Below are 114,988 nucleotides of genomic sequence, written 5' to 3' on the forward strand. Positions count from 1 at the left end.
GTCGTAGGCGTAGCTGATAACGTAGCCGGAAAGCATGAAAAAGAAATCGACGGCTAAGTACCCGTGGTTGATCAGCTGGTCGAGGTGGCTGGTGGCGTGGGCCTCGCACAAATGGAAGGCCACCACCAGCAGCGCCGCCACTCCCCGCAGCCCATCCAGAATGGCGTAGTGCGGCTTGGTACTCAGCGTGATGGGGGTAGCCTCGGCAACTTGCATATTCATCATTTCAACTTAGTATGCCGCCAGCCCACGGATATAAATGGTGCCTGGCGGCTCTTGCCGGGGCGCACTTGGCTTTGGTGGCCTGACACTAATAGCAACAGTAGTAACTGTTGACTCCATGGCCCGCGTTATCTTGATTTCACCAATGGCATCCAGCGCAATACGGAGGTTGGCATCGGCTACTGGCATGGCATTTATAGTGTAGCGCACCAGCCCCAACACGCCCAGTTTCTTTCCAACAGTGGCTAATGAGCTGCTCCTGACCTTGATTTTTTGCTTCGGTGTGATGTCAATAATGCCGTACGTCACCAACTCGCGCCACTGCGCCGGGGCATCCTGGCCTTTGTACACCATCAGCCTCTCGATTTCTGCGGGTTGAATGCCATCTGGGGCAATAATCACCTCGGAATTCAGAAGGAAAAGTGGGTGGGGGCGTGGCGTAGCAACCCGCGCAACCGTAGCCGGCGGTGCGGTAGCCTTTGCCGCATGTTTATCCCTGGCAAGAATCTCTACAATTGCTGCAGGAAGCTGCACCCGCGGCTGCACCGGGGTCAGCGGCGGCTCTGGCACAGGCCGTTGCGCCAGAGCCAGCTGGCTAACGCCGCAACACAGCGCCACTGCCAACAATGCCCTGCGTAGTAAAGACTTGTGTACCATAAAGCTTTGCTCTAAAGTGACGGATACGCCGCTAAAGAAAGGCTTTTATTCTTTGGCGAACAGGCTTGGTACTTTACGGCTGCGGCTGCTTGTCGTCTACCAGGCGCAGGATGTAGCTGTACTTGTACTGCTTATCGAGCAGGCGGTACTGCTCGTGGGGCAGGGCGCCCCAGCTGTTGTCGCCGCCCACGCCGCGCTGCTTCAGGTCCACTTGCAGCGTTACCGAGTTGCGCATTTTCACGTCGGTGGGGTGCTGCTGCTTTTTGCTGAGGCCGGGGTCGAGGTCTTCGGTGCGGAACGGCAGGGCGCTAAAACAGATAGGTTGCCCCATCCCCTCCACGCGCAAGCCCAGGCCCTCGGCATTGGTGAGCGTCAGCCAGCGCACATCCGTGCGGTAGCCGTTTTCCTGGGGCCGGATGTAGTTGCGGGTGAACTGCCCGTTCACCGAATCCTGGTAGGTGCCCAGTAGCGCCGCCGTGCTCCGGTCGGAGTAGTTTTCCCAGGGGCCGCGGCCGTAGTACTGCATGCGGTTGAAGGAGCGCGGCAGCTCCAGCCGCATCCCAAAGCGGGGCATTTCGGGCAGGGTCTTGCCGGTCAGGTCGATGGCGGCCGTGACTTGCACGGCCCCATCATTGCCGATGAGGTAGTCGATGGTATAGGGCACGTCGAGGTCGGCCAGGCGGTATTCCACCTTGATGGGCAGGCCCGCCGCCGACTGCTCCCCTACCGTGACGCGCTGCACCTTGCGGGCCGCGTGCGCCGTGCGCCAGGCGCCCAGGTTTTGCGGCATGTTGCTACCGAAGTCGTTGTCGGTGGGGGCGCGCCAGAAGTAGGGCTCGGGGTAGCCGCCCATCACCCACTGGTTGCGCAGGCGGTAATCGGTGAAGCGGCCTTGCCGGGTGTTGAACTCGCCGCGCACCTCGCCGGCCGAAAACGTCAGCTTGTCGCCTTCCCGCTTCACGTCCAGCTTGCCAGCCGGGGCCGCAACAGAGGTGAAGTAGCTGGCCGCCGGCGTCAGCACGAATTGCTCCCGCGCTACCTCGTGGCCGGCGGGCACCAGCGGCGCGGCCGTTTTCGTGACGGCAAACACATTGAGCACGTACTCGGCTCCGCTGGCCATAGCGGGCAGCGGCAGCTTCACTTCCTTCTGCTGCCGGGCCGCCAGCTTACCCACCGTCATCGTGCCCGCCTTGGCTAGGGTGCCATTGCGCAGCAGCTCCCAGCGGAAGGCATAGTCTTCCAGGTTATTGAAAGAGAAGCCGTTAACCACGGTTACGCGGCCCGTGGCGGGCTGAGCGGCCGTGAAGCGAATATCCTGGTACACCTTTTTCACTTCCCACAGGCCGGGGTGCGGGGTACGGTCGGCGGCCACCAGGCCGTTGGCGCAGAAGTTCTCGTCGTTTTGCAGGAAGTAGCCGCCCAGGTCGCCGCCGTAAGCAAAGAACGGCCGGCCGTCGGTGGTCTGGGTTTGCAGGCCCTGGTCCACCCAGTCCCAGATGAAGCCGCCCTGCATGTGGGGCTTGCTCCGAATCAAGTCCCAGTATTCCTGAAAGTTACCGTTGCTGTTGCCCATGGCGTGCGAGTATTCGCACATGATGTAGGGGCGCTTTTTGTCGGTGGCCGCGGCGTAGCGCTTCATCGAGCCCATATCGGGGTACATGGGGCACACGATGTCGGTGTCCACGTCTTCGCCGGCCTGCTCGAACTGCACGGGGCGGCTCGGGTCGCGCTGCTTCAGCCAGGTGTAGGCGTCATGAAACACGGGGCCGTTGCCGCACTCATTGCCCATGCTCCAGATAATAACCGACGGATGGTTTTTGTCGCGCTCCAGCAGCCGCTCAATACGGTCCATGTGGGCGGGAGCCCACTCCGGCGAGTAAGCGGGGTGCTTGCTCTTGTCGAACCAGCCTTGCAGCTCGGCGCCGTAGCCGTGGGTTTCGATGTTGGCCTCATCCACGAGGTAGAAGCCCAGCTCGTCGCAGAGCTGGTACCACCGCTCGTCGTTGGGGTAGTGGCTGGTGCGCACGGCATTCACGTTGAACTGCTTCATCAGCTCCAGGTCGCGGCGCATGCCGGCCTCCGTCACCACGCGGCCGGTGGTGGGCTCCAGCTCGTGCCGGTTCACGCCGTGCACTTCCACCGGCACGCCGTTCACCATCAGCTGCGCATCCTTGATTTCCACTTTGCGGAAACCGATGCGGGTGCTGGTTACGGCCAGCTCCTTGCCCTGCGCATCAGCCAGGGTGAGGCGGCACTGGTACAGGTTGGGGGTTTCAGCCGACCACTTGCGCACGTTCTTCACGGTGCCGCTCACCTTCACGGTTTGCAGGCCGGCGGCCGGTACCGTAGCCACAGCCTGCTGCTGGCGCAATACTGTTTTGCCGGCGGCATCCAGCACTTCCACCGTGAGGCGGGCGGGCGCACCAGCGGTGCCGGCAAAGTTGCGCACGGTTACGTCGGCCGAGAACTGGCCGTTTTTGTACGTGGGGTCGAGGTCGGCGTGGGCGAAAAAGTCCCAGATGGTTTCCTTGGCCAGGCTGTAGAGGTACACGTCCCGGTCGAGGCCGGAGAGGCGCCAGAAGTCCTGGTCTTCGAGGTAGCTGCCGTCGTGCCAGCGCGTTACCTGCACGGCCAGCGTGTTTTCGCCGGGCTTCAGGTACTTGGTAATGTCGAATTCGGCCGGCGACTTGGCTACTTTGCTCATGCCCACGCGCTGCCCGTTCACGAACACCACCGCGTAGCCGGAAATCGAGCCGAAGTTGAGCATCACCTCGCGCCCGGCCCAGGTAGCGGGCACCGTAAACGTGCGTCGGTAGCTGCCCACCGGGTTGTCGCGCCCGTCAATGAAGGGCTGGTTTCTGGGGAACGGGTAGGTGATGTTGGTGTAAATGGGGGTGCCGTAGCCCTGCATTTCCCAGTTCGAGGGCACGGCTATGGTTTTCCAGCTGGCATCGTTGAAGGTGGGCAACTGAAAATCCAGGGGCCGCTCGGCGGGGCGGGGCACGTAGCTGAACTTCCAGGGGCCGTTGAGCGACTGGTAGTAGGGCGAGCGGCTGTAGGTGTTGACGGCCGCGTCGGCGGCGTTGGCGTACACCATGAAGCTGGCGTGCGCCTTCTCCTTGTTCTGCTCGAACACCCGCGGGTTTTCCCATTCGTTGGGCGTGGGCTGGGCACCGGCCAGGCGGCCGGCCAGCAGCAGAGAGGCAGTCAGGAAACGGGAAGCGTGCATGAAACGGGTGGGTAAGAAGGCAGATTCGATACCAGCAAACCTAACGACACGCGCAATGGCAGGCAGGGTGCATTTCCAGTGATTGAGGGGTATATTTTCGTCGGGTCCCGCAAAAACGCCTCCTCCTGCCCTGCCGCTTGTTTTGGGTAGCGCGGTAAACGCAAAGGAGCCGGCTGGCACCACACCAACCGGCTCCCTTTCGTTTAGTAGCTGTTTGAGTTAAGTAGGAACGTGTAGAGACGCATACTTGCGTCTCGTCGTATGCGTCTCTACACCTCATGTCGTTCAACGATGAGACGCAAGTATGCGTCTCTACACCTTGTCAACAACCCACCGATTTAACTCAAACAGCTTCTTAGTATTTTTCGAGAAGTCATGAGAACGTCAGGCTGAGCGCAGCCGCAGCATCTCTACCGCCAAACTAACCTCTAACGTGAGGGCGAAGCGGTAGAGATGCTGCGGCTGCGCTCAGCCTGACGTTCGGTGGTCCGTTTCAAACTTTTACCGCTGCCTTCTATTTGGCCGCCGTAGCTTTTTTGGCTTGTAGCTGCGCCAGTTCCTTTTTGGTGATGCGCAGCACGGTGCCGTGGCGGGTACCTTTCGGAAACTGCACCCGGTCGGATACGTCGGTCCAGTGCTCCAGGTCGGTGGAGCTGACGGCGCCGTATTTGTGCTCGGTGTACTTATCGAAATACACCAGCCACTCCTTACCCAACTGAATAGCCGTGGGGCCCTCGGCCCAATACTTCCCGGTAATGGGAGCTGAAGGCGGACCGTAAGGGCCGGTGAGCTGGTCGGCGAAGGCTACGCGCAGGTTTTTCTGCACCGGTTCTTTGGTTTCGTCTTTCAGAAACATCACGAAGCGCTTACCAACGGGCTGCACGGTGGCATCAATTACGTTGAAGCCCTGGTCGTAGAGCACCTGGGAGGGTGCAAAGGTTTTGAAATCCTTGGTGGTGGTGTAGTAGATGCGGTGGTTGTTGCCGCCTTCCAGCGTGGTTTCGCCCTGCGCAAACCGGCCCGGAATGGTGGTAGCCCAGTAAATCATGTACTGGTCGTGGCGGGCGTCGTAGGTGATTTCCGGGGCCCAGCAGTTCTTGGCCGTGGGCTCGGGCTCCATCACCGGAATGTTCTGCTGCACGCTCCAGTTCACCAAATCCTTGGAGCTGGCGTAGCCAATACCCCGCTCGTGCCAGCTCGTGGTCCAGACCATATGAAACAGCCCGTCTTTGCCCCGGATGATGCAGGGGTCGCGCATGAGCTTGTCGTTGGAAACGGTGGGTTGCAGAAACGACTGGTCGTTGTTGAGGGCGGTCCACTGGTAGCCGTCGGGGCTGGTGGCCAGGTGCAGCCCGTCCTGCCCGTTGTTTTTGAAGTAGGCGAATAGCAGAACTTCGTTCTTTTTCAGCGGTTTCTGCGCCATGCCCGCTACGGAAGCAAGCAACAGCATAATGGTACTAAGCAACCTAAAATACAGCATGCTGCAAGCTAAAGAAAGAGAATCAACTAAACCGCGTGGACAGATAAGTAAAAGAACGTCATGCTGAGCTTGTCGAAGCATCTCGCGTGCTGATGTCGGATTATTTATTCCATCATCAGCACGCGAGATGCTTCGACAAGCTCAGCATGACAATCCTGTTTTGATTAGAAGCCTTTAGTGTCCACACAGCCCTAGGATGCGTGGTCGGTTTTCACGTTCTGCCCCGACCAAATCTGGCGGGCGGTCCAGTCCTGAGTAGGGCTGGTCCAGAACGTATCCGTGGGGGGCAAACCCAGCGGCAGAAACGCGGTAGTGCATAGGTACAAGCTCCCGGTGGAAATATACCCCTCCCCGATGCCCGGCTGGTGGCCGCACAGCCCAATCTGCAACCAGCCTTTGCCATCGAAGGTCCCCTTGGGCTCCATCGTGCGCCGGATAACGGCCGTGAGGGCGCTCCGCACCTGCCCGGCGGGCAGCTCGGGCGGCAACTGCTGCTGCAACGCCACCTGTGCCAGATGCTGAAACGCTCCGCACCGGTACGCCAACGACCGGCCGAAAGCGGCAAACGACCCATCGGGCGCAATCAGGCGCTCCTGCACGGCGGCGTAGCGCCGGGCGCGGGTCCGGAGCGTTTCCAGCAAGTCTTTGCGCTCTTTGTTGGCGTCTACCAGCACGTTCACCACGTCCAGCAGCATGGGCTGAATGACGTAGCTGTTGTAGTAGTCCCAGTGATAATCGGGGCCGTCGCCGTAGGTGCCGTCGCCTTTGTACCAGAGCTGGTGCTGCTTGATGGCGTAGTCCATGCGCATCAGGTCGCCGGCACCGGTGAACTTGAGCAACGCAGCCTCAATGATGCCGCTGAACAGCAGCCAGTTGCTATATACCGGCTTGATTACCCGGCTGCTTTGCAGGGCCTGTACCAGTTGCGTTTGGGTGGCCGGCGGCAGCGCGGACCACAGCTGGGTGGGTGCCCGCAACAAGCTGTGCGCCAGGAAGGCAGCATCTACTACCGGCTGCCCGCCGTCGGTGAAATTCAGGAAGTCCGGCGACTTGGGGTCTACGGCGTGGCCGATGGCCTGGCGGGCCAGCTGGGCGTACCGTTTCTGCAAGGCCTGCTCGGCGGCGGTGGTGCCAGTAGCTTCCAGCCAGGGCGCCAGCCCCGCCAGCGCACGGCCCAGCGCCTCTAAGTGCGACACTTTGCGGCGGCCTTCCTGCTGGCCGGGCGCGGCCTCAATCGGCATCAACACTTTTAGCTGGCCCTGTGCACCGGCTGCCAGCACGGGCTCTACTACCCGCAGCAGCGTGGTCAGCCAGTACTCCCGGTCCGACTGCTTGGCGGGCGGTGGCGCGGCAGTTGAGTTGCCCACGGCCCATACCGGCGTTGGTAAAGCCAGCGCCGAGAGGCCAGTGGCGGTTTGGGCTACGAAGGAGCGTCGTTTCATACGTTCAAAACTGGTTAGGCAACAGCTGCCGCTACTTCAACTTGATTACCTCGGAGCCGGCCAGCAAAAACGCGCCGGTGCCGTACACCTCCCAGCTTTCCGCCGAAAAGTCGCGGCGCGGGTCGGCGCCGATGGGCTGCACCCACCCTACCCGGCCTTCCGGCGACAGGCACTTGTTGAGGCCCACCCAGGCTTTTTGCACGGCGGGCAGGTAGGTGGCTTTGTCGAGGATGCCCTGGTTGATGCCCCAGGCCATGGCGTAGCAGTCGAAGCCGGAGCCCGAGGCCTCGCCACCGGGGTAGGCGGCCGGGTCGAGCAGGCTGGAGCGCCACAGGCCGTCGGGCTGCTGGAGTTGCACGAGGCGGGCGCTCATTTCCTTGAACAAGTCTACATAGAAACCGCGGGTGGGGTGATTAGCGGGCAGTTCCTGAAGCACCTGTACCAAACCGCCCATTACCCAGCCATTGCCCCGGCTCCAAAAAATCTGCTGGCCGTTGCTTTCCTTTTTGCCTTCGCCGGCGGCGTTCCAGAGGTAGCTGGCATCGCGCGAAAACAGGTGCTGCTGGTGGTTGAAGAGGCGGCGGTAAGTTTGCTGATAGAGTGTGTCGCTGAGGGTCAGGTACTCCGGCTTGTTTTCAATTAAGCCCAGCTTCACGAGCACCGGCGGACCCATAAACAGAGCGTCGCACCACCACCAGGCAATGCCGTGGTCCTGCACTTCCTTGCCGGGCACGGTCCGGAATTTCTCTACCACATCCAGCGTGGGCTGAATCATACGCCGGTCTTTTTTGAGGCGGTACAGGTTCAGGTAGGTCTGGCAGATAACGATGTCGTCGGCGTGGTCGTAGCGCCGGTCGGGCTGCCACTGGGTGCGGTTGCCCATGGCCATCAGTGAGTCCAGAATCAGCTGGGACTTGGTGGTTTCGTAGGCCGCAAACACGCCGGAGTAAAAGGCTCCGTTGGTCCAGTCGGTGAGTTTGTGCTTGGGGTGCGCCAGCTGCCACTTGGTAGCGTTCAGCAGCTGCTTCTTGATGTACTTCGGCTTGAAAACCGCCTGGTCGGCCTTCGACAACGACTGGGCCTCGGCAGCACCAGAAAAGCCCAGGGAAAGCAGCAGGCCGCAAGCCAGCCAACGAAAGGAAACGTGCATACGTGGAACGGGTGGGAAAGGAAGGTGAGTGAATTAGAGCAGCAGCAACTTAGCATGCCTTCCGAAAAAGCGGCTTTGTGCCAAGCTGCCGCAAGTATAGCGGCTTGCCCACGAAACTTAGGGGGGTATTTTCACGGATTAGGGGGGAATATTCGTCCGGCCTAGCTGCCACGGTAAGGCCACTGTCCTGCTAATTGCTTCGGCTTCCTCTCAACCAGCGCTTCGGGCTGCCGTAAGCAAACACCCGGCACGCAGCCAGCCGGATAGCCGTATACTTGCCCGCCGCATAGCGGGTGCACCCTATGAAAATACTACTGGTGGAAGACGAGCCCAAGCTGGCGTCGTTTGTTAAGAAAGGGTTTGAAAACGAGGGCTACGAGCTGGAAGTGGCCTACGATGGGCGCATGGGCCAGTCGTTGCTTCAGCAGAACCGCTACGATTTGGTGGTGCTCGACGTGAACCTGCCCTACATCAACGGCTTCGAGCTGTGCCGCCAGATCCGGCAGCACGACCCGCACCAGCCGGTGCTGCTGCTCACCGCCCTCGACAGCCTCGACGACAAAGTGGCGGGCTTCGAGGCCGGCACCGACGACTACCTGGTGAAGCCATTCGAGTTCAAGGAGCTGCTGCTCAGGGCGCGGGTGCTCACGCGCCGCCACACCGAGGATACGGCCGTGAAGCGCGTGCTGCGCCTGGCCGACCTGGAGCTGAACCTGGAAACCAAAGTGGTAACCCGCGCCGGCCAGCGCATCGACCTGACCACCAAGGAATACTCGCTGCTGGAGTACCTGCTTCTGAACCGCGGCCGGGTGATAAGCCGGGTGGATATTGCCGAGAAGGTCTGGGAGCTGAACTTCGACACCAACACCAACGTCATCGACGTGTACGTGAGCTACCTGCGCAAAAAGCTCGACAAGGGCTATGCTATCAAGCTGATTCACACGGTAGTAGGCATGGGCTACGTGCTGCGCGAAGGCTAGGGTGGAGTTATGAGTTATGAGTTATTTGTAAGATGAAAAAGAGTATTATCCAAGGCAAATCGTATGACTTTGCCTCTCGTATTGTTAAGGCGTATAAGTTTCTGGTTAGTGAGCAGCAGGAGTATGTGCTATCCAAGCAGTTGTTGCGCAGTGGTACCTCTATCGGGGCCAATGTGGAGGAAGCATTAGCGGCTAGTTCCACTGCCGACTTTATTCATAAGCTCAACATGGCAGCCAAAGAAGCCCGTGAAACGTCCTACTGGCTCCGTTTACTGCACGACAACGATTTCTTGCCCGAGGCTGCCTTCACTTCTATCCACGCGCACAACCTCGAAATAATCAAAATCCTGTCGAGCATCTTACTATCCACTAAAGCGAGTCAGGCTAAAAACTCATAACTCACAATTCATAACTCATAACTCTTCTTGCTGATTCGGAACAAGCTCATCTTACGCTTTACGCTGCTGGTGCTGGCTATTCAGCTGTGCTTTTCGGCGTTTATCTACTACTTCCATGCCGCCAACCGGGAGCAGCGCTTCACCCAGCGCCTGGCCGGTAAAGGCATCATGACGGCTCGGCTGCTCCTGCCCCAGCAGCAGCGCCAGGCGGCGGCCCTCAGCCCGTTCCACCGCCGCGACCTGATGACCATCATCAACGAGCAAATCAGCATTTACGATTCGCAGGGCCACCTTATTTACACCAGTGCCGACAACCTGAGCCAGCGCCAAAACTCGCGCTACCTACCCCGGATTAAGCCGGGCCAGCCGGTGCTCTTCACCGACGGCGACCTGGAAGCCATTGGCATCACCTACACGTACGCAGGAAACACCTACCGCATTTTCGCCGCCGGCCTCGACCAGTTTGGTATCATGCAGCTCAGCAAGTTGCGGCTGATTCTGCTGGTGGGCAACGTGGGGTCGTTGGTGCTTATCATCTTGGCGGGCTGGTTCTTTGCCGATCAGTCGTTGAAGCCGATGGCGCGGGTGGTGCGGCAGGTGGAGCGCATTACGGCGGGTCGCCTGAGCTTGCGGGTAGATGAAGGCAACGGTACCGACGAAATAGCCCAGCTGGCCGTGACCTTCAACCAGATGCTGACGCGAGTGGAGCAGGCCTTCGAGATGCAAAAGAACTTCCTGAGCCACGCCTCCCACGAGTTGCGCACCCCGCTGGCCACCGTGCTAGGCACCCTGGAAACCTCCTACGCCTACGACACCGACCTACCCGAAGCCAAGCAAAGTACGGCCTCGGCGGTGGAAGACCTCAAGCACCTCATCGGTCTCACCAACGCCCTGCTGGCCCTGGCCAAAGCCGAAGACGCTTCGTTCCGGCGCGACACCGTGCGGCTGGATGAGTGCCTCACCCAGGCCATGAGCTACTGCCAGACCAAGCACGCCGGCCGCCGGATTCAGCTGGAATTTGGGGACTTGCCCGCCTCCGGCACCGACCCGTTTGTGGTGCGTGGCAACGAGCAGCTACTCACCACGGCCCTACTCAACCTGCTCGACAACGCCTGCAAGTACAGCACCGAGGCCGTGCAAGTAAGCCTGGGCTACCAAGGCAACAAGCTGGCTGTCAGCATTCAGGACACCGGCATTGGCATTGCAGCCACCGAACTACCCCGCGTGACGGATGCCCTCTACCGGGCCGAAAACGGCCGCCACACGCCTGGCTACGGCCTGGGCCTGACCGTCACGCAGAAAATAGTGGAGCGCCACGGCGGCACCTTGGGTTTGGTGTCGGAGCCGGGCTGGGGCACTACCGCTACGCTTGTGTTGCCGGCGGCGTAGGCGGTTTTTAATGTTTTCTAATCTGCGCCTCATACGGCTCTAATGCCGGACGGCCTCCTTTGCACTCCAACTATGTGTGATGGAAGCCGCTGCTTATGAGAGAGTTTCGCAACCGATTATTTCTAGGATTGCTATTAGGCGCGCTGCTATTGTCGGCGGGCCTGAACGTGTATTGCCTACGCCAGCTGGAAAACCAGCCTCTGAATTACGAGCTAGAATCCGGCCTGCCAGTTTCCATGACCGAGCTGGAACTAGCCCAAGCGCGCGCCGAACTACAGGCCTGCCAAGAATCTCACGCCAACCCCACCCTTTCCGCCGACACTGTGGCCCTCCGCTCACCGGGCAGTTTCCTGGCCGATTAGCTTACTGGACCACTTATCCTACGCGTATGCTCCCCCGTCAAAACTACATTATTGCTGTGTTGCAAGCCTGCGTAACGGCTTGCACCGAAGTTAGCCAACTCGTTCTGCAAGAGCCCGATCCAACCCCTTACCGCCGCGCCAGTAGCCTCAGCCACGACTGCGCCGACCTGTGTGAACTCACCGTCCGCTTCGTCGCCCGCGAGTCGGAACACCTGGTGTACATCCTGCGCGAGTGCGCCGAGCTGTGCCGGAGCTGCGCCGACGAGCAGGCCCGCCACGCCGCCCACCTGGCTGTGTGCGCCCGCACCGAGCAAGCCTGCCGCCTGGCCGAAGATGCCTGCCGCACCGCTTACCATTAGGTAGCCCCGGCACAGCGGCACTTCTAATGTCTTTTAATGTGCCGCTAATACCGCTCTAATGCCCTCGGTGCTCCTTGCCGATGAACTTCCCCCTACGAGTCCCTATTCCAACGTCTTATGTCTCCCAAACCCCATTTCATTGCCACGTACCTGCTCACCGGCCTGCTTGGCGCGGCCCTGACCGGCTGCGGCACCAACAGCCAAGCCGATAGCGCCGCCACCGTGGCCGCCGACATACCGGAACTACCCGTGGCCCGCCTCGTGGCCCGCGACACGGTCCTGTCGCGCGAGTATGTGGCCGATGTGCAGGCGGTGCGCAATGTGGAGCTGCGGGCCCGCGTGCGGGGTTTCTTGGATAAGATTTATGTGGACGAAGGGAAGCCGGTGAAGAAAGGGCAGCCGCTGTTCCAAATCAACGATGCCGAATACCGCACCCGCCTGGCCCGCGCCCGCGCTACCCTCAGCAACGCCACCGCCCAGGCCCGGGTAGCCAACCTGGAGCTGGACCGGGTGAAGATGCTGACCGAGAAGAACATCATTTCCAAAACCGAGCTCGACGTGGCTAAAGCCAAGCTGACCGCCGCCCAGTCCACGATACAGGAAGCCCGCTCGGCCGCCGCCAACGCCGAGCTGATGCTGAGCTACACCACCATTCGGGCGCCGTTTGATGGCGTGGTCAACCGGGAACCGCTCAAAGTGGGCAGCCTCATCGACGACGGTACGCTGCTCACCACCGTGTCGGATACGCGGGCGGTGTTTGCGTACTTCAACGTGTCGGAGGCCGAGTATCTGGAATTCGCCAAGACCCGCCAGCAAAACCCGGCCCGCAGCACCAACAAGGTGCTGCTGATGCTGGCCGACGGCACCACCTACCCGCAGCCGGGCACCGTGGAAACCGTGGAAGGCCAGTTCCAATCCTCTACCGGTTCCATTGCCTTCCGGGCCCGTTTCGACAATCCCAAGCAGCTGCTGCGCCACGGCGCTACCGGCAAAGTCCGCCTCACCAACACCGTACCCGACGCCGTGCTGGTACCGCAAAAAGCGGTGTTCGAGCAGCAGGACCAGAACTACGTGTACGTGGTGGACGACCAGGGCACGGTGCACCAGAAAAACTTCGTGCCGAAAACCCGCCTCTCGTCTTTCTACGTGGTGCAGAGCGGCTTAGCCCCCGGTGAGCGGGTGGTGTGCGAAGGCACCCAGGACTTGCGCGACGGTAACCGCATCAAGCCCCGCCCAGTGACGATGAAGAGCTTGGCCGCCGCGCAGTAAATATCATACGAAACCTCACCCCCTACCCCCCATTCCTCGGGGAGAGGGGAACTAGCTTCTAATTCTATAGAGCTAGATACTAGAATTAGTCCCCCTCTCCCTGAGGAGAGGGGGCTAGGGGGTGAGGTCCTCCACCGCACTACAACCAACTTCTCATGTTCGATATATTCATTCGGCGCCCCGTCCTTTCGCTGGTTATCTCGCTGTTTATCACGCTGCTGGGGGTGGGCGCTTTGTTTACGCTGCCCGTTACGCAGTTCCCCGACATCGTGCCGCCATCGGTAACGGTGCGGGCCAAGTACAATGGCGCCAATGCCGAAGTGTGCGCCAAAGCCGTAGCCACGCCGCTGGAACGCGCCATCAACGGGGTGCCGGGCATGACCTACATGAACACCGTAACCACCAACAACGGCACCACGCTGGTAGAGGTGTTCTTTGAAGTAGGCACCGACCCTGACCTGGCCGCCGTGGCCGTGCAGAACCGCGTAACTACCATCATCGACGAGCTGCCCGAAGAAGTTATCAAGGCGGGGGTTTCCACGGAGAAGGAAGTGAACAGCATGTTGCTCTACCTCAACGTGGTAAGCGACGACCCCAAGGCCGACGAGCAGTTCATCTACAACTTCGCCGACATCAACATCCTGCAAGAGCTCAAGCGCATCAAGGGGGTGGGTTTGGCCGAAATCCAGGGCAGCCGGGAGTACGCCATGCGCGTGTGGCTGAAGCCCGACCGGATGCTGGCCTACCGCATTGGGGCCGACGAAATTGTGCAAGCCATTCAGAACCAGAGCGTAGAGGCCGCCCCGGGGCGCACCGGCGAGAGTTCGGGCCGCTCGGCGCAGGTGCTGCAATACGTGCTGCGCTACACCGGCAAGCTGTTCGAGCCCGAGCAGTACCGCAACATCGTTATCCGGGCCGATGCCGACGGCTCGGTGCTGCGCCTCAAAGACGTGGCCGACGTGGAATTTGGGGTGCAAACCTACCGGATGCTGTCAAAGAGCAACGGCAAGCCTTCAGCGGCCATCATGCTCAAGCAGCTCCCCGGCTCCAACGCCTCCGACGTCATCGAGCAGGTGAAAACGCGCATGGCGGAGCTGAAAAAAACCAGCTTCCCGCCCGGCATGACCTACAACATCAGCTATGACGTGTCGCGCTTTCTGGATGCCAGTATTCATGAGGTGGTGCGCACCTTGTTCGAGGCGTTTTTGCTGGTATTCGTGATTGTGTACCTGTTTTTGCAGGACTGGCGCTCCACGCTCATTCCGGCGTTGGCCGTGCCGGTGGCACTGGTGGGCACCCTGTTTTTCATGCAAATGCTGGGCTTCAGCATCAACCTGCTCACGCTGTTTGCGCTGGTGCTGGCTATTGGTATTGTGGTGGATAACGCCATTGTGGTAGTGGAAGCCGTGCACGCCAAAATGCACGAAAAGCACCTTTCGGCCATGGACGCCACCCTGGAAGCCATGCACGAAATCAGCGGGGCCATTATTGCCATCACGCTGGTGATGTCGGCGGTGTTTATTCCAGTGTCGTTTATGAGCGGGCCGGTGGGCGTGTTCTACCGCCAGTTTTCGCTCACGCTGGCTATTTCCATCGTCATTTCGGGGGTGAATGCCCTTACGCTTACGCCCGCTTTGTGCGCGCTGCTGCTCAAGGAACCCACGCCCGATGCCGAGCGCAAGGGGCTGCTGGGCCGCTTCTTCGCGGGCTTTAATAGCCGCTACGAGCGGTTTGCCGACGGCTACCAGCGTCTGGTGCGCGTGGTGGCCAGCCGCCGGCTGGTGACGGTGCTGCTATTGCTGTTCTTCTTTGCGGCCACCTGGGGCGTGAATTCCGTGCTGCCCACTGGCTTTATTCCGAGCGAAGACCAGGGCATGGTGTACATCAACGTAACCTCGCCGCCCGGCGCCACCATGGAGCGCACCCAGCAGGTGTTGCAGGAAGTGCAGCGCGTGGCCCAGGCCATGAAACCCGTGGAATCGGTATCGACGCTGGCCGGCTACTCGCTGATGAACGATGTATCGGGGGCCAGCTACGGCATGGGCATGATCAACCTGAAAGGCTGGGATGAGCGCCAGGAATCGGTAACCGAGCTGATGGCCCAGCTGCGCGCCAAAACCAAACACATTACCGATGCGCAGGTGCAGTTCTTCACGCCGCCCACCGTGCCCGGCTTCGGCAACGCTGGCGGCTTCGACCTGCGAGTGCTGGACCGCACCGGCCGCGGCGACCTGCACCGCACCGACGAAGTGACGGACCGGTTCATCAAGGCCCTCAACAACACGCCGGCCATCGAAAACACCTTCTCCGGCTTCGACCCCACCTTTCCGCAGTACCTCATCCATATGGATGCCGACCTGGCCGCCAAGAAAGGCGTGACCGTGGCCAGCGCCATGAGCACGCTGCAAACCCTGATGGGCTCCAACTACGCCGCCAGCTTCATCCGCTTCGGGCAGATGTACAAAGTGATGGTGCAGGCCCTGCCCGGCTACCGCACCAAGCCCGAGGATTTGCTGAAGCTCTACGTGAAAAACGACCGGGGCGAAATGGTGCCCTACTCCACGTTCGTGCGCCTGGAGCGGGTGTACGGCCCCGAGCAGTTCACGCGCTACAACATGTACACCTCGGCCACCCTCAACGGCGACACTGCCCCCGGCTACTCGTCGGGTGATGCCATCAAAACCATTGAGGCGGTGGCCGCCAAGGAGCTGCCGCGCGGCTACACCTTCGAGTGGAGCGGCATGACCCGGGAACAAATCATATCGGGCAACCAGGCGCTGTACGTGTTCGGCATTGTGCTGGTGTTCGTGTATTTGCTGCTAGCGGCGCAGTATGAAAGTTTCCTGCTGCCGCTGCCGGTGCTGCTGAGCTTGCCCACCGGCATCTTCGGCGCGTTTCTGGCGCTCAAGCTGCTGGGGCTGGAAAACAACATCTACGCCCAGGTTTCCCTGGTCATGCTGATTGGCCTGCTGGGTAAAAACGCCATTCTCATCATCGAATTCGCGGTGCAGCGGCGGCAGGAAGGCCTGTCGGTGCTTGATGCGGCCGTGGAAGGCGCCCGGTCCCGTTTGCGGCCCATTCTGATGACTTCCTTCGCCTTCGTGGCCGGCTTGATTCCGCTGTGCATTGCCAGCGGCGCGGGCGCCATGGGTAACCGCAGCATTGGCACGGCCGCAGCGGGCGGTATGCTCATTGGCACCGTGTTCGGGGTTGTCCTGATTCCGGGCCTCTACGTGCTGTTTTCGCGCGACAAAAAGCCCGCGCAGCCCGTGGCCGAGCCCACCGCCCACCCCGTTCCCACGCCCCACGCCGAGCCCACCCACGCGGCTGCTTAATCTCTATCTATGAATCTGTTACGCACCTCACTTCTTACCTCACCCCCTAGCCCCCTCTCCCAAAGAGAGGGGGAACTAGACTTAGTATCTAGCTCTAAAGAATTAGAAGCTATTCCCCCCTCTCTTTGGGAGAGGGGGCTAGGGGGTGAGGCCTCCCGCCTGCTTGTCCTGCTCCTGTTAGCCATCCTCGGCAGCTGCCAAACGACCAAGCCGGTAGCCATTCCCCACACAGCTCCCGTACCGGCCACCTTTGGCAAAGGCACCACCACTGATACGGCCAGCATCGGCACGCTGCCGTGGCGGCAGTTTTTCAACGACCCCAACCTGGTGGCCCTGCTTGATACGGCGGTGCGCGCCAACCCCGATTTGCTGATTGCCGTGCAGCGCGTCGAAATTGCCAGCGCCAACGTGCAAGTATCCCGCGGAGCCCTGCTGCCCTCAGTGTCGGCCAATGCCACGGCCAGCTTCGACCGGTTTGCTACCCTCAGCGGCACCGGCTACAACTCCACCAACGACGGCCGCGTGCTGCCCACCGTGGCTCCCGACTACTTTCTGGGGTTGCGGAGCGCCTGGGAAATCGACTTGTGGGGCAAGCTGCGCAACCGCAAACAGGCGGCGTTTGCCCGCCTCCTGGCTTCTGAGCAAGGCCGCCGCTTAGTGGAAACGGCCCTGGTAGGCCAGGTAGCCCATCTGTACTACGACCTACTGGCCCTCGATAATGAGCTGGACGTGCTAAGCAAAAACGATACGCTGCAAGCGCGGGCCCTGGAAATCGTGAAGCTTCAGAAGCTCGGCGGCCGGGCTACCGAGCTGGCTGTCTTGCAGTTCCAGGCCCAGCTGTTGCGCACCCGTAGCCTCGAAGCCGAAACCCAGCAGCGCATTGTAGCCGCTGAAAACCAGCTCAACCGCCTGCTGGGCCGCTACCCCCAGCCCATCAAGCGCGGAGCCCCCTTGCGCGACCAGAAACTACCCGAATTCGTATCGGCGGGCTTGCCGGCTACCATGCTGCTACGCCGCCCCGATGTGCGCCAGGCCGAGCTGGAGTTGGTGGCCAACCGCGCCGACGTGGCCGCCGCCCGCGCCGCATTTCTGCCGGCCCTCACATTGTCGCCGTACCTGGGCGTGAATGCCTATCAGCCTTCCCTGCTGCTTTCCACGCCGGGCTCGTTGGCGTACGGGCTGCTGGCGGGTTTGTCGGCCCCGCTCATTAACCGCAACTTTTTGAAAGCCAGCTACCGGCAGGCCGCCGCCGAGCAGCGCGCCGCCTACCTCCGCTACCACCAGGCCATGCAAACCGGCTTCGAGGAAGTAACCACCAGCCTGCGCGGCCTCGACAACTACCAGAAAGCCCACGAGTTACGCCGCCAGGAAGTGGTGTCGCTCAACGAAGCCGTAGCCGTGTCCAACGACCTGTACCGCGCCAGCTACGCCAACTACCTGGAAGTGGTAACGGCCCAGCGCAGTGTGCTGGAAGCCGAACTCAACCTGACCAGCATCCGGCGCGAGCAATTCCTCTTACTCATCGACCTATACCGCGCCCTGGGTGGCGGCTGGACAGCTGCAGAAGTGAGTGAATGAGTGAATAGAGAAGGATACCCGCCGTGAAGTGGTGGGCGAGTGTAGAGACGCCACACTTGGCGTCTCGTCGTTGAACGGCTGGCAATGCGCAGTTCCAGCAACGTCAGCAACGACGAGACGCCAAGTGTGGCGTCTCTACACTCGCCCATTATTTTATAAAGGATGGAAACACTTTGTCGGCTGGCACCCCCTCTCCGTTGAGGAGAGGGGGCCGGGGGGTGAGGCCCCCGCCGGAACGGCAATTTCCTGCCCAACCACGGCCGGCCGGCAATCAGGCCTTACCTTTGCGGCCGTGAAAAAGCTCCCCTACCTGTTGCTGCTCCCCTTGCTGGCTAGTCTGCCTGCCTGCCTCTCCTTGCAGAGCGACGAGCAGAAGGCCGAAGCCGCCGAAAAAGCCATGCTGGCCCGCCACGACGAACTGATGGCTGAAATGGACCAACTTACCATCCTGCGCCAGCAAATTCAGAAAACGCCCGGCTCCGATACCGTTGCCGCTAGCCGCCGCCGCCGGGCCCTGCTTTCGGCCGATGCTGCCATGATGGACTGGATGCACCGCTACCGCAAGCCCGCCGACACCATGACCGTGGCCCGGCGCCTTGATTACTTCGCTAGCCAGCAGAAAAAAATCGATTCCGTGGCCACCTTGTTTCGCACTAGTCTCGACTCGGCGCGGTTATTCGTGCAGACCGTTGGAACCACTTCCACCCAGTAACGCAATGCTTCACTCCTTTTTCCGCGTACCCGCCCTGTTTCTGGGGTTGATGCTAACTGCCGGGTTCGGCCTGTTTGGCTGCTCCGAAACCACTCCCCCTCAGGAAGAGCGCCTGTCGATTCTGGGGCTGAAGCGCACTGCGCCCACCAGCCCATCCGACACCCTGCCCGACCCTATCCCCAGCTTCACGCTAACCAACCAGGAAGGCAAAACCATTAACAACCAGACGTTTGCCGGCAAGGTCTACGTCACCGACTTCTTCTTTGCTACCTGCCCTAGCATCTGCCCCAAAATGCAGAGCGAGCTACTGCGCGTGTACGAGGCCTACAAGGACAACCCCAACGTGCTGTTTTTGAGCCACACCATCGACCCGGCCCACGACTCCATCCCGGTGCTGCGCGACTACGCCGAGCGGCTGGGCATCAAGGACGCCTCGCGCTGGCACTTTGCTACCGCCCCGCACGACACCATTTTCAACCTGGCCCGCGCCTACATGACCGGTGCGCAGGTTGATAAAACGGTGCAAGGCGGCTTCGCGCACAGTGGCACGTTTGCCCTCATCGACTCCAAGCGCCGGGTGCGCGGCATCTACGACGGCATGGAGAAAAGCCAGGTGGACTTGCTTATTCACGACTTGCCAATTTTGTTGAAAGAGGAAGCCGAAGCCAAGCAAACGGCCGCCAAATGAGCTGGCCGCTTTCCTTGCTGCGGGCTGGTGCGGTGGCAGCAGCGGGCTTACTGCTGACCACGAGCGTCACGGGTTGCTTTTCCAACAAGCAGAACGAAGGCGCCAAGCTCTACCAAACCCATTGCGCCAGCTGCCACGGCGACCAGGGCGAAGGCCTGCGCCGCCTCATTCCGCCCGTTGCCGCCTCCGACTATCTGGTGAAGCACCGCAACGAGCTGCCCTGCCTGATTCGACAGGGGCTCAATGGCCCGATAGTGGTCAACGGCATCGAGTACAACCAGGTAATGCCCGGCCACAAAACCGACCTCACCGACGCCGACATTGCCAATTTGCTGAACTTCATCCAGCAGAACTGGGGCAACCACAATCCGCCTTACACGGTGCGCGAAATATCGGAGCTCCTGGCGCCCTGCAACGGCAGCATCATCCGATAAGTGGTGAAGTGGTGAAATTGTGCGTTGGTGCGTTTGACGTTCTGCTTGCCTGAATTACGCAGCTTGAACGTCAAACGCACCAACGCACAATTTCACCACTTCACCATTTTCCCATCTCACTTACCTTAGTTAGCTTGCACCTTCACTTTTCGTATTCCTATGGGTCTGTTTGATTTCCTGAAAAAGAAGCCTGAAACACCGGAAACCTTACCGGCTGCTCCTAACGCTACACCTACTTCTACTCCTGCTTCCGCTGCTCCTGCTGGCCCGCGTTACAAGGGCTCCAATTACACCTTGCCCGTTGAGGAAACAGCTCCTCCAATGCCGGCCATGCCGCTCATTCCGGAGCCAACCTACGGGCAGCCCCCCATGCCGAACTTCCCGTTCCCGCCAAGTAATATTCTGGAAGAGCTGCTGATGCGCGCCGTGAACGAGCCCAACGTACGGCCGGCATTCTACCAGGCCCTGCTACACGAGCCGCTGTTGGCCGTAACGCTGCCGAAAGAAGGCGAAGCCGGCGGCGAGATTGAAGTAACGCCGGGCATGGAAATTCAGCTGCAAGTACTCAACGACGGCAAAATTCCGCTGTTCACGGCGCCGGAGCGCATTTTTGAAGGTGGCATGCCTGCCGACAGCGTAGCCTATATCCGGGTGCGCGGCCTCGACCTGCTCCAAATGGTGCAGGCCACTGATTGCGTGCTGAACCCCTTCTCGCCTGCCGGTAAGCTCCTGACCTCGCAGGAGATACAAGAGCTACTGGCCAGCGACCTGACCACCCCGCCCGCTGAGGCAGGCGGCCAGGTACCCGTGCAGCTTGGTCCGCCCGCCGAGACGCCTACTGTTTTGCTGGATGCCTTGAGCGGATTTTGTGCCGAGTATCCTTTCGTAGAAAAAGCCTACCTGGCCGAAATGCGCATCGAAAACAGCCCCGAGCTACCTCGGTTACTGCTGGCCTTCCAGACGGAAGAGCAGCAGGCTGAGTTCCTGCAAGAGCTAGGCCCGGTTATCGAAGGCAAGATTGAGGGCTACCAGTTTGTGGATATGATGGTACTCAATCCCGCTTCCGAAGAGCCCATCAACCAGTATTTCGAGCAGCAGGAGCCGTTCTACCAGCGGGCAACTGCTTAGTAAGCCCCTCTCCCTACGCAACAAGCCCTTAACGCCACTAAACGTTAAGGGCTTGTTGCGTAGAGGGCAGTTCAGCTTTTCCTGACCGCATGCACCTAACAGTGCCCGCCAAACCCATACACTCCGTTACTCCGCTACTCAGTTACTCTACTCTGCCGGGCCAGCAGCCGCCGAAACAGGGGCCGCAATCCGAAGTTTAGCAGCAGAGCCAGCGGCACGGAGGCCACTGCCCAAATCAGCAGGGCCCCCAGGCCGGCCTGCCACAACAAGTGCAGCGCCTGTTGCCAATCGGTGCCAAACAGATGCTGCAGCTGCTCAAGAGTCAGCTCGGGTCCGGTACCACTTCCAATCAGTTTGGCCCCCAGCTTCATCAGCGGGATAATCAGCAGCAGCTGCACTGGGCTCATTAAGTGGCTGACAAGCAGCAGCGCCGCCACGTTGAGCCGCAGCCGCACCGCCGTAGCCGTGCCGAGCAGGGTGGTAATGCCGAGTATTGGCACCAGCCCAAACACCACGCCCAGGGCCACTGTGAGGGAAAGTTGCTTGGGGGTAAGGCCTTGACGGAGAATGTTGAGCACCGGCTCGACTACGCGCCGGCGCCACCAACTAGGTGGGGTGGCAGGGGCTACAGGCGGGGCGGGAACGGGGGCAGGAGAATACGACACAGGTAAGTGCTACAAACAGCGGATGATACGGCGCGAGGGCGCTATCTTCGCAGCCTGTTTTTAAACTAGAGCTTCGTTGCTCGTACTAAGTACACGGCGCTGGCCGCCAAGCACTACCCAACGAAGCACTACCCTCTACGCAAGGCTGACCACAAAAGTACACGTGCCGCACCCAACCCGCCGCCGGATTTTCCTGGACACTCTGATTTTACTGCGCCGGGCCGCTCGTGAGCTAACCGCCAACGACCCGCTTCGGCTGGGGGCAGCCACGGCGTTCTTCACTACGTTTGCGTTGCCGCCCATTGTCCTCATTCTGATTCAGGTACTGGGCTCGGTGTATTCAACCTCGGCGGTGCGGACGCTGCTGCTGGCCAAGCTGTCGGGGCTGCTGGGCACGTCGGCGGCCAATTTCGTGGAGCAGATTCTGCAAAACGTAACCAATGTGCAACGCAGCCCGCTGGTTACCTGGCTGGGTTTTGCGTTTCTGGTGTTCATTGCCACCACACTGTTCGTGGTTATCCAGCACTCCCTCAACCAGCTCTGGCAGATTCGGCCGCGGCGTAGCAGTGGCCGCTTCGGCAAGGCGCTGCACGAACGGGCCCGCTCCCTGGGTGTACTGGTAGCTACCGGCCTGCTGTCTTTGCTAACGTTTCTGACCGACGCCGCCATTGCCTTCGTGGCCGACTACGTGCGCGACTTTGACAGCAACGTGGGGTACTATTTGTTTCTGTTTTTCAGCCAGCTTACATCCATTCTGATTTTGGCAGCGTGGTTTGGCGTTACGTTCCGCAACCTAAGCAGCGCCAAGGTACCGTGGCGGGCGGTGGTGCGCGGCGCGGCCCTTACCGCCGTCCTCATTGATTTGGGCGAGTTTGTGCTGGGCCGGCTACTGGTGCCCGGCAACCTTGGTCCGATTTACGGCGCGGCCTCCAGCATTGTGCTGGTGCTGCTGTTCGTGTTCTACTCGGCCATGATTTTCTACTTCGGAGCCTGCTTCACCAAGGCCTATGCCCACTACAAAGGCATCGACATCAAGCCCAAGAAATCCGCCGTGCGCTACCGGCTGGTTGACATTGAAGAATAACTACGTTGAGCAACTGAGCAGCGGAGCAACTGAGTAATCGTTCTGACGGCGCTATTGAGCATCTAGAACGATTACTCAATTACTCAATTACTCAGTTACTCTCCAAATGGGCCTTGCAGGCTTCCAGGCAGGCTTTGCAGGCGGCGGCGCAAAGCTGGCAGTGCGTATCGTTGTGCTTGGCGCACTCGTTGTGGCAGAGCTGGCACAGCTCGATACACTCCCGCATGATGTGCTTGGCGTGGGGCGAGTTGCGGGCCACGAAGCGGGCCGTGAGGGCGCAGATGTCGGCGCAGTCCCGGTCGAGGAGTACGCAACCAACCATGTGCTTAACGTGCTCTTCGTGCAAACAGGCGGTAGCGCAGTTCTCGCAGGCGGCCACGCAGGCATTCAGCGCATCAAGAACGGTTTGGTTGTCGGTGAGTGTGGCAGTGGACTGAGTCATTAGTACAGAGGTTGAGTGAATGAATTAACTAATCTGTTGTACGTGGGCTTGCTAGCGCCAGACGTGCGGGATTTCACCGGAATCGTGCACCTTTTCTGCCTGGCTACGGTTACATTCTGCTTTCAACTCCTTCTTTAGCATCGTATTTTTACCGAATGTTATTTGCTGCCGAACCCCTCGCTCCTACGCTCGAATCTGCTCGTCGCGTCCTGAAAAAGTACTATGGCTATGATACGTTCCGGCCCATGCAGGAAGACATCATCCAGAGTATCCTGAGCGGGCGCGACACGGTGGTGCTCATGCCCACGGGCGGTGGCAAATCGGTGTGCTTTCAGGTGCCGGCCGTGGTATCGGAGGGGGTGTGCGTGGTGGTGTCGCCGCTGATTGCCTTGATGAAGGACCAGGTGGAAGCCCTGAAAGCCAACGGTATATCAGCCGAGTACATCAACAGCAGCGTGAGCCAGAGCGAGCAGAATGCCATTTGCTCGGATTGCGCCAACGGCTACCTGAAACTGCTGTACGTGTCGCCCGAAAAGCTGCTTTCCCAGGGCTTTATCCAGTTTTTGCAGCGGCTGCGCGTGAGCATGTTCGCCATTGATGAAGCGCACTGTATTTCGTCGTGGGGGCACGACTTCCGGCCCGAGTACACCCAGCTGCGGGTGTTGCGGGAGCAGTTCCCCAACACGCCCATCATTGCCCTCACCGCCACCGCCGACCGCCTCACCCAGCGCGACATCCAGCAGCAGCTGCGCCTGCACGAGCCGCAGGTGTTCCTCTCCAGCTTCGATAGGCCCAACCTCAACCTGATTGTGCGGCCCGGCCAGGACCGCGTAGGCGGCATCCTCGACTTTATTGAGCGCCACCCCGGCGAATCGGGCATTGTGTATTGCCTCTCGCGCAAGCAGTGCGAAACCCTCACCCAGAAGCTGCAAGCCAAGGGCTTGAAAGCCGGTTTCTACCACGCCGGCATGACACCCAACCAGCGTGCGGCCGTGCAGGAAGGCTTCCTGAAAGACGATTTGCAGGTGATTGTGGCCACTATTGCCTTCGGCATGGGCATCGACAAGAGCAATGTGCGCTGGGTGATGCACTACAACCTGCCCAAAAACATCGAGGGCTACTACCAGGAAATCGGGCGGGGCGGCCGAGACGGTTCGCCGGCTACGGCCGTGCTGTTCTACAGCTTTGCCGACGTGTTGCAGCTGCGCGAGATGCTGACCAAGGAAAACCCGCAGCTCACCCAGCTCAACCTCACCAAGTTGGAGCGCATGCAGCAGTTTGCCGAGGCCGCCAGCTGCCGCCGCAAGATTTTGCTCAACTACTTCGGCGAAACCCTCACCCAGGACTGCGGCAACTGCGACATCTGCCGCAACCCACCCATCACCTTCGACGGCTCCCTGATTGCCCAGAAGGCCTTGTCGGCGGTGGTGCGCATGCGGGAGCGGGCCAGCATCGGCTTGCTCATCGACGTGCTGCGCGGCATGCGCAACCAGGCCGTGCTCAGCGGCGGCTACGACCAAATCAAAACCTACGGCGCCGGTGCCGACCTCCCCTACCTCGACTGGTACAGCTACGTGCACCAGATGCTGAACGACGGCCTCCTGTACATTGCCTACGAGGAAGGCTACGCCTTGAAAATCACGGAGCTAGGCCGCGAAGTACTGCAAGGCCAGCGGGCCTTGGCCCTCAAGAAGTTTCAGCCCGCCGAGAAAGCCGAGAAGCCCAAGCGGGGCCGCAAAGCTGCTGCCCCGTCTACAGTTACGGCGTCGCCGGAAGTGCGGCTGTTCGAGGCGTTGCGCAACCTGCGTAAGCGCATTGCCGATGAGCAGAACGTGCCGCCTTACGTTATCTTCACCGATGCCACGCTCCAGGAAATGGCCAACGAACGGCCGGTTTCGCGCGTGGCCATGCTGGGTATTTCCGGAGTGGGCATGAAGAAGTTCGAGAACTTTGGGGAGGTGTTCATCAAGGAAATCCTGGCCCACGGCGGCAACCCCGCTTCCCTCGACGACACCGACGAGCTACCCGACAACTTCGACCCCGACGATGCCGGCCCGGCCCCAACACCCCGCAAACGTGAGCCCAAAGCCGAAGCGGGCAGTACCATGGATACTTCGTTTCAGTTGCACCGCATGGGCCTGAGCGTGGAGGCCATTGCCGAGCGCCGGGGCCTGACTGTTTCCACTGTGCAAACCCACCTGACCAACGTATACGCCAAAGGTGGCGCCCTGCGCATTGCCGACTTCCTGACCCCAAGCGACTTAGCCGAAATCCAAACGGCTCAGGCTCAGCTCGGCGGTAGCCCCATGCTGCGTGACCTGTTCGACCACCTGCGCGAGAAGTACGACTACTTCAAGCTGCGGCTAGCGTCGTTGTATTTTAAGAAGTTGCGCGGGGAGTAGTGCTTCCCATGTAGCACGCGCTACGGTTCGTAACGGCTGGCGGCTCTTGCTACAGGTTTACATGCATCGGTATGCCCGTTCGCCTCTTTGTTTCACGGTTTCTGCGAGTCTTGGTGGGAGTAGCAGTGGCTGCTTTCAGCGTCCTCATGCTCACAAAGGTGCTGCCGTATCTGCGCTTCGAGAAAGGCATTCTGTTCCTGACCACCAAGCCGGACGCAGTCAACGACAACACTCTGTTCCGGTTGGGCTTCTACGTGCACATCACCAGCAGCTGGTGGGTGATGGTAACCGGCCTTTTGCAGCTGATACCCGCCCTATACAGCTGGCGCCCGAAGCTACACCGCACGTTAGGCAAGATATACGTGCTGTCGATTCTGTTACTGGCAGCGCCTTCAGGCCTTATTCTGGCAGCGTATGCCAACGGCGGACTAGCGGCCAAAGTCGGCTTCACGATGCAGTGCCTAGTCTGGTGGCTGGTCACCTGGCAGGCTTACCGCCTAGCCCGGCAACGGCACTGGCTGCTACATTCGGAATGGATGCTGCGCGCCTACGCCGTAACGTTGGCTGCCATGAGTTTGCGCCTGGAAAGCTACGGGCTGTACTACTTCTTCCATACCAAGCCTATCGAAACCTACTTAACAGTGGTCTGGCTTTCTTGGACCGGCAACCTGCTGCTGGCCGAGGTGCTGGTGCAAGCTGGACTGGGGCGGTGGTATATGCGGGCGTTTCAACTGAAAAATATGCCAAAGCCACGTGTCTTAAGAACCGCTCAGAACTGATGGTTTGACGCAAAGAAATAAGTAATTTGGTTGCTATTATTTCCATTTCAAGTTATACCTATGCGCCAGCTTTCAATTTTCACCTTGCTGTCATTATTTACGATAGTAACCAGCTGTAAGCAACAGCCAGCGGCTAATACAGCTATGCCTAAGCCACCACAGCAAACGGCATCAATAGCCCCTACTGCGCCACCGCCAGCCCGCAATAGCGCGCCGCCCACACCACCTGCACTACCTGCGGTATTACCTGCCCAACAATTACATCAGTTTTTGCTTGAGCACGATGTGGCCCCCTTATTATGTTCAGTGCATAACGGGGTCGAAACCACCCCTTACAACGGCTTTTTCGGCACCGACCGGCATCGGATTGAGGTAGTACTGCTGCATGTACGTTCTGACTCTACTCAGCCCTGGTTGCTACATGTAACTGGCAAAAGCCGCTTCAAGGGAAAAATCATGAATCTTGAGGGAACTGTTGAGTTACTTTCTATTCGTCATCAGCCCCCACTTAATCAGGCTGAGGAGGAACATGAAAAAGCACAGGAATCTATGCGTATGCTCACTACGATTCCAGCTACTGGTGACAATAAGCTGGTTGAGTTTTATACAATCTCCGGGCGCTTCGATTGGCAGGAGCCACATCAGAAGGCCGGCGGACGATTTACGGGCCAAGCAGAATTAGATGTGGCTATTACGCGCGGCAATAAATTATTATCCTGTTCTCTGCGCAAAACAACTGGAGCCCGCGGCGCAGATTTGCTGTTCGATGGCAAATGGAACAATTATCAATCAGGCCAAGAGAAGCCCTTTATTCTTGCAGAAAATGTGGGGGGATTCGCCGAGCAAGTCCTGAAAAATTTTGAAATAGGTGAACGAGATGTTGTTATCAATCCCAAGTATGCCAAGCTAGGCTGGAATGAGTATTGGGAAAACGACGAGTGGTGGGCTGAGCCAGGGACTATAACTGCGCAAACTACCCTGGTTGATGGATTGTAAGTTGCAAACTGTTGATATAGTCCCAGCGTGACAACACGTAGGCATAGGTGTCATCCTGATAGGTTTTTATCGTTTTTTGTTTGGTGCTACTATTCTTCAGGCAGCCACGGCCACGAGAGCCCTATGCCCCAAGCATACAAAGGATTGGAAAGTGAGGCCCATCGTTGAGTAGTTCCCACAACCCTCCTGCCAAAAAAACGCCCCGGTGGATACCGGGGCGTTTTTTTACATAAATGAATTGCACTTATTACGGCATGCCGGCGCCGCCGCTTGAGCCATACACCTGCCCGGTGGCGTAGCTAGCCAGCGGGTCGGCGAGTAGCACGTAGATACCGGCCAGCTCGGCCGGTTGCCCCGGCCGTTTCATGGGCGTATCGCCTCCGAATTTCACTAGCTTCTCTTGCGTGGCGCCGCCGCTCACTTGCAACGGTGTCCAGATGGGGCCCGGTGCTACACCGTTCACCCGGATGCCTTTTGGGGCGAGCTGCTTGGCCAGGGAACGAACGTAATTGGTAGTAGCCGCCTTGGTTTGCGCGTAATCGTAGAGGTCGGCTGAGGGGTCAGTGGCCTGCTCGGAAGTGGTACCAATGATGGCCGAACCAGGTTTCAGGTGCGGCAGGGCTGCCTTGATAATCCAGAATGGCGCGTAGATATTGGTTTTCATCGTGGCGTCGAAGTCCTCGGTTGAAAGGTCCAGTATCGACTGGCGCTGCTGCTGCCGGGCCGCATTGCTGACCACAATATCGAGGCCGCCGAGTTGGCGCACCGCCTCCTCTACCAGCTTCTTGCAGAAGGCTTCGTCGCGCAAGTCGCCGGGAATGGCCACGGCTTTCTGGCCGGCAGCTTTTATCAACGCAATTACTTCTTTGGCGTCGGCTTCTTCAGCCGGCAGGTAGTTGATGGCCACATCGGCCCCTTCGCGGGCGTAAGCAATGGCAGCCGCACGGCCCATACCTGAGTCGCCGCCCGTAATGAGAGCTTTACGCCCTTTCAGGCGGCCCGAGCCTTTGTAGCTTTTCTCGCCGTGGTCGGGCAAAGGCTCCATTTTGCTGGCTAGCCCTGGCCACGGCTGCTGCTGGCTTTTGAAGGGCGGCTTGGGGTAGGCAGTAGTGGGGTCTTTGAGCGGCTCGGCAGCGGGTTCGGCAGCACCTATGGCCCCTTCAGCAGATAAGACCGGTCCGACAGTGGCTACGGCTAAGCTGGCGCCTAATCCACTGAGTATCTGACGGCGGCTAAGTTTGTTTTCTTCTAGCATGAGTTAAGTGTGCAGTTACGGTTTGTTTATCTGCGTACGTACATGGTAGGGGCCACAGTTGCTAGCGTCCAGCTCAAACAGGCCCGAGCCGGCTAGCAACTGCAAGGGGCTAACCGGCTCCCCCGCACACCGGCCACGCAACAGCTCCCTGAACGGCGGAACCAAAAATAATTAGCAAAAATTTTCAGCTAATTGAATTAGTATTCTCGTTATAGGGTTCGTACTTTCACGAGCCGGTAACTATCTACCGTTGAAGCCTTTTTTCGGCTCCCCTGCACCATGATTAACACGAATCTTAAATTCTGGCGGCGCGAACTGGCCCTGACGCAGGCCCAGATGGCCGAAAAGCTTGGCATCAAACGTTCTCTGGTGGGCGCTTACGAAGAAGGCCGTGCCGAACCCAAGCTGACTACTCTGGTTAACATGGCCCGCCTGTTTGGCATTACGCTGGACGCGCTGGTAACCACTGACTTTAGCAAAAAGAAGAACGCCAAGGCGGCGCTGCTCCAGCTGCAGCCCGCTACCACCGAGCCCACTCGGCCCGGCGGCGGCAACGGCCTGCGTATACTGGCTCTCACAGTTGATAAAGAACAAAACGAGAACATCGAGCTGGTGCCCCAGAAAGCCGCAGCCGGCTACCTCAACGGCTACGCCGATCCGGAGTATTTAGAGGAGCTGCCGAAGTTCCGCCTACCGATGCTGGGCACTGGCGGCACGTACCGCGCCTTCGAAATCAGCGGCGACTCGATGCTGCCCATTGCCAGCGGCACGGTTATCGTGGGCCGCTACGTAGACGACTGGCTGACGCTGAAAGACGGTACGCCGTGCATTGTGGTGAGTTCCAAGGAAGGCATCGTGTTCAAGCGGGTGTTCAACCGGCTCAAGCAAGGCGCCATGTTGGCCCTGCACTCCGATAACCCACTGTATTCGCCCTACGAAATCGACGTGGAGGATGTGGTGGAAATCTGGGAAGCCAAAGCCTACATCAGCAGCACCTTCCCCATTGCCGACCTTTCGCTGAACCGCTTGGCTAGCATTGTGCTGGACTTGCAGCAGCAGGTTTCTACCATGAAAAAGGCTTAGGAACGAATCTTAGATTCCGACATTTAGTAGATACACAGCCCACCTGGCACTGCGCCAGGTGGGCTGTGTGTTACTAGCCGTTGCGTAACTCGGCTAACGTACGCAAAGCGCTGCTGGCATTAACTTCCGGCCGCTACGTTGCGTAAGCCAAGCACACAACTCAACCGCGACTCATTATGATCAACATAGTTCCTGCCACCGACCGTCACCATGCCGCTCCCGTTGCGTGGCTCAACAGCTATTTCCTGTTCAGCTTTGCCGACTACTACGACCCTAAAAACGTGCAGTTCGGCCCGTTGCGCGTGTTCAACGACGATACCGTGCAAGGAGAGTCGGGGTTTCCGCAGCATCCGCACTCGGAAATGGAAATCGTGACGCTGGTGCTGGAAGGCGAATTGTACCACGAGGATACGATGGGCAACAAGGCTACCATCAAAAAGGGCGACGTGCAGCGCATGACGGCCGGCACCGGCCTGGCCCATTCCGAGCAAAACCGCACCGACAAAGCCGTGCAGCTATACCAGTTGTGGTTTTTGTCGAACCAGAAAGGCCTGGCTCCTAGCTACGAGCAGAAAGATGTGGACTTCCTGGACACCAAGAACGAATTGGTGCCGCTGGTATCGGGCCAGAAGGTGCTGGAAGACGTGGTGTATATGAATTCCAACACCACCATATACTGGTGTAATTTGCGGGAGGACAAGACGGTTACGTTCCGAACGTTTCCCATCCGCAACACCTTCATTTACGTAAGAGAAGGCTCACTCTACATCAACGGCATCGACCTAGGCCCCAACGACCAGGTGCGCGCTACTGATGAGCATGTGCTGGAAATCAGGGCTTCCAAAGACGCTCAATTCATCCTCATTGACTTACCCGCCAGCGAGGCCAACTATTAACGCTCCTAGCACTCACTTGACTGCTTTCCCTACTTCCCTGATTCCTGAAAACGAGGCGACACGGCTACGCACCTTGCGGCTCTACCAGATTGCTAATACCACACCCGAACCCATCTTCGATGACTACGTGGCGTGGGCGGCCCAGCTTTTCAACACGCCTATCTCCTTGATTTCCCTGGTCGATGAGAACTACGTGTATTTCAAGGCTGTAGCTGGGGCCGAAGGCGTACCGGGGCTAGCACGTACGGAAAGCATGTGCTCCGCCGCTATTCTGCCTGATGTACCAGTGGTGCTAACCGACTATAAGGCCGAAAGCTGCGAGCTAATAAAGCCTGACGTTGCACAGGCGCTCGGCCTCAATTTTTATGCTGGTGCAGCCTTGCAGATGCCTGATGGTTCGCGGATTGGCATGCTAGCCGTTATCGGGCGCGAGGCGCGTGGCCTCTCCACCAACGAAGCTACCGTGCTCAAACGGTTGGCCGATTTGGTCAGCAAGACCATTGAGCTTCGCTTTAATTACCTGAGTACAGAGCAAGACCAAGCGTGGGAAAACACTCAAGCCGAATTAGCTGAAACCCTCGACGACAATACCACGCTGGCCCGCTACCTCACCAACCGCAACAACGGCATCAACTTGGATGAGGAAGAAACATTAGACCTCATACTCCGCCGCCTCAACGGTGTAGACAAGGTGCTGAAGAGGCGGATGAGCGAGGCGCTGGCAGCATAAGTCTATCTGTAAGCTCCAGCAAACATTAAAAACAGAAAAGCCAGCTTTCAAAAAAGCTGGCTTTTCTGTTTTTAACAGTTACAACTCTTCTATTTCAACTTTCGCGTTAGTTAGCAGCAAAAAATCAATAAGATGCCGGAAGACAATGGCAGCTTCATTGGTTGCAGTAAGATGGTCGCAAAAATAAATTCCTTTGGCTTCAAATGCCAAAGAAACAAGAGGCCAATCAGGTTGCGAATTATTTACGCTATCCTTCAGCGCCACATGCCATAATGAACTATTGGACTCAGCTATTGCAAAACGTCGTTGCAGAAAATGCAAGATAGGTGCTGGATCAAACGTAGAAGTACATAGCCTATATTCCCGTCCCATACTTACATCGTGTATTTACGGCCTTTGTTCTGCTGTTTCAAATAAGCCATTAGCGGCTCGAAATACTCGACCATGGCGCGAGCCGAGAGGTCTTCGCCGGTTTTTTCCTTAAGCACGGCGCGCCAGTCTTTGCTGGCACCGGGGCGCATGATGTCGGCCAGGAACGTGCCCACTTCTTTGCTACCGTAGTAGTTGGTGGTGTGCGGGTCCTGCTTGAGGATTTTCTTGGCAATGTGGTCGTGGAGCTGGAACAGGATGACGTACGACAGGGCGTAGTCGTAGTACTGCGCGGGGTCGTCGTTGATGTGGGTTTTGGTGGCGGGGTCGAGGTATTGCTCACTGCGCGTGGTGGGCGGCACGATGCCCTGGTACTTTTTGGCTAGCTCCCACCACTTGGCGTTGAGCTGGTCGGCGGGCAGCTTATCGGCGTAGAAGCTGTTTTCCCATTCGCTCATCACCCCCGAGGCAAACGGGATGAAGGTGGCGTAATTGAGGGCTTCCTTGAGTAGCGTTTGGGTTTCGTTGGTTTGGGTTTTGGCGTCCACTAGGTTCAGGCCCGTCAGGAAGGGCTTTTGGGTGGCGGCCAGGCCCATCAGGCTGCCCATAGCCTCGTGGTAGGCGCGGTTGGCACCAGTGCGCAGGAGCACCGGCACCTCGGGGTTGGTGTAGGTGAGGTAATAGTAGATGTGGCCCAGCTCGTGGTGAGTGGTTTCGTACCACTCGGTATTGCCTTCCACGCTCATCAGGCTGCGCACGTCCTGGTCGAGGTTCATGTGCCAGGCCGAGGCGTGGTTGTTCTTCTTGTAGGTGGCTGCTTTGGGCAGCGGATAGAGGCTGCTTTTCTCGTAGAACACCGGCGGCAGCGCCGGGAAGCCCAGGCTCTGGTAGAACCGCTCGGCTTGTTGCACCTGCCATTCTGCCCCCTTCTTGGCTAGTATTGGGTCCAGGTTCAGGCCTTTTACTTCCACCATGGCGCTCCAATCCTGGCCCCAGCGGTTGGGCAGCCAGTGCGCGGGCAGATAGTCGGGCACTTGCTTCTGGTTGTATTTCTTGGCCAGCTCGTAGCGGGCGTAGGTGTGCAGCTCGCGGTACAGGGGGCGTAGCTCGTCGTTGAGCTTACGCACCAGCGTCATCATTTCCTCCCGGCTCATGCCGTAGTCGGAGGCCTGGTAGGTGAAGTAGTCGGGGTAGCCGAGGGCCTGCACGGTTTGGTTGCGTAGGTCGCGCAGGTTGAGCAGGCCGTCTTTGAGCGTGGGGCCGATGGCCTTGCTGGCTTCCCACACCTGCTGGCGCTTGGCAGGGTTCTTTTCTTTGCGCAGCAGTTCGTCGAGGTCGTTGGTGGTGACGGACTTGCCGGCGTATTGGTAGTCGTAGCCGTAGAGCCTCTCGGTTTGCGCAGCTTCGGCGGCAATGCGGCGCTTCACCACGTCGGCCACGGTCTGCGGGTTGTTGGCGGCAGCGTAGAGCGCCGTTTGCAGCTGCTTGATTTGCAGCTCGGTAAGGTCGGCCTTATGTTCCAGCAGCCCTTTGATGGTGACAATATTCTCGGTGCTCCCCGTAAAGGCGGCCATGCGGCCGTTGGCGCGGGTGGTAGCGCCGGCGTTGCTGGTGTCACCGGCCACAATGTGCGTGTTGGAACGCCACTCTGCCTCGCTCGACTGGGTGTAGAGACGCTGGTACTCGTTGGAATAGTTAATCAAAAACTCCTCGGCTTGCGCGCGGTAGTCTTGGGGCGCTGGCGGCGCGGAAGCCGTGGTTTCAGTGGCAGCAGGTGTGGTAGTAGCTGGCGTTTTGGCCGTAGGCGCGCAGGCAGCCAGCGTGGCAGCCGTTAGTAGAGGCAGGAAGGTTTTCTTCATACCAGCAAAGCTAGAACTTCCCGCGAATCAACCAGAGGCACGTTTGCCAAGCAGAGGTGATATAAACATGTTACTTTTGATTAATAACAGAATCTAAAAAATGTTAAGATTTATTATCAAGGCGCTTATTACCCTAGGCGTATTGGCTACGACGCTCATTATTATACTTATCGTAGTATTAAATAACGACGAGAAAGACAGAGCTGCAAAAAGTGCTTATATCTCTACATTTTTCACCCATCCTCAATCAAAAGGAACTTGGCTTGCAGAAGACGGTGATTCAAAGCTATGTGGCAAACTAGAGCTACTTATAACAAAAGATTCTACTTACTATGGGGATAGGGTTTTCGGTGATGGGCACCATGAGTCTTATTATAGGATAAAAGCAGATTCTATTCACACAGAAGGCCACTATGGACTTGGCGCATCAATGCAAGTCAGAAACGACAGCCTATTTTTGATCTACCCCAAAAGGCAGTACAACTGGTCTTGGTTTATTGAGGAGGCAAACGCTGACAGGTTCACTCTGCGAGGAGATTCATATACCATGACTTTTGTCAAAGTAGCTGACGATAAGATAGCTGGTCACTTGTAAAGTGGCCATTATGATTGACTCTCCTCACGCTGCTTGCTGCAACAAATGGCACTCCTTATACTTCTTACCGCTGCCACACGGGCACGGGTCGTTGCGGCCGAACTTGCGGCGGCTGCGCAGGGTTTTCAGCCATTCGCGCGGGTCCACGGCCAGGCGTAGAAAACGCTTCTTGGGGTTTTGGCGAAAGGCCCGCAGGAGCAGCTGGTATAGCTCGGGGTGATGCTCTTGGAGCTTCTCGGGCTTCTCGAAGAAATACTCTGTCACAACGGCAAAGAACTCGGCCTCATTAGTGGCGGCGTAGTCGTTGATTTCCGAGTCGCCGGCCCGGATGGCGGCTATTTCGCGCTCCATTACCTCGGCCCAGGGCTTAAGCAATTCGGGCGGCAACGTGGTGGCGGGCACCCCATCAATAGTACCGTCGGCGGCGTCGAGCAGGTGCGCAAACTCATGGATGCCCACGTTCTGCCGGTCCAGCGCATCGCGGAAACCTTGTTCCAACGAAGCTTTGGAGAGGTGCATGTAGCGGGAAGTCTGGAAGTTGCGGACGCTGCCCAGCAACGTGCCGGCCAGCGGGGCCACCTCCTGGTTGGGATTCTGCTGCTCTTTCCAGGCGTCGGGCACCACTAACACCTCGCTCAGGTTGCCGTATTCCCAATCGGGGAAGCCAAACACCGGAATTACGGCCGAGGCGGCTACCAGCAGCCGGGTGGCATCGTCTATTTCGGTTTGCACGCCCGTAATCCGGGTTTGGGCCAGAAACACCTGCACCCGCTTCTCGAAGCGCTGCTTGTCGCCGGGCGTGAGCGACAAATAAAAAGCCACCCGCTCGGTCAGAATCTGCCGCCAAGCGGCTGGGAAATCCTCAGCCAACGCCGCTGCCTTCTCGCGCGACTCGCGGGTGACATACCGGTAAAACAGAAAGACTACCGCCGCAACGAAGGCGGCAAAAACCCAGTATTGCATGGCCCGCTAAACGGCCAATCGGGCGTTTGGTTGTTGGGCGGTACCGGGGACCTCACCCCCTAGCCCCCTCTCCAAAAGAGAGGGGGGACTAGCTTTAGTTGGGCTAGTAGCTACTAGCTGTTGGCTATTAGCTTTTGCTAGCGCTAGAGCAAACTAGAAACTAGTCCCCCCTCTCTTTTGGAGAGGGGGCTAGGGGGTGAGGTATTCTGCCAGCCGCTCGCGCAGTAAATCCTGTAATACGGCATCCAGGAACTGGAATTTGTCGGGGATGCGCAGGTTGATAACGGGTTTGCCCGTTAGCGCCTCCGGAAATTTCTGCCGCAGAATGTCGGCGTGCTTGCGCTCCATCACAAACACCACATCGGCCCAGCCAAGGTTGCCGGCTGTTACGCGCACTCTGGCGCCCGGCTCGGTGCCGGCCGAACGTGCTTCGTAAGTAGGGTGGTTGTCAAAAAGCCGTTCGGCGGTGAGGCTGCGCCAGCGGTTCTGGCTACAGATAAAAAGCAGTTGCGAAGCGTTGGCAGGGATGGTTGGCAAAGGCACAGGGTTGATATGAGAGCCTAATTTACGCGCGCTATCAGACTACGTGAATAGTTGCTTAAGTGAACTGGCTAAAAGCCCGGCATGCAGAGGCGCAGCCGAAGCACCTCGCGTGCTGACTCAGGAGTACCCATCCAACATCAGCACGCGAGATTCCTCGACAAGCTCGGAATGACGTTCGTTTCACTATTCTACTTTAGGCAATGAATAACATCAACCAGCTATCCACAAGCTGTAATTTCTTCGGGCTCCCACCCACGACAACAAGCATCTGCGTGGCAGCCGCCGAGTTTAGCCCAACGTTTTGGCCACTCGCTCCAGGAGCGCCTTGGTTTTCCGGATTCCCTCCTCCTCGCTCAGCTTTTCGCCTTCGTACTCGATGCCGACGTAGCCTTTGAAACCGGACGCCTTGATGAGTTGGAACATCTTGTTGTAATCCGTTTCCAGGCAATTGCCGGTGGCGTCAAAATCCAGCGTTTTCGCGCTGACGCCCTTAGCTACCGGCATCCATTGCTGCACGGCCTTGTACTTGTCGTACTCTTCCAGGCAGTTGCCGCGGTACAAGTCGCCGGTGGCGCGCTTCACGCAGAAATTACCGAAATCCGGCAAAATGCCCACGTTGCGGCGGTTGGCTTTCTTGATGGTGGCCAGCAGCCACTCGCCGTTGGAACTGTAGCTGCCGTGGTTTTCCACTATTACATTCAGGTTGGCTTTCTGCGCGTACTCGCCTAGCTTGCTCAGGCTGTCGGCCGCGGCTTGCTGCACGTCCTCCATCGAGCCTTTGCCGTAGGCATTCACCCGGATGGAAGCACAGCCTAGGTAGTGCGCGGCATCCACCCATTGGTAGTGGTTTTCAATCGTTTTCGCTCGTTCCGTGGCATCGGGGGCACCTAAGTCACCTTCGCCGTCAATCATAATCAGGTGGTTTTTCACGCCATTGTCGCGGCAGCGCTGTAGCAGCTCGCTCAAGTACTTCTGGTCTTTGGCTTTGTCTTTGAAAAACTGGTTGACGTACTCCACCGCTCCGATGCCGTACTGCTTGCGGGCAATTACCGGGAAATCGAGGTTGCTGATTTGCTTGCTGAACAGGGCTTTATGCAACGACCATTCAGCCAGCGAGATTTCAAAGAATGGCTTGGCTGCCATTTCTGAGGCCAGCAGCCCAGGCGAAACACAAGCCGCAGCCGTGAAGGCTACCGCATTTTCAAGAAAGCGACGACGTGAAGCAAGCATACGGTGGGGGAATTAGGAGTTGGAGAAAGAGCTGGCGGGGCGGCGGGAGTGGTTACTACGTGAATAAGCGCAGACTTAAGAATCAACAAAAACACTGTTCCCGTCATGCTGAGCGCAGCCGAAGCATCTCGCGTGCTGATGCCAGGGTGGTACTCCTGAGTCAGCACGCGAGATGCTTCGGCAAGCTCAGCATGACGTTCTTTAGCCTTGCACTTCAATGCTTTACAGCTAGCTAAAGCGCGGAATAGCTGGCGGACCGGAGAAATACAATGTCGATGTGCGAAACGTTGTTCTGGTACTCGCTCTTGGCTGATAAGCTTTTCCATTCCGGGTCGCTGCCAAACGCTTTCCAATGCTGGTCACGGGCTGCCATGTTGTCGAAGCTGGTCATGTACATCAGGTTGGGCATGTGCGCGCCAAACACCACTTCGCCGTAGAAAACCGCGTTGAAACCAAGTCGGGAAAACAGCTTCACTTCGCCGCCCTGGTTGAACATCTGCACCTTGTTGCGGGCCAGTTTTTCGCTGGCGCTTTCGTAGCTGCGCAGTTCGTACACCCGTTCCGGGCGCGGGCCTTGCAGCCTGGAGGCTGCCACTGCAGGCATCAGGTCGAAGGCTTTCAGGAAGATGGTTTCCTGCCGCTGGTAGGCTGGCGCGTTGTGGGCGGCGCCGGTATAGTCACTGGCGCTGGTTTCGGCAACTGACGGCTTACCGGCTTTCACTTGTTCCCAGTGCTTCAACGATTTGAAGGGAGTGAAAACGTAGATTTTTTTGTCGGTGGCCGTATCGTTGCTCAACGGCTTGAACACACCAACGTGCGGGATATTCTGGGCGCGCATGGCCGGCAGGTAATGCAGGCGCAGAAAGCTGTCGATGCGAGCTTCCTGCTGGCTGGTTTTCATATGATACACCCGCAGCTCGAAATAGGCCGAAGAAGTGGGCGGTTTGGCCAGGGCCAGGTGGCTGCCAAGCAGCAGAAAAAATGCGGCCAGCATTATGCCCGCTACGCCCACTGTTTTTTTCATAGTTACTGCTCAAGTAGTTGCGGCCTGGTGGCAGGGTGAAAACGCGCCTGCTTTTCCGGCCCCGGATCAAGGTATCAGTTTTTCATTTATCCCGCCTATGTTTACACTTACGGGCGAGGCGGCACCTATCGGCAGCAAGTACGCGCGTTCTGTTTCCACCCAATGCTACTGTTGGGCTACTTGCTACGCTTCCTTACCTGCCCTCCGCGCCATGCCCCTACTCCTCGTTTTAGCAGCGGTACTGCTGCTGTTGCTGCTGATTATCGTCTTCAAGCTCAACGCCTTCCTGGCGCTGGTAACGGTAGCCATTGCGCTGGGGCTGGCCGAGGGCATGCCGCCTAAAGTGGTGCTTAGCTCCATCCAAACCGGCATCGGCAGCATGCTCGGCTCTATCGTCATGATTCTGGGCTTCGGGGCGATGCTCGGTAGTTTGCTCATCGAAAGCGGGGCGGTGCAGCGCGTTACGTACCAACTCATTGCCACTTTCGGAGTCCGGCATATTCAGTGGGCCGTGATGCTTACCGGCTTTCTGGTGGGCTTGCCGATGTACTACATGGCTGGTTTCGTGCTCCTGATTCCGCTGGTGTTTGCGGTGGCAGCCTCCACGCGCCTGCCACTGCTGTACGTGGGGCTGCCGCTGGTAGCCTCGCTGTCCGTGACGCACGGCTACCTCCCGCCCCACCCCGGCCCCACGGCCATTGCGGTCCTTTTTAAAGCTGATGTATCCCTGACGCTGCTCTACGGGCTGGTCGTTGCCGTCCCCGCTGTTATCATTGCCGGGCCGGTTTTCTCGCGGTTCGTAAAGCGCTACAACCCCGCCCCGCCACCCGGCCTAGCCCTACCCAAGGAGTTTACCGATGCCGAAATGCCGGGCTTCGGCATCAGCCTGCTCACCGTGCTAACGCCGGTATTGCTGATGGCCTTGGGCGTGGCCGCTTCCCTCACTTTGCCCGCCGCGTCCGCCTTTCGGCAGGGTATCGAGTTTATCAGCGACCCGAACCTGGCCATGCTGCTGTCGGTGGTAGTGGCTATCCTGACGCTGGGCGTGGGGCGCGGCAAAAAATTGCAGCAGGTTATGGATTCTGTTTCGGGCTCGGTTTCCAGCATTGCCATGATGCTGCTCATCATCGGGGGTGGCGGCGCGCTCAAGCAGGTGCTCGTGGACAGCGGCGTGGGCACCTACATCGTGAGCCAGTTCAACGATTTGCAGTTGTCGCCGCTGTTGATGGCGTGGCTGGTTGCGGCTATTTTGCGCATTTGCATCGGGTCGTCGACGGTGGCGGCCCTGACGGCCGGGGGCGTGATGGTGCCGTTGCTGGCCACTACCGCCGTGAAGCCCGAGCTGATGGTACTGGCCGTGGGCGCGGGCAGCCTAGTGTGCTCCCACGTCAACGACTCCGGCTTTTGGGTGTTCAAGGAGTATTTCAACCTCACCATTCCGCAAACCCTGGCCACCTGGACGGTGATGGAAACGCTGGTTTCGGTGGTGGGGCTGGTGGGCGTGCTGCTGCTGAATACCGTGGTGTAAGCGGGTTGCCGTTGCGCTTTGCAGGGCGTTACGCTACCCCTGAGCAGGAAAATATCCGTACACTACCTCAACAACCACTTTTCAAGAGCAACCAACGACTTATGAAGGATACCGTTTTCATTGTGATGGGCGTGTCGGGCAGCGGCAAAACTACCATTGGCCGCCTGCTGGCTGAAAAACTGGCGCTAGCCTTTCACGATGCCGACGACTTCCACTCGGCGGCCAATATTGAAAAGATGGGCGCCGGCATTCCCCTCACCGACGCCGACCGCAAAGACTGGCTGGCGGCCATGGCCGACGCCATTGGCAACTGGGAAAATTCTGGCGGGGCCGTGCTGGCCTGCTCGGCGCTGAAAGAAAAATACCGCCAAACCCTGCAAGGCGGCGCCCGCCACCCGTTGCAATGGGTGTATCTGGATGGCTCGCGCAAGCTGCTGCACGACCGGCTAGAGGCCCGCAAAGGCCATTACATGGGCGCCGACATGCTTGACTCGCAGCTGGATACGCTGGAGGAACCGGCCTACGGCATCCACGTGAAGCTCCAGCAAAACCAAACGCCCGATGAGGTAGTGCAGGAAATTATGCACGCTTATCAGACGGCCGCTTCCAAATAGGGCGGCTTCAGATGCAGAAAACCATGGAGTTTTGCAGTTCGTCGCCGTCGTACACGGTGGCCATGCCCACTTTGGTTGCGTTTGGATCGAGCAAGGCGGCTTGGTGCTTGGGCGAAGCCTTATAGGCGCGCAGAATCTGCGATTCGATGCCGGTCAGGCTGGCCGGGCGCAACCCCCGAAAACGCACGCAGTTCTCGTAGCCGTAGCTGACGTAGCCGTTGGCGTGCTCAAACGCGTGGCCTACTGCCGCCAGCCGCTGGCGGGGCGACGGATATTGTGGGTTATAGTGCCCGTGGGTGCGGTGCGTGAGGTTGTACGTGGCTTGCAGGCGCGCCGCCAAGCAAGCCGTTTTACTTAATATCAACGGGGGTAAGCCGGCTTGCTGGCGGTAGAGGTTCAGGTAGCGCAGCAACGCAGGCGTGGTGTCAACTTCGGCCCAGGCAGAAGGGCTGGGAACGGCTGCGGCAAACGAGCGGGGAGCAGCAACGTGGTGGAGCGAGGTTAAGCTGAGCAGCAGCCCGGCCAAGACCGATTTCATGCGGAAAGAACAAGGATAAAAGGGATGGTCGGATGGTTTGCGCAACGTGTTGGCGCCACTGCAAGCAGAACGCACAACCCTAATGAAATAGTCTGTAACTCAGTGCTACATTACTCGCAAGCTTTCAGCTAGAAAAAGCATACCAAGGACATTGTCATGATGGTTGCTCTTTCCTGCACACCCTACCAAGGAACTTTTCGACTGAAAAATCTTTTTAGTCGAAAAGTTTAATACCTTTGTCTTACCCATGAGCTACCCTACTGCCACCCTGCTTGCCTCCGCAACCAAAGAGGATGCCCTCCGTGAAAGCGTGATTGTGGCCGCGCAGCGCTTGTTTCAGCACTATGGCCTAGCCAAAGTGACGCTGGAAGACATTGCCAAGGCCATCGGCAAAGGCAAAAGCACGCTCTACTATTACTACAAGAGCAAGGAAGAAATCTTCACGGCCGTAATGGACCGCGAGATTGGCGAGGTCATGGTAGAAATGGCCCAGGCGGTGGAATCGGCTACCACCGCCGAAGAAAAGCTGTGCGTATTCTCCCTGACCAAGCTACGCGCCCTGCGCAAAAAGCTGGCCCTGTACGGCATTGTATGCAAGGAAGTGAACAGCCAGGCCGAATTCACGTGTGCTATGCGGCAGAGCTATATGAAGCGCGAGAGTGTGCTGCTCAGGGGCATTCTTCGCTTTGGCATCGAAACGGGCGAGCTGGGCCGGCTGAGCCCCACCGATGTGGAGGCGCTGGTATTTGTGATGCTCAGCGGCCTGCACGGAATGGAGCTGGAAATGATGGGCAACAACAATTTCGAGATGCTGGAGCCAGCCGTTGGCATCCTGACCCGTTCCTTAATCCATGGGCTGAAAAGCTAATTTTTGTTGTTTTCTCGACTGATTTACCTTTTCAGTCCATAAGTCACAAACAATACCAAGCGTGCCTTGTATATACTTCCCAGCTAGATTTTTCGACCGAAAAACCAAAACGGTCCATAAGACGCCAATATAGCACTTGCCCGCCAGCACGTGCAACCTGCCGCTGCTACCGTGAACCATCCTTACGCTCCCAACTATGACCCCAGATACTTCTTCCGTTGCTTTTTCCGTATTGGACCTGGCCGCCGTTGCCCAAGGCAATACCCCAAACGCCACCTTTCACAATAGCCTGGCTCTGGCGCAACACGTTGAACGCCTTGGCTATACCCGCTTCTGGCTTTCCGAGCACCATAACATGATAGGCGTAGCCAGCTCGGCACCCACCATCCTGATGGGCTACATTGCGGGCGGTACTTCTACGCTGCGGGTTGGCTCGGGCGGGATTATGCTGCCTAACCACACTCCGCTGGTGGTGGCCGAGCAGGTGGGCACCCTGGCCTCCCTTTACCCCGGCCGCATCGACCTGGGGCTGGGCCGCGCCCCCGGCACCGACCAGCTAACGGCCCAAGCCATTCGGGGTGGCCGCTTTGGCGGCGTGCAGGATTTTCCGCAGGATATTCAGCAACTCCAAACCTACTTCTCCGCCGCCAACAGCACCAGCAAGGTGCGGGCTATTCCCGGCGAAGGCCTCGACGTTCCGATCTACGTACTGGGCTCCAGTACCGACAGCGCCTATCTGGCAGCGGCCCTGGGCCTGCCTTACGCCTTCGCCAGCCACTTTGCGCCCGCTCAGCTGCTGGCTGCCCTGAACATCTACCGCCAGAATTTCCGGCCTTCGGCCGCGCTGGCGCAGCCGTACGTTGTCACCTGCGTGAACGTAATAGCCGCCGAAACCGACGCCCAAGCCGAGTACCTCTCTACCTCGCTGAAGCAGTTTATGATGAGCGTAGTCACGGGCCAGCCCACCCAGTTGCCCCCACCCGTCGATTCGATGCGCACCATCTGGGGCCCAATGCAGCAACAAGCGGTGGAACAGATGCTGGCCTATTCTTTCATTGGCGGCAAGGCCACGCTGCAAGCTGATTTGCAAGAGTTTATCGACCTCACGCAAACCAACGAAATCATGGCTATTTCCAATATTTTCAGCCATGAGGCACGGCTGTACTCCTACCAACTACTGGCCGAAACGCTACAAAAAGTGACGCGGCAGCCAGTGGCATCCTTAGTTGCCCAATAGTTCCAGTAAAATATGATCCGCATACAAATGTATATACATTAAATGTATATACATTTGTATGCGCACTACTGGTAGCCACACTCGGTAGTACACGCTCCTGCCCAGCCCAGGCTCACTACAACCAGCAAGCCTACAAAAAAGGCCGAGCCACTCTGCTTGTGTGACCTACCAATTTTCCTCTCAATCATGTTGTCCCAATCGTACCTTCTTGATGCTCCTGCTGGCCTGGCCCAAAAAGTTCGGCGCATTATCAGCCAACGCAAGCACATCAACCCGCGGCGCCTGCGTTTCGCCGCAACGCTCGGCGAGTTGGATTTCGACCAGCTCGACGTTGTTGATATTATTCTGGAGCTGGAGCGCCGCTTCCACCTCACCATCCCCGACGAAGTACCGCTGCGCACCGTCGGCGACTTTGTTTCCTGCGTGGCTGCCCAACACGGTGGCAGTCAGCGCCCCGTTGCCTAACCGGCTACAACCGCAGGGTTGCCCTGCATTTTCACCAGCATCATGCCTTTCAAACACGGAGTATTCAACTCCCTGGTAGTCAGCAGCGCCATGTTTTCTCTGACGGCCACCCAATCCCTTTCCGAGAGCAGCACTACACCAGCTCTGCCTGCTTACACCACTAGCACAACTACCTCAGCACCTGCCCCGGCTTCCGCCGACGATTCTGGCACGATACGCCCCATTACGGCGGGTGTCAAAGGACACGTTCTTCAACTATTTTTCACGCCGGGCCAGCACGTGCAAGCCGGGCAGCTCCTGGCCAAAGTAAGCGAAGAAACGGCGGGCTCTTCCCGCTACATTGTTTCCTTCGTAGTGGCCCCCACCAACGGCGTCATGACGGAAAACCACCTGCAACACGGCGACTTCCACCACGCTCACACCGTGCTGGCCTCCCTACGCACCGACAAGCCCTAACCCCCGAAGCAATAGCCACAACTCTACGCACAATCAACTATAAGAACGGTCATGCTGAGCTTGTCGAAGCATCTCTCCCGCCAAAGTAGTCATATACTAATGCCAGCGAGATGCTTCGACAAGCTCAGCATGACCGTTGTGGAAGGCTTTAAAGCACAAGCGCGGGGAGACGCATACTGTATGCATCTCCCCGCGCTTGCATTACGGCTGCCTGTCGTTATTCCACCAACGACACGCGCACTTTCTTGCCTTTCACTTTGGCCCCAAGCAGGCGCTGCAACACGTCGGGGGCCATTTGGCGGGGCACGGCCACGTAGCTGTAGTAGTCGAACACCTCAATATGGCCGACTTGCTCCCGCGTGACGCCGCCCACGTTCACAAAGGCCCCTACCAGGTCGTGGGCACTGACTTTGTCTTTCTTGCCGGCCGTAACGTGGATGGTCACGTTTTCGGGTTTGGGAGCTTTGGCCGTTGCGGGCGGCAGCTTAGGCGCTTTCATGTCGCGCCACTGGATGCTGGCGGCTACCGGCCATTTCTGCACGTGGGCCTGCTCTTTCACGGTGGCCAGCAGGTGCGCGGTGCCCTCGGCGCCGGCGCGGGCGGTACGGCCGGCCCGGTGCTGAAAGCTGTCGGCTTTGTCGGGCGCATCGTACTGCACTACCGTGTCGAGCAGGGTTACGTCGAGGCCACGGGCGGCTACGTCGGTGGCTACCAGCACCTGGCTGGACCCGTTACGGAGCTTGAGTAGCGCTTTGTCGCGCTCGGGCTGGGGCATTTTGCCGTGCAGCACTTCGGCGGCTACTTCGCGGCCTTGCAGGAAGCGCACCAGCTCCATGCACTTCTCGCGGGTGTTGCAGAAAATGAGGGCCCGGCCGGTTTCGGGCTGGCGCAGCAGGTGCAGCAGCGCCGCCGGCTTCAATTCAATGGCCCCCACGTGGCCAATCAGCTTCAGGTTTTCGGGCAGCCGGTCGTCGTCCTGGCCCAGGTTGATAACGCGCGGCCGGGTCAGGTTCTTCCGAATCAAATCCAGTACCTTATCCGACATGGTAGCCGAGAACAGCAGGGTCTGGCGGCGGCGGGGCAGGCGCTTCACAATTTCCACCAGCTCGTCCTGGAAACCCAGTTCCAACAGCTTATCGGCTTCATCAAGCACCAGGGTTTTCAGCTGATTCGGGATGATGCTGCGCCGCTCGAAGTGGTCGAGCAACCGGCCGGGCGTGGCTACTACCACGTGCGGAGCCTGCTTGAGCGAGGCGGTTTCTTCGCGGAAGGCGTGGCCGCCGTAGAACGCCGCCACCCGCAGATTGGGCAGGTATTTCCCCATTTTCTTGAGGGCGTCGCGCACCTGCAAGGCCAGCTCGCGGGCCGGTACCAGCACAATCATCTGCACGGCGTCGTTCTTCACGTCCACCTGCTGTAGCAGCGCGAGGCCGTAGGCTGCGGTTTTGCCGGAGCCCGTGGGGGCTTGGCCCGCTACGTCCTGCCCATCGAGCGTGAGGGGCAGCACCTGCTCCTGCACGGGCGTGGGCGTAGTGAACTGGAGTTCTTCCAGGGCTTGCAGAAGGGCGGGCGCGAGGCCAAGGTCAGCGAAAGAGGGCATGAGGCAGAGAATTAGCCTGCAAAGGTACGTACTGGCGGGGGACCTCACCCCCTAGCCCCCTCTCCAAAAGAGAGGGGGAACTGGTTTTTAGCTTTTTAGCTGTAGCTGCTGGCGGATTGTTTCAAGCACTTGTAATAAGTTGTGCGTGACTTGGGGGTTGCTGAATCGTAGTAGCGTGTAGCCCAATTCGTGCAAGCTATGCGTGCGGCCAGCGTCGTATTCCGCCTGTTCTGCTTCTTGGTGGACTTTGCCGTCAACTTCTACGACAAGCTTCGCGGATAGGCAAACGAAATCGACAATGAAGCCACTAATGGCGTGTTGGCGGCGGAATTTCCAGCCATTCAGCTTTTATCCGTGCAGCTCCTGCCAAAGCAGGTTTTCGGATTCCGTAGGCAGCTTTCGGTTAACTCGCGCAAATTCTTTTAGCTTGACCCACCGCTTAGCATCCGTTGTAAAAACATGCTCCTGCGCACCGGATAGTGACGGTTTGTCTTTCCGTTCATCGTCTGATATATTCATAACCTATCACAATAATGATTCCCACTAAGTTAAACTAGCGTATTACTTGCCTGCGTCTGGCTCCCCCTCTCTTTTGGAGAGGGGGCCGGGGGGTGAGGTAATCGTTGAGGCCCGGCGGCTGCCCTGGTACAGCTCGTACTTCAGCAGGCGGCAATCAATGGGGCCGTTGAAGAGCGGAATGCGGCGTGAGGCTTTCAGGCCCACCCGCTTGGCGGCTTCCAGGTTGCCGGTAAATATGTAGGCGTCGTAGCCCGGAAAGCCGGATTTGAGCGTGTCGCCGATGGTTTTATAGAGGGCATCCATCTCCGTTTCCTCGCCAATTCGCTCCCCGTAGGGCGGGTTCATCACCACAATGCCCGGCTCACCTTTTGGCGCAGCGGCGTCGCGCACGTCGCGCACCGAGAGGCGCACGAAATCCTCTAAGCCGGCCGCCGACACGTTTTCGCGGGCCAGGTCGATGTATTCGGGCGAAATATCGGAGCCTACTAGTTGCGCCTGGGGCTCTTCGAGGCGGGCCTGCTCGGCATCGAGGCGCACCGAATCCCACAGGGCCTGGTCGAAATCGGGCCAGTTCTCGAAGCTGAACTTGCCTTGGTGGTAGAGGCCGGGCGCAATGCGCTGGCTGATGAGGGCGGCTTCGGTGAGGATGGTACCCGAGCCGCACATGGGGTCCACGAGGGTTTTGCGGCCGTCCCAATCGGCCAGCAGCAGGATGCCGGCGGCCAGGATTTCGTTGAGCGGGGCTACGTTGGTTTGCTGCCGGTAGCCGCGCCGGTGCAAGGATTCGCCGCTGGAATCGAGGCTCAAAACCACTTCATTCTCAATCATGTGCAGGTGCAGCCGGATGTCGGGGTTCTTCACGTCCACACTGGGCCGATCACCGGTGCGGTTCCGGAACTGGTCCACAATGGCATCTTTGGTAAGCTGCGCCACGAACAGGGAGTGCTCCAGGTTGGACCGGTTCACGACGGCCGTAATGGCAAACCTCTGGTCGGGGCGGATGTATTCGGCCCAGTTGATGCGGCCGGTTTCGCGGTAGAGCGTTTTCTCGTCGGGGGCGTAGAAGCCGGCAAAGGGCCGCAGGATGCGGATGGCGGTGCGGCACCAGAGGTTGGCTTCGTAGCACAGCTGCATGTCGCCGCTGAACTCCACGGCCCGCTGGCCAACCTTGTCGATGGTGGCGCCGAGTTGGTAGAGCTCTTCGGCCAGCACCTCTTCCAGGCCGAACTGGGTGGTGGCAGTCATGTAGAACGGGGCGGAGCGGCGAGATGGGGCCATGCGGAGCAGTAGTGAGGTGAAGCCGCAAAGGTCGGGAATGTTGGCGGGCTATGCGCGGGTAATTTCTTTTGCCTTGATAGGTGCGCCGTGTAGCTCTGCTTCTAGTTGTAGCGGTAATCGTCTATCTTTATTGCCACTACTCATAGTTTCAAAACCTACTTGTAGATTTATACTAATACTAGATGTACACTCACAAAAAAGCAGTAAAAATTTCAACCATTCTAATTATTCTACTAATCAACAGTTGTAAACACCGCCTTACATCAGAAGAAGACAAACATTATCAAGATAACATCAGAAAATCTCAGAAAGGAATATCTGATTGGATAAAAAATAATGCTCTTTATCCTAATAGCTACAAACCTATTTCATTTAGTAAATACTCAGAGTCATACACAGCAGAAAATGATGCAAAAATTCCTAACACAGAGATTTATGTACTAAAACACATCCATAATATATTAGACAAGGACAGCAACCTGACAACCTTTAGCGGATATTTTATTTTAGAACACGACTATTCAGTAAATATTATTGAAACTACAAGAAGCAATTCTGTCGGCGGTGCGTTTCCTCCGGAAACGCAGATTTGGATGAACAAGTTTGGAAGAACAATGACTCATCAAGATACTCTGGAACTGCGACAAAAATATAAAGACAACTACGAAAGAAATATTAAAGAATTGAAGCATGAATTAGACGAAGGGACTGTATCTAGTGAAGGATCAATAAATGCTAATGAGCTAAAAAACATTCTTGATACACTTAATAAAAAAGAATAGAAGGCGATAATAAAGCTCTTGATTCATATCAAATGAAGAAAGGGCTCCAAGCTTATTCCTTATTTTCTCCACACTATACTTACTCCCAGCTGGCCTTTAGGCCAGCTTTTTCTTTTTCCTGCCTATTTTGCCGCTATGGCTACTCCTCTCCCCTCCTCTGCTCCTACCAATACCGCCGCTCCGGCCCGCAGCTACGCACTGCCCATGGTGGCCATGACGGCCCTGTTCTTCCTGTTCGGGGCCGTTACCAACTTCAACGGGGTGCTGATGCCCTATTTGAAGGACGTCTGTCAACTGACTGATTTTCAATCGTCGCTGGTACCGTTTGCGTTTTTCATAGCGTATTTCCTGATGTCGTTGCCGGCGGGTTGGGTTATCCGGCGGCTGGGCTACCAACGCGGCATTGTGGTGGGCTTGGTGGTCATGGCGGCCGGGGCCCTGCTTTTTATCCCGGCGGCCAATGCGCGGGCGTTTGCCTTGTTTCTGGCGGGCCTTGGCGTGTTGGGGGCCGGCATTACGCTGTTGCAGGTGGCGGCCAATCCATACGTATCAGTGCTGGGCCCCGCCAACCGGGCCGCGAGCCGGGTGAGTATTGTGGGAGTAGCTAATAATCTGGGGGGCACCTTGTCGCCGCTGATTGGGGGGCTCTTGCTGTTCGGCAGCGCGGCGGCCATTCAAACGCGGCTGGCCACGCTTTCCGCCGAGCAGCGCCTGGCCGAAGAAGCCGCGCTGGTGAAGTCGCCCTACCTGGGTCTGGCTATCTTCCTGGTTGTCCTGGGCGGTATTTTCTGGCTTCTGCGCCTACCCGAAATTGATAGCATTCCGGCTGATGAAACCGAAGAAATTGCCTCGGCTACCACCGCTGGCCGTCATTCCGCCCTTCAATTCCGCCATCTAGTTCTGGGCATCGGGGCCATTTTTCTGTATGTGGGGGTGGAAGTAGGCCTCGGGGATTTCCTGATCCGCTACGGCGAATCTCAGAATATCACGCAGTTGAGCAGCTTCACTCAGGCATTGGTGCGGGGCCTGAATGCCGTTACCAATTACGGCTTGCTGCTCATCGGCCAGACACCCGTGCCGGTTGATACTTCCACGGGCTTCACCAAAGCTATTGGGGCCGTACTGGTGTCGTCGTACTGGTTTGGCTCTATGATTGGGCGCATTGTGGGCATTCCGTTGCTGAGCCGCTTCAATGACCGGCGCATGCTGGCGGGCGTGTGTCTGGCAGGCGTAGCATTGGTGCTGGCCTCGGTGCTGACCCGTGGCGAGGCGGCCTTGTGGCTGGTGGTACTATGCGGGCTTTGCAACTCGATAATGTGGCCGGTTATTTTCCCGCTGGCCATCAAAGGCTTAGGTGCCTTTACCAAGCAGGGCTCCTCCTACCTGATTATGGCCATTGTGGGGGGCGCTATCATACCGCTTATCATGGGCTGGGTAGCCACAAATGGCGGCGGCTTACGCGTAGCCTTTATCCTGCCCGCACTGTGCTACGCGTATCTGCTGTACTACTCGCTGAGCGGGTACCGGGTGCGGTAAGTTGTAGCGCGAAGCCTTTGCTTCGCGCATCGGTGCACGACTGCCGTTGCCCGTGTAATAACCCTGCCAACGGATACGCGAAGCAAAGGCTTCGCGCTACAGCCTATCTTTGCCCCATGCTCGAACACAACGTTTCCCTCCGCCCCTATCACACCTTTGGCATTGAAGTGAGAGCCCGGCTGTTTGCCCGCTTCCAGTCGGTAGACGAGTTGCGGGCGTTGCTGGCGCTGCCCGAAGTGCAGCAAGCCGAGCAGCTGATTCTGGGCGGCGGCTCCAACCTGCTGTTCACCAAGGACTTCGACGGCGTGGTGCTGAAAAACGAAATCTGCGGGCTGGAAATTATCAGCCAGGACGAGGACACGGCGCTGGTACGGGCCGGGGCCGGGGAGAGTTGGCACGGGCTGGTGCAGTACGCGCTGGATCAGGATTTGAGCGGCATCGAGAACCTATCGTTGATACCGGGCACGGTGGGCGCGGCGCCGTTGCAGAACATTGGGGCCTACGGCGCCGAGCTGAAAGACACGTTCGAGGAACTGGAGGCGCTGGAAACGGCTACGGGGCGGCTGCGCACGTTTTCGATGGAAGAATGCGGCTTCGGCTACCGCGAAAGTGTGTTCAAGGGCCCGCTCAAAAATCAGTACATCGTAACCAGCGTGGTGCTGCGTTTGCACCGCCGCCCCCAGCCCAACGTCAGCTACGGTGCCATCCAAACCACCCTGCAAGACCTCGGCATAGCCGGTGACCCCACGCCCCGCCACGTGAGCGAGGCCGTGGTGCACATCCGCCGCAGCAAGCTCCCCGATCCCGCCGAAATTGGCAATGCCGGCTCGTTTTTCAAGAACCCGGAAGTGTCGCAGCACAAGTTCGATGAGCTGCAGGCGCACTACCCTGAGGTGCCCGGCTACCCCGTACCCGGCGGCGTGAAGGTGCCCGCCGCCTGGCTGATCGAGCAAAGCGGCTGGAAGGGCCACCGCCGCGGCCCCTACGGTGTGCACGACCGGCAGGCGCTGGTGCTCGTCAACCACGGCGGCGCGCAGGGCCAGGATATTCGGGATTTGGCCTACGAAATCATTGCCTCAGTGCGCGAGAAGTTTGGCATCGAACTGCACCCCGAGGTAAACATTATGTAGCTTATTTCTTAGCTGTTAACGCTTTCAGGCAGTAGCTAATAGCTTAACAAAAGCGCCAAGCCCGTTTTTAGTGGGTCTGGCGCTTTTTGCTTTCTGATTATCTGCATGAATAACCTGGAAATAACCTAGTAGCCAGCAGAAACACCACCGAAAAGCCGGATATTGCAATTCGTTTTGCCTGTTTTTTCTGCTTCCCACTACTTCTACTGCTTGATGAAAACTTTTACTCTGTCGGCTCTCTTTTTCGGGGTGTTTGCCGCGCAGCCGGTGCTGGCGCAAACGCCTGTTAGCATTGCGGCGGCCCGCACGGCGGGCGTTGGGGCCACTGTCACAGTGCGGGGCGTAGTCACCAACGGCGCGGAGCTGGGCGTGATTCGCTACTTGCAGGACGGTACCGCTGGCCTGGCCGCTTACTCCACCAGCGCCACCGGCTTCGATGCGCTGGTACCCGGCGACAGTATCCAAATCAGCGGCACGCTGAAGAACTTCAACGGTTTGCTGGAAATGGACCCGGTTACGTCGGTTTCGGTGCTGGCTACCGGCCGCACCATCCGGCCGGCCGCTACGGTGGCGGCGGGCAGCGTGAGTTCGGTATTCGCGGAAGCCTACGAAGGCCAGGTGGTGCGCATCACCGGCAACACCCGCCTGACCACGGCCAGCGGCAGCCCGTTCTACACGTTTTCCGGCAACACCAACTACCTGCTCAACGGTACCACCGGCGCCATTGTGCGCACCAACACGGCGTCCACGGGCCCAACCGGCGTGGTAGGCAAGATTGCGCCCAACGGTAATTTCGCCCTCACCGGCATCATGAGCCAGTTCAGTAGTAGCGGTACCGGCGGCTACCAGCTGCTACCCCGCCTCTACGCCGATTTCGAGCTGGGCACCACGCCCAACGTTATTGGGGCGCCTTCAGCAACGGCTATTTCCACCGCCGGCTTCACGGTGAGCTTCCCAACGCAGAACCCCGGGGATACCCGCCTGGAATACGGCCTCACGCCCACTACCCTCACCCAGCAGGTGAACAATACCACGGTGGGCACCCAGCATACGGCTTCCATTACGGGCTTGCAGCCGGGTACGGTGTACTACGTGAAGGTGAGTTCCAGCAACGCCAGCGGCCGCTCGGAGCTGGCCCCGGTGCCCATGATTACCGCTTCGCTGTCGTCGGGCAAGATGCGCACTTACTTCAACAACCAAGTGAATATCACGCGGGCCTTGCCGGGCAACAACGCCGTGTATTTGCCCAACGGCACCATTGCCGACACCCTGGCGCGCTACATCAACCTGGCTCAGCAAACCCTCGACATTGCCATCTATAACTGGAATAGCCCCGTAATCCTGACCGCCGTAAATGCAGCCAAGGCGCGTGGCGTGGTGGTGCGAGTGGTGTACGAAGCCGACAATACCAACGTGAGCATTGCGGGCATGGACGCCACCATTCCGCGGGTGGGCCGCGCCACCCAAACGGCCATCATGCACAACAAGTTTGTGGTGATTGATGCCAATAGCACCGACCCAAACCGCCCCTGGGTGTGGACCGGCTCCACGAACTGGACGCCGGCGCAGCTGGTGTCTGACCGCAACAGCGCCATTGCTGTGCAGGACCAAAGCCTGGCCCGCGTGTACACCATGGAGTTCAACGAAATGTTCGGCAACGGTACGGCGGGCGTTTTCGGCGCGGCCAAAACCGACAACACGCCGCACTACCTCAGCATTGCCGGCAAGGCCGTGGAGTCGTGGTTCTCGCCCACCGACAACGTGCAGGAGCGTTTGATTGCCACCATCCAGACCGCCAACAACGACCTGCACGTGGCCACCATGCTCATCACGCGCCCAGAAATTGCCACCGCCATCCGCGACCAGGTGCTGGCGGCCAGCATTGCGGCCTGCTCGGAAGTGCTGCTCGATGATGCCAGTGACAGCGCCCCGGCTGTACCGACCACGCTGCGTACGGCACTAGGCAACCGGGTGATGTTTGATGCCATACCGGGCACCATGCACCACAAATACGTGCTGGTAGATGCCGGTGCGTCACAATCAGACCCGACGGTGTTTGTGGGCTCGCACAACTGGAGCGCCGCCGCCAACACCGATAACGACGAAAACACCCTCATTGTGCACGACGCCCGCGTGGTGAACCAGTACTATCAAGAGTACTACCAGCGCATCACCGAGCAGAACGTAGCCGGCGTCAGTCCCTGCAACCTGGTTCTGGCCAACCGGCAAGCCAGCGTGCAGCGCAGCAGCGTGCAGGTGTACCCGAACCCCACGCACGGTTCGTTTGCCCTGCGCCTCGAAGCCAGCAAGGCCCGCACCGCCACCGTCACTCTGCGCGACGTAACCGGCCGCGTGGTACTAGCGCAAACCCGCCCGCTACACGGCCAGGAGGTAACCGTGGACGCCTCCACGCTCCGCGCCGGTTTGTACATGGTGCAGATTGTTACGCCCGAAGCCACGCAGGTTAGCCGCGTAGTGGTGGAGTAAGAAGTTGACTTCCGAACAAAAAAGGCCTCTTCTAAATAGAAGAGGCCTTTTTTGTTGAGAAACGATGTAGAGACGCGACACTTCGCGTCTTCCGCATGCTGAGGTTGGTTACAAAGGTGCAATTCCAGCCGTTCAACGCCGAGAAGCGACGTGTCGCGTCTCTACAGTCGTTCTGAACTGCGTTACTTCCAGCGGCGCGTGCGCCATGCTTGCTGCTGCGCCTCGTCCTGGAACGTCCAGGCGACTAGGCGGCTGACTTTCTGGCCCTGGTTCATCCCAATAGTTTGCACGTCGAGGGCGCCGGCTTGCTTGAGGAAGTGGTAAGCGCTGGGCAGGGTTTCCTTCTTGGAAATGAGCGAGGTAAACCACAACACCCGCGAGGCCAGTGGCACGCTCTGCTCCACCATGAGGCGTACAAACGCTTCTTCGCCCCCTTCGTACCACAGCTCGGTGTTTTTGCCCCCAAAGTTTGGGCTTGGCTCTAGTGACTGAGCATGGCCAAGGTTGCGGTTTTTGCGCTGGTTGCTGGCGGCGGCTTCCGCTGCCGAGGCATGGAACGGCGGGTTGCACACCGTCAGGTCGAACTCCTCGCGGGGCTTCACGATGCCCTCGAAAATATCCGTGGCATGCTTTTGTAGCCGCAGGTCGATGCGGCCGGTTAGCGCTGGGTTGGCCGCCACCATGTGCTTAGCCGCCCGAATGGCCACCGGGTCAATATCGGCTCCCACAAAGCGCCAGTTGTACTCGCGGGTCCCGAGGATGGGATATACGCAGTTCGCTCCTACCCCAATATCCAGCACGTGCACCGCCTTGCCCCGCGGCGCTTCGCCCCCGTTCACCTTGGCCAGCAGGTCGGCGGCATGATGGATATAGTCGGCCCGGCCGGGAATTGGCGGGCATAGGTAGCCGGCCGGAATATCCCAGTGCTGCACGCCGTAGAACTGCTTAAGCAGCGCCTTGTTGAGCGCCTTCACGGCGGCCGGATCAGTGAAATCCACAGTTTCTTCGCCGGTGGGTGTGTGCGTCAGGAAGGACGCAAACTCGGGGTTGGCGGCTATGAGTTGGGGGAAGTCGTAGCGGGCGGCGTGACGGTTGCGTGGGTGCATAGTTAGTAAGAAAAGTGTCATTCCGAACGCAGGGAGGAATCCGAGTATGTTGCTGGCAGCTTACTTGGATTCCTCCCTATGGTCGGAATGACAGATGTTGGGGCAAATCTACTTTAATACCGCCACTGTCGCGCCGTCGCCGCCCCGGTCGGCGTGCTCGTCGGCTACGCTGGCCACCTGGCGGGTGCGGTGCAGGTAGTCGCGCACCACCTGGCGGAGCACGCCATTGCCGCGGCCGTGCAGGAACTTGATTTCCGGCACACCCAGCATCACGGCATCATCCACGTAGGCCATGATTTTGTTGAGGGCATCCTCGGCCCGCTCGCCGCGCAAGTCCAGCGTGGGGTTGAAATTCGACATCTTGCCGGTGGTGTCGAAGCCCGAATACTGGGCCGGGGCCTTGCGGGCCGCTTCCTTTTCCCGCTCCCGGATTTCGGTGCGGGTCAGCTTTTCCAGCTGGTTGACTTTGACGATGGTTTTCATCCCGCCAAAGCTCACTTCGGCCGTTTTGCCTTTCACGCTCATCAACTCGCCGTAGCCTTCCTGCCCAATCAAGGCCACTTTGTCGCCGGTTTTCAGGGAGCCGGCTTCGGCCAGCTCGCGGGTACCTTTGGGCTTCGGGGGCTCGATTTGCAGCTTCTCGCGCACAAACGTATCCAACTTCCCGCGGGCTTCCTTGGTGCGCTCCTTGTCGGCCTGGCCCAGGCGGATTTCCTGGATGGTGGCCTCAATCTGCTGGTTGGTGTCCTTGAGCAGCGCCTTGGCTTTCTGCTTAGCATCGCGCAATACGTCGAGCGTGGTATCGTCGAGGTACTTCTTGAGGTCCTGGTATTCCTGAGCAGCTTTTTTGAGGCGGCGCTCCTGCTTGGCGGCTTCGGCGGTGCGGGCTTCGAGGTCGGTTTTTTCCTTTTCCAGGCCTTCCAGCAGCCGGTCGTAGCGGATTTTGTCTTTCCCGACGAGCTGGGTGGCGCGCTCCACAATCTGCTTCGGCAACCCGATTTTGCGGGCAATTTCGATGGCAAACGACGAGCCCGGCTTGCCCACTTCCAAGCGGTAGAGCGGCTGCAATTGCTCGGGGTCGTAGCGCATGGCCCCGTTCACGATGCCGGGTGTACGCTCGGCGTAGTTCTTGAGGTTGGTGTAGTGCGTAGTCACCACCCCGAAGCTGCGGGCCCGGTTCAGCTGCTCCAGAATGGCTTCGGCAATGGCCCCGCCCAAACTGGGTTCGGTACCCGTCCCGAACTCGTCAATCAGCACCAGGCTGCGCTTGTTGGCTAGGGTTACGAACTGCTTCATGCTCAGCAGGTGCGAGGAATACGTACTCAGGTCGTTTTCCAGGCTCTGCTCGTCACCAATATCCAGGAAGATGTCATCGAACATGCCGGCCTCGGAATTCTCACCAGCCGGAATCAGCAACCCACATTGCAACATGTACTGCACCAAACCCACGGTCTTCATTGCCACCGACTTACCGCCGGCATTCGGCCCCGAAATCAGCAGAATACGCTGCTCGTAGTTTAGCTCCACATCCAGCGGCACCACCTGGCGGGGGTCGTCTTTGGCGTGCTTCTGAAATGTGAGGTACAACAGCGGGTGCCGCACCTGTTTCCAGCGCGCCAGCGGCCGGGCGCTGAGCGTTGGCAGGGTGGCTTCCAGCGCCAGCGCCAGCCGTGCCTTGGCCCGGATGAAATCCAGCAGCCCCAGGTACTGATACGCCTTGCGCAAATCCGGAATGTGCGGACGGAGCTGGTCGGTGAGGGCCGTCAGAATCCGAATCAACTCGCGCTGATAGGCGTTTTCCAGGTCCTTGATGTCGTTGTTGAGCTCGAACACCGCCTCCGGCTCGATGTACACGGTCTGGCCCGAAGCGGATTCATCGTGAATCAGGCCTTTCACGCGGCGCTTGTGCTCGGCAATAATGGGCAGCACCAGGCGGCCCCCCCGGATGGTGGGCTCGGCGTCGCCGGGTATCCAGCCTTCGTTTTTGGCGTGGCGCAGGATACCGGCAATCTGCTTGCGCAACTGTACCTGGCGGGCAATCAGCTCCTGCCGAATCTGGCTCAGCAGCGGCGAGGCGTTGTCGCGCACGGCACCTTCGTCGTCCACCACTCTGTCGAGAGCGGCCAGCAGGTTGCGGTCCACTTGCACGCCAATACCTAACAAGCGGAGCGTGGGGTACATTTCCTCTTCGGCCTGACTGAAGAAAGTCAGGGCCTGGCGGATGGTGCGCAAGCTCATTTTCACGGCGAAGAAAGCCGCTACATCAAGGTAAGCACCGGGTAGGCTGGCCCGCACCAGCTGCGGGTTTACGTCGTGGTAGTGTTGGCTCGGAAAATCGGCGCCGCTGTGCAGCAGGCCGCGGAATTCATCGGTTTGAAGCAGGAGTTTTTCCAGCTGGTCGTGCTTGGTCTGGAAGGTCATCTTGGCCACAAACTGGCGGCCCAGCGCGCTCAGACACATCGAGTCCAGCATGTCGCGCAGCTGCGCGAAGCCAATCTTTTGCTCGAAATTATTGGGAAGAATCAAATCAGGTAGTGGGTAATGGGTAGTTGGTACTCGGGTTGGAATGTAAAGATAAACAGTCTGGGAGGCGAGAAAGATTCAGCGGAGTTAATAAATGATGTAGCGCGAAAATCTGTTTCGCGACGAGCAAGGCGAGTAGTTTAGTACCGCGCTACTTGCGCCAACGCTAGATACTCGCTATACTCGTCGTGAAACAGATTTTCGCGCTACATCTCGCCTTCCACGCCCAGCCCGAACAGCGCGAAGTCGTACTTCACGGGGTCCTGGGGGTCGAAGGTGCGCAGGTGGGCGGTGAGGTCTTCGGCGGCCAGCCAGTCCACCTGCTTGCGGTCCAGCAAACCCAGGCGGCGCGCTACCCGGTCTACGTGTACGTCGCAGGGGCATATTAACTCGCTCATCGGCAGGCGGTTCCAGAGGCCGAAATCCACGCCCTGGGTGTCTTTGCGGACCATCCAGCGCAGGTACATGTTCAGGCGCTTGCAGGCCGAGCCGCGGGCCGGGGTGGCCACGTGCTTGCGGGTACGCTGGGGCGCGTCGTCGAGACTGAAGAACAGGTTGTGGAAATTCTCCAGCCGTTCTTTCTGGGTGCTGCCCAGCAGGAAACCGTCCTCCAGCGTGTCGTGGCCGGAGTAGAAACAGCGCAGCCAGTGCACGAAGTACAGCAAGTCGGTGTCGCAGAAGGTGCGGTGGCAGAAACCGAGCAGGCGCTTCAGATCCTCCTCCTGGTGCTGGGTGATGAACTGGTAGGGCGCGTCGTCCAGGCGGCGCATCAGCTCATTACACTTGCTGATAATGGTGGGCCGCCGCCCCCAGGCCAGCAAAGCCGCAAACAGCCCGCTGATTTCCACATCCTGCCGGAGCGTGAAGCGGTGCGGAATCTGAATAGGGTCGTTGAGGATGAACGCCGGCTGGTTGTAGCGGATGTAGTTTTCCTCTAGTACAGTCCGGACCTGGGCTTGATTCATAAAGTGAAATGGTGAGGTGGTGAAGTAGTGAGTTCAGTGAGTTAGTGGCGCAAGTGGCACAATCAGAACGTCAAACTCACCATTTCACCGCTTCACTAGTTCACCCTTACGGTACGTAGCTGGTTTCCACCCGGAAGCGGGCGTCGGGGGTGGCCAGGCGCTGCACGGCGCGGGGCGAGAGGCGCACCAGGATGTTGTTGTTTTCGCCGGTGTTGGGCAGCACACCGATTACGCGCACGTACACCGACTGGCCGTTCATGATGTTGCGCACCTGCATGATGGTGCCCACGGCAGCCGTTTTATGCAAGGCTAAGTACTTGTCGGTATTGCTGTTCGGGATGCTGGTAGCCAGGCCGCTTTCCGTCACGCGGCGCACAATCTCACTGGCCCGCTCGGGGGCACGCTCCTCTTCCTTGGCAGGCTCTGGGGCCGGAGTGGCAGCCTCTTGCGGCTTCTCAACGGGCTCGGGGCGAGGTGCCGGGCGCGCCGGAGCCGGAGTAGGCGCGGGCTGACTTGGGGCTGGGGCAGCCGCTACTACCGGCTCCCGGGTGGCCGGCGCGGCGGGCGTTTCGCGGCGGACGGGCGGCGTACCGGCCGCTACAATCATGGTTTGGCCGAGGCGCACGTTGTAGCTGGTGGATACCCCGTTGAGTTGGGCCAGCGCCTGAGGCGTGGTGCCATACTGGCGGGCAATGGAAAACAGCGTTTGGCCAGCCGTTACCTTGTGCAGGCGGTTGCCGCGGGCATCCGTGGGCAGGCGGCTGGCGGCGCTGGCCGTGGCCGGCGCTTTAGGGGCGGCGGGCGTATTCATTACGGCCCGCTGGCGCGGTACCAGCACAATCTGACCGGTGGTGAGGGCGCCCTTCTGGCCGGAGTTGGCTTCCACAATTTGGTCGACGGGCACTTTGTAGCGGCGCGAGAGGCCGTAAAGCGTTTCGCCGGGCGCCACGCGGTGCTTGATGAGGACTTTGTTGTTGCGGTACTCCACCCCAATCGAGTCGGGGGGAGCTACGAAGCGCGGAGCGGCCAGAGCCGAGAAACCAGAGAAAACAAGCGCAACGGATAGCAACGAGAATCGGAACATACGAGGAAATAGGCCGTAGCCAATGGAAAGCAAAAAACCGGATAAGTACCGCAGTCAACTCAGCGGGAAAGACCTCCTTGCAGAAAGTCTGCCGAAAGTTACGGATTCGGGCGTTGCCCGCCGTGCAAAATAGGACTGCGGAAGTTTTTTATTGCTTGTTTTGTTGCCGGTTTCCTGTGGTTTCCTCTGGTTTCCCGTGGCTTTCTTTGGTTTCCTCTTTCACCTACGCCCCCTCGTTCCGCATGCTTGCTATTGGCATTATTCCCGCCCGCTACAGTTCTACCCGCCTGCCCGGCAAGCCGCTCGTTGATTTGGGTGGCAAATCCATGATTCAGCGCGTGGTGGAACAGGCCCGCCAGTCCAGCCTGAGCCGCGTGGTGGTAGCCACCGACGACGAGCGGATTCAGCAGCACGTGCTGGGTTTCGGTGGCGAGGCCGTGCTTACGTCGTCGGACCACCCCAGCGGCACCGACCGGGTACGGGAGGCTTACGAGCAGCTGGGCGTACAAGCCAACTGCATCATCAATATTCAGGGCGACGAGCCGTTCATTCACCCCGCCCAGATTGACGCCTTGGTGACCCTGTTCGACCGCGCCGCGCCGCCCCAGCTGGCTACGCTGGTGAAAGCTGTAGTGAGCGACGAGGAATTATTCAGCCCCCACTTGCCCAAAGTGGTGCTCGATACGCAGGGGTACGCCATGTATTTCAGCCGCCACCCCCTGCCCTACCAGCGCCAGTTCCCTTCGGCCGACTGGCTGCTGCACCACCGTTACCTGCGCCACATTGGCCTCTACGCCTACCGCCCCGATGTGCTGCGCGAAATCACGCAGCTGGCGCCCTCGCCACTAGAACAAGCCGAAAGCCTGGAGCAGTTGCGGTGGCTGGAACACGGTTACCGCATCCTCACCGCCGAAACCGAGCTGGCCACCCTCGGCATCGACACCCCCGAGGACGTGGAAAGGGCACTGCTTCAATTAAAAATTATGAATTAAAAATTAAAAATTGGCCGCCTAGCTTCCTATACGAAGTACGAGTGTTCAATTTTTAATTTTTAATTCATAATTTTTAATTGACTTTACCCACCGGCTTTCTTGGCCTTGTACTTCTGCTCCAGCAGCACGGCTAGTACTTTGTCGCGGAAGTCGCCTTGGATGAGGATTTCGCCGTCTTTGGCGTTGCCGCCCACGCCGCACTTGGTCTTGAGCAGCTTGCCTAGGGCCTGCAAATCGGCGTCCTGCCCCACGAAGCCGGTAACGAGCGTCACCTGCTTGCCGCCGCGGGCTTTCTTATCAAGCTGTACGCGCAGGTTTTGCTGCTGCGGAGGCAGCGTGGTGGCTTCCTGCTCGTCGTTGGTTTGGTAGTCGAAATCGGGGTTAGTGGAATACACCACGCCTTCCCGGCGGTTTTTATCGGCTTTCATGGAAGAATAACGGAGTAGCGGAGTAACCGAGCAGTTTGCGTAACTGCCTGTTATTATCAGCAAAATTACTCAGTTACTCCGCTACTCCGTTACTCTCTACACTGCCACTTCCAGCGCCAACGGTTCTAAGCGGGCCTCAAAAGCGGTGGCGTCTTCCACGTAGTCGCCGTCGATGTGGAAGCCGAGCGGGGCGGCCGACTGCACCAGAATATGCTGGGAGGTGTGGTACACGGCTTGGCCCGAGGTGGCCAGCGTACCCAGCGCCAGCCCCACCCCCACCCGCACGGCGCGGGTTAGCGAGAGGCCATCAATCAGGCACACATCCAGCAGCCCGTCCTGAATATCAGCCCGCGGGGCAATGTAGGCGTTGTTGCCGTACTGGGCGGCATTGGCGAAGGCCAGCACGTAGCAATGGGTATCGAACAGTTCCTGGCCTTGCAGGGTCACTTGCACCGGCACCGGCCGGAAGCGGCGGTACTCGCGCAGGGCTACTTTCACGTAGGTGCTCAGGCCGCGGGTGCCCGCCTTGGCAAACATCTTGCTCACGTGCGCATCAAACCCCAGGCCGGCGGTGCAGAAAAATGGCCGGCCGTTGAGGTAGCCCACATCAATGCGCTGAAACGTGGGCGCACATGCGCGGCGTACGGCCCCCGCAATATCCAGCGGCAGCTTGAGGTGCCGGGCCAGCCCGTTGCCAGAGCCGCGGGGCACTACGCCCAGTGCCGCCGGGGTGCCCAGCAGCCCCCGCGCCACTTCGTTTACGGTGCCGTCGCCGCCCACTGCTACCACCACCCGAAACCCATCGGCGGCGGCCTGTCGGGCCAGCTGTTCGGCGTGGCCGGCATACTCGGTCGGCCACACCACAAAGTCGGCTCCGGCGGCCGTGGCGTAGCGCGAAAGCAGAGCGGGCACGTCCTGCGTGCGGTTGGTGCCGGAAGTGGGGTTCAGGATAAAGCAGATGCGCACCTTGGGAGAGTAACGGAGTGACTGAGTAACTAAGCAAAGGTACGGTGCGCAGTACCACGAAGCGGCGCTTCATTTGAGACACCGGGAGCGGCATCCGGGCCCAATTTCCCAGCCATCTTCTCGCTTCGCGGAGTAAGTAGGATGCTGCTCCGTTTTACGCGCCTCCTAGCAGACTGCACTACCAAGCGGCCGTACTCGTGCCGTGGCCTCACTGATAGCAGCGTTACTTTAGCGCCATCCTTTCCTCCCAACCCATTACCCTATGCCCTTCGCCCTCCTGATTGTCACCCAGCCTGAACGCATAGCTGCTGAGCCCGGCTTACTGGCTCGCCTGTTCGAGCACGGCCTGACGGTGGCGCACCTGCGCAAGCCGGGCTGGAGCATGGCGGAAATGGAAGGCTACCTGCACCAGATTCCGCCGCAATACCATGCGCGGCTGGTGGTGCACAGCCACTACGCGCTAGCCTTGCGCTACAACCTCAGGGGCATACACCTGACCGAGCAAAGCCGGCGGCACCCTCAAACGCCTGCCTTGCTGCGCAAGCTACGGGGCCGTAGCGTTTCCGCCTCGTTTCACAGCCTAACCGAGGTAGCGCAGCACCGCCGCCGCTACCACTACGTGTTTCTGAGCCCCCTCTTCGACAGCACCAGCAAAGCTGGCTACCGCAGCAACTTCCGCCTGGAGGAGGTGCAACGCGCTATACATCAATGGCAACGCCGTAGCAGCTACGTGCCGCAGGTGGTAGCACTGGGGGGAGTTACACCCGCTAACATCAGTCAGGTGCAGCAGGCGGGCTTTGCCGGAGCGGCCGTGTTGGGCGGTATCTGGCAGCACCCCGACCCGGTAGCAGCGCTTCGCCGGTTGCAGTCAGAAATCCGCTAGGCCGTTTTGCAGCGAATACACCTCCGCAAACCCCTGCTCCTGGAGTAAGCGCGCTGCCTGCCGGCTCCGCCCCCCCGACTGGCAATGCACCACAATAGGTACGGCGGGGTCTAGTGTGCTCAGGTGCTGCGCCAGCTCCCTTAGCGGCAACAGCCGGCCCCCAATGTTGCGCTGCGCGTGTTCGTGCGGCTCGCGCACGTCCAGCAGTTGCAGCTGCTCCCTGGCGGCTAGCTTTTGCTTGAACTCGGCGGCCGTTATTTCCAGGACACCCGTGCCGCACAGCACCTCATAGTCAACGAGTTGCTTGAGTTGCTGATTGCCTGGCTGGGCTTTGAACTCGAAGCTCTCGAAGTGCAGCGTCAAACTATTCATCACCAGCAGCTTACCCGATGCCACTTCGCCCAGGCCCAGCAGAATTTTCAGGGTTTCAGTGGCTTGGAGCGTGCCGATAATGCCCGGCAGCACACCCAGCACGCCGCTGTCGGCGCAATTGGGCATTTCGTCGGGGGCGGGGGGCTCGGGGTAGAGGCAGCGGTACGTGGGGCCGCCCTGGTAGTTGAAAACGCTGAGCTGCCCCTCGAACCGGAAGATGGCCCCGAATACCAGCGGCTTGCCCAGCAGTACGCACGCGTCGTTGATGAGGTAGCGGGTCGCGAAATTGTCGGAGCAGTCCACCACCACGTCGTACGCGGGCAGGATGCGCAGCGCGTTGGCGGCGGTTAGGTGCACGGCCTGGGGCTGGAATGTAACGTGCGGGTTCAGGGCGGCCAGCTTTTGCCGGGCCACGTCCACTTTGCGCTGGCCCACGTCGGCGGTGGCGTAGAGCACCTGCCGTTGCAGGTTGCTTTCGGCTACGGTATCGGCATCGAGCAGCCCGATGGTGCCCACGCCGGCCGCCGTCAGGTACTGGAGCACGGGACACCCCAGGCCCCCGCAGCCTACCACCAGCACCGCAGCCTGGGCTAGTTTCTGCTGACCTGCCAGCCCGATTTCGGGCAGCATGATGTGCCGGGCGTAGCGGTTTTGTTGGGCGGTGTTCATGGGTGGATATCTAGTAGTAAGTTTTGAGTATGAAGCTGTTTAGGAAGCCGGAAAATTAAACCAGACCGTCATGCTGAGCTGGTCGAAGCAACTTGCTAGTGCGGTAAACTGAGTTACAGAGAGTTTAGTACGCAGCCTCATAGCCTACTACTCACGTCTCATTACCAAGCACTTACCACTTAACACTACCTAACCCAAGTTGCGGATTAGCCGCGTAGCGGCGAAAGGTTGGTAGCTCAGCAGGCCACAGACGCGCCGCGTAGTGGTGCCAGAGGCACACCCCCTTCTGGCACCGCTACGCGGCGCACCGTTCCAACAGAATCCGGTAGCTACCACCCTTTCGCCGCTACGCGGCTAGTCCGCAACTTGGGTTAACTACTCAGCGCCTGGTCCCAGTCTTTCCATACCGGCTCGTAGCCTTGGCGCCGGAGCATGGCGGCAATGGCGGCGGGGCTGCGCTCATCGGATATTTCAAACTGCTCCAACGACGCCGGCTCTACCACGTAGCCGCCGGGGTTGGTTTTCGAGCCGGCACTCATTGAGGTGATACCCAGCCGGATAATATGGTCCCGGAAAGTGGGCGTTTCGCGGGTGGAAATCGACAGCTCCACTTCTTCGTTTAGCAAGCGGTAGGCGCAAATCAGCTGCACCAGCTCCCGGTCCGTCATTTCCACTTTGGGTTGCAGCAGCCCCTCAGCCGGCCGCAGCCTCGGAAACGACAAGCTGTATTTGGTTTGCCAGTAGGTTTTCTCCAGGTAGCTGAGATGCAAGGCGGTAAAGAAACTATCGGTCCGCCAGTCTTCCAGCCCAAACAGCACCCCCAGGCCCATCTTATGAATCCCGGCGCGGCCCAGCCGGTCGGGGGTATCGAGGCGGTACTGGAAGTTAGATTTCTTGCCTTTGGGATGGTGTTTTTTGTAGTCTTCCTGATGATAGGTTTCCTGGTACACCAGCACCGTATTCAGCCCCTCCGGAATCAGCAGCTCGTAGTCAACTTGGCTGAGCGGCTGCACTTCCATCGACAGGTGCGCAAAATGAGGCCGCAGCGTCCGGAGCGCATTGCGCAGATACTCAACGCCTACCGTCTGGTTGGCCTCGCCCGTCACGAGCAGCACGTGCGCATAGCCCCACTCCTTCAGCGCGGCCGCTTCTCGCAGGATTTCCACACTGCTGAGGGTGTGCCGCCGGATGGCATTGTCGAGGCTGAAGCCGCAGTACGTGCAGATATTCTGGCACTCGTTGGACAGGTACAGCGGCACGTAGAGCTGCACTGTATTACCGAACCGCTTCAGCGTGAGCTGGTTGCTGAGTTGCGCCATCTGCTCCAGGTAAGGCACGGCGGCGGGCGAAATCAGGGCTTTGAAATCCTCCAGCGTGCGTTTAGGCGCGCATAGAGCCTGCTCTACGTCGGCGGTGGTTTTGGCGTAGATGCTGCGTTTGGTATCGTCCCAGGGGTGGGCCTCGAAAATGGGTTGGAAGCTCATATCAGTCCAGGAAAGCGGTGAGCGGACTACTGGCCGCGGCCTGCACCAGCGGCGGGGCCAGCCGGGCCTCGTAGGCTAGGCGGCCGGCTTCCACGGCCAGCCGGAACGCCTGCGCCATAGCCACCGGTTGCCCGGCTACCGCAATGGCCGTGTTGACCAGCACGGCATCAGCCCCCAGTTCCATGGCCGCCGCCGCGTGCGAAGGCGCGCCCAGCCCGGCATCCACCACCACCGGCACCCGGCTCTGCCCGATGATAATTTCCAGAAACTCCTTGGTGAGCAACCCCTGGTTGGTGCCAATGGGGGCGCCCAGCGGCATCACAGCCGCCACCCCTACTTCCTCCAGCCGCTTGCACAGCACCGGGTCGGCGTGGATGTAGGGCAGCACCACGAAGCCGAACTTCACCAGCTCCTCGGCCGCTTTCAGCGTTTCCACGGGGTCGGGCAGCAGGTACTTGGGGTCGGGGTGAATTTCCAGCTTCAGCCAGTTGGTTTCCAGCGCTTCACGGGCTAGCTGGGCCGCGAAAACTGCCTCTTTAGCCGTCCGTACGCCCGAGGTGTTGGGCAGCAGCTGGAACTGCGGATGGCTGAGGTGGCCGAGCAACTCATCGTCGGCATCGGTAACATCGACGCGCTTCAGGGCCACCGTTACCAGCTCCGAGCCCGAAGCCAGCAGCGCTTCTTCCATCAGGGCTGTTGAGCTGAACTTACCGGTGCCAGTGAAGAGGCGCGAGGAAAACTGCCGGTCGGCAATAACGAGCGGTTGGGTGGTCATACGAACAGGTTTTGCGGGTGCAACTGGTTCAGAAAAAGCGCGGTTTCGGCGGCCGGTTCAGGAGCGTTGGCTATGGCCCCCGACACTGCCACGCCGTGCAGACCGGCGGCTAAAAGCTCCGGCAAATCAGCCCGCACAATACCGCCAATGGCAATAACCGGCACAGTGATACCAGCGGCCTGCATCTGGCGCAGGATTTCGTGGTAGCCCGTCAGCCCCAGCACCGGGCTGAGGTTCTGCTTGGTGGTGGTGAAGCGAAACGGCCCCAGCCCGATATACTCAACGCCCACGGCGACCAGGCGCTGCACGTCCTCGAACGTGTTGGCGGTGCCCCCGATAATAGGGCCCGGACCAAGAAGAGCCCGCGCCTCGGCGGGTGGCATATCCTCTTTGCCCAAGTGCACCCCATCGGCCCCGATAGTGCGCGCCAGCCAGGGGTTGTCGTTGAGGATCAAGGTGGCGGCGTAGTGCTGGCACACTTGCTGCGTCGCGCGGGCCAGTTCTTCCCACTCGTCGGGCGCCAGGTTTTTCACCCGCAGCTGAATCCACCTCGCCCCGCCTGCACAAGCTTGTTCGGCTTGCTGGGGAGAAGTTGCAATGAAATGCAGTTTGCTGATTTTCATCTTATTACAAAGAAGTGAAGTGGTAGCCTAACAACGTCGGGTTGCTGGCCAGCACGGTAGTGGTATAGGCCTTGCCCGCCCGGCATGCTTCCTCCAACGACGCACCCCGCGCCAGCTGCGCCAGCACCGCCGCCGACAACACGCAGCCGCTGCCGTGCTTTTCGCCGTGCGGCAGCCGGGGCGCGGAAAACAGGCGCGGTTCGCCGTTCTGATACAGTATGTCCGTAGCCGAAGCCCCCTCATCATGGCCGCCCTTGAGCAGCACCGGGCAAAAGGCACTAACCGCCGCCGCCGCTTCCTCGGCGCTGGCCGCGGGCCACAAACGCAGCATCTCGGGCCGGTTGGGCGTAAGCAGCGCCAGCGACGAACCCACGGCCGCCACCAGTTCCGGCGGTGGCCCGGCGTGAAACTCGTAGCCCGCGCTGGCTTTCAGCACCGGGTCCCACACGATGCGCACTTGGGGGTTCTGGCTCCGCAACCACCCGAGTAATTCCGGCAATTGTGCAATACTTTCCAGCAGCCCAATCTTCACGTAATCGATGGGAAACTGAGCGAACAGCAGCCGGGCCTGATCCTGCATGTCGGCGGCGGAAACCCAGCTTACCCGCTCGAACTGCACGTCGTTCTGCATCGTCAGGGCCGTGCACACGCCCAGCCCGTACACCTCGTTGGCCTCCAGGGTCTTGCAATCGGCGAGCAGGCCGGCCCCACCGCTAGGGTCGAAGCCGGCAATACTGAGGGCGTAGGGACGCATAAGAGTTGCCAGTTGCCAGTTGCGAGTTACGAGTTGCCAGTTGCCAGCTAGCAGTGCTCAGGCCAGCCAGAACAAGCTGACAACCCGCAACTGACAACTGATAACTGATTTACAAGTAGATTTCACTGCCTTTCGCCACGAACTCACGGGCTTTTTCAGCCAGGCCTTTGGTCAGGGCCTCGTCGGCGGCTACTTCCTGCTGGGCCGCGAAGTCGCGCACTTCCTGCGTGATTTTCATCGAGCAGAAATGCGGGCCGCACATCGAGCAAAAGTGTGCCACTTTGGCTCCTTCGGCGGGCAGGGTTTCGTCGTGGTACTCGCGGGCAGTGTCGGGGTCGAGGCTGAGGTTGAACTGGTCTTCCCAGCGGAACTCGAAGCGGGCTTTGCTCAGGGCATTGTCGCGGTACTGGGCTCCGGGGTGGCCTTTGGCCAAGTCGGCGGCGTGGGCGGCAATTTTGTAGGCAATAACTCCGTCCTTCACGTCCTTTTTGTTGGGCAAACCCAGGTGCTCCTTGGGCGTCACGTAGCACAGCATAGCCGTACCGAACCAGCCAATCATGGCCGCGCCAATGGCCGAGGTGATATGGTCGTAGCCGGGCGCAATGTCGGTGGTGAGGGGGCCGAGCGTGTAGAATGGCGCCTCGTGGCACTCCTTGAGCTGCTTGTCCATGTTGGCCTTAATCAGGTGCATGGGCACGTGGCCGGGCCCCTCAATCATCACCTGCACATCGTGGGCCCAGGCAATTTTGGTTAGCTCCCCCAGGGTTTCCAGCTCCGCAAACTGGGCGGCATCGTTGGCGTCGGCAATGGAGCCGGGCCGCAACCCGTCGCCCAGCGAGAAGGCCACATCGTAGGCCTTCATAATCTGGCAGATTTCCTCGAAGTGGGTGTACAGGAAGTTTTCCTGGTGGTGTGCCAAACACCATTTCGCCATAATCGAGCCCCCGCGCGACACAATGCCGGTCACGCGCTTGGCGGTCATGGGGATGTAGGGCAGGCGCACGCCGGCATGGATGGTAAAGTAGTCCACGCCCTGCTCGGCCTGCTCGATGAGCGTGTCGCGGAACAGCTCCCAGGTCAGGTTCTCGGCCTTGCCGTTCACTTTCTCCAGCGCCTGATAAATGGGCACCGTGCCCACCGGCACCGGGCAGTTGCGAATAATCCACTCGCGGGTTTCGTGGATGTTCTTGCCGGTGCTCAAATCCATCAACGTATCGCCGCCCCAGCGGCAGCTCCACACGGCCTTGTCCACCTCTTCCTCGATGCTGGACGTCACGGCTGAGTTACCGATGTTGGTGTTGATTTTCACCAAAAAGTTGCGCCCGATAATCATTGGCTCACTTTCCGGGTGGTTGATGTTGGAGGGAATCACGGCCCGTCCTGCCGCCACCTCGTCGCGCACAAACTCGGGGGTGATGTAGCCCTGCGGCGTGTTGGCCCCGAAGCTGTGCCCCTGATGCTGCGCCCGCAACGCGTCATCAGCCGCCAGCTGGTCGATGCGCTGGTTTTCCCGAATGGCGATATACTCCATTTCAGGCGTGATAATGCCCTGCCGGGCGTAGTGCAGCTGCGTGACGGTGTGGCCCGCTTTGGCCCGGTACGGCCGCCGAATGTGCTCGAAGCGCAACGCATCCAGCCGTGCATCGTCGGCCCGCAGCCGCCCGTACTCCGACGATACGCCCGGTAGCTCTTCCACGTCGCCGCGGCTGGTAATCCACTCTTCCCGCAGGCGGGGCAAGCCTTTCTTCAGGTCGATTGCCACATTGGGGTCGGTGTAGGGGCCGCTGGTGTCGTACACCGTCACGGGTGGGTTCTGCTCGGTGGGGTTGGTGAAATCGAACTTGCGCTGGGTGTCGGCCAGCACAATTTCGCGCATGGCCACCTGGATGTTGTGCAGCTGGCCGGGCACGTAAATCTTGCGCGAGCCGGTCAGGGGCGCGCGTTCCACCAGCGTCTGCTGGGGGGCATGGTCTTTTTTCATCGGGACAGGAAAAAGGAAGGAACGCGCAGGCTAGCCGCCCTGAGTAGCGCGGATGATGGTGAGTCGGTCGTGGGGTTGCAGGGCGTAGCCGGGCCACTCCGGGCGGGGCACCACGGTGCCATTAACGGCCACGGCCACGCCCCGCGGGCTGGTGAAACTCAGCTCCGCCAAGGCTTCGGCAATGGTGCGGGCAGCGGGGGCTTCCTGCGGCGTATTGTTTACATAGTAGATCATGCAACTAGCAGCTAGTTGGTTGAAAATCAGACTATAAACAATAGCAGGCGCGTATCCTGAGCGCGCACATACGCGCCCACCGACACTCTGGTACTTTTCCCTTCGCAGGTATCAGCCTGATCAGGTTCAAAGGGTATCATCTCAGTCCTGGCCAGCAGGACACCCCTAAAGTTTACGGCGCTAACCTAGCGCAAAGCACCGGAAGCGCCAAACATAAAATTCCGGCCACTCTTCTTACATGGCGAATAGCAGGCCCTGAAAAAAGCCGTTGCAGCTACTTTAAACACCACATTCTGAGCCGGCTGCTTGCTACTCTTCGCCAACGCCCTGTTCTTACGTTTCAAACAAAAAAGGGGCTCCCATTGCTGGGAGCCCCTTTTTTGTTGCTTGAAAAAGACAGCTTAGCCGTTCATTTTCTCGCCGAGCTTCTGAATCAGGTCGGCGGTGCGGGTGCTGTAGCCGGTTTCGTTGTCGTACCAGCCCACCACTTTCACCAACGAGCCGTTGGAAGAAGTCAGTTGCGAGTCGAATACGCACGAGTGCGGGTTGCCCACGATGTCGATGCTTACCAGCGGGTCGGTGCTGTATTCCAGGATGCCTTTCAGCTCGCCTTCGGCAGCAGCCTTCATGGCCTCGTTGATTTGCTCCTTGGTTACTTCCTTTTTCAGGATAACCGTCAGGTCGGTGGTAGAACCGTCCGGAATAGGCACGCGCATGGCAATGCCATCGAGCTTGCCCTTCAACTGGGGCAGCACCAGCCCTACGGCTTTGGCGGCACCCGTGCTGGTTGGGATGATGCTATAGGCAGCAGCCCGGGCGCGGCGCAGGTCTTTGTGCGGCGCGTCTTGCAGGTTCTGGTCGGAGGTGTAGGCGTGCACCGTGGTGATATAGCCTTTCTCGATGCCGAAAGCGTCGTCCAGCACCTTCGCCATGGGGGCCAGGCAGTTGGTGGTGCAGCTGGCGTTGCTGAGGATGGTTTCTTCACCGGTCAAGATGTCCTCGTTTACGCCGAGTACTACCGTAGGAATGTTGCCCGTAGCGGGGGCCGAAATAACCACCTTCTTGGCACCAGCCGTCAGGTGCTGGCCAGCACCGGCTTCGTCTACGAAGCGGCCCGTCGATTCCAGTACTACGTCAACGCCCATGTCGCCCCAGGGCAGCAGCTTGGGGTCACGCTCGGCCAGAGCGTGAATGCGCTGGCCATTTACGGTCAGGCTCTCTTCGTCGTAGGCGACGGTGCCCTTAAAGCGGCCGTGTACCGAGTCGAACTTGAGCAGGTGAGCCAGCGTCTTGTTGTCGGTCAGGTCGTTGATAGCCACAACTTCCACGTTGTCGCGCTCCAGCAGCGCTTTGAACGTCAGACGGCCAATCCGGCCGAAACCGTTGATGGCGACTTTGATTTTAGCCATATTAGTAAGGGGAATGGGGAGTTTAACGGCCTGGTAAGGCCGGGTGAAAAACACGGAGCGAAGGTACAGGCCTCAGGGTACTTCGCCAAATCACTACGTAGTCTACGATAGATTCAACTGAAAGTGATTTTTTTCCTGCTGACTATCAATTGGTTTTACTGTCAGATACAAACTTTTTTCGGGGAGGTAGTTGCTTGTAAGAAGTGAACGTCTATCTTTGCACCACCAAAACAGAAAAGGCCGTTTATCTGGTCCGTTCGTCTAGGGGTTAGGACAGTAGATTTTCATTCTACCAACAGGGGTTCGATTCCCCTACGGACTACTAGCCTACTGTTTTGGCCTTGCATTGAAACCCGCTTATCAGACAGATGAGCGGGTTTTTTGTTTTTATCAGCTTGGTAAACAGGCAGCGTGTATCTTGCCTTCATGCATCCACTGCGGGCTTATATCCACCGTTTCGTTGCGCTTACCGATGCCGAATGGGCACCTTTGAGTGCCGGCTTGCAGGTGCGCCACCTTGCCCGGCGCGAACTATTTGTAACCCAGGGCCAGCCTAGCAGCACCATTGCGCTGCTGGTGGCCGGCGCCTGCCGGCTCTTCTATACCCGCCCCGACGGCGAAGAAAAAACCACCTACTTCTTTTTCGAGAACCATTTAATGGCTTCCTACCAGAGCTGCCTCACCGGCCAGCCCAGTGCTTTTGGCATTGAGGCCCTGGCTCCCACTGAGGTACTGGTATTTCCGTATGCCCTGCTTGCTGCGCTTTACGATGAATGGCCGGTGTACGAGCGGTTTGGGCGCTTGCTGGCTGAATACCATCTGCTGGGCACCGACGCCCGCCTGGCCGAGCTACTCCTGCTTAGCCCCGAACAACGTTACCGGGCCTTGCTGAGCAGCCACAAAACCAAGATTCTGGAACGGGTGCCGCAGCATTACATTGCCTCCTACCTCGGGGTAACGCCCGTGTCACTGAGCCGGATTCGGGCGCGGCTCTTGGAAGACGACGGACGTATTTCTTAGCATTTGTTAACGTTTTCCGCTGGCCTGGGTCCAGACCTTTGAGGTGTACTCTACAAGCACTTCAAACGTCATGAAAAACCTGTTGAAACTGGAAGAAGCTGCCGAAGCGGTGGTTGCCGTTGTTATTTTCAGTAAGCTGCCTTTTGCCTGGTGGTGGCTACCCGCCCTCTTCCTGGTGCCCGATTTGAGCATGCTGCTGTATCTAATAAGTGCTCGGGCCGGCGCGGCAGCCTACAACTTCATGCACCACAAAGCCCTGGCGTTGGGGGTGCTCCTGCTCGGCTGGTGGCTCGGGCAGCCGCTGTTGCTGCTGGCGGGTAGCGTGCTGCTTTTCCACGCCGCATTCGACCGGTTGCTGGGCTACGGCCTGAAGTATCCGTCGCACTTCCAGCACACGCATTTGGGTGCTATTCAGGAGCGGTGGGCTGGTCTCTGATGCAAGAGAAGCTGGGACGGCGCGGCACACTTATAGCGGGCCGAAGTAAGCTCAACCGTAGTGACTCACAGTTCGGGTAGGCTAAAAAAATAACGTCTATAGGCTGTTTTCTCTCGTAAACCCTTGGGTCTACTACTCGAAAACAGCTTATGTCTCGAACGATTATTGTCTCCAACCGACTTCCCACCAAGATACTACGCACCGAAAACACGCTTACGTTTCAGCCTAGCGAAGGAGGCTTGGCCACTGGCCTGGGCTCCATTTACCGCCAAGATGGCAACGTATGGGTGGGGTGGCCCGGCTTGTTTGTGGAAAGTGAAGAAGAGGAGCAGCACGTCCGCCAAGAGCTGGAAGCTGACAGCATGGCCCCTGTATTTCTGACCGAGGCCGAAATCCATGACTTTTACGAGGGTTTCAGCAACTCCACCCTCTGGCCTACTTTCCACTATTTCACGCAGTTTGCCACCTACGAGCAAAGCCACTGGGAGGCGTACGTAGCCGTAAACGAGAAATTCTGCCAGGCCGTGCTGGAAATGGCCGGCCCCGACGACACCATCTGGGTGCACGACTACCAGTTGCTGCTGCTGCCCGAAATGCTGCGCCGTGCCCGCCCCGACTGCACCATTGGCTTTTTCCTGCACATTCCCTTCCCTTCGCACGAGCTGATTCGGGTGCTGCCGTGGCGCAACGAGCTGCTGCAAGGGATGCTGGGCGCCGACCTCATTGGCTTCCATACCTATGGCTACATGCGGCATTTCTTGAGCGCCGTTTCGCAGCTCTTGGGTTTGAACTCGCAGAACGGGCAGCTCCAGACCCCAACCCGTACTGTACTGGTTGACGCCTTCCCGATGGGCATTGACTACGACCGATACGCCCAGGCGGCCGCCTCAGAAGCAGCCCTGGCGCACGAGGCCGAGTACCGGGAGGCCCTGCGTACCACCCGCGTCATCCTCTCTATCGACCGGCTCGATTACACCAAAGGCATTGCCCAGCGCTTGCGCGCTTTCGAGGTGCTGCTTCAGCGCTACCCCGAATGGGCCGAGCGCGTGAGTTTGATTATGGTGGTGGTGCCCTCCCGTGACCAAGTGGCGCAGTACGCATCCTTGAAAGAGGAAATTGACGAAATAGTGGGCCGCATTAATGCGCAGTACCGCACCATTTACTGGACGCCAATTCATTATTTCTACCGTTCCTTCCCGCTGGAAGAACTAGCCGCGCTCTACCGCATTGCCGAAGTAGCGCTGGTAACGCCCATGCGCGACGGAATGAACCTGGTAGCCAAAGAGTTTATTGCCAGCAAAGCCGACCAGCGGGGTGTACTCATTCTGAGCGAGCGGGCCGGTGCGGCGCGTGAGCTTTCCGATGCCCTCATCATCAACCCCACCGATACCGGCCAGTTGGCCGAAGCCATGCACGACGCGCTGGTGATGCCCGAGGAGGAGCAAATGCAACGTATGGCGGCCATGCAGGCGCTGGTGCAGCAGTACAACGTCTTTTCCTGGACCAAGCTGTTCATGGACCGGCTTTCGTATGCCAAAATCAAGCAGCTCACGCTGGCCACCGAAACCCTGGACACCAGCACAACCACTCAGCTGGTGACGGAGTATCAGGCGGCCGAGCGGCGGCTGTTGCTACTCGACTACGACGGCACGCTGGCGGGCTTCAACACCAATCCGCAGCGGGCCCGGCCCGACGAAGAAATGCTGCTGCTATTGCAGCGACTAGCCGAAAACCCTCGAAATCGGGTGGTAGTCATCAGTGGCCGCGACCGGACTACGCTGCAAAACTGGCTGGGGCACTTACCCATTGATTTCATTGCCGAGCACGGGGTATGGCTGCGGCGCGCCGGCGAAGAATGGACGCTGTTCCAGACCCTCCGCAACGACTGGAAAACCGAAATCCGGCCAATACTGGAACTGTACGTGAGCCGTACGGCAGGTTCGTTTATCGAAGACAAGGAGTATTCGTTGGTGTGGCACTACCGCCGCGCCGACGCCGAGCTAAGCGCCATGCGCGCCCGTGAGTTGGTCAGCCACCTTACTTTCCTGGCTTCTAACACCGATTTGCAGGTGATGGAAGGCAACAAGGTCATCGAAATCAAGAATGCAGGCATCAACAAGGGCACCGCAGCCTCGCGCTGGGTGGCCGAATACGAGCCCGACTTCATTGTAGCCATCGGCGACGACCGGACCGATGAGGACACGTTTGGAGCCATGCCCCCGGAGGCCTATACCATCAAAGTAGGCAGCGCCCCGCGCTCCTTGGCCCGCTTCCACGTACGCGGCACCACCGACGTGCGGCAGTTGCTACGGAAGCTGCTGTAAGAACTTCGTTTTTCGGTGTTGGTTTTTCGTTTTTCGCTTCTGGTCATAATCAAAGGCAAAAAACGAAAAACCAACACCGAAAAACTTAAACGAAGTTCGGGCGGTCCAGCTTTTTGGCAATGCGGTAGGCGGCATTTACCAAGCCCACATGGCTATAAGCCTGCGGAAAGTTGCCCCATTGCGAGCCGGTTTTGGCATCTACGTCTTCCGAAAGCAAGCCCAGGTGGTTGGTGTAGGTGATGAGCTTCTCGAACTCCCGGATGGCATCGTCGAGGCGGCCGACGCAGGCCAGGGTTTCCACGTACCAGAAAGAGCAGATGAGGAACGTGGTTTCGGGCGTGCCGAAGTCGTCGGCGTGGCGGTAACGGTAGAACAGGCCTTCGGGGGTCATCAGGTCTTTCTCCAGGGCCTCCAGGTGGCGGTGGGCCCGCTCACTGGTGGGGTCGAGGTAGCCCATCATGATGAGCTGCAAGGTGCTGGCATCAAGGTGCGGCGAGCCGATGGCATTGGCGTAGGCCTGGTGTTCTTCACTGAAGCACCGTTCAATCCGTTCTTCGGCCTGCTTCATCAAATCAGTAGCCAGCGCCTCCATATCGGCGTTGCCGAGGGAGTGCGCCACTTTGCGCGCGGCGTTGCTGCCGGCCCAATGGAACAGGTAAGTGTAGCAATGGTACTGCGCAATATGCCGGAACTCCCACAAACCCGCGTCGGGCTGGTCCATAGTGGTCTGGATCATGTGCAGGGCCTCGTACACCAGTTTGCTGGGGTTGGTGCGCTCGGGGTCGATGAAGCGGCAGTCCACGTAGAGCGGCAGCAGCGCCACCAGCACCTGCCCGTACACGTCGTTCTGGATGTGGGTGTAGGCATCGTTGCCGATGCGCACCGGCTGGTTGCCAAGGTAGCCTTTCAGCGGCAGCTCGATTTCGGTAAGCTCGGAGGCCCCGCTGATGCCGTACAGCGGCTGGTATTTGCCCACCACTTTGGTGGAAATGTTGGCGATGTAGTGGAAATACCGCTCCATCTCCTCGAAGTGGCCGATGTTGTTGAAGGCCGTGAGCGTATAGTACGTGTCGCGCATCCAGCAGAAGCGGTAGTCCCAGTTGCGGGTGCTGCCGGGGGCTTCGGGCAAGCTGGTAGTGCTGGCCGCAATAATAGCCCCGGTATCCTCGTACTGGTGCATTTTCAGGGCCAGCGCCGACCGGATAACGGCATTCTGGTGGAAGTTGCTGATGCTGGTGCTTTTCACCCACTTGCGCCAGTAGTCTTTGGTGCTGCGCAAAAACCGCTCGGCCGTGCTTTCCAGGGCGGCTTCCAGCGGCGCGCCGTAGGTGAGCACCAGGTAGCGCGGCTGGTTGAGCACGAAGTCCTCGTCTTCCAGAATGTAGGTCAGCGGAATATCGGTGGTGAGGCGGATTTCTTCATTGAGCCCCAGATAAGCAATGTGGTTGGAGCTGCGGCGGCGGGTGAGCTGCTTCTCCCCGTATTCGCCCACCGGGTTGCAGGTCACGCGCACGCGGGGCGTGCCGCTGAGCGGCTCCAGCTTCCGGATAATCATCAGGGGCTTGTAGTACCGCTCGTGCTGCTCGAAGCGCGGCGCGAAGTCCGTAACGCGGTAGCGCCCGTCCTCGTTCTCGATTTCGGTGCACAGCACGTTGGTGTTGGTCTGGTAGTACTGGTGCGTTTCGAAAGGGCTTCCCGCCGCGGGCCGGACACTGAACTCGCCACCTTTTTCGGTGTCGAGCAGGTCGCCGAACACAAAGCTGCTATCAAAGCGCGGCCAGCAAAGCCAGGCCACGGAGGTATCCTTGCGAATGAGGGCGAGGTAGGCGCAGTTGCCAATCAGGCCCATGTCGTAGGTGTGCTTAATCATCAGGGAGAGGTTAAGGAGAGTGGGAAATGGTGCGCTTGCCAAGTGCTGATTGTGAGGCCCGTATTGCGCCACTGGCGCGGCTGGCCACTCACACCCGCCTCCTTACAAGCTCACCATCTCACCCTTAGTACCCCGTCCGGGCCGTTGGGGTTGTGTTGACCTTCCTGATAGAAGCTACGTAAAGGGGCCTTTCGCGCTTTTGCGTGCTCGTTTCCGACTTTACCATGCCTATACCTTCATCTGCTGCTACCGTAACTTCCGCTTCCGCCACACGTTCGGCCAACCATCTGCCCCTGTACCTGTCGTTGGGGTTGATAGGGGCGCTGGTGGCTACTTATTTCCTGTGGCCTGCTTTTCAAAGTACTGCGCAGGAAGGGTTTGCGGTGCTAAAAAGCGGCGAGCAGCAACGGATTGCCGCCTGGATGCACCAATTCGGGTATTGGGGCCCGGTGGTAGTGGTGCTGCTGATGGTGGTGCAGATGTTTTTGTTCGTGGTGAACGTGGTGGCACTGATTCTGGTGGCCATACTAGCCTACGGGCCGTGGTGGGGCTCTTTGGTGGCGTTGGTGGGTATCATCGTCGCTTCTACGGTGGGCTACGGGCTGGGGCATGCCCTCGGCGAGTCGTTTGTACGCAAGGTACTAGGCGAGAAATCCGAGCAGAAGGTGCTCGACATTGTGCAGCGTTACGGGGTGTGGGCCGTGGTTATTGCCCGCCTCTCCCCCGCCCTCTCCGACGATGCCATCAGCTTTGTGGCGGGGGTGGCCCGCATGGGATATTGGAAATTTATGGGGGCTACCGTGGCGGGCACAATTCCTTTAATTGCCCTGCTGGCTTACCTCGGCGAGGAAAGCAACCGCCTGAAAACCGGCCTTCTATGGGTTTCGGGCGTGAGCCTGCTGCTGTTCGGCGGATATGTGTGGTGGGACCAGCGCCGACAAAAATCACAGTAAATCTATGCTACGGACTTGCAGAGTAAGTTTTTCATGTCTTATCTTTGCAGCACCAAAACGAAACACGGTCCGTTCGTCTAGGGGTTAGGACAGTAGATTTTCATTCTACCAACAGGGGTTCGATTCCCCTACGGACTACTACAACAGCAAGAAGCGCCCTGCAAACCACGTGTTTACAGGGCGCTTTTGCGTTCAGCCAATTCTACATTGGCGGCATTTAAAGGCGCAACAGCAGCTAGGCTAGTTATCAGGCGGGGCCGCCGGTGGGCGTGTCGTTTTTAACATTGGTAAAAAGAAACGGGTGGACTGTGGCGGACCTTTGCCCTTCACTTAGTTCTTTTTGCCATGCAGTGGTTGTTTCTTGTTCTGGCTGGGTTGGCCGAAGTTGCGTTTGCCTACTGCCTGGGCAAAGCCAAGCTTACCGCGGGCCCCGAGTCTGTTGGGTGGTACGTGGCTTTCACAAGCTTTGCGGCCCTGAGTTTTTACTTGCTCAACAGCAGCTTAGTGTACGTGCCGCTGGGCACCGCCTACGCCGTCTGGACTGGCATTGGGGCCGTTGGGACGGCCATATTGGGCGTGGTTGCGTTTGGCGACCCACTAACCGGGCCGCGCTTGTTTTTCCTTGTCACTCTCATTGGCTCGGTGCTGGGGTTGAAAGCGGTGTCGCACTAAGGGCGGGGCGCTTTCCGTAGTTGGGCCCGTACGCGGCTCAGCGTGACTTGCGTGATGCCTAGATAAGACGCAATGTGCCCTAGCGCCACGCGCTGCAACAGTTCGGGCCGCTGCTGCAACAAGTCGGTGTAGCGCTCCGCCGCGGTGCGAAACTGCCGGGCAATGAGTTGCTGCTCGGTCTGGAGCCACACCCGCTCCACCATCACCCGCCCCCAGTTAGCCAAGTGCACGTCCGATGCGTACAGTTGCTGGAGCGCCTGCATATCAAGCTGAAACAAGCCGCTGTCTTCTAGCAGCTCAATGGTTTCGTAGCTCACGGCCTGTTCAGTGTACCCACGAATGGAGGCCAGAACTGCCCCTTCAGCGGAAAACCAGAACGTTACTTCTTGGTCGGCGCGCTGGGCGTAGGCGCGGGCCAGGCCGTGCTGCAACACGTAAATGGAATGGGCGAGTTGGTCGTCCCGAAACAAGAGCGTGCCTTTCGGCAATTCCACGTACTTGGCCAACGTCAGCATCTTGTCGAGCGAGGCGGCCGGCAACGGATACGTGGTTTGCAGAATTTCCGACAGAGTCATGCGCAGGTGCTGCGGCCTTGCATATCGGCCGCAACAGCCGCAAGCTAATCACGCCGTGCCTTTCACCTATAAACCCGTCACATTCACATGCATCCTATTACCATCAGGCAAGCAACTTCGCAGGACCTCGACGTACTGCAACAAATTGGCCGGCAGACGTTCCGGGAAACTTTTTCAGCCACCAATTCTGCGGAAAACATGAAGCGGTATCTGGAGGAAGGTTTCTCTGGGGAGAAGCTGTTGGCAGAACTGCAAAATCCGCACTCAACCTTCTATTTCGCCGAGCTGGCAGGCACCGTCATTGGGTATCTGAAAGTAAACACGGGGCCGGCCCAAACTGAGGCTCAGAGCGTTTCGGCCTTGGAAATCGAACGTATCTATGTGTTGCAAGCTTACCACGGCCAGCAGATAGGCCAAGTGCTATACAACCAAGCCATGCAGCTTGCCGTGCAGGCCAATGCCGATTACGTGTGGCTGGGAGTGTGGGAAGAAAACCCCAGAGCCATCCGTTTCTACCAGAAAAACGGCTTCGTGGCGTTTGATAAGCACGTATTCATGCTAGGTGACGACGCACAAACCGATATTCTCATGAAACTCCCTTTGGTAAGTTAAGGCTGCTCGTTAACTGCTTTGGGTAGGCCCGCCGCGGCAATTCTCTTCACGCCATAAACCCGCTTCTTCGGTGAGCTGCCGCGCCCTGCGTGTTACGCCACGGGCACATGCTCCCGGCGGAAAGTGAGCGGTGTGGTGCTGGTGTGCTTCTTGAAGAAATTGTTGAAGTACGTGGGGTACTCGAAGCCCAGGCTGTAGGCAATTTCGCCCACCGTCCAGTCGGTGTGGGCCAGCAGCAGTTTGGCTTCCGTTACCAGCCGCTCGTTGATGTGGGCGGTGGTGGATTTGCCTGTTACCTCCTTCACCATGGCGTTCAGGTGATTGACGTGAATAGCCATCCGCTCGGCGTAGTTGCTGGCCGACTTTAGCACCGGCTCGCGTAGCTGCGCCGTAACGGGAAACTGCACTTCCAGCAGATTCAAAAACAACGACGTAATGCGTTCCGCTGCGTTGGCAGGCGCGTGCTGGGCCGTGGCGGGTTGCAGGCGGGCCGCTTCGTGAATGATGATGGAGAGTTGATTGCGCAGCAAATCGTCTTTGTGGGCGTAATCCGACTCCAGGTCGCGCCGCATCCGCGTGAAGGCGTCGGTGAAATAGCGCACCTGCTCCGGGTCGAGGAAGTAGACGGGGTTGCCTTCCACCTTGTAAAGCACCGTATCCTTCAGGCTAACGCCCCGCATAGCCGAGTGCAGAAACGACTCGGAGAAGCAGCACAAATACCCGTGTTGTTCGCCAGCCCCTTCTATTACCTCCCAGGCGTACGGAATCAGGCGGTTGGTGAACACCAGCGCGGGCTGCTTAACGGCGTAGCTACGGGTGGTGTAGTGCAGTTCGTTGGCGCCTTCTACCACCAGCACCACCTTAAACAGGTCCCGGCGGTCGAAGTTGCCCATTCCGCACCGCGCTTCCAGCATGGTCATTACCTCGACGTCGCCGTTGGCAAACACCGGGGGCGGCTGGAAAAACGTGCGAGAATTGGTCATTGGGTTGCTCAGGGCTTTTGCCAGCAACCGCTGCTGCTGTAGCCCTACAACAGACGCGGGAAGCTCAGGTTTTGTTGCAGCCATACAAGTAGTTACCATGGTAGTTCCGGCGCGGCCACCAAGCCTGCCAGGTGCAACGCCTTCGGGCCGGCATTCAGCCTGCGCGGCCGTGCCAGCCTGGTGGCATGGTTGACATCGTAATTGCGGGTGGAGCTGAAGGGTAAGCAGATTTCCTGTGGTTTGGCCGCCACCCGTTACCAGCGCGTGCCCCACTGTGAAGCCGCACCCGAGCACAGCCAACGCTTGCCTCCTCGCGGGCAAAGGCCAGCGCCGTGGCCCGACCAATACTGGTGCCCGCCCCAATGATAAACTGGTTTTACCAGCGCATTACCCCATTTGATTCGATGCCATATTTCTGTAAGACAAGGTGATTTTAGGGGAATAATGCGGTGGTTACGTCTCGGGCTGGGCTTACTTGTAGCTGCTGTATTCTTGGTTGGTAACGGGCCGGCCCCATGCCACTAGGCCCTTTTCGGTGTTGACGTTGAGCGCAATGTGGGTCATGCTTTGCTTGGGCGAGGCCCCGTGCCAGTGCTCTACGCCGGGCTGGGCTTTCACCACGTCGCCTTTGCGCAGCAGCCGGATGGGCTGGCCTTTCTCCTGGTAGTAGCCTACGCCATCCGTCACCATCAGAATTTGGCCGGCGGCGTGGGTGTGCCAGTTCGAGCGGGCGCCCGGCGCAAACGTGACGTTGCTACTCGCGCAGTTGAAGGTGGGCTCATCTTTCACCAGCGTGTACACGTGCACCTCACCAGTGAAATTAGCGGCCGGGGCGCGGTTGCCCTTCGGGAAGATGGTGCCCGGTGCCGCAGCAGGTTTGGCGGCGGGCGCCGTTGAGTTGGTTTGGGCGAAGTTCACTAAACCGAGGCTGCCAACCAGAGCGGCAGTTACCGCAATACGTTTCATAGCTATGCGCATTACAGAGAAAAGGATACGTGCAACGACGGCAGCAGCCAGCAGCTTCTAAAGCTGCTTAACCACCCGCGCCGGTACGCCCGCCACTATAGTATTGGCAGCCACGTCTTTGGTCACAACGGCGCCGGCTCCCACAATGGCGTTTTCGCCGATGGTGACACCCGGCATCACCGTCACGTTGGCCCCCAGCCACGCCCCCTGCTTCACCACAATGGGCTTGGAAATGGTGCTGCGGCGCTGCCCAGGCTCGGTGGGGTGGTTGGACGTAATAAGGTTCACCTTGGGCCCAATCAGCACGTTGTCTTCCAGCGTGATACCGCCCCGGTCCATGAAGGTGCAGGCGTGGTTCACAAACACATTCCGGCCAAGCTGGATGTTGTGGCCAAAATCGGTGTAGAAGGGCGGAATCAAGAAAAAGGTAGCGTCTACGGGCTTGTTGATCAACTCGCTGAACACGCGGTTGACCTGCTCGTTGTCGTCTACTTGCATGGCGTTCAGCACCGAGGTGAGGCGGATAGCCTTGCGGATGACGGCGTAAATCTGGGGGTAGTCGGGGTCGTCGAGGGATATAACCTCGCCGGCCAACTCCCGCTCGAAGATGGTTCGGGGTTGGATTTCCATAGGATGAGGTAGTGAGCCGCTACGGTAAGGCAGCAATGGCTACTTCACGGGCACGTTCGGCAGCAGCGGCTCGGTTTCGGTGAGTTCCAATGACTTCACCATGCTCGTGGTGCCGTTCTTGTACTTTAGAAAATGAGGCGTTTTCAGGTGTGCCTGGTAGTCGGCTTGGCTGGCATATATTTCCAGAATGGTGATGCGCGTAGGATGCGCCTTATCAGCAACGGCATAGAGCGTCAGCACGCCCGGCTCCACCCGCAACGATGCTTCAATTTCTTCCTTCAGCGCCGCTCGGTAGCGTGGCAGCTGTTCCGGGTGTATTTCCAATTTGGCCAGCCGCACGAGTTTGGTATCGGTTTGGGCAGTGGCCGGCTTACCCGCTAGCAGCAGCGCAACCACCCCACCTAGCACCGCAATACCACGCCGAAAGCGCGAGGTTGACGTAGCACCAAGAACGGCAGTAGTTACAGGTGGGGTGATTAAGTGGGTGCGCATAGTGTTCAGATGCATTTTCTGGTTGTTCTTAATGCCCTTGCCAGTTCGGCCCGAGCGGTTGCGCGTTACTCGTGCGCCGCACGGTACTGTTCGTCCGTGACGGGTTCCAGCCAGTTGGCGGCTCCTTGACCAACGTTGGGGTTGATAGCCAGGTGGGTGAAAATGCTGTCGGCGGTGGCCCCGTGCCAATGCACAACATTAGGTGCAATACTTACCGTGTCGCCGGCCCGCAGCCGCTGGGCTGGCTCACCTTTTTCCTGGTAATAGCCTGCTCCTGCCGTCACTACCAGCAGTTGGCCGGCGGGGTGTGAGTGCCAGTTGTTGCGCGCGCCCGGCTCAAAAGTCACGTCGGCCACGGTGCAGTCGGTGGGGTTGTTTCCAGCCAGCATGGTTACCCAAACTGTCCCAATAAAATTCTCAGCCGGACCGCGCTTGGTACTGGCCGGAGCTGGGGAAATGGTTGAAGTACTCATAAAACAGATTCGAGAGGAAAAGGATGAAACCAGCCGCCGCAGTAGAGCTCAGTTGTTTACGCAGGATTGGTGACGCCGGCTACGTAGGGGCGCGTTGCTTGCCATCCACGCTGCACTACACCACAAAGGTCCCCTGCCCCGTTGCGAATCAGGTAACGACAATCAAAGCAACTAGTAATGATTTCAAATAATGGCCACCATTCGGAGTCCAGCCAGCAAGCGTGCAGTCATAGCTTCATCAGATGGTCGGCATCGTCTTTTCTATCCTTGAGCACCAGAGCCATACACACTGCTGGTACTTAGCATACACGGGCGTAAGGCTGGCGCCATACCCTTCAGCTTAAGTAAGAAAAGTGCATTTTCTGCGTCGGGTGCAACGCCTCAATTGCTAACTTTACGCCCTCAGAGTACCCGGTGAGTGGTGTGGCCGGTACTATTTCTGCATGTCCTCTGACGCTGTTTGCTCCGTGCGCTTTCCTTCTGGCTTTCGTTTTCAGGTTTGTTTTGCAGTACTGCTGCTGGGTTTCGTACTAACCAACTTCCGGGCGGAAGCGCAAGTCGGGCCGCTGTTGCGGGAGTTGGTGCTTCGCACCGATACCACCTTTTATCAGCTGAGCCGCAACACCATAGCCGTGCAGGGCGAGCAGCACCTGTATTTCTATTATCGGCAGGAAGACGAAACCGCCGAGCTGGAAGTTTATCCGCTGAATTTCAACACCAGCCGGCCCGTGCGCATCGTACGGTCCGCCGATTTTCTGCTGCTCGACTCGCTGACGCCGGTACCAAACAAGCCGTTTTACCGGGCCAAAATCAAGTTCAAGGAGCTGACTGCCACCCGCTTCCTGCGCCTCACCTTCAGCCAGCCCGCCGACTCGGTGGGCAGCGCACCGCTCACGCAGAGCGTCAACCTGCTGCCCGTTACGCGTACCACCCTGGAGCTGCGCCCCGGCGACACCGAGCTGTTTGTGGGCGAAGAGAAAGTGTTCGAGCTCAGCAGCAACAACCTCAAGAACATTCGCACCACCGCCGACTGGACCAAGGGCCGCGACATCGACTACCGCATTACGCAGGAAAAAGGCGGGCTGCGCCTGCACGTGCTGCCCAATGCCCTGGGCACCCGCCTGCTGACGGTGCAGGCCCAAACCGAACGGCCCTTCCTCACCGACAACAACCGCCGGGTGAGCTACTCACTGCCGCCCATCCGGCAGGAATTTTCGGTGAAGGCGTCGCGGCTGCGCTTCCTGAGCGTTGATAAAAAGGAAATTACCATTGATGACTTGTCGCGGCGCAAAGGCGTGGAGCTGATTCTCGACAACGGCCGCACCTTCGACCTGAAGCGCACCTACCGCATTGAGGAACAGGAAGAAGCCGGCGGCACGCTGATTGCCGAGCTGTTTACGCGCCAATACCTGACCAACGACCGGGTGCTGTGCTGGCTGCGCGTGTACAACACCCACCGCCAAACCGACAGCTACCTCTACATCAAGGAAAACGACCAGGCCAAGTACATCACCAACTTCAACATCTCGCCCAAAACCACCATTAATGCCGTGAGCGTGCGGCACCGGGGCGGCGACTGGACCAACAGCACCAACGTAAACCCCGGCGAAACGGTGGACGTGCGGCTGGAAGGTGAATCGTTGGCGCGGGCCCGTTTCCACTTCGAGGATGTGCAGATTATTCCGTCCGATTCCAGTATCCGGACCGATGCCGCCGTGGTGTACCGCGTGCAGGTGCCCATCACCGTGGACAAGCGCCGCATTACCATCTTCAACAACGGGCAACCCACCGGCCAAAGCCTGGCGGTACGGGAGTTTCAGCGCCCCCATCCGCTTGATTTTGTGGGCGTAACGTTCGGGGAGTCGCCGCGGCCTATTACGCGCTTCAACGGGCCGGTGCTCTACGACCGGACGGTGAGCGACGTGGTGTTCAGCTTCAATACGGCCGGTATCGACTCGGATAAGCAGCTCTACGGCAAGCAGTACCTGAGCTTCGACATCCGCACGCAAAACGCGCGGGGCGAGCTGATTGAGATGCGCACCGTGGATAACATTGTAGTGTGCCCCGACGAGAATTCGGTGCGGGCGGCTTTCTACCAGGACAAACAGTGCCAAGTAGGCAACATCAGCCTCAATAGCCTCCTCTCGGCCCGCAAAACCTACGCCCTCGACGACTGGAGCACGATTATTATCACGGTGCGGCACAACCAGGCGCAGTACCAGGAGGCCGGTTTCACCCAGAAGCTGGAACTGGTGCTGCAGCGCCGCGTGAAGTTCGACATCGACATCAGCTTCCCCGGCGGCTTGCTCACCAAGTACAAAGGGGAGTCGAGCTTTACCTCGTTTGGCGGTATTTCGTTGGCCACGCTGGCGCAATTCAGCTTCTACCACCCCACCAAAATTAACAAGCTGCGGCCCTATAAAGTGGGCGCGGGCTTCGTGGCCCTGAATGCCTTCAACCTCAGCCAGGATGCCAACGTGAACCGCGACCTGGGCATTGTGGTGCTGGGCTCGGTCTACCCAACCCGCTCCGACGCCAAGCTCACGTTCCCGCTCTACCTCGGCGGCGGTTACCTCATGAATAAAAAGTCCTTGTTCTTCCTCTTCGGGCCAGGCATCGGTATCAGGCTGTAACCGGCACCACCCGCTGGCGTTGCGGGCTGTTTGCATGCATAGGTTTCTAGCAGCTTACCAAGGCTAACAAAAAACGACCCGCTCATAAGTGAGCGGGTCGTTTTTATTGCACTACTACGTTTAGTAGCGCAAAGGAATTACAGCTTAGCGAGTGGTCGTGCCGCTCGTGGTACCCGACGTAGTGGTGCCTACCGTAGTGCCGGTGGTAGTAGAGCCACTAGTGGTACCGGTAGTCGTGGTACCGGCCGTAGTGCCCATGGTGGTCGTACCCGTAGTAGTCGTGCTGCTTGTAGTGCCGGTGGTGGTACCATCGGTAGTGCCCGACGTGGTGGTACCTACCGTGGTGCCGGTGGTAGTGGAGCCGCTAGTAGTACCATCCATGGTGCCGGTGGTGGTAGTGCCCGTGTCAGTGCCTGAAGTAGAGCCGGCGGGCGTGTCGGTGCTTGTGCTTGTGCACGCCGAGAGAGCAACACCAGCACTGAAAAGAAGCGCAGCTACACGAATGGTCCAGGCAGAATTCTTGGTCTGTTTCATAGGGTCAGATTGTATTGGTGAGATGGGGCACGAAGGTCGTGCCCCTAGGATCGTGAGGCTTTTACGCATCTGACTTTATATAGGCTGAAAAATATCCTGGAATAAATACGTAATTATTTCAAGCCACTCGTATAAATACGTATAGGCCCAGCTTGCAAAATCGATTTATCAACTACATAAGATACTAATAGTCAATATTTTATATCTATTTTCTGTAAACACCTACAAGCACTGCGCTACTGCCACCAACGACTGCTCGTTTTGCCGCCGCAACCGCTGACAAAGAGCTTTCATGATGGTGTGTAGCACCTCCGGGCGTGCTGCCAGCACGTTGTAAAAGTCTTCCTGATCCAGCCGAAAGGCAACCGTTGGCGTGCACGCAATAGCCGTAGCAGAGCGTGGTTCGGCATCGAGCAACGCTAATTCCCCGAAAAAGTCGCCCTTATTGAAAGAGGCCAGCTGCCGCGAATCATTGAAAATAGCTACTTCCCCCTCCCCGATTACAAACAAGGAAGCTTCCAGCGCGCCCTTGGCAAATATTTCCTGGTTGGGCTGAAACCGCACTTCCCTAACAACCGGCACGATGTCAGCCAGCACATTCTCGGGGGTTTCGCTGAACAGCGGGGTGGCTTTCAGCAAGAGTACCCGTTCCCGCACCGATACCTCACCACCTAACGGCCCCGGCGAAGCCGCCAGCAGGTCGGTTATGCCGGGGTGGGCGGCAAGCAACTGGTCGTAGGCGGCGGGGCGTTGCACGGGCAAGCGGCGCAGCACTTCCCACGCCCCTTCCCGAACCAGCGCGTTCGAGGCCAGCAGGTGGGGGTACAGCAAGCCCACAGTGGCTGGTTGCGGGTGCCACTGCCGCAGCGCCACGTTGATAGTCCAGGCGGAAAAGGCCTGCAACCCACCCCGAACAACCAGAGTTTGCACGGATTCGGTGGGTACCAATGGCCCCAGCAAATCATCGAGCACCTGGGCGCGGTGCCGTATTCGGCCTTCGCCGAGCAGCGCGTGCAGCCCTTGGTAGAGCGGGCGCGGCAGCAGGTTTTCCAACGCCTGCCAGGGGCTGGCCTGCCGTTCGTTGGCAAAGTGGGCCACGCTCCGCTGCACATCAAGCAAGGGCTGCCGCTCATATAGTTGCAGCAGCAGCCCGAACAGCCGTTGCAAGTTCCGGCGCAGCTCGTAGCGCAGGGCATCTTGCCAGTCGGGAACTGCGTCAACCATGCCGTGCAGGAGCTGCTGGGCCAAGCGCAGCTCTTTCTCTACCACCCGCTGAAACAACGGGGCATCGGCTGGCACGGCGGCCAAATTGCTCAGCGCCCGTAAGGCCGCCGCCCGCCCCAGCAGATTTTGCGCCTGCACCACGGCTATCAGGGCTTGCCGGGCAGCGGGACTGCCTAGTTGGGCGCACACCTGGGCCAGGCGCTGGGCCGGCAGCTCGTCGGTTGCCAGCAGGAGGCCTTCTTGCAAAGCCGGCAGCACCCCGTCGCCGAGAGCTACCAGCGTGTTGGTGGCCGTAGTACGGGTTGCTTTTTCGTGGAGCGAGGCAATGTGCTGCGCAATCAGGACAGGGTCGGGCGGTGCCGGCGCAGCCTCTTCCGGCGGAAAGTCACCGGTTTGTTGGCCTGCTCCGCGCGGTTCCGCCACGCTCGGTTTCAAGTCTTTAGTTAAGCTTGGGTTGGAGGCCAGGTACCGGAGCCAGGCCAGCACGCCCGTTATCAGCACGGCGGCTCCAACCAGCAGCGCCCACCACGGCACGCCCAGCACGCTACGCATTGCCCACCATCCTGCCGTTACCTTGTTCATAGCTGCTAGTAGAAAACGGGTGATGCGGTTGCCGGCCCGCCGCGCCAGTGACAAGCAACGGGCGGTAACCGTTAGTGCAGGGCGCGCTTTTTGATGAGGCCGCCTTTCATATCAGTAATGCTTTGGGTGAACACGAAAGCGTGCGGGTCGAGCTTGCGCACCTCGTCGGTCAGGTTCACCACTTCCAGCCGCGTGATAATGGTAAACACCGCCTCTATTTTCAGATGCTGGTGCCCGTGTGAGCCGTAGCCCTGCGTGCATTCATACACGGTGGCCCCGCGGTGCAGCTTATCGGTTATCAGCTGCCGAATTTCCGTGCTATGGAAGGAAATGATAGTCAGGCCGGTGTACTCCTCGATGCCCACCAGAATAAAGTCCACGGTTTTGGCCGCCGACAGGTACGCCAGAATGGAATACAGCGCCGTTTCGATGGACAGCAGCCACGCCGCCACGCCAAAAATCATGATATTGATAATCAGCACAATATCCCCGATGGAAGCCGGCATCTTTCGGCTCAGGTACACGGCCAGGATTTCGGTACCATCGAGCACGCCCCCGCCCCGCATGGTCAGCCCCATGCCCGCGCCCAGGAAAAAGCCCCCGAACACAGCAATCAGCAGCTTATCCTGGGTGAGCGGCGGGAAGGAAACCACCAGCAAGGCCCCCGCCAGCGCCAGGATGGTAAGCAGGGTTTTGAGGGCAAATTTGCGTCCTAGCTGGTAGTATCCCAGCACAATGAACGGGATGTTAATCACCAGAATCAGCGCCGACAACGACAAACCCGTGAGCTGGCTAATCATCAGGGCAATGCCGGTTACGCCCCCGTCAATAAACTCGTTGGGCAGTAGAAAGCCCTTGAGCCCCAACGACGCCGAAAACACGCCCGCCGTCAGCAACACGCCCTGCAACGCCATTTTTAGTAGTTCGCGCCGGGTGTAGGCGGCCGCCAAGGCAGTGGCTCGTCCGGTCCAGTATTTCACCCCAACCCGTGTTTCCATAGCCCAAACTGATAGGTATCAACCGCAACAGCCCTACCACTACACCGTGCCGGGCTACATATTCCACTTGCTACAACCTGCGCCGCCAACCGCCAACAACTTGATAGCCGGACTAGCAGCCTCTAAAACCACGTACCGCTGGCCTAACACCCTCTTGCAGTGCCCTCCGGACAGCCACTCACAAATAGTACTGAGCGGATAATATTAATGCTTTTTCTGATATTAAAAAATACTAATATTTTCCACTTCTAGCAGCGCTCAGGCAGGCTGGTTTAAGTTGATATGCACTGCCGGACTGTTCTTACCAGAATAAGGTGCATGCCAATGCCCCGCGTTGCCGCACAGGCAGCAGCGCGAGGCGTTGGCAGCGTGCTACGCGCTTAAATCATATTGATGCCTTCCTGCGTGAACCGCCGGTGAATGCCCGCCAACACCTCACTTTTCAGTACCTGCTCCTGCCGGATGTTGTTGATCCAGAACAGCACCTTGAGGTCGTAGACCTGCCCGTTCACGCCGCTCAGCAGAATCTCCGGGGCCAGTTTGTGCAGCGTGTTGGGGTTTTCCAGCACCTCGTCGCGGATGAGCTGCTTGGCTTTGTCGAGGTCGGTATCGAGGTTCAGCTTCAAGCCCAGCTCCACCCGAATGTGGTTGTTGCTCAGCGTCCAGTTGATGACGTGGCCGGAAAGCAAGTCGCCATTGGGCACAATGATTTCCGAGCCCGACAACGAAATCAGCTTGCTGGCCCGAATCCCAATGTCTTTCACCCGCCCGGTTTTGCCGGTCACTTCAATGAAGTCGCCCACCTGAAACGGCCGCTCGAAAATCAAGATAATGCCCGATACCAAGTTGTTGATGATGTTTTGCAGGCCCAAACCCACGCCCACGCCCAGCGCCCCCACCACAATGGTAATCTTGTCGAGCGGTAAGCCGGAGGCCATGGTAGCCAGCAGAAACCCCACCGCCAGCACCACCAGCCGGATAGCCACCAGCCAGGAGCCTTTGCGGTCGGGGTCGGTGTTGAACTCGTCGTCGGTTTCGCCGAAGAAGTAGCCCACGTACCGCTGCAACAGCACTGCCAAGTAGATGATGGCAAAGAACAGTACAATGTTGGCCACGTTGAAGGTGATGCTGCCCAGGTGGTGCGGCATCGTCAGGACGTATTCCAGGAAGCGGAAAATCGGCTGGAAGACACTCAGATTGGCCGTGAAGCTCATCAGCCACAGCGTGCACACCACCACCGACAGCACCAGCCGCAGCCCCTGCTCGATCTTCTGGAAATTGAAACGGGCGGCCGCGCCCCCGGCCAGGCGGCTGCGCTGCATCTGCAAGTGAAACGCCTCGGTCAGGAGCCGCACAAACGCCGACAAGGCAATAATTTGGGTGAGCCCCAGAATGGCGCTGCTGCTGAACACCTTGGCAATGCTCACCCGGCCGGTAAAATTGCAGACGGCGGCCAGGGCATTCAGGACAATAAACAGCACCACCACCGGCGGCACGAAGGCGGCCAGCTTCAGCCCGCCGTTGCGCAGCTGGCGCTGCAACGCCACGCCCAGCCCCACTGCCGCCAGGTTAAGCAAGAACATAGCCCAGCGCATGCCCGTGCCCGGCTCACTGGCCGCGTACACAAACGTTAGCCCCAGAAACAGGCCCACCACACCCAGCCAGTACCAGAAGTGCCGCCGCGCCCAGCTTCGGGCCAGCAACACGCTCAACGATACCAGCAGCAGCAGTTCCAGCAGGTCGGTGTAGGCGGCGGGTGGGTTCAGGTCGAAGAAGGGTGCCACGCTGAATACCACCACCAGCGTACCGGCAATGGGCACTGGCCGCAGATACCGGAACGGCTGCTCTTCGGGAGAAGGCGCCGCCGCGGCCTGGCTGACCAACCGGAAATTGCGAAACACCCAGGCAAAAAACACCAATCCCACCACCAGCATCCAAGCCCCGAAGTGCCAGTTGGTGGTGAAATAATAGCGCAGCAACCGTTGCTGGCTGGCATACGACTCGCGCACGAGCTGGCCGGCCGCCGCGGGCGGGGCGTCGGCATCGGGGGTGGCGGTTTGCCACAGCGGCAGGTTGGCGGGTTCCAGCGTACGGCGGGTGAAGCGGCGCGACTGTTCCCGCACCTCATCCTGTAGCTCCAGGGCCTGAATGTAACCGTCGGATACGCGGGTTTGCAGCTGCGTTACGGCTTGGTGGTTGCGGGCCAGGAGCTGGCGGGCACGCTGCTGCTTGCGCTTGAGCCGCTGGGTGCTACGGCCCAGCGCCGTGGTGGTATCGGCCGGCGCGGGAATGGCGTGCGCCGCCAACGAATCGAGCTGGAACTGCATCTGCGTGAGGCGCTTGCCTTGCGTAGCTAGTTCGGTGCGCCACCCGCCTAATTGCTCCTGCATGTCGGTGAGCAGGATCTGAAACATGCGTACCTGCTTCAGGTTGATGACCTTCCGGTACTGCGTCAGGTTTTGCCGGATGGTTTTCAGGTTGGCTTCCACCTCCGGCAGTTCCTCGGCCAGGTCGTTGGTGTCGGCCCCGCGCCGGGCGCCGCCGCTGATGCGGCCGAGGACCAAATAGGCCTGCTCTACGCGCTGCGCCGCGTCTTGCTCGGTAACCGGGGTAGCTTTTTCAGTTGGCCCGGAGGCCGTTTGCACCGAGTCCTGCGCCCAAGTGGCCGCCGGGCATAGCAGCCCAATAGCCAGGACCAAGCACCACAACCAGTTCAGGTACAGAATTTTACAGGAGGCCGCGCCTGAACTAAACGAGCAGCGCCGGCTGGTGGCGAAAGCAGTGGTGGTAAGAGAAACCTGAGGCATTGAGAAAGCAACTAATTCAACTTCACTGGCACCCGCCGAGTGAGGCCGGACGGGCGCTAGCCGGGCCGTAGAGTGCCCCAAAGGTAACCACGGGCCCGGCAGCAACCTGCCACAGCACCCAATGCCACCCTGCCGCCCCCTACATACCGGTGCTGGTTGGCAGCGGCTGCCGAATCTTGAGCGCCTGCTTCAATTCCTGCTCTTTCAGCTTCTTGCAGGTCAGCAGAATCAGCGCGTCGTTGCTCATGGCGTTTTCGTCGTAGCTCATGTGCACCCGCTTGCCGTTCCAGGCGTAGCGCTGCGTGAAGGGGCTGCGCTGCATGCCGGGGCCCGCCTGTTGCTGCAACTCGGCCAGCGCCGCCCGGCTATTTTTCATGCCTTGCGTTTTAATCATCACCACCGCCAGCCGGCCCTGGTAGAAGCCGTACGTAATATCGGCGGCCTCGCCGGCGCCAAACTTTTTCTGCTCACCGGTACGCCGGTAGTAACGGGTCTGGCCGGCTTTTTCAGCTAAAGCCAAGTCGCGGAAGGCACTGGTATCAGACTCGAAACGCGCCCCCCGAAAACCGTACGTTTCATCGAGGCCCTGGATGCTAGGCTTGGTGTTCTGGGCCTGCAACGTGGCTGCCGGTACTATAACTGCGCAGCAAATAGTAAGAAAAAGCTTCATAGAAACAAGCATCGGATATAACTGCCGACCTGGGCAGTTAGCGGGCAAGATAAACCACGCTGCCTGGAACCACGCACAAAGCCAGCTAAAGTGTAAATAATCAGGGCAATAGTACCGTGTATAGCTAATTGGCACCTTCTAAAATACAGCTCAGGATTTCGTTTTACTATTATTTTTAGTATATTTAAGCGTCAACTAAAATAAATAGCATGGATTCCAACGTTCGTTTTTTGCTGGCTGCCCGGCTGGTTAATAGCAGTGCCGATCCGCTGGTATTTGAGTTTCAGCGCGACTTATTTAACGACCAGCCGGCCTACGTTAGCATTAGCCGGCTGGGCTGGCAGGCCCTCAGCCCGTCGCAAGCCATTGGCTACATTGCCGACCGCTATTTACTGGAGCACCCCGAAGAAGAGGAACGTGTTGGGCACGCCCTGATTATCTACTGCATCAATCAGGCGCTGGGCCTGCCCAACCCCAATCCTGGCCGCCCGGTCAGATAGTAGCCACTGCCAGCTTACTGCTGTAGGCTGCCCTACTCCCCTACTGTATTACCTCCACCCAGCCTTTGTAGCGGCGGCCGTTGGAGAAAGTGATGAGGTAGTAATACGTGCCCGCCGCCCCGGCCCCGCCCCACCGAAACGTGCGCTCCGAGGACTGAAACACTTCCCGGCCCCAGCGCGAGTAGATTTTGATACCCGCAAAGCGGGCGTCGCAGTAGTCAGGGGGCAGGCTGGGAATGGTGAAGGCGTCGTTCTTGCCGTCACTGTTGGGCGTGATGATGTTGGGCGGAGAAAACGCCACCGTATCAACCGGGGGCCCAACCACAAACCGCACGGGCAACAGCCGGGGCGCCGTGGGGCAATCGGCGGTTTCTTGCAGCTGAAATTGCACGGTCAGCTCGTCGCCTAGCTGGGCGGCCTCGCAGGTGGGCAGCCACCGGAACGTGCCAGTGGCTTGGCCCGCCCCGTTTTGGGCGTTGAATTCCATGCCGGCCGCGGCCAGGTCGAAGCTTTGCGGAGTGGCACTCAGCACCAGCGGGTTACGGTCTGAGTCGGCACCCAGGAGCTGAGCGGTGTAGAGGCTACCGAGCGGCACTTTCACCAGCACGGCGGCGGCGGGGTCGGCGGCGGGGAACGTGGCAGTGAGGGTAGGCGCCGCATTGGGGGCGGGCCGGGCCGTGAAGGCCAGGCGCACCGTGTCGAGCTTGGGCAGGCTGCATCCATTATCGGCTACCAGCACATCCAGCAGCCACACTTGCCCGTTGGAATTCAGGCACGGCGAAAAGCACACGGTGGCCTGCAAGGTATCGGCGCTGCCGGCGGCCCGCACCAGGCCGGTTGCGGTGCCCACCACGGTAGGCACGGGGCCACTGAAATTCACTGGCCGCACTGATAAGGTAAGGCGAGAAGTAGGGTCGGTATCGGTGAAGCGCACTCGCACGCAGGGGTTCTGGCCGGGTGCAATCCGTAGGGTATCGAGGCCGGGGCGGTAGGCGCGGGAGTTGCTGCCGGTGTACACCTGCGCGCTGGGCGCGGTGTTTGGGGTGCAGCTCAACACAAAAAGCTGGAAGTCGCGGCGGGTTTCACCAATTTTCTCGCCCCGCCGGTACTCCTCGCACCGAATCCCGAACACGAACAGCCCCACCCGGCTAGGCCGGACGGTGAGGCGACCGGTGCGGGCATTAATACCGATGGTAGGCGCTCCGGGTATCTGCTGCTGCTCGCTGAGGCCCGCCGCCCAGTTCACTTGCCCATACGGCCCGGCCTGCGTAATGGCTTGCGTGCCTTGCGGAGCCGTGAGGGGCGTTATCATGCTGTACGCCAAAGAGTCCCCGTCGCTGTCCTGGCCCCCGAAGTCGTAATAGAACAGCTCGTTCACGCAGGCATAGTCGCCGAGGGGCGGGAAGATGCGGGGCGTGGAGTCGCGGAAGGGCTGGCCGTTGCGCACCACCGCCGGAAACTCCAGGTAGAACGTTTGGCCCGAGGTAAGCGAGTTGGTGATGTTGCTGATGCCGTTGTTGCGGCAGCACCGCTCGGCGGCGGCGTAGTAGCCACCCGCCGCGGTGTACTGGCTGGCATCCAGCGTGATGTCGCGGCTGTACACCAGCTTGCGGGTGCTGAGGCTGGGCTGGGTGCAGGCCGGGTTGGTGTAGTTGACGAAGGTGTTGCTGACCAAGGGCAGCAGCAGGTCCTGCATCCGTTGGTTGGTGGCCTTGGCGAAGATGGCCGCCCGAATCTGCTGATCCAGCGCGTTGGGACTACCGTTGATGGCATCGAAATACAGGTTCAGCACCAGCGTGTAGGTGCTGCCCGATTTGTATTGCAGCTCCATTTCGCCGCCTACGATGTGGGTGGCGCGGGTGGCCGGCACCAGCAACAGCCATACGCCCAACAACACGAGCAACGGCCGCCACCGGCCCGCCAAAAGCAACTTGACACCCACCATCTTCATAGCAGAACCGGAAATACGTAGCCAGCAAAAGCACCTCAGCCTGAGTGGCTTCGCGCATCAGATGAAAGATAAGCATATTGCCGCGTATCCGGTGCGGGTTATTTCACGGGTAGCTCGATGCTGATGATGGTGCCCAGGCCGGGGCGGGAGTTGATGAGGAGCGTGCCCCCAAGCAGCCCCACCCGGTTGCGCAGCCCCGGCAGCCCAATGCCCTGCTGGGGCGTGTAGCTGAGGTCCACCTCGAAGCCCTGGCCGTTGTCTTCCACCGACACCGCCAGCTTATCGTCTTCGCGCACCAGATGAATAAAGGCTTCCTGGGCCTGCGCGTGCTTGATGATGTTGTTGAGCAGCTCCTGCACAATGCGGTACACGGCCACCTCCAGGAGGCGGGGCAGCGGCTCCTCCAGGCCCGCCAGGTGCAGGTGCACGGCCAGGCTGCGGTGCGGAATCCGGCGGACCAGCTCTTCCAGCGCGTAAGCCAACCCGAAATCCTCCAGAATGCCGGGGGTCAGCTCGAAGGAAATGGTGCGCGTCATCCGGATGGCCTCGTCGAGCAGGGCGTGCACTTCGCTGGGGCGGCGGCTGGTGCCCGAGGGCTGGTTGGCGAGGTGCAGCTTGGTGGCGTAGAGCAGCTGCCCTACCCCGTTGTGCAGGGCTTCGGCAATGCGCTTGCGCTCGGCTTCTTCGGTGGTCAGAATGGCCGACAGCACCTCCTGCTGCTGGCTCAGGCGCAGGCGGGTGGTTTCTTCTATCAGGCGGTTGCGCTCGGTAATGTCCCGTATAACTACCAGCACCCCATTGATTTCGTTTTGCTGTTCGCCGCGCAGCGGTACGATGTAGGCGTCGTAGTAGCCGGAGCGCGCCGAAAACGGGATGCTTCGGTATACAACTCGCTCCCCGGTGCGCACTACCTGCTCGAACTGGTAGCGTTGCTCCGGCGTGTCGAGGTTCGGGAAAATAGTGAATATCAGCTGGCCCCGCACGTCTGCTTCGCGCAGGCCTGAGTACAGCTCGGCTTCGCGGTTCCAGGCCGTTACGCGCCCTTCGTAATCGAGGGCCACAATACCATCTACGCTATTGGCAAGCAGGTTTTCCGAGAGTTCTTTCTCGGCGCGCAGCTGTTCACGGGCCGCCCGCTGCGCCGTAATATCACGCCACACGGCATACACCAGCACCTCCGCTCCCACTGTAATGTAGGTGAGCACCACTTCCACCCAAATAGGTTTCTGCTGCAAGGTGTATCGGTACCACTCGAACCGGTGGCTGCCTTGGCGGCGCAGAATGGCGTAATTCTGCTGAATCAGGTCGGCGGAGCGCCCACCGCCCGGCTGAAACTCGGGCACCAGAAAGCTGATATTCTGGTCTATTAGCTCGCGCTTGGCGGTGGCTCCCAGCAGTTGCATGGCCGCCGCGTTGCAATCCACAATCTGCATGCCGCGCACCAGCACCACGGCATCAGGGCTCAAATCGAAAAGCTGACGGAAGCGGGCTTCACTTATGGCCAGCGCCTCGGTGGCGGTGTGGCGGGCGGTGGTATCGAGCAGGGCAACCAGGCAGCTGACGGTATCATCAACCGGCGAAATCACCCGGCTGCCTTCCAGCTGCGAGTAGAAGAAAGTGCCGTCTTCGCGCACAAAGCGCAGCTCGCAGGTTTGGCGCTTATCGCTGTTGAGGATAGCCGTCAGAAACTTTATAAACTCCGGCCGCTGGCCTTCCGCCACAAACAAGCTGAACCGCCGCCGGAGCAGCCGCTGCCTGACCGAACCCAACTGCTGCGCCGCGCTTAGGTTCAACTGAATAATAACGCCATGCTCGTCCAGCGTCAGGTAGCCTACCGGCGCAAAGTCGTAGAGGTTTACGTACTCGGTGCGGGCGGCTTCGGCCTCGGCTTGCGCCACCAGCAGCTCCTCGTACTGCATTTCCAGCTCAATCTGGTGGGTTTGCAGCTCCTGCACCAGCCGTTGCATGGCATCGGGGGCGGCCTCATCGGTGGCGCGCGTGATAAGCTGCCGCCGCCGCTCGGCTCGCTCGCGCAACGCCCGCAGGGCTTCGTGGGCACTGGGCAAATGACCGTCGGGGTGAGAGTTGTTCACGGCAGAAGCAGCTACAGGGTAGGCTATGGTATGGGGTATGGGGCATGCGGCAAGCTGCTGGCGGGGTGGCGTGCGGCACCAAGCCGTAGTACCACCAGCAGTTTATTTCCCGCCTGCCTTTTTAGGGGCGCGGCAGCACTTCGTTCTCGGGCAGCATTTCTATGGCTTGCACACCCAGCAGCAAATGGCCCGTGTTGCTGCCTTCGCTGAGCAGGCGCCGGCCATACAGGGTTACTTGCTGCATGCCCAGCTCGGGCAGCGGCAGCTGGAAATCCTCGAAGGCTTCGATGTTCGAGTTGAGCAGCTCGTAGAGGCGGCTAAATAAATCGGACTGCTTCCAGATGCCGTTGCTGATGGCGGCCAGCAGCTCCCCCCGCACGGTGGCCGGCTGCACGCCAAACGTGGCCGCAAAGGCCGGGCTCACCGTCAGAACCCGCAGTTGCTCATCGAGCACCAGCAGGGGCTCACGCACCGTTTCCACTATGCTTTCGGCAAAGCGGCGGCTGGTTTGGAGCTGCATTTCCAGCTGCTTGAGGCTGGTAATGTCGGTGAAGGTGATAACCGCGCCGCTGATGTAGTTGTCGAGGGTACGGTAGGGCAAAATGCGCACGGCGTACCAGCTGCCGGTGGTGGCCTGAATGTTGGTTTCCACGCTCACCAGCCGTTCTATCACCTGCTCTACATCGGCCACCAGCCGCTCGTAGCGCAGGTTGTTGGCAAAGTGCGTGAGTGGGCGCCCTACATCGGTGGGCAGCAGCGAAATAATGTTCTCCACCGACGGCGTGAAGCGCTTAATCACCATTTCGTTGTCAACGAAGATGGTGGCTATGTCGGTGGCGTCGAGCAGGTTCTTCATGTCGTTGGCGGCCTGGCTCAGCTCCTCGGTTTTGTGCTGGTACTGCATGTTGAGGGTCATGAGCTCCTCGTTGAGGCTCTGCATTTCCTCTTTGTTGGTCATGGCCTCCTCGTTGGTGCTTTGCAGCTCCTCGTTGGCGCTTTGCAGCTCTTCGTTGGTGCTTTTGAGCTCCTCCACGCTGCTTTCCATTTCCTCGATGGTGGTTTGGAGGCGGTGGCGGGTGTATTGCAGCTCTTTCTCCAACGACTGTACCTGCCCGTCGCGGCTTAGCTCGGCATCGAGCTTGCCCTGCCGCACCCGGCGGGGCGTTGCCACATCCTCGAACACCACCAGCAGCAGCCCGGCCAGCAACTCGGGCTCTTCCAAGTACTTCACCGTGAGGCGCAGCAACTGAATACCGGTTTCGGTTTTCACCTTCACGTTTTCGCTCACCACGGTTTGCCGCTGCTGGCTGGCCCGGTGCACGGTGTCGCTGATTTCAAAGTGCAGCTCTTCGCGGGCCATGTCGAAGATGTTGAGCCCGCTCAAACCGGGGGCGGGCTCCAGGTACTTACCGGTGCGGCCATTCACGTACAGAATATCGCCTTTGGGACTGATAACCACGGCCGGCGGCGCGTACGTAGCCAGCATCAGCCGCTGAATGAGGGCAGCGAAGGTATTGTCGCGGCGAGGAACGGTGGAGGGAGGCATACTGCTACTGGAATGGACCGCCGGCGCGTGCGCGTGCGCCAAAGCAAGCGGAAAGTGGGTAAGGCGCGGCACCTGGGTGGGTGTATCAGTGGCCCGGGAAATCTTCCACTTCATGTCCAGCGGGGCGAAGAGGTCCTGGAAGCCGGTCAGATTTTCGGAGGGGCCCAGAAACAGTAGCCCGCCCGGATTGAGCGCATAGTGAAAAACAGGAATCAGGTTTTTTTGCAGCTCACTGGACAAGTAAATGAGCAGGTTGCGGCAGCACAGCAGGTCGAGGCGGGTGAAGGGCGCGTCTTTGCTGATGTTGTGGAGGGCAAACACGATGGAGTCGCGCACGCTCTTGCGAATCTGGTAGCCGCCTTCCACTTTCGTAAAGAAGCGCCGCAGCCGCTCGGCACTCACATCGGCCACTATGTTTTCGGGGTAGAACCCGGCCCGGGCCACATCAATGCCCTCGGGGTTGATGTCGGTGGCAAACAGCTGAAACGTGAGGTTGCGGTTGGGCTCGGCATCAAAGCACTCCAGCAGCGTCATGGCCAGGGAGTAGGCTTCTTCGCCGGTGGAGCAGCCGGGGGCCCACACCCGAATGGTGCTGCCCGCCTCTTTGTTGCGCAAGAGTTGCTGCAAGTGCAGCTTGAGCAGCACGTAGGCCTCCGGGTCGCGGAAGAACTTGGTTACGCCAATCAGCAGCTCCCGAAACAGCTGCTCCACCTCGGCCGGATTCTCCTGGAGGTAGCGCACATAATGCGTAAACTCCTTGATTTGGTGGCCATTCATGCGCCGCTCGATGCGCCTGAACACGGTATTGCGCTTGTAGAACGAGAAGTCGTGGCCGGTTTGGTTGCGAATCAGGATAAAGATTTTTTGCAGGGCGTGGGCCGGCATCGAGGGCTGGTCTTGGGCGGCTGTTATCCGCCGCTGCCGGCGCTGCACTGGCTCCTGCACATACTCGAGCAGTTGCGGCACCATGCCGGCGGGCGGCAGCACAAAATCCACAAATTCGGTGGCAATGGCGGCGCGGGGCATGCTGTCGTAGTCGGCCGTTTCGGGGTCCTGCACCATCACCATTCCAAAGTTCTCCATCACCATCTTCAACCCAATGCTACCATCGGACCCCATGCCCGAGAGGATAACGCACACGGCCCGGTCGCGGGCGTCTTTGGCCAGGCTTTGCAGAAAATGGTCGATAGGCAGGCGGCGGCCCGGCGGCTGGGTGGGCTCAAACAGATGCAACGTGCCGTGCAGCAACGACATATCCTTGCCCGGCGGAATAACATACACGTGGTTGGGCCGCACGCGCATGCCGTCCGTTACTTCCAGCACCGGAATGGCGCAAAACCGCTGGAGCACCTGCTGGAGCTCGGCATGCTGGCCGGCCGCTTGGTGCGTTACTATTACGTAGGCAATGCCGCTGGCAGCGGGCACAGCGCGCAAAAACTGTTCGAGCGCGCTCAACGAGCCCGCCGAACCACCCAACCCTACCACCGGAAAATTGAGGGGGTTGCGTGTTAGGTTGAAGCCCACCCGGTCGGGGCCGGGCAGTATTTCCACCCCTTCGTTGGCGGTGGTAGCATCAGCAATAGTATTGGGGAATGCCCCAGGCCTTTCGGCACTTTTTTTCATAGCAACCAACCGGCTACAGCGGGAAATTTGAAACTCGTAGCACTATCAAAAGTAAATAGAAAGCCTGGGCTCCCGTTGCTTTAAAAACCGCTTCTCCACCAAAAAAATCAAGCTCAACAGCCAGACTATCCCCCTTCAGGGTACGTAGTATCCCTGCGGTGGTACGCCAAACCACCGGCTCTGCGCGCACCAGCTGGTTGTTTATTTTTCAATTCTTCTACGTTGAAACCGTCTTATATCATTGCCATCGGAACGTCAGCGGGCGGCATGCCAGCCCTCGTCGAGCTGGTTTCCCAGTTGCCGGCTACTCTGCCAGCCGCCGTGCTGGTGGTGCAGCACCTGGCTCCCGATTCGTCGGGTGAGCATCTGGTGTCCCGCCTGAGTATGCACACCCGGCTGCGCTGCCACTTGGCCGCCCACGGCGACACCCTACAGGCGGGCCACCTCTACCTGGCCCCCGCCGACCGGCACCTGCTGGTGCATGAGGGCACCTTGCTGGTTACGCGCGGCCCCCGCGAAAACAACTACCGCCCAGCCGTGGATGCCTTGTTTCGGTCGGTGGCCGTAAGCTACGGCACTGCGGTGTTGGGCGTGATACTCACGGGCATGCTCCATGACGGCACCGCCGGCCTCGATTTCATTAAGCGGTGCGGCGGCCGGGCCATTGTGCAAACCCCCGCCGATGCCGAGTTTCCGAGCATGCCCTACACGGCCATGCGCAACGTAGCCGTAGATTACGTGGTACCGCTCTCGGATATGGCGGCTCTCTTGCAGGAGCTTACCAGCCAAGTGCCACCACCCCCAATTCCTATTCCGGAAGACCTAAAAGCGGAGGCCGCTATTGCGGAAAGAGTGGTGGGAACTACCGAAGAAGCTGACCACCTGGGCGAACGAGTGCCCATGACCTGCCCCGACTGTGGCGGCGCCCTCTGGAAACTAGAACACGGCAATGTGCTCCGGTTCCGCTGCCATACCGGCCACGCCTTCACCGCCGATGCGCTATTTGAGAGTTCCAAGCATGCGCTGGAAGAAACGCTGTGGGTGGCGCTACGCATGATGGAAGAACGCAAGAACCTGCTCAGCAGCATGGCTATGCGGGGCGAAGGCTTGTGGTCAGTGCAGCAAGCAGAGCGCCTCAATGAAATCAAAGCGCACATCAACCGCCTGCGTGAGTTCCTGCTCAATGGCTCGACGGGCGCTACCACGGCTTCGGAGCAGGAAGGCGGGTAACTATCCAGCTTTTACTAGCCGCAGCTCCCGGCCCGGTGGCTAGTATTGAGCCGGGAGTTGTGCGTTCTACTTACCTTTATAATCCCTATATAATACGGATTTAGAATACCGTTTTCTACCGAGTTGCCGCTAAGCCGCCACGTAGCATCTTGCGTGATAAAGGGCGGAACTGATGGGGATTTATTTCGGCTAGCACGTGTCTTTATAGTTTCTGCTCTGCTAGTTCGCAAATACTTTACCTGCCTTCGCCGCCATGCCGCGCCTCACTTGTTCACAGCTTCAGGAAGTTGGTTTCCAGCCTTGTACGCAGCCGCCGCACGGCTGGCAATACGCCGGTGACGTGTACGTTCGGCAGTTGCCCTCCGGCCCCGTGTACGTGCTGTGCGTGAAGGATTCCGATGAGGTGGAAGTGTTTATCGGCGACTGGATGAACCCATTGGAGTACTACTACTGGCCCACCGCCGACCCACAGAAAATCACTGCTGTGCTTAGTGAATCGCGCCTCTAACCAGGTTCTGCAGAAGGCCAGAATACCGTCATGCGAAGCGCAGGCCAAGCATCTTGCGGGGCGTTGTTGGGTTGCACTACTGAAGTCAGCCTGCGAGATATTGCGCTTAAACTCAGCACAGCGGCGCGGTACTGTGCATCTCAATGTTTATTACTACGCAGTTAAGTCATAAACAGGGCTATTCCCCGCGAAGGTGGCAAAACCTCCCACGAAAGCGGCCACCAATGGACCGCCGAAGAAGCCCGCGCTGCCGGCCGCAAAGGTGGCCAGGCCAGCCGCACCAACCGCAAAGGAGTTGTTGCTAAGCCATTCGCTCTTAACCAGCTGAACATCTTCAATCGGCTTTGGCCTTTTACGGTAAAAAGGGCCGCCAGTAACTGCTGGCGGCCCTTTTTACTTACCTATTTCCGTACTGCGCGTTGCCTAGTTCCAGCCGCCGCCCAGGGCCCGGTACACGTTCACCATGGCGTTGAGCTGCTGGGTTTTGGTTTCAATGAGGTCGAACTTGGATTCCAGGGCGTCGCGCTGGGTGAACAGCACTTCGGTATAGTCGGCGCGGGCCGAGCTGAAGAGGCTGTTGGAAATGGCGGTAGACTGGTTCAGGGCCTGCACTTCCTTGGCTTTCTCGTCGTAGCTCTTGGCCAGGTTGCTGATGTTGGACAGCTCGTTGGCCACTTCCACGTAGGCGTTGAGCACGGTGCGCTCATACTGGTACGCGGCCTGGGTTTGCACCGCGTTGGCGTTGCCGTACACCGCCTTGATGGCGTTGCGGTTCACCAGCGGCGCCACCAAATCACCGGCCAACGAATACAGCATGGACTCGGGAGAGGTGAACACCAACCCCGGCTTGAACGCCTCGAACCCCACGCCGCCCGTAATGCGCAACGACGGATAGAAGCTGGCCCGCGCCACCTGCACATCCAGCTTGGCGGCGGCTAGCTGCTGCTCGGCCTGCCGGATATCGGGGCGGTTTTGCAGCAGCTGCGCCGGAATACCAGCCTGAATGGTAGCCGGTACTAAGTCGTTGAACGTGGCGTCGTTGCGGACAATGGGCTGCGGATACCGGCCCGCCAGGAAGTTGAGGCGGTTTTCGGTTTCGATGATGCGCTGCTGAATGTTGTACTGAATGCTGCGGGTGTTGTGCACCTGGGCCTCGAAGCGCTGCACGGCCAGCTCCGTCACCCTCGCCGATTCCTTCTGGAGTTTCACCAACCGCAGGGCATTGGTTTGAATCTCGATGTTTTGCTGCACAATAAGCAGCTGATTATCAAGCGCCAGCAGCTCGTAGTAGGAGTTGGCAATTTCGGCAATCAGGTTGGTTACCGTGAAGTTCCGGCCTTCCACGGTGGCCAGGTAGCGCAGCGCCGCCGACTTGCGGGCGTTGCGCAGCTTGTGCCAGATATCCACTTCCCAGCTGGCAAACGCCCCCAACTGGTAGTTCTGGAGCGGATCGGGGGTGCGTTTGTCGTCTTTGATGTTTACGGCTTCCTCGGTGGCTCCGCGGAGCGTGTAGCGCGCCGCCTTTTCCGATTCGGCCTTCACGCCCAACCCCACAAACGGCAGGTACTCCCCTTTGCGAATCTGCACTTCGTTGCGCGAAATCTGGATTTCCTGCAAAGCAATGTTCAGCTCCTGGTTGTTGCGCAGGGCCGTGTCAATGAGGGCCGTGAGGTTGGGGTCGGTGAAAAACTCTTTCCAGCGAGCCTGCGCCACTGTGGCGTCGGGGGCGGTGGTGCCGGGGGCGGTGGAATAGCTGGCGGGCACGCTCCGGTTCACGGCTTTTTCGGCCAGTTTGGGGGTGGCGCACCCGGCAACCGCCAGCGTGAGGCTGGCGGCGCTGAGGTACTGATACAGGCGTTTGTTAAGCATGTGCTTCGATTTCTTCAACTAAAACGTGCGGCTCGAACTCCGACAGCGGGTGTTCGTTTTCATCCCCAATCAGCTTGCGGCCCGCCGACAGCGTACCGAAGATGTAGTACAAGCCGGGGACCAGCACCACCCCGAAAATGGTACCGAACAGCATACCCCCGAGGGCCGAGGTACCGATGGTGCGGTTGCCGATGGCCCCGGCGCCGTGGGCTATTACCAGCGGAATCAAGCCGGCAATGAAGGCAAACGACGTCATCAGAATCGGGCGGAAACGCACCTTGGCGCCTTCAATGGCCGCGTCGCGCACGCTCATCCCTTCTTCGTGCTTCTGCACCGCGAATTCCACAATCAGCACGGCGTTCTTACCCAGCAAACCTACCAGCATGACCAGGCCTACCTGGGCGTAGATGTTGTTGGCCAGGCCCATCGTTTTAATCAGCAGGAATGAGCCGAACACCCCGGCCGGCAGCGAGAAGATAACGGCCAGCGGCAGCAGGAAGCTTTCATACTGCGCGGCCAGCACCAGGTACACGAAGGCCAACACCACCAGGAAGATGTAGATGGCCTCGTTGCCGCGGCTCACCTCGTCCTTCGACAGGCCACCCCAGTCGATGTCGTAGCCGCGGGGCAGGGTTTTGGCGGCCACTTCCTGCACCGCTTTGATGGCCTCGCCTGAGCTAAAGCCCGGCGCCGCGTCGCCGCGGATAGAGGCGGTGGGATACATATTGTAGCGGTTGATTTCGTTGGCGCCCTGGCCTTTCACAATCTTCATGAAGGCCGAAAACGGTACCATCTCGCCTTTGTCGTTTTTCACCCACATATCCAGGATGTCCTTGGGCAGGCGGCGGTACTCGGGCGAGGCCTGCACGAACACCTTGAAGAAACGCTGGTACTTGATGAAGCCCAGCTCGTAGGTGGAGCCCACCATCACGCTCAGCGTGTTCATGGCGTTGCCGATGCTCACGCCCTTCTGCATGGCCAGCTGATTGTCAATCTGCAATTCGTACTGCGGATAGTTGGCCGAGAAGAAGGTGAACAGGCCCGCCAGCTCTTTGCGCTTTTGCAGCGCGGCCATGAAGTCTTCGTTCACTTTTTCCAGCGCCTTGTAGTCGCCGGTGGATGTTTTATCGAGCAGCTGGAGCTGGAAACCACCCGCGGCGCCGTAGCCGGGTACTGCCGGTGGCTCGAAGAACTCGATGGTCGCGCCCGGAATTTCCTGGGCTTTCTTCTCCAACCCTTCCACAATTTCGTGCACCGACTCCTTACGCTCCGCCCACGGCTTGAGGCTGATGAGCAGCGTACCGGCGTTGGAGCCACGGCCTTCGGTGAGCACCTCATACCCCGCCAACGACGAAATGCTTTCGATGCCGGGTACTTTCTCGGCCAGCTTCGAGAGCTGTTGCGAAAGGGCGTTGGTGCGCTCCAGCGTCGAGCCGGGTGGCGTCTGAATAATGGCGTAGAGCATGCCCTGGTCTTCGGCCGGGATGAAGCCCGACGGCAGCGTGGAGGAGATGCCGAAGATGCCCAGCCCGAAACCAGCCAAAATCAGGAAGGTGAGTACGCGGCGGTCCACCACTTTTTCCAGCAGGTTGGTGTAGCGGCCGGTCAGGCGCTCGAAGCCGCGGTTAAACCAGTCGATAAACCGGTTGATGGGCGTTTTCTTGCGGGGCTGGCCGTGGTTGTTCTTCAGAATCATGGCGCACAGCACCGGCGTCAGGGTCAGGGCCACAATGCCCGAAATGACGATAGACGAGGCCATCGTAATTGAGAACTGCCGGTAGAAAATACCCACCGGGCCGCTCATGAAAGCCACTGGCACGAATACGGCCGTCATCAGAATGGTAATGGCAATGATGGCGCCGCTGATTTCGCCTACCACCTCGCGCACCGCGCCGTAGGGCGAGAGGTGCTTTTCTTCCATCTTGGCGTGCACCGCTTCCACCACCACAATGGCATCATCCACCACAATCCCGATGGCCAGCACCAAGGCAAAGAGCGTTATCATGTTGATGGTCATGCCGAACGCCTGCATGGCAATAAACGCGCCCACCAACGACACCGGCACTGCAATAATGGGGATGAGCGTGGAGCGCCAGTCGCCGAGGAACAGGAACACCACCAGGGCCACCAGAATAAAGGCGTCGCGCAGGGTGTGGATTACGTTTTCGGTGGAGGCGTCGAGGAAGTTCGATACGTCGTAGCTGATTTTGTAGTCCATGCCGGGCGGCATGGTTTTCTTCAGCTCCTCCAGCTTGGTTTTCACGCTCTTGATTACGTCACTGGCGTTCGAGCCGTAGGTTTGCTTAAGCATGATGGCCGCCGAGGGGTAGCCGTCGAGGTTGGAGTAGATGTCGTAGAATTCCGAGCCTAGTTCCACGTTGGCTACGTCTTTGAGGCGCAGCGTTTCGCCGTTGGAGTTGGCTTTGATAATCACGTTCTTATACTCCTCCACGTCGTTGAAGCGGCCCTTGTAGGTCAGCACGTATTCCAGCGCCGAGGCTTCTTTGCCGTCGGAGCGGCCGATGCGGCCCGGCGAGCCAATCACACTCTGGTCGTTGAGGGCCTCCATTACGTCGTCCACGGAGAGGTTGTAGGCGCGCATCCGGTCGGGCTTCAGCCACACCCGCATGGCGTACTGGCGGCTACCCAGAATGCTGGCCCGCCCGATACCATCAATGCGCTGGATTTCGGGCAGCATGTTTACCCCGGCGTAGTTGAACAAGTACCGCATGTCGGTATTCTTGTCCTTGCTGTAGAGGTTGACATACATCAGCATGTTCGGCACCACGCGGTTTACCACCACCCCTTCGCGCTGCACCAGCACCGGCAAGCGGTTCAGGATCTGGGCAATACGGGTGTTTACGTTTACTACCGCCTGCTCGGGGTCGGTGCCCAGGTTGAACACAATCTGGATGTTGGCTTCCCCGGCCGATACGGCGTCGGAGGTCATGTACTTCATGCCGGGTACGCCGTTGATGGCCTGCTCTAGCGGAATCAGCACCGACTCGGTGAGCACCTTGGCGCTGGCGCCCGGATACGCCGTGCTTACCATCACCATCGGTGGCGAAATCTCCGGAAACTGGGAGTTCGGTAGGGTTTTGATGGCCAGAACACCCAGGAACATGATGACCACCGATATAACGATGGCAAACACGGGGCGACGAAGGAATTTACTGAACATAGTTTGGCAGTAGTGTCATGCTGAGCTTGCCGAAGCATGACGTTCTTTTCAAAGGGAATAGGCCCTACTCGCTATATACTTTCAGCTTGGGCAGCACCTGCTCGGGGCTCTCGTAGGTGTACCTGATTTTGTCGCCGTCTTTCACCTTGCGGATACCTTCCAGCAGGATTTTATCGGTACTGGCCAAGCCGCTGGACACCACGTAGAGGTCGGGCATTTCCGAAGCCACCGTAATTTCCTTTTGGTGCACCCGCTTCTTATCGTCCACCACGTACACGAACTTCTTCTCCAGCACCTCAAACGTGGCTTTCTGCGGAATGATGATGGCGTGCTTGAGGGGTACGGTCATCAGAATGCTGCCGGTTTCGCCGTTGCGCAGCAGGCCTTTGGGGTTCGGGAAAGTGGCCCGGAAGGCAATGTTGCCGGTTTCGTTGTTGAAGTCGGCCTCGATGGTTTGCACCACGCCGGGCTGGCTGAACACCTCGTTGTTGGCCATCAGCAGCCGCACTTGCTGGTTGTCGGCCTGGGCGTGGGCTTTGTAGGCGAGGTACTCGGCTTCGGGCACGTTGAAGTACACCCACATCTTGCTGTTGTCAGACAGCGTGGTCAGCAGGTCGCCCTCGTCCACCAAGCTACCCAACCGGGCCTGGAAGTGGTCCATGATGCCGCTGAAAGGTGCTTTGATGGTGGTGAATTGCAGGTGCGTTTGGGCCAGGCCCACCTCGGCATTGGCTTTGTCGAACTTAGCCTGGGCCAGCGCCAGCTCGTTTTTCGACACCACGTTGTTGTCGGCCAGCTTCTTGGTGTTCTGGTATTCCAGCCCCACGTAGTTGGCTTCGGCCTGCGACTTTTTCAGCTCCGCCTGATAAATCAGGGGCATAATCTGAAACATCAGCTGGCCCTGCTTGACGGCTTGCCCTTCGTCCACATAAATCTTCTGGAGGTAGCCCTTTTCCAACGCCCGCAGCTCGATGTGCTGGATGGAGTGGATTTGGGCCACGTATTCCTTGGTAATGGTGGTGTCTTTGGCCAGCGGACTGGTAACCAGCAGCTTGATCTTTTCTTCCTTTTCTTTTTCCTTCTTCGAGCAGCTTGTACCGGAGTACAACACGGCCAAGCTCATCAGCATGAGCACAAACGGTCTTTTCATGAGAGCCTTCCTGGTAATTCTAATGGGATATTGGTGGCGGGATGGGGTGCGTGGCTTACTGGCTGGCACTGGCGCAACGGGTGGTTGAGGGCCGCCAACAACGGAGCTGCCACCCCAAAGCTGGTGGCGTAAACAGAGTAGCTGAAAAGGGCTGCATTGCTTGTGTCTTATAAGTAAGTGACACAAAGCACCTGCTTCAACATGAAGACGGTATGAACGAAAACTTCATGTAGCGTTTCTGCCAGCACTTTTCAGTGCTATGAAAACCCTGCACTTTACAACCTAACTGCGGCTTGATTTACCTGTTTAGTGCAATCGGTTGCTATGGCCGTACGCCCTCAGCCAGGCTGTTTTTCGGGCCAAGGGGTTCTGCATTTCCTACTCTTCAGCACCAATAGCCCACTTGAAATGGAACGTGTTAAAACCACATGAATTCTGGTTGGCTGACGAATATTTTTTTGCCGGTGATAAAGGCCATTGCTTGCCCAAGCACGGCGGCCAACTACTGGTAAAACGAACAGTATCACGGATGTATAGAATAAAACAAGAAAAAATACGCTTTTAACGTCGTTATAATTTCGTCTTAATATCCCTTTAATAGCGGTGCCGTTGCTTTGTAAACCTGCCAGAAACGGCTAGCAACCGCATTGCTGGCAGGCAGCTTGACAGTAAAACGTCCGGCATACCTTCTGCTCTCCTACCCACACTTAACCTATGTTGCTGAAAACGAAAATCCCTCTTTCCTACGTGTTTGGGAAGATTAAATGGGAAATCATCTTTGTCTTTATTTACGCTGCCATCATTGCGCTGGAGGACCGGTATTTGCACATCATGGAAGTGTCGTTGCCGCTGAGCGTACCCATGGTACTAGGCACGATTCTGTCGTTGCTGCTGGCATTTAAGTCCAACCAGGCCTACGACCGGTGGTGGGAAGCGCGCATTGCCTGGGGCGCCATCGTGAATGATTCCCGGTCTTTGATCCGGCAGGTGCTGTGCTTCACCGAGCCACCCTACGACTCCGAGGAAGCGCGCACCTGGGTGCAGCGGCTCACCAACCGGCAAATTGCCTGGAACTACAGCGTGGGCATGTCGTTGCGCAAGCAAATGGACCTCGATAAAATCCGCCGGTACCTCACCCCCGAGGAAGTTGACTTCGTTGCCAAGCACGACAACGTACCCAATGCGCTGCTTCAGCTGCACGGCCAGGATTTACGGTATGCGTTGCGGGAAGGCTGGCTGAACCCGTATCAGCAGGTGGAAATGGAAGGCATCCTGACCAAGCTCACCGACTCGATGGGCCGGTGTGAGCGAATCAAGAACACGGTGTTTCCGGCCACTTACACGCTCTACATTCATTTCTGCCTGTTCTTCTTCGTGCTGCTGCTGCCCTTTGCGTTGCTGGAAGTGTTTGGCTTGCTGGAAGTGCTGATGGTGGTAGCCATTTCGTCGGCCTTCTTCCTGATTGAGAAAATGGCCATTCACTTGCAGGACCCCTTCGAGTGCAAGCCCACCGACACCCCGATGACGGCCATTGCCCAAACCATCGAAACCAACCTCAAGCAGATGATTGGCGAGAAGCCCCCCGTGCGCGTACCCGCCGAGGACGGCACTTTCTACGTGTTGTAAACCAGCGCTTCCGGCAGCTACCAGCACGGTGGAGAGACGCGCCGTGTCGCGTCTCTCCACCGTTTAAACTGGCCCATCGACACTCCACAAAAACAAGCAGCCCCGGCTTCAACTCATGAAGCCGGGGCTGTTTTATTAGGTGGCTATGCAGCCGGCACTTACTTCACTACCAGCAGGCGAGTGGTTTTGGTACCGGCAGGAGTGCGGAGCTGGCAGGTGTACACGCCGCCCGGCAATGTGCGGCTGTCGAGGGTAGCGCTGTATTGCCCACCGGCTTCCACTGGCCCGTTGTAAAGCGTGGCTACCAAGCGGCCCAACGTGTTGTAAACCAACACTTGCGCAGCACCGGCTTTCACCGCCTTAAAGCTGATGGTGGCCTGTTCGGTAGCCGGGTTCGGGTAGGCTTGCAGCTCACCCGCCGGGCCGCTGCTTACGGCGTTGTTGGCCAAACCACCCAACGACGACACGCAGCTAGCGTCGCCGGTTACCATCACCGTGACGGTTTTGCTGGCTGAGTTGCCGGCATTGTCCACGCAGGTAAGCGTTACCTGGTTCGGGCCGACGTTGGCGCAGGTGAAGGTGCTCGGGCTGATGGTCATGGAGGCAATGCCACAGTCGTCGGTACTGCCATAGTCCACGTCGTTGGCTTCAATCTTGCGCGTGCCGTTCATCAAACTCACCTGGAAGCCCGCCGCCATAATGGTTGGCGCCGTGTTATCCACAAGCATCACCGTGACGGTTTCACTGGTGGAGTTGCCGGCGTTGTCGGTAACGGTGAGGGTAACCTGGTTAGGGCCCATGTTGGCGCAGGTAAACGTGGTCTTGTCCAGCGTCATGGAGGCCACACCGCTGCAATTATCATAGCTGCCCCAGTCCACGTCGGCGGCCTCAATGGTGCGGGTACCGTTGCGGTCAATAGCCACCATAAACCCCGCCGCCTTGATAACGGGCGGGGTGGTATCGGCTTCGGTGCTGGCCCCACCCAGGCCGGTAATGGTGGCGTTGGAAGTGGTAACCAGCAACTTATCCAGCTGAGCGCCGTCTTCGCGGTACCCGATGGTGAGGGTGTGCGGGCCTACGCTCAGGTTGGAACTGGTGAGCCGCATCCATTGCCAGCCCGAAGTAGCTAGGCCGTTGATTGTTGCGAAGGCGCCGTTGTCAATCTTCACCCAGTAGCTGTCGTCGTTGGCCGTGGGGCAGTTCAGCCGCGCCACAAAATTGTAGGTGGCGGCGCTGTCTACGTTGAACGAGAAAGTCACCTGGCCACTGGGGCCGGGGGCGTTGGCCGTGCTGTTCAAGCCGTTCACTACTATATAGCTACCGTTGGCGGCAGTGGGGTCGGCTATGGTTTGCCAGTCGGAGCCCACGGCAGCGCAGCCGGCTTCCAGCCAGATTCTTTTCCCGAGCGGCTCGGCGGGCAGCACGGGGTTGTTGGTGCCCCACCACTGGTACCAGCGCTGGTAGTTCACCAGTGGGTACGGGTTGACGGTGATGTTGGTGTTGACACTGGTGTTGCCCAGCATGAACTTGTCCACAAAGGCTTCTACTGCTGGCAATTGAGTGCCGGGAATGGCGCAGTGGTTGTGCCCACCGTCGATATAAAAGCCAAACCGGTCCCCCACCCCAAACGTCTTCCACACCTCATGCGCCGCCCGCGCCGACACGTAGGCCGAGGGGTTGGCCAGCCACTCGAAATCGGTGTTGCCGGTCACCAGCAAGGCCCGCGGCGCAATCATGGCCATCAGCTCGTGGTGGTCGTGGGGTAGTTTGGCTACGTTGCTGCCCGCAAACTGCTGCATGTCGTCTTTGAACCAGCGGTAGTCGGTGGCACCTAGCTTCTCCACTGCACCCAGCGTTTCGGAAACCCGCCAGGCCGGTGCCCCGCCCCCACCCGACTCCTGGGCAATGGTGAGGGCAATCCGCTCGTCAAACGCTCCCGAAAACAAAGCCATTTTGCCGGCGTACGAACAGCCGGTTACACCCAGGTGGGTTAAGTCGATGGGCAGGCTAGCCTGCACCAGCTCCAGGCCATCGATGATGCGGCTCACGCCCCAGGCCCAGGCGCTGTATTGCCCGGCGTTGGTTAGGTTTTGGTCGGGGTAGAGCTGGTAGTAAGGATTCGTTGGCTGCGGATTTCCGTAGGTAGTTACCTGGTTGTGATTGAACGTGATACGGGCAATATTGCGGCTGGTAAACACCGACGCCGGTACGCTGCCCGAGAGGCTGTTCATGCCGATAATGGCCGGAAACGGCCCACTGCCGGTTGGCAGCGAAACCTGCGACGTCAGGGTGAGCGTCTGGCCGTTTTCGGTTACGTTGACGGTGAGCACGCCGGCCGCGTAGCTGGCCGTAATGTTCTGCGGACGAGCAGGTTTGCGGCCTATTTCGTAGTTCTCAATTTCGGCCTTGATTTCGTTGCGCCGACACTCCCAGTCGCTGAAGCTAGTGGAGCGGCCCCGGCCATCCGACCACATAAATGGGTCGGGCAGCGGCTCTACAACGGGCAGCTGGTTGAAAGAAGGCAGCGGCGGAGCGGTGCAAGTGGCGGCCCCGGTATTTTCGGCGGCGTACACCAGCGGCAGCCCCTGCGCGTGTACGCCCAGCCCAGCGCAACTCAGCAGACAGCCGGCTACAAGGCTCCGGGCTTTCCACTTAATAGGCTTGGCGGCAACCAGCGAGGTTAGAATTTTACTGGAAATTGAGAGAAATGATGTTTTCATATAGTAGTGGATTATGTGGATGAAAGGCAGGTAACTCAGGCGGTGATGGGCATAGGCAGCAGCAGTGGTAAGGGTGGAAAGATGAAATTGATTTTCGGCCGCAAAAGCCAGCCGAGATACTGTTGAGCTAGCCTTTGCAATCGATTACGAGAGAAGTGCAATTATCAGCACCAAGCAGCCGGACCAAGCCTGTAGAGCGCAAAAAGGCAGTGAATGGCCCTACCGGCACTGTGATACCTGAAGATAAAAGGCACCCTGAGCGGCGCTAGCGTGTTTGACGCCGAAGCGAAAAGAGCAATGACCGGAATCGTTTTCGAAAACGTTTGCGTACGCGAGGATGCCGGAATAATATTTTCGCTTGTTGTAGCACTTTGTGTTTTGGTTGTTCGCTACTCAACCTGAATAACACGCATTATAAAATCAAAATAATTCAATTAGTAGCCTAGGTCTATCCATCACCTTATCCACTGCTTCTACACGACCTATCCGAACACGAAAAAGGCTCCAGGTTAGCGCTGGAGCCTCTTGGCTTTACTTCTTGGGCAGTTCGGTGGTAGCTATTCTGTCAGGCTGGCCCATAGGTCTGCTACTTCCTTTTTCAGGGCCCGAATCATCAGGTCTACTTCCTCGTTAATGGAGCGCTGGTAGGCCACGCTGGCCTCAGAATCCGGGGTTTCTTCCCAGCTGGCCAGTTGCCTGAGCGTGTCCAGTCGGGTTAGGTACTGCTCCAGATTCTCGTAAATCGTTAGCCACTTGGCGGGAGCGTCTTCACCGGTTTGCTGCACTATCAGCCGCAGTTCCAGCATATCCACCACTACCTCCGCCAGACTCCGCAGGCGCAACTGCTCCTCAACGGAAAAGAACTGTATGTCGCGCCCGATAACGCACAACGTGCCAATATTCTGGTAATCCGAGGTTTGCAGCGGATGCCCGGCGTAGAAGCGCATGTGCAATTGCTCCACTAACAGCGGCTCCACCAGCCGGCACGGCTCAGCTTGCAAGTCGTGGTACACGCTGGTTTCGTCCTGCAAAATTGCCACCGAGCACATGCTTTGCTGACGCGCTACCCGCTCTGGCCCCGCCATACCGTAGTTGGCCTTGAACAGCACATGGTCTTCGTCCACCAAAGAAATGAGCGCAATGGGCATGTTGAATACCTTGGCCGTGAGCCGCACCAGCTCATCAAACACCGCATCCGGCATCGAGCCCAATACACGGTAAGGTTCCAGCGCCTGTAATCGGGACTTTTCGTTTGGTGGTATTAACCCAGGGATGTTAGCAGACATGGGTGCAAAACTTAATAGTCCCAAATCTAGACAAGCAAAACACTAGTTGTATTGCGGACCAACATCTATTTAGCTGTATTCCGTTAACGGCCTGCTAAAAGCGGATTCTTGCCCGATAAATCACAGAACTGAAGCAACCTCAACTCTTGTATCCGCTTGTTTATCAAGCCCCCAACGGTGCAGCATCAACCCTAAGCGGGACCCGGCACGTAAGCAGTACGTTTCTGCTCTCACTGTTTTATGTCTGCCACCGCTACGCCAGCCCCACCCGCTATTTCGTCTTTAGCGCCGCTCAAAATTCCGTTTTTTCGGATGCTGTGGATTGCCTCGTTCGTGTCCAACATCGGCACCTGGATGCAGAACGTGGGCGCCGTGGGCCTCATGACCGAGCTAACCCCGTCGCCGGTGCTGGTGGCCTTGCTGCAAACGGCTTCGGCGCTGCCCGTGTTTCTGCTGAGCTTGCCCGCCGGCGCCCTCGCCGACCTGGTGGACCGGCGCCGGATGCTGATGCTGACCCAAACCTGGATGGCAGCCGTGGCGCTGGTTCTGGCTACGCTCACGCTGCTGGACTTCACTACGCCTTGGCTGCTGCTGCTGCTCACGTTTCTGCTGGGGTTGGGCGGGGCCCTCAACAACCCGGTGTGGCAAACCGTCACGCCCGAACTGGTACCCCGCAACCAGCTACCACAGGCGCTGGCGCTTAACAGCGTAAGCTTCAACCTGGCCCGCTCGTTCGGCCCGGCACTGGGTGGGTTACTGATTGGCAGCTTCTCGGCGGGGGCGGCGTTTCTGCTGAACGGGCTGTCGTTTCTGGCAACTATTTACATGGTGTGGCGCTGGAAACGCGAGCCACAGGTGACATCTACCCTCGCCGGGGAACGGGTGTTTGCGGCCATTCGGGGCGGTATTCGCTACGCCCGGTTTGCGCCACCGGTGCAGCGGATTCTGGTGCGGGGGGTGTGCTTCACGTTTGGGGCCAGTGCCTTGTTTGCGTTGATGCCCGCCGTGGTGGCCCAGCGCCTTACGCTACCGACTTCGTTTTACTCGGTCTTGCTCTCGTGCATGGGCGCTGGAGCGGTGTTGGGGGCCGTGCTGCTGCCCCACCTCAACCGTCGGCTTACTATCAACTGGCGCGTTACGGTGGCCACACTTTCCTTTGCCGTGGGGCTGCTGGGCTTGGCTTTCGTCGATAATAAGGTGTTGCTTTCGGCGCTGCTGGTACTGGTGGGCATGGCCTGGATGCTGGTGCTCAACTCGTTTAGCGTGGGCGTGCAAACGGTGGTACCGCGCTGGGTGCAAGCTCGTACCATCAGCTTGTATTTACTTACCATTCAAGGCGGTATGGCGCTGGGTAGCGTGGTGTGGGGTTCGGTGGCTAGCCGCTGGGAGTTGCCGGTGGCTTTAACTGGCGCGGCTGTCTGGCTGGGCTTTAGTACGCTGCTGGCATTTCGGTACTCGCTCAGCAACAGCACCGAAGCCCTGGATTTCACCCCCGCCCGCCCCCGCCCCGACCTGGTGCTGGACCAGGAACCTGCTCCCGATGCCGGCCCCATCATCATCACGACCACCTACCACATCAACCCCGCCGACCGACCTGCCTTTGCCGCCATTATGGATGAGCTGAGCCGTATCCGCCGCCGCGAAGGGGCTATCCGGGTGGGGCTGTACGCCGATTTGGCGGAGCCGAGCCGGCTGGTGGAGTACTTCATGGTGGAATCGTGGGAGGAATATGAGCAGCTCCACGACCGGGGCGTGAGCCGCGAAGAAGCCGACATCAAAACCCTGGCCCGCCAGCTCCACCAAGGCCCCGGCAAGCCCGTAGTGGCGCGCCTGCTCTCAGAACACGCACCCACCGAGCTGGCCGCACGCACCCCCATGGTGCCCGGCAGCACCCGCCTGGTAGCCAGCACCGCCGGCGAAACACCCGCTTAGAACCCATGACTGCTGAGTACGCTCCACCGCTTTGTTGCCAATGGCTTGGGTTGGCATGAAGGCCGTTGGACACATCGTAGCCCCCAGTAGCCATGGCGGTTTGGACATAAAGCCACGCCTCGGTTTGCTGCACTTAACTCACCTGCCGGCGGGCTTTATTTGGTGCCTTGGTTCAAGATAGACTGCATTAGCAAGCACGCTTTCATAGTTATCAAACTTTACTGCGGCGTAGCTAAACCAACATCCTCAGAGAGTTTTACCAACTCATACTCATTTGGAGCTACCTGATCTATCACGAGCGACCAG

Annotated in this window: 98 protein-coding genes, 2 tRNA genes and 1 riboswitch (2 of these 101 cut by a window edge); of the genes, 46 read left to right on the plus strand and 54 right to left on the minus strand. The window is 58.9% G+C overall.

All coding sequences use genetic code 11. The features are described from left to right. From J0X19_RS08370 to J0X19_RS08395, 6 genes are all read right to left on the minus strand, one after another. Nucleotides 1-225, minus strand: partial view of an acyltransferase family protein gene (locus J0X19_RS08370; protein ID WP_242582300.1) — the beginning only. 915 nt of this gene lie to the left of the window's left edge; the window shows 225 of its 1,140 coding nt (coding positions 1-225); the start codon lies at nt 223-225; its stop codon lies beyond the left edge, outside the window. A 6-nt stretch (nt 226-231) separates the two neighbouring features. Next, on the minus strand, nt 232-624 hold the full coding sequence (locus J0X19_RS08375) for a hypothetical protein (RefSeq protein ID WP_206983803.1): 393 nt from the start codon (nt 622-624) through the stop codon (nt 232-234). 328 nt (nt 625-952) lie between these two features. Then, the gene (locus J0X19_RS08380) at nt 953-4,108 is read right to left on the minus strand and encodes a glycoside hydrolase family 2 TIM barrel-domain containing protein (RefSeq protein ID WP_206983805.1); all 3,156 of its coding nucleotides are present in this window, start codon (nt 4,106-4,108) and stop codon (nt 953-955) included. 514 nt (nt 4,109-4,622) lie between these two features. Beyond that, complete coding sequence (locus tag J0X19_RS08385) at nt 4,623-5,558, minus strand: glycoside hydrolase family 43 protein (protein WP_242582303.1); 936 nt, start codon at nt 5,556-5,558, stop codon at nt 4,623-4,625. Between the two features lie 221 nt (nt 5,559-5,779). Beyond that, on the minus strand, nt 5,780-7,030 hold the full coding sequence (locus J0X19_RS08390; RefSeq protein WP_206983810.1) for a DUF2264 domain-containing protein: 1,251 nt from the start codon (nt 7,028-7,030) through the stop codon (nt 5,780-5,782). 31 nt (nt 7,031-7,061) lie between these two features. Next, nucleotides 7,062-8,180, minus strand: a complete 1,119-nt coding sequence (locus J0X19_RS08395) for a glycoside hydrolase family 88/105 protein (RefSeq protein ID WP_206983812.1) — start codon at nt 8,178-8,180, stop codon at nt 7,062-7,064. Between the two features lie 302 nt (nt 8,181-8,482). Here J0X19_RS08395 and J0X19_RS08400 point away from each other — a divergent pair, with 302 nt between their 5' ends. From J0X19_RS08400 to J0X19_RS08455, 12 genes are all read left to right on the plus strand, one after another. Further along, complete coding sequence (locus J0X19_RS08400) at nt 8,483-9,160, plus strand: response regulator transcription factor (RefSeq protein ID WP_206983814.1); 678 nt, start codon at nt 8,483-8,485, stop codon at nt 9,158-9,160. 32 nt (nt 9,161-9,192) lie between these two features. Then, a complete protein-coding gene (locus J0X19_RS08405) occupies nt 9,193-9,558 on the plus strand; it encodes a four helix bundle protein (RefSeq protein WP_206983816.1) in 366 nt (121 codons plus the stop codon). Between the two features lie 27 nt (nt 9,559-9,585). After that, nucleotides 9,586-10,947 (plus strand): sensor histidine kinase, encoded by a 1,362-nt coding sequence (locus J0X19_RS08410; protein WP_206983819.1) that lies wholly within the window; start codon nt 9,586-9,588, stop codon nt 10,945-10,947. A gap of 95 nt (nt 10,948-11,042) precedes the next feature. Further along, a complete protein-coding gene (locus J0X19_RS08415; RefSeq protein ID WP_206983821.1) occupies nt 11,043-11,309 on the plus strand; it encodes a hypothetical protein in 267 nt (88 codons plus the stop codon). 26 nt (nt 11,310-11,335) lie between these two features. Next, nucleotides 11,336-11,668, plus strand: a complete 333-nt coding sequence (locus tag J0X19_RS08420; RefSeq protein WP_206983823.1) for a four-helix bundle copper-binding protein — start codon at nt 11,336-11,338, stop codon at nt 11,666-11,668. 117 nt (nt 11,669-11,785) lie between these two features. Beyond that, entirely contained in the window at nt 11,786-12,937 is a 1,152-nt protein-coding gene (locus J0X19_RS08425; protein ID WP_206983826.1) for an efflux RND transporter periplasmic adaptor subunit, read from the plus strand. Between the two features lie 155 nt (nt 12,938-13,092). Further along, on the plus strand, nt 13,093-16,272 hold the full coding sequence (locus tag J0X19_RS08430) for an efflux RND transporter permease subunit (RefSeq protein ID WP_206983828.1): 3,180 nt from the start codon (nt 13,093-13,095) through the stop codon (nt 16,270-16,272). 9 nt (nt 16,273-16,281) lie between these two features. Beyond that, nucleotides 16,282-17,850, plus strand: a complete 1,569-nt coding sequence (locus J0X19_RS08435) for a TolC family protein (protein WP_206983830.1) — start codon at nt 16,282-16,284, stop codon at nt 17,848-17,850. 292 nt (nt 17,851-18,142) lie between these two features. Further along, on the plus strand, nt 18,143-18,562 hold the full coding sequence (locus tag J0X19_RS08440; protein WP_206983831.1) for a hypothetical protein: 420 nt from the start codon (nt 18,143-18,145) through the stop codon (nt 18,560-18,562). A 4-nt stretch (nt 18,563-18,566) separates the two neighbouring features. Then, entirely contained in the window at nt 18,567-19,250 is a 684-nt protein-coding gene (locus J0X19_RS08445) for an SCO family protein (protein WP_206983833.1), read from the plus strand. Next, a complete protein-coding gene (locus J0X19_RS08450; protein ID WP_206983835.1) occupies nt 19,247-19,684 on the plus strand; it encodes a c-type cytochrome in 438 nt (145 codons plus the stop codon). Before J0X19_RS08445 ends, J0X19_RS08450 begins: the two co-directional genes overlap by 4 nt. A 159-nt stretch (nt 19,685-19,843) precedes the next feature. Then, nucleotides 19,844-20,812, plus strand: a complete 969-nt coding sequence (locus J0X19_RS08455; RefSeq protein ID WP_206983837.1) for an enhanced serine sensitivity protein SseB C-terminal domain-containing protein — start codon at nt 19,844-19,846, stop codon at nt 20,810-20,812. Nucleotides 20,813-20,946: 134 nt separating this feature from the next. On the opposite strand, the gene J0X19_RS08460 is transcribed toward J0X19_RS08455, so the two are convergent. Then, nucleotides 20,947-21,477, minus strand: coding sequence for a DUF2062 domain-containing protein (locus J0X19_RS08460; protein WP_206983839.1), 531 nt, complete (start codon nt 21,475-21,477; stop codon nt 20,947-20,949). 163 nt (nt 21,478-21,640) lie between these two features. On the opposite strand from J0X19_RS08460, the gene J0X19_RS08465 reads away from it, so the two are divergent. Then, nucleotides 21,641-22,561 (plus strand): YihY/virulence factor BrkB family protein, encoded by a 921-nt coding sequence (locus J0X19_RS08465; protein WP_206983841.1) that lies wholly within the window; start codon nt 21,641-21,643, stop codon nt 22,559-22,561. 91 nt (nt 22,562-22,652) lie between these two features. Here J0X19_RS08465 and J0X19_RS08470 read toward each other — a convergent pair whose 3' ends face one another. Beyond that, nucleotides 22,653-23,003, minus strand: a complete 351-nt coding sequence (locus tag J0X19_RS08470; protein WP_206983843.1) for a four-helix bundle copper-binding protein — start codon at nt 23,001-23,003, stop codon at nt 22,653-22,655. Between the two features lie 155 nt (nt 23,004-23,158). Between J0X19_RS08470 and recQ the strand changes: the two genes are divergently transcribed. The 3 genes from recQ to J0X19_RS08485 all read left to right on the plus strand — a co-directional run bounded on the left by recQ (nt 23,159) and on the right by J0X19_RS08485 (nt 27,180). Continuing rightward, nucleotides 23,159-25,405 (plus strand): DNA helicase RecQ, encoded by a 2,247-nt coding sequence (recQ, locus tag J0X19_RS08475; protein WP_206983844.1) that lies wholly within the window; start codon nt 23,159-23,161, stop codon nt 25,403-25,405. Nucleotides 25,406-25,476: 71 nt separating this feature from the next. Then, nucleotides 25,477-26,184, plus strand: coding sequence for a DUF2306 domain-containing protein (locus tag J0X19_RS08480; protein WP_206983846.1), 708 nt, complete (start codon nt 25,477-25,479; stop codon nt 26,182-26,184). A 60-nt stretch (nt 26,185-26,244) separates the two neighbouring features. Continuing rightward, nucleotides 26,245-27,180: a hypothetical protein gene (locus J0X19_RS08485; protein WP_206983847.1), complete on the plus strand. Its 936-nt coding sequence runs from the start codon at nt 26,245-26,247 to the stop codon at nt 27,178-27,180. 247 nt (nt 27,181-27,427) lie between these two features. Here J0X19_RS08485 and J0X19_RS08490 read toward each other — a convergent pair whose 3' ends face one another. After that, nucleotides 27,428-28,435 carry an SDR family oxidoreductase gene (locus tag J0X19_RS08490; RefSeq protein ID WP_206983848.1) on the minus strand — a complete coding sequence of 336 codons (1,008 nt, stop codon included), beginning with the start codon at nt 28,433-28,435 and terminating at the stop codon, nt 27,428-27,430. Between the two features lie 279 nt (nt 28,436-28,714). Here J0X19_RS08490 and J0X19_RS08495 point away from each other — a divergent pair, with 279 nt between their 5' ends. From J0X19_RS08495 to J0X19_RS08505, 3 genes are all read left to right on the plus strand, one after another. Next, nucleotides 28,715-29,518, plus strand: coding sequence for a LexA family transcriptional regulator (locus tag J0X19_RS08495; protein ID WP_206983849.1), 804 nt, complete (start codon nt 28,715-28,717; stop codon nt 29,516-29,518). Between the two features lie 176 nt (nt 29,519-29,694). Beyond that, nucleotides 29,695-30,414, plus strand: coding sequence for a pirin family protein (locus J0X19_RS08500; protein ID WP_206983850.1), 720 nt, complete (start codon nt 29,695-29,697; stop codon nt 30,412-30,414). Between the two features lie 16 nt (nt 30,415-30,430). Beyond that, complete coding sequence (locus J0X19_RS08505; protein ID WP_206983851.1) at nt 30,431-31,144, plus strand: GAF domain-containing protein; 714 nt, start codon at nt 30,431-30,433, stop codon at nt 31,142-31,144. Between the two features lie 78 nt (nt 31,145-31,222). Here the strand turns inward: J0X19_RS08505 and J0X19_RS08510 are convergent, their stop codons facing one another. Together J0X19_RS08510 and J0X19_RS08515 are read right to left on the minus strand one after the other, a co-directional pair. Next, nucleotides 31,223-31,465, minus strand: a complete 243-nt coding sequence (locus J0X19_RS08510) for a hypothetical protein (RefSeq protein ID WP_206983852.1) — start codon at nt 31,463-31,465, stop codon at nt 31,223-31,225. Nucleotides 31,466-31,518: 53 nt separating this feature from the next. Next, a complete protein-coding gene (locus J0X19_RS08515) occupies nt 31,519-33,372 on the minus strand; it encodes a M2 family metallopeptidase (RefSeq protein WP_206983853.1) in 1,854 nt (617 codons plus the stop codon). Nucleotides 33,373-33,472: 100 nt separating this feature from the next. On the opposite strand from J0X19_RS08515, the gene J0X19_RS08520 reads away from it, so the two are divergent. Further along, nucleotides 33,473-33,967: a hypothetical protein gene (locus tag J0X19_RS08520; RefSeq protein ID WP_206983854.1), complete on the plus strand. Its 495-nt coding sequence runs from the start codon at nt 33,473-33,475 to the stop codon at nt 33,965-33,967. A gap of 24 nt (nt 33,968-33,991) precedes the next feature. Here J0X19_RS08520 and J0X19_RS08525 read toward each other — a convergent pair whose 3' ends face one another. The 4 genes from J0X19_RS08525 to J0X19_RS08540 form a co-directional block, all read right to left on the minus strand. Next, entirely contained in the window at nt 33,992-34,930 is a 939-nt protein-coding gene (locus J0X19_RS08525) for a M90 family metallopeptidase (protein ID WP_206983861.1), read from the minus strand. Nucleotides 34,931-35,119: 189 nt separating this feature from the next. After that, nucleotides 35,120-35,467, minus strand: coding sequence for a low molecular weight protein tyrosine phosphatase family protein (locus tag J0X19_RS08530; RefSeq protein WP_242582306.1), 348 nt, complete (start codon nt 35,465-35,467; stop codon nt 35,120-35,122). A 294-nt stretch (nt 35,468-35,761) separates the two neighbouring features. Beyond that, nucleotides 35,762-36,703, minus strand: a complete 942-nt coding sequence (locus J0X19_RS08535) for a sugar phosphate isomerase/epimerase family protein (protein ID WP_206983863.1) — start codon at nt 36,701-36,703, stop codon at nt 35,762-35,764. Nucleotides 36,704-36,935: 232 nt separating this feature from the next. Next, a complete protein-coding gene (locus J0X19_RS08540) occupies nt 36,936-37,727 on the minus strand; it encodes an NIPSNAP family protein (protein WP_206983865.1) in 792 nt (263 codons plus the stop codon). A gap of 211 nt (nt 37,728-37,938) precedes the next feature. Here J0X19_RS08540 and J0X19_RS08545 point away from each other — a divergent pair, with 211 nt between their 5' ends. Together J0X19_RS08545 and J0X19_RS08550 are read left to right on the plus strand one after the other, a co-directional pair. After that, a complete protein-coding gene (locus J0X19_RS08545) occupies nt 37,939-39,255 on the plus strand; it encodes a gluconate:H+ symporter (RefSeq protein WP_206983866.1) in 1,317 nt (438 codons plus the stop codon). Nucleotides 39,256-39,356: 101 nt separating this feature from the next. Further along, complete coding sequence (locus tag J0X19_RS08550; RefSeq protein ID WP_206983868.1) at nt 39,357-39,869, plus strand: gluconokinase; 513 nt, start codon at nt 39,357-39,359, stop codon at nt 39,867-39,869. A 7-nt stretch (nt 39,870-39,876) separates the two neighbouring features. Here the strand turns inward: J0X19_RS08550 and J0X19_RS08555 are convergent, their stop codons facing one another. Continuing rightward, complete coding sequence (locus J0X19_RS08555) at nt 39,877-40,407, minus strand: CAP domain-containing protein (RefSeq protein WP_206983869.1); 531 nt, start codon at nt 40,405-40,407, stop codon at nt 39,877-39,879. Nucleotides 40,408-40,654: 247 nt separating this feature from the next. Here J0X19_RS08555 and J0X19_RS08560 point away from each other — a divergent pair, with 247 nt between their 5' ends. The 4 genes from J0X19_RS08560 to J0X19_RS08575 all read left to right on the plus strand — a co-directional run bounded on the left by J0X19_RS08560 (nt 40,655) and on the right by J0X19_RS08575 (nt 43,433). Further along, the gene (locus tag J0X19_RS08560; protein ID WP_206983871.1) at nt 40,655-41,275 is read left to right on the plus strand and encodes a TetR/AcrR family transcriptional regulator; all 621 of its coding nucleotides are present in this window, start codon (nt 40,655-40,657) and stop codon (nt 41,273-41,275) included. A gap of 196 nt (nt 41,276-41,471) precedes the next feature. Continuing rightward, entirely contained in the window at nt 41,472-42,512 is a 1,041-nt protein-coding gene (locus J0X19_RS08565) for an LLM class flavin-dependent oxidoreductase (protein ID WP_206983872.1), read from the plus strand. Nucleotides 42,513-42,698: 186 nt separating this feature from the next. Further along, complete coding sequence (locus tag J0X19_RS08570) at nt 42,699-42,977, plus strand: phosphopantetheine-binding protein (protein WP_206983873.1); 279 nt, start codon at nt 42,699-42,701, stop codon at nt 42,975-42,977. Nucleotides 42,978-43,019: 42 nt separating this feature from the next. Beyond that, nucleotides 43,020-43,433 carry a biotin/lipoyl-binding protein gene (locus tag J0X19_RS08575; RefSeq protein ID WP_206983874.1) on the plus strand — a complete coding sequence of 138 codons (414 nt, stop codon included), beginning with the start codon at nt 43,020-43,022 and terminating at the stop codon, nt 43,431-43,433. Between the two features lie 217 nt (nt 43,434-43,650). Here J0X19_RS08575 and J0X19_RS08580 read toward each other — a convergent pair whose 3' ends face one another. From J0X19_RS08580 to J0X19_RS08590, 3 genes are all read right to left on the minus strand, one after another. Next, nucleotides 43,651-45,033: a DEAD/DEAH box helicase gene (locus J0X19_RS08580; RefSeq protein WP_206983875.1), complete on the minus strand. Its 1,383-nt coding sequence runs from the start codon at nt 45,031-45,033 to the stop codon at nt 43,651-43,653. Between the two features lie 87 nt (nt 45,034-45,120). Next, nucleotides 45,121-45,378 carry an endonuclease domain-containing protein gene (locus tag J0X19_RS25240; protein WP_206984132.1) on the minus strand — a complete coding sequence of 86 codons (258 nt, stop codon included), beginning with the start codon at nt 45,376-45,378 and terminating at the stop codon, nt 45,121-45,123. A 216-nt stretch (nt 45,379-45,594) separates the two neighbouring features. Then, nucleotides 45,595-46,830 carry a THUMP domain-containing class I SAM-dependent RNA methyltransferase gene (locus J0X19_RS08590; RefSeq protein WP_206983876.1) on the minus strand — a complete coding sequence of 412 codons (1,236 nt, stop codon included), beginning with the start codon at nt 46,828-46,830 and terminating at the stop codon, nt 45,595-45,597. A gap of 182 nt (nt 46,831-47,012) precedes the next feature. Here J0X19_RS08590 and J0X19_RS08595 point away from each other — a divergent pair, with 182 nt between their 5' ends. The 4 genes from J0X19_RS08595 to J0X19_RS08610 all read left to right on the plus strand — a co-directional run bounded on the left by J0X19_RS08595 (nt 47,013) and on the right by J0X19_RS08610 (nt 52,765). Next, the gene (locus J0X19_RS08595) at nt 47,013-47,612 is read left to right on the plus strand and encodes a hypothetical protein (protein WP_206983877.1); all 600 of its coding nucleotides are present in this window, start codon (nt 47,013-47,015) and stop codon (nt 47,610-47,612) included. Between the two features lie 135 nt (nt 47,613-47,747). Then, nucleotides 47,748-49,148: a sugar MFS transporter gene (locus J0X19_RS08600; RefSeq protein ID WP_206983878.1), complete on the plus strand. Its 1,401-nt coding sequence runs from the start codon at nt 47,748-47,750 to the stop codon at nt 49,146-49,148. Between the two features lie 116 nt (nt 49,149-49,264). After that, the gene (murB, locus tag J0X19_RS08605) at nt 49,265-50,278 is read left to right on the plus strand and encodes a UDP-N-acetylmuramate dehydrogenase (RefSeq protein WP_206983879.1); all 1,014 of its coding nucleotides are present in this window, start codon (nt 49,265-49,267) and stop codon (nt 50,276-50,278) included. A gap of 213 nt (nt 50,279-50,491) precedes the next feature. Continuing rightward, the gene (locus J0X19_RS08610; protein ID WP_206983880.1) at nt 50,492-52,765 is read left to right on the plus strand and encodes a phospholipase D-like domain-containing protein; all 2,274 of its coding nucleotides are present in this window, start codon (nt 50,492-50,494) and stop codon (nt 52,763-52,765) included. A gap of 182 nt (nt 52,766-52,947) precedes the next feature. Here J0X19_RS08610 and rlmF read toward each other — a convergent pair whose 3' ends face one another. From rlmF to J0X19_RS24985, 4 genes are all read right to left on the minus strand, one after another. Then, the gene (gene rlmF / locus J0X19_RS08615) at nt 52,948-53,871 is read right to left on the minus strand and encodes a 23S rRNA (adenine(1618)-N(6))-methyltransferase RlmF (RefSeq protein WP_206983881.1); all 924 of its coding nucleotides are present in this window, start codon (nt 53,869-53,871) and stop codon (nt 52,948-52,950) included. A 108-nt stretch (nt 53,872-53,979) separates the two neighbouring features. Further along, complete coding sequence (locus tag J0X19_RS08620; protein WP_206983882.1) at nt 53,980-56,397, minus strand: endonuclease MutS2; 2,418 nt, start codon at nt 56,395-56,397, stop codon at nt 53,980-53,982. 203 nt (nt 56,398-56,600) lie between these two features. Continuing rightward, on the minus strand, nt 56,601-57,359 hold the full coding sequence (locus tag J0X19_RS08625) for a TIGR02757 family protein (RefSeq protein ID WP_206983883.1): 759 nt from the start codon (nt 57,357-57,359) through the stop codon (nt 56,601-56,603). A 106-nt stretch (nt 57,360-57,465) separates the two neighbouring features. Next, on the minus strand, nt 57,466-58,443 hold the full coding sequence (locus tag J0X19_RS24985) for a LysM peptidoglycan-binding domain-containing protein (RefSeq protein WP_206983884.1): 978 nt from the start codon (nt 58,441-58,443) through the stop codon (nt 57,466-57,468). Nucleotides 58,444-58,685: 242 nt separating this feature from the next. On the opposite strand from J0X19_RS24985, the gene kdsB reads away from it, so the two are divergent. Then, nucleotides 58,686-59,435, plus strand: a complete 750-nt coding sequence (kdsB, locus tag J0X19_RS08635; RefSeq protein ID WP_206984133.1) for a 3-deoxy-manno-octulosonate cytidylyltransferase — start codon at nt 58,686-58,688, stop codon at nt 59,433-59,435. Nucleotides 59,436-59,518: 83 nt separating this feature from the next. Here the strand turns inward: kdsB and J0X19_RS08640 are convergent, their stop codons facing one another. Together J0X19_RS08640 and J0X19_RS08645 are read right to left on the minus strand one after the other, a co-directional pair. Next, nucleotides 59,519-59,863 carry a translation initiation factor gene (locus J0X19_RS08640; protein WP_206983885.1) on the minus strand — a complete coding sequence of 115 codons (345 nt, stop codon included), beginning with the start codon at nt 59,861-59,863 and terminating at the stop codon, nt 59,519-59,521. 96 nt (nt 59,864-59,959) lie between these two features. Further along, nucleotides 59,960-60,829: a diacylglycerol/lipid kinase family protein gene (locus tag J0X19_RS08645; RefSeq protein WP_206983886.1), complete on the minus strand. Its 870-nt coding sequence runs from the start codon at nt 60,827-60,829 to the stop codon at nt 59,960-59,962. Between the two features lie 262 nt (nt 60,830-61,091). On the opposite strand from J0X19_RS08645, the gene J0X19_RS08650 reads away from it, so the two are divergent. Continuing rightward, entirely contained in the window at nt 61,092-61,712 is a 621-nt protein-coding gene (locus J0X19_RS08650; protein WP_206983887.1) for a thiamine phosphate synthase, read from the plus strand. Here J0X19_RS08650 and moeB read toward each other — a convergent pair. From moeB to gap, 8 genes are all read right to left on the minus strand, one after another. Further along, nucleotides 61,698-62,753, minus strand: a complete 1,056-nt coding sequence (gene moeB / locus J0X19_RS08655; RefSeq protein WP_206983888.1) for a molybdopterin-synthase adenylyltransferase MoeB — start codon at nt 62,751-62,753, stop codon at nt 61,698-61,700. The two genes, J0X19_RS08650 and moeB, sit on opposite strands and share 15 nt — an antisense overlap. 371 nt (nt 62,754-63,124) lie before the next feature. Continuing rightward, nucleotides 63,125-64,237, minus strand: a complete 1,113-nt coding sequence (gene thiH, locus J0X19_RS08660) for a 2-iminoacetate synthase ThiH (protein WP_206983890.1) — start codon at nt 64,235-64,237, stop codon at nt 63,125-63,127. A gap of 1 nt (nt 64,238) precedes the next feature. Continuing rightward, nucleotides 64,239-65,012, minus strand: coding sequence for a thiazole synthase (locus tag J0X19_RS08665; protein ID WP_206983892.1), 774 nt, complete (start codon nt 65,010-65,012; stop codon nt 64,239-64,241). Further along, nucleotides 65,009-65,635, minus strand: coding sequence for a thiamine phosphate synthase (locus tag J0X19_RS08670; protein WP_206983894.1), 627 nt, complete (start codon nt 65,633-65,635; stop codon nt 65,009-65,011). Before J0X19_RS08670 ends, J0X19_RS08665 begins: the two co-directional genes overlap by 4 nt. A gap of 4 nt (nt 65,636-65,639) precedes the next feature. Next, a complete protein-coding gene (locus J0X19_RS08675) occupies nt 65,640-66,389 on the minus strand; it encodes a hydroxymethylpyrimidine/phosphomethylpyrimidine kinase (protein ID WP_206983896.1) in 750 nt (249 codons plus the stop codon). 109 nt (nt 66,390-66,498) lie between these two features. After that, complete coding sequence (gene thiC / locus J0X19_RS08680; RefSeq protein WP_206983898.1) at nt 66,499-68,370, minus strand: phosphomethylpyrimidine synthase ThiC; 1,872 nt, start codon at nt 68,368-68,370, stop codon at nt 66,499-66,501. 30 nt (nt 68,371-68,400) lie between these two features. Beyond that, complete coding sequence (thiS, locus tag J0X19_RS08685) at nt 68,401-68,604, minus strand: sulfur carrier protein ThiS (protein ID WP_206983900.1); 204 nt, start codon at nt 68,602-68,604, stop codon at nt 68,401-68,403. A gap of 80 nt (nt 68,605-68,684) precedes the next feature. Continuing rightward, nucleotides 68,685-68,781, minus strand: a riboswitch (TPP riboswitch). Between the two features lie 224 nt (nt 68,782-69,005). Beyond that, a complete protein-coding gene (gene gap / locus J0X19_RS08690; protein ID WP_206983902.1) occupies nt 69,006-70,013 on the minus strand; it encodes a type I glyceraldehyde-3-phosphate dehydrogenase in 1,008 nt (335 codons plus the stop codon). A 250-nt stretch (nt 70,014-70,263) separates the two neighbouring features. Here gap and J0X19_RS08695 point away from each other — a divergent pair. The 4 genes from J0X19_RS08695 to J0X19_RS08710 all read left to right on the plus strand — a co-directional run bounded on the left by J0X19_RS08695 (nt 70,264) and on the right by J0X19_RS08710 (nt 73,793). After that, nucleotides 70,264-70,335 (plus strand) — tRNA-Glu (locus tag J0X19_RS08695). Between the two features lie 104 nt (nt 70,336-70,439). Next, nucleotides 70,440-71,033, plus strand: a complete 594-nt coding sequence (locus J0X19_RS08700) for a Crp/Fnr family transcriptional regulator (protein ID WP_206983904.1) — start codon at nt 70,440-70,442, stop codon at nt 71,031-71,033. A gap of 70 nt (nt 71,034-71,103) precedes the next feature. Beyond that, nucleotides 71,104-71,469: a DUF4260 family protein gene (locus J0X19_RS08705; RefSeq protein WP_206983906.1), complete on the plus strand. Its 366-nt coding sequence runs from the start codon at nt 71,104-71,106 to the stop codon at nt 71,467-71,469. Between the two features lie 149 nt (nt 71,470-71,618). Beyond that, nucleotides 71,619-73,793 (plus strand): bifunctional alpha,alpha-trehalose-phosphate synthase (UDP-forming)/trehalose-phosphatase, encoded by a 2,175-nt coding sequence (locus J0X19_RS08710; protein ID WP_206983907.1) that lies wholly within the window; start codon nt 71,619-71,621, stop codon nt 73,791-73,793. 85 nt (nt 73,794-73,878) lie between these two features. Here J0X19_RS08710 and J0X19_RS08715 read toward each other — a convergent pair whose 3' ends face one another. Further along, nucleotides 73,879-75,663 (minus strand): glycoside hydrolase family 15 protein, encoded by a 1,785-nt coding sequence (locus J0X19_RS08715; RefSeq protein ID WP_206983909.1) that lies wholly within the window; start codon nt 75,661-75,663, stop codon nt 73,879-73,881. A 224-nt stretch (nt 75,664-75,887) separates the two neighbouring features. Between J0X19_RS08715 and J0X19_RS08720 the strand changes: the two genes are divergently transcribed. The 3 genes from J0X19_RS08720 to J0X19_RS08730 all read left to right on the plus strand — a co-directional run bounded on the left by J0X19_RS08720 (nt 75,888) and on the right by J0X19_RS08730 (nt 77,288). After that, nucleotides 75,888-76,616 carry a TVP38/TMEM64 family protein gene (locus J0X19_RS08720; protein WP_206983911.1) on the plus strand — a complete coding sequence of 243 codons (729 nt, stop codon included), beginning with the start codon at nt 75,888-75,890 and terminating at the stop codon, nt 76,614-76,616. 66 nt (nt 76,617-76,682) lie between these two features. Further along, nucleotides 76,683-76,754 (plus strand) — tRNA-Glu (locus tag J0X19_RS08725). Between the two features lie 207 nt (nt 76,755-76,961). Then, nucleotides 76,962-77,288, plus strand: a complete 327-nt coding sequence (locus J0X19_RS08730; RefSeq protein WP_206983913.1) for a DMT family transporter — start codon at nt 76,962-76,964, stop codon at nt 77,286-77,288. On the opposite strand, the gene J0X19_RS08735 is transcribed toward J0X19_RS08730, so the two are convergent. Then, on the minus strand, nt 77,285-77,863 hold the full coding sequence (locus J0X19_RS08735; RefSeq protein ID WP_206983915.1) for a Crp/Fnr family transcriptional regulator: 579 nt from the start codon (nt 77,861-77,863) through the stop codon (nt 77,285-77,287). The genes J0X19_RS08730 and J0X19_RS08735 overlap by 4 nt on opposite strands. An 87-nt stretch (nt 77,864-77,950) precedes the next feature. Here J0X19_RS08735 and J0X19_RS08740 point away from each other — a divergent pair, with 87 nt between their 5' ends. Continuing rightward, the gene (locus tag J0X19_RS08740) at nt 77,951-78,475 is read left to right on the plus strand and encodes a GNAT family N-acetyltransferase (protein WP_206983919.1); all 525 of its coding nucleotides are present in this window, start codon (nt 77,951-77,953) and stop codon (nt 78,473-78,475) included. 92 nt (nt 78,476-78,567) lie between these two features. On the opposite strand, the gene J0X19_RS08745 is transcribed toward J0X19_RS08740, so the two are convergent. From J0X19_RS08745 to J0X19_RS08765, 5 genes are all read right to left on the minus strand, one after another. Beyond that, a complete protein-coding gene (locus J0X19_RS08745) occupies nt 78,568-79,458 on the minus strand; it encodes a helix-turn-helix domain-containing protein (protein WP_206983922.1) in 891 nt (296 codons plus the stop codon). A 471-nt stretch (nt 79,459-79,929) separates the two neighbouring features. Beyond that, entirely contained in the window at nt 79,930-80,424 is a 495-nt protein-coding gene (locus tag J0X19_RS08750) for a (R)-mandelonitrile lyase (protein WP_206983923.1), read from the minus strand. Nucleotides 80,425-80,481: 57 nt separating this feature from the next. Further along, entirely contained in the window at nt 80,482-81,054 is a 573-nt protein-coding gene (locus J0X19_RS08755) for a sugar O-acetyltransferase (RefSeq protein WP_206983925.1), read from the minus strand. 39 nt (nt 81,055-81,093) lie between these two features. Then, nucleotides 81,094-81,546: a putative quinol monooxygenase gene (locus tag J0X19_RS08760; RefSeq protein ID WP_206983927.1), complete on the minus strand. Its 453-nt coding sequence runs from the start codon at nt 81,544-81,546 to the stop codon at nt 81,094-81,096. Nucleotides 81,547-81,611: 65 nt separating this feature from the next. Continuing rightward, nucleotides 81,612-82,019 (minus strand): (R)-mandelonitrile lyase, encoded by a 408-nt coding sequence (locus tag J0X19_RS08765; RefSeq protein WP_206983929.1) that lies wholly within the window; start codon nt 82,017-82,019, stop codon nt 81,612-81,614. A 467-nt stretch (nt 82,020-82,486) separates the two neighbouring features. Here J0X19_RS08765 and J0X19_RS08770 point away from each other — a divergent pair, with 467 nt between their 5' ends. Continuing rightward, a complete protein-coding gene (locus tag J0X19_RS08770) occupies nt 82,487-84,652 on the plus strand; it encodes a hypothetical protein (RefSeq protein ID WP_206983931.1) in 2,166 nt (721 codons plus the stop codon). A gap of 144 nt (nt 84,653-84,796) precedes the next feature. Here the strand turns inward: J0X19_RS08770 and J0X19_RS08775 are convergent, their stop codons facing one another. The 5 genes from J0X19_RS08775 to J0X19_RS08795 all read right to left on the minus strand — a co-directional run bounded on the left by J0X19_RS08775 (nt 84,797) and on the right by J0X19_RS08795 (nt 91,467). Continuing rightward, complete coding sequence (locus tag J0X19_RS08775; RefSeq protein ID WP_206983933.1) at nt 84,797-85,186, minus strand: hypothetical protein; 390 nt, start codon at nt 85,184-85,186, stop codon at nt 84,797-84,799. A 222-nt stretch (nt 85,187-85,408) separates the two neighbouring features. Beyond that, nucleotides 85,409-86,992 carry a cyclic nucleotide-binding domain-containing protein gene (locus tag J0X19_RS08780; RefSeq protein ID WP_206983935.1) on the minus strand — a complete coding sequence of 528 codons (1,584 nt, stop codon included), beginning with the start codon at nt 86,990-86,992 and terminating at the stop codon, nt 85,409-85,411. 71 nt (nt 86,993-87,063) lie between these two features. Then, the gene (locus tag J0X19_RS08785; protein ID WP_206983937.1) at nt 87,064-87,990 is read right to left on the minus strand and encodes a YitT family protein; all 927 of its coding nucleotides are present in this window, start codon (nt 87,988-87,990) and stop codon (nt 87,064-87,066) included. A 380-nt stretch (nt 87,991-88,370) separates the two neighbouring features. Next, nucleotides 88,371-90,797: a mechanosensitive ion channel domain-containing protein gene (locus tag J0X19_RS08790; protein ID WP_206983939.1), complete on the minus strand. Its 2,427-nt coding sequence runs from the start codon at nt 90,795-90,797 to the stop codon at nt 88,371-88,373. A gap of 139 nt (nt 90,798-90,936) precedes the next feature. Next, nucleotides 90,937-91,467, minus strand: coding sequence for a hypothetical protein (locus J0X19_RS08795; protein WP_206983941.1), 531 nt, complete (start codon nt 91,465-91,467; stop codon nt 90,937-90,939). Between the two features lie 209 nt (nt 91,468-91,676). Here J0X19_RS08795 and J0X19_RS08800 point away from each other — a divergent pair, with 209 nt between their 5' ends. After that, entirely contained in the window at nt 91,677-91,967 is a 291-nt protein-coding gene (locus J0X19_RS08800; RefSeq protein ID WP_206983943.1) for a hypothetical protein, read from the plus strand. Between the two features lie 40 nt (nt 91,968-92,007). On the opposite strand, the gene J0X19_RS08805 is transcribed toward J0X19_RS08800, so the two are convergent. From J0X19_RS08805 to J0X19_RS08815, 3 genes are all read right to left on the minus strand, one after another. Further along, a complete protein-coding gene (locus J0X19_RS08805) occupies nt 92,008-93,912 on the minus strand; it encodes a gliding motility-associated C-terminal domain-containing protein (protein WP_206983945.1) in 1,905 nt (634 codons plus the stop codon). Nucleotides 93,913-94,016: 104 nt separating this feature from the next. Beyond that, complete coding sequence (locus J0X19_RS08810; RefSeq protein ID WP_206983947.1) at nt 94,017-96,011, minus strand: sensor histidine kinase; 1,995 nt, start codon at nt 96,009-96,011, stop codon at nt 94,017-94,019. Between the two features lie 121 nt (nt 96,012-96,132). Further along, complete coding sequence (locus J0X19_RS08815; RefSeq protein ID WP_206983949.1) at nt 96,133-99,180, minus strand: chemotaxis protein CheB; 3,048 nt, start codon at nt 99,178-99,180, stop codon at nt 96,133-96,135. Nucleotides 99,181-99,402: 222 nt separating this feature from the next. On the opposite strand from J0X19_RS08815, the gene J0X19_RS08820 reads away from it, so the two are divergent. Both J0X19_RS08820 and J0X19_RS08825 read left to right on the plus strand, forming a co-directional pair. Continuing rightward, the gene (locus tag J0X19_RS08820) at nt 99,403-100,410 is read left to right on the plus strand and encodes a chemotaxis protein CheB (RefSeq protein WP_206983951.1); all 1,008 of its coding nucleotides are present in this window, start codon (nt 99,403-99,405) and stop codon (nt 100,408-100,410) included. A 253-nt stretch (nt 100,411-100,663) separates the two neighbouring features. Next, a complete protein-coding gene (locus J0X19_RS08825) occupies nt 100,664-100,918 on the plus strand; it encodes a hypothetical protein (RefSeq protein WP_206983954.1) in 255 nt (84 codons plus the stop codon). Nucleotides 100,919-101,341: 423 nt separating this feature from the next. On the opposite strand, the gene J0X19_RS08835 is transcribed toward J0X19_RS08825, so the two are convergent. The 3 genes from J0X19_RS08835 to J0X19_RS08845 form a co-directional block, all read right to left on the minus strand. Then, nucleotides 101,342-102,787 (minus strand): TolC family protein, encoded by a 1,446-nt coding sequence (locus J0X19_RS08835; RefSeq protein ID WP_206983956.1) that lies wholly within the window; start codon nt 102,785-102,787, stop codon nt 101,342-101,344. After that, entirely contained in the window at nt 102,780-105,968 is a 3,189-nt protein-coding gene (locus tag J0X19_RS08840) for an efflux RND transporter permease subunit (RefSeq protein WP_206983959.1), read from the minus strand. Before J0X19_RS08840 ends, J0X19_RS08835 begins: the two co-directional genes overlap by 8 nt. A gap of 64 nt (nt 105,969-106,032) precedes the next feature. Continuing rightward, nucleotides 106,033-107,118 carry an efflux RND transporter periplasmic adaptor subunit gene (locus tag J0X19_RS08845; protein ID WP_206983960.1) on the minus strand — a complete coding sequence of 362 codons (1,086 nt, stop codon included), beginning with the start codon at nt 107,116-107,118 and terminating at the stop codon, nt 106,033-106,035. A gap of 714 nt (nt 107,119-107,832) precedes the next feature. Between J0X19_RS08845 and J0X19_RS08850 the strand changes: the two genes are divergently transcribed. Further along, nucleotides 107,833-108,744: a bestrophin family protein gene (locus J0X19_RS08850; RefSeq protein WP_206983962.1), complete on the plus strand. Its 912-nt coding sequence runs from the start codon at nt 107,833-107,835 to the stop codon at nt 108,742-108,744. Between the two features lie 158 nt (nt 108,745-108,902). Here the strand turns inward: J0X19_RS08850 and J0X19_RS08855 are convergent, their stop codons facing one another. Both J0X19_RS08855 and J0X19_RS08860 read right to left on the minus strand, forming a co-directional pair. Continuing rightward, a complete protein-coding gene (locus J0X19_RS08855) occupies nt 108,903-111,464 on the minus strand; it encodes a glucuronyl esterase domain-containing protein (RefSeq protein WP_206983964.1) in 2,562 nt (853 codons plus the stop codon). A 557-nt stretch (nt 111,465-112,021) separates the two neighbouring features. Then, nucleotides 112,022-112,750: a GAF domain-containing protein gene (locus J0X19_RS08860; protein WP_206983966.1), complete on the minus strand. Its 729-nt coding sequence runs from the start codon at nt 112,748-112,750 to the stop codon at nt 112,022-112,024. A 240-nt stretch (nt 112,751-112,990) separates the two neighbouring features. Here J0X19_RS08860 and J0X19_RS08865 point away from each other — a divergent pair, with 240 nt between their 5' ends. After that, the gene (locus J0X19_RS08865) at nt 112,991-114,682 is read left to right on the plus strand and encodes an MFS transporter (RefSeq protein WP_206983968.1); all 1,692 of its coding nucleotides are present in this window, start codon (nt 112,991-112,993) and stop codon (nt 114,680-114,682) included. A 270-nt stretch (nt 114,683-114,952) separates the two neighbouring features. On the opposite strand, the gene J0X19_RS08870 is transcribed toward J0X19_RS08865, so the two are convergent. Beyond that, on the minus strand, nt 114,953-114,988 hold the 3' end of the coding sequence (locus tag J0X19_RS08870; RefSeq protein ID WP_206983970.1) for a glycosyltransferase family 2 protein. 945 nt of this gene lie beyond the right edge of the window; 36 of the gene's 981 nt are visible here — the last part of the coding sequence; its start codon lies beyond the right edge, outside the window — the gene reads right to left on this strand; it ends in the stop codon at nt 114,953-114,955.

It is taken from the genome of Hymenobacter telluris (genome assembly GCF_017313265.1).
GTDB classification, from domain to species: Bacteria; Bacteroidota; Bacteroidia; order Cytophagales; family Hymenobacteraceae; genus Hymenobacter; species Hymenobacter telluris.

What these genes read in the sequence shown, in the direction of transcription:
- J0X19_RS08380 (WP_206983805.1), bottom strand. Translation starts at nt 4,108, where the DNA reads ATGCACGCTTCCCGTTTCCTGACTGCCTCTCTGCTGCTGGCCGGCCGC.
- J0X19_RS08385 (WP_242582303.1), bottom strand. Translation starts at nt 5,558, where the DNA reads ATGCTGTTGCTTGCTTCCGTAGCGGGCATGGCGCAGAAACCGCTGAAA.
- J0X19_RS08390 (WP_206983810.1), bottom strand. Translation starts at nt 7,030, where the DNA reads ATGAAACGACGCTCCTTCGTAGCCCAAACCGCCACTGGCCTCTCGGCG.
- J0X19_RS08395 (WP_206983812.1), bottom strand. Translation starts at nt 8,180, where the DNA reads ATGCACGTTTCCTTTCGTTGGCTGGCTTGCGGCCTGCTGCTTTCCCTG.
- J0X19_RS08400 (WP_206983814.1), top strand. Translation starts at nt 8,483, where the DNA reads ATGAAAATACTACTGGTGGAAGACGAGCCCAAGCTGGCGTCGTTTGTT.
- J0X19_RS08405 (WP_206983816.1), top strand. Translation starts at nt 9,193, where the DNA reads ATGAAAAAGAGTATTATCCAAGGCAAATCGTATGACTTTGCCTCTCGT.
- J0X19_RS08415 (WP_206983821.1), top strand. Translation starts at nt 11,043, where the DNA reads ATGAGAGAGTTTCGCAACCGATTATTTCTAGGATTGCTATTAGGCGCG.
- J0X19_RS08420 (WP_206983823.1), top strand. Translation starts at nt 11,336, where the DNA reads ATGCTCCCCCGTCAAAACTACATTATTGCTGTGTTGCAAGCCTGCGTA.
- J0X19_RS08425 (WP_206983826.1), top strand. Translation starts at nt 11,786, where the DNA reads ATGTCTCCCAAACCCCATTTCATTGCCACGTACCTGCTCACCGGCCTG.
- J0X19_RS08430 (WP_206983828.1), top strand. Translation starts at nt 13,093, where the DNA reads ATGTTCGATATATTCATTCGGCGCCCCGTCCTTTCGCTGGTTATCTCG.
- J0X19_RS08435 (WP_206983830.1), top strand. Translation starts at nt 16,282, where the DNA reads ATGAATCTGTTACGCACCTCACTTCTTACCTCACCCCCTAGCCCCCTC.
- J0X19_RS08445 (WP_206983833.1), top strand. Translation starts at nt 18,567, where the DNA reads ATGCTTCACTCCTTTTTCCGCGTACCCGCCCTGTTTCTGGGGTTGATG.
- J0X19_RS08450 (WP_206983835.1), top strand. Translation starts at nt 19,247, where the DNA reads ATGAGCTGGCCGCTTTCCTTGCTGCGGGCTGGTGCGGTGGCAGCAGCG.
- J0X19_RS08455 (WP_206983837.1), top strand. Translation starts at nt 19,844, where the DNA reads ATGGGTCTGTTTGATTTCCTGAAAAAGAAGCCTGAAACACCGGAAACC.
- J0X19_RS08470 (WP_206983843.1), bottom strand. Translation starts at nt 23,003, where the DNA reads ATGACTCAGTCCACTGCCACACTCACCGACAACCAAACCGTTCTTGAT.
- recQ (WP_206983844.1), top strand. Translation starts at nt 23,159, where the DNA reads ATGTTATTTGCTGCCGAACCCCTCGCTCCTACGCTCGAATCTGCTCGT.
- J0X19_RS08480 (WP_206983846.1), top strand. Translation starts at nt 25,477, where the DNA reads ATGCCCGTTCGCCTCTTTGTTTCACGGTTTCTGCGAGTCTTGGTGGGA.
- J0X19_RS08485 (WP_206983847.1), top strand. Translation starts at nt 26,245, where the DNA reads ATGCGCCAGCTTTCAATTTTCACCTTGCTGTCATTATTTACGATAGTA.
- J0X19_RS08490 (WP_206983848.1), bottom strand. Translation starts at nt 28,435, where the DNA reads ATGCTAGAAGAAAACAAACTTAGCCGCCGTCAGATACTCAGTGGATTA.
- J0X19_RS08495 (WP_206983849.1), top strand. Translation starts at nt 28,715, where the DNA reads ATGATTAACACGAATCTTAAATTCTGGCGGCGCGAACTGGCCCTGACG.
- J0X19_RS08500 (WP_206983850.1), top strand. Translation starts at nt 29,695, where the DNA reads ATGATCAACATAGTTCCTGCCACCGACCGTCACCATGCCGCTCCCGTT.
- J0X19_RS08515 (WP_206983853.1), bottom strand. Translation starts at nt 33,372, where the DNA reads ATGAAGAAAACCTTCCTGCCTCTACTAACGGCTGCCACGCTGGCTGCC.
- J0X19_RS08520 (WP_206983854.1), top strand. Translation starts at nt 33,473, where the DNA reads ATGTTAAGATTTATTATCAAGGCGCTTATTACCCTAGGCGTATTGGCT.
- J0X19_RS08525 (WP_206983861.1), bottom strand. Translation starts at nt 34,930, where the DNA reads ATGCAATACTGGGTTTTTGCCGCCTTCGTTGCGGCGGTAGTCTTTCTG.
- J0X19_RS08535 (WP_206983863.1), bottom strand. Translation starts at nt 36,703, where the DNA reads ATGCTTGCTTCACGTCGTCGCTTTCTTGAAAATGCGGTAGCCTTCACG.
- J0X19_RS08540 (WP_206983865.1), bottom strand. Translation starts at nt 37,727, where the DNA reads ATGAAAAAAACAGTGGGCGTAGCGGGCATAATGCTGGCCGCATTTTTT.
- J0X19_RS08545 (WP_206983866.1), top strand. Translation starts at nt 37,939, where the DNA reads ATGCCCCTACTCCTCGTTTTAGCAGCGGTACTGCTGCTGTTGCTGCTG.
- J0X19_RS08550 (WP_206983868.1), top strand. Translation starts at nt 39,357, where the DNA reads ATGAAGGATACCGTTTTCATTGTGATGGGCGTGTCGGGCAGCGGCAAA.
- J0X19_RS08555 (WP_206983869.1), bottom strand. Translation starts at nt 40,407, where the DNA reads ATGAAATCGGTCTTGGCCGGGCTGCTGCTCAGCTTAACCTCGCTCCAC.
- J0X19_RS08560 (WP_206983871.1), top strand. Translation starts at nt 40,655, where the DNA reads ATGAGCTACCCTACTGCCACCCTGCTTGCCTCCGCAACCAAAGAGGAT.
- J0X19_RS08565 (WP_206983872.1), top strand. Translation starts at nt 41,472, where the DNA reads ATGACCCCAGATACTTCTTCCGTTGCTTTTTCCGTATTGGACCTGGCC.
- J0X19_RS08570 (WP_206983873.1), top strand. Translation starts at nt 42,699, where the DNA reads ATGTTGTCCCAATCGTACCTTCTTGATGCTCCTGCTGGCCTGGCCCAA.
- J0X19_RS08575 (WP_206983874.1), top strand. Translation starts at nt 43,020, where the DNA reads ATGCCTTTCAAACACGGAGTATTCAACTCCCTGGTAGTCAGCAGCGCC.
- J0X19_RS08580 (WP_206983875.1), bottom strand. Translation starts at nt 45,033, where the DNA reads ATGCCCTCTTTCGCTGACCTTGGCCTCGCGCCCGCCCTTCTGCAAGCC.
- J0X19_RS08590 (WP_206983876.1), bottom strand. Translation starts at nt 46,830, where the DNA reads ATGGCCCCATCTCGCCGCTCCGCCCCGTTCTACATGACTGCCACCACC.
- J0X19_RS08595 (WP_206983877.1), top strand. Translation starts at nt 47,013, where the DNA reads ATGTACACTCACAAAAAAGCAGTAAAAATTTCAACCATTCTAATTATT.
- J0X19_RS08600 (WP_206983878.1), top strand. Translation starts at nt 47,748, where the DNA reads ATGGCTACTCCTCTCCCCTCCTCTGCTCCTACCAATACCGCCGCTCCG.
- murB (WP_206983879.1), top strand. Translation starts at nt 49,265, where the DNA reads ATGCTCGAACACAACGTTTCCCTCCGCCCCTATCACACCTTTGGCATT.
- J0X19_RS08610 (WP_206983880.1), top strand. Translation starts at nt 50,492, where the DNA reads ATGAAAACTTTTACTCTGTCGGCTCTCTTTTTCGGGGTGTTTGCCGCG.
- rlmF (WP_206983881.1), bottom strand. Translation starts at nt 53,871, where the DNA reads ATGCACCCACGCAACCGTCACGCCGCCCGCTACGACTTCCCCCAACTC.
- J0X19_RS08625 (WP_206983883.1), bottom strand. Translation starts at nt 57,359, where the DNA reads ATGAATCAAGCCCAGGTCCGGACTGTACTAGAGGAAAACTACATCCGC.
- J0X19_RS24985 (WP_206983884.1), bottom strand. Translation starts at nt 58,443, where the DNA reads ATGTTCCGATTCTCGTTGCTATCCGTTGCGCTTGTTTTCTCTGGTTTC.
- kdsB (WP_206984133.1), top strand. Translation starts at nt 58,686, where the DNA reads ATGCTTGCTATTGGCATTATTCCCGCCCGCTACAGTTCTACCCGCCTG.
- J0X19_RS08640 (WP_206983885.1), bottom strand. Translation starts at nt 59,863, where the DNA reads ATGAAAGCCGATAAAAACCGCCGGGAAGGCGTGGTGTATTCCACTAAC.
- J0X19_RS08650 (WP_206983887.1), top strand. Translation starts at nt 61,092, where the DNA reads ATGCCCTTCGCCCTCCTGATTGTCACCCAGCCTGAACGCATAGCTGCT.
- moeB (WP_206983888.1), bottom strand. Translation starts at nt 62,753, where the DNA reads ATGAACACCGCCCAACAAAACCGCTACGCCCGGCACATCATGCTGCCC.
- thiH (WP_206983890.1), bottom strand. Translation starts at nt 64,237, where the DNA reads ATGAGCTTCCAACCCATTTTCGAGGCCCACCCCTGGGACGATACCAAA.
- J0X19_RS08665 (WP_206983892.1), bottom strand. Translation starts at nt 65,012, where the DNA reads ATGACCACCCAACCGCTCGTTATTGCCGACCGGCAGTTTTCCTCGCGC.
- J0X19_RS08670 (WP_206983894.1), bottom strand. Translation starts at nt 65,635, where the DNA reads ATGAAAATCAGCAAACTGCATTTCATTGCAACTTCTCCCCAGCAAGCC.
- J0X19_RS08675 (WP_206983896.1), bottom strand. Translation starts at nt 66,389, where the DNA reads ATGCGTCCCTACGCCCTCAGTATTGCCGGCTTCGACCCTAGCGGTGGG.
- thiC (WP_206983898.1), bottom strand. Translation starts at nt 68,370, where the DNA reads ATGAAAAAAGACCATGCCCCCCAGCAGACGCTGGTGGAACGCGCGCCC.
- thiS (WP_206983900.1), bottom strand. Translation starts at nt 68,604, where the DNA reads ATGATCTACTATGTAAACAATACGCCGCAGGAAGCCCCCGCTGCCCGC.
- gap (WP_206983902.1), bottom strand. Translation starts at nt 70,013, where the DNA reads ATGGCTAAAATCAAAGTCGCCATCAACGGTTTCGGCCGGATTGGCCGT.
- J0X19_RS08700 (WP_206983904.1), top strand. Translation starts at nt 70,440, where the DNA reads ATGCATCCACTGCGGGCTTATATCCACCGTTTCGTTGCGCTTACCGAT.
- J0X19_RS08705 (WP_206983906.1), top strand. Translation starts at nt 71,104, where the DNA reads ATGAAAAACCTGTTGAAACTGGAAGAAGCTGCCGAAGCGGTGGTTGCC.
- J0X19_RS08710 (WP_206983907.1), top strand. Translation starts at nt 71,619, where the DNA reads ATGTCTCGAACGATTATTGTCTCCAACCGACTTCCCACCAAGATACTA.
- J0X19_RS08715 (WP_206983909.1), bottom strand. Translation starts at nt 75,663, where the DNA reads ATGATTAAGCACACCTACGACATGGGCCTGATTGGCAACTGCGCCTAC.
- J0X19_RS08720 (WP_206983911.1), top strand. Translation starts at nt 75,888, where the DNA reads ATGCCTATACCTTCATCTGCTGCTACCGTAACTTCCGCTTCCGCCACA.
- J0X19_RS08730 (WP_206983913.1), top strand. Translation starts at nt 76,962, where the DNA reads ATGCAGTGGTTGTTTCTTGTTCTGGCTGGGTTGGCCGAAGTTGCGTTT.
- J0X19_RS08735 (WP_206983915.1), bottom strand. Translation starts at nt 77,863, where the DNA reads ATGACTCTGTCGGAAATTCTGCAAACCACGTATCCGTTGCCGGCCGCC.
- J0X19_RS08740 (WP_206983919.1), top strand. Translation starts at nt 77,951, where the DNA reads ATGCATCCTATTACCATCAGGCAAGCAACTTCGCAGGACCTCGACGTA.
- J0X19_RS08745 (WP_206983922.1), bottom strand. Translation starts at nt 79,458, where the DNA reads ATGACCAATTCTCGCACGTTTTTCCAGCCGCCCCCGGTGTTTGCCAAC.
- J0X19_RS08750 (WP_206983923.1), bottom strand. Translation starts at nt 80,424, where the DNA reads ATGAAACGTATTGCGGTAACTGCCGCTCTGGTTGGCAGCCTCGGTTTA.
- J0X19_RS08755 (WP_206983925.1), bottom strand. Translation starts at nt 81,054, where the DNA reads ATGGAAATCCAACCCCGAACCATCTTCGAGCGGGAGTTGGCCGGCGAG.
- J0X19_RS08760 (WP_206983927.1), bottom strand. Translation starts at nt 81,546, where the DNA reads ATGCGCACCCACTTAATCACCCCACCTGTAACTACTGCCGTTCTTGGT.
- J0X19_RS08765 (WP_206983929.1), bottom strand. Translation starts at nt 82,019, where the DNA reads ATGAGTACTTCAACCATTTCCCCAGCTCCGGCCAGTACCAAGCGCGGT.
- J0X19_RS08775 (WP_206983933.1), bottom strand. Translation starts at nt 85,186, where the DNA reads ATGAAACAGACCAAGAATTCTGCCTGGACCATTCGTGTAGCTGCGCTT.
- J0X19_RS08780 (WP_206983935.1), bottom strand. Translation starts at nt 86,992, where the DNA reads ATGAACAAGGTAACGGCAGGATGGTGGGCAATGCGTAGCGTGCTGGGC.
- J0X19_RS08785 (WP_206983937.1), bottom strand. Translation starts at nt 87,990, where the DNA reads ATGGAAACACGGGTTGGGGTGAAATACTGGACCGGACGAGCCACTGCC.
- J0X19_RS08790 (WP_206983939.1), bottom strand. Translation starts at nt 90,797, where the DNA reads ATGCCTCAGGTTTCTCTTACCACCACTGCTTTCGCCACCAGCCGGCGC.
- J0X19_RS08795 (WP_206983941.1), bottom strand. Translation starts at nt 91,467, where the DNA reads ATGAAGCTTTTTCTTACTATTTGCTGCGCAGTTATAGTACCGGCAGCC.
- J0X19_RS08800 (WP_206983943.1), top strand. Translation starts at nt 91,677, where the DNA reads ATGGATTCCAACGTTCGTTTTTTGCTGGCTGCCCGGCTGGTTAATAGC.
- J0X19_RS08805 (WP_206983945.1), bottom strand. Translation starts at nt 93,912, where the DNA reads ATGGTGGGTGTCAAGTTGCTTTTGGCGGGCCGGTGGCGGCCGTTGCTC.
- J0X19_RS08815 (WP_206983949.1), bottom strand. Translation starts at nt 99,180, where the DNA reads ATGAAAAAAAGTGCCGAAAGGCCTGGGGCATTCCCCAATACTATTGCT.
- J0X19_RS08825 (WP_206983954.1), top strand. Translation starts at nt 100,664, where the DNA reads ATGCCGCGCCTCACTTGTTCACAGCTTCAGGAAGTTGGTTTCCAGCCT.
- J0X19_RS08835 (WP_206983956.1), bottom strand. Translation starts at nt 102,787, where the DNA reads ATGCTTAACAAACGCCTGTATCAGTACCTCAGCGCCGCCAGCCTCACG.
- J0X19_RS08840 (WP_206983959.1), bottom strand. Translation starts at nt 105,968, where the DNA reads ATGTTCAGTAAATTCCTTCGTCGCCCCGTGTTTGCCATCGTTATATCG.
- J0X19_RS08845 (WP_206983960.1), bottom strand. Translation starts at nt 107,118, where the DNA reads ATGAAAAGACCGTTTGTGCTCATGCTGATGAGCTTGGCCGTGTTGTAC.
- J0X19_RS08850 (WP_206983962.1), top strand. Translation starts at nt 107,833, where the DNA reads ATGTTGCTGAAAACGAAAATCCCTCTTTCCTACGTGTTTGGGAAGATT.
- J0X19_RS08855 (WP_206983964.1), bottom strand. Translation starts at nt 111,464, where the DNA reads ATGAAAACATCATTTCTCTCAATTTCCAGTAAAATTCTAACCTCGCTG.
- J0X19_RS08860 (WP_206983966.1), bottom strand. Translation starts at nt 112,750, where the DNA reads ATGTCTGCTAACATCCCTGGGTTAATACCACCAAACGAAAAGTCCCGA.
- J0X19_RS08865 (WP_206983968.1), top strand. Translation starts at nt 112,991, where the DNA reads ATGTCTGCCACCGCTACGCCAGCCCCACCCGCTATTTCGTCTTTAGCG.